We start from the raw sequence: 115,343 nt of genomic DNA on the forward strand, positions 1-115,343 counted from the left end.
TGCGGGAATAGCTCAGTTGGTAGAGCACGACCTTGCCAAGGTCGGGGTCGCGAGTTCGAGTCTCGTTTCCCGCTCCAGTTTTGTCACTTTCTTTGTCGCAGCCTGCCAGGCTGGATGATGATCTTTAGTACTACAGTCAGAGTTATCCACAGCAGGACAGATGACTGTTCATGCTTTTTTGCCGTTCTGTAAAACTCTTTTAAACAGAGTTATCCACAGATATAGGGATTAAGCCAAACGCTAGACGCATTTGCAAAATAACACAAATTTTATTTAACCTATTGATGGTTAAAGAAATAATAATATTTCATTATGTTATTTGATTCTGTCACTTGTGTTATTACGATTGAATGACAAGGTGTTTTTATTTTTATTCACAGGATGTGGAAATCTGTTTCCTGTGCATCGTTGCGCAATCAGGCATCACGCGGCAATCCCTTCTCTATTACCCTGACGAGCCTTTTTTGCTGTGCTGGCTGTACGTCAATCTCTACGTGCTTTCGCTTATCCTGTTGCTGCGCAATGGCCCACTGAATATGTTCGTCCAGTAAATCACTTTCCCCCAGCCGCTGTTCGAGTATGGGGAGGATCTCTGCGCTCCACGGGGCATTCCCCAGCGCCACCGCAATATTGCGTGACCAGCGCTGATAACCAATTCGGCGGATGGGAGAGCCTTCGGTAATACGCAGGAATTTCGCTTCATCCCACTGAAACAGGGCGGTTAACGCTGGCGCATGCAGCGCTGCGCGGGGTGAAAAATCCGCTTCGTCAGTCAGTTGCCCATAGCGGTTCCAGGGACAGATGAGCTGGCAGTCGTCACAGCCATAAATGCGGTTCCCCATCAGGGGCCGCAGCGCTTCGGGGATGGCGCCTTCGAGCTCAATCGTCAGGTAGGAAATGCAGCGGCGGGCATCCACCGTGTAGGGCGCCACAATAGCGCCTGTCGGGCAAATCGTCATGCAGGCCACGCAGCGTCCACACTGCTCTTCCTGTGGGGAATCTATCGGCAGAGGCAGGTCGATCAGCAATTCCCCCAGGAAAAACCATGAGCCCGCTTCGCGGTTCAGGATCAACGAGTGTTTGCCGGTCCAGCCCAATCCGGCTTTCTCTGCCAGAGGGCGTTCAAGCAGTGGGGCAGAATCGACAAACGGACGAAACTGGCTTTCGCCACAGTGGGCCTGAATCATTTCTCCGAGCTTTTTCAGGCGATTGCGCAATACTTTGTGATAATCACGGCCCAGCGCATAGCGGCTGACATAACCTAACTGTGGGTTTTTCAGCGTACTGGCGAAAGCGGCTTTGGCAGGAAGATAATTCATGCGCACGCTGATCACCCGCAGCGTACCGGGTAACAGCTCATGGGGACGCGCACGCATCATTCCATGGCGGGCCATCCATTCCATCTCGCCATGGTACTGTTTGTCCAGCCATGCCTGCAGACGCGGTTCTTCAGCGCTGAGATCGGTGTCGGTAATACCGACCTGCTGAAAGCCGAGATCGCGTCCCCACTTTTTAATGTGTTGAGCGAGTTGATCAAGATCGAGAGGGTATGACATGACTAACCAGAATTCGAAGAGAAACGGCAGCAGTTTACCACACTCTGTCTGGCCTGCGCAGGCACTGGCACAACTTGAGCGTGAGGGTGCCGATGCACTGGGTATCTCGCTCTACGAGCTGATGTTAAGGGCAGGACAGGCCGCCTATGAGCATATAACTGTCCACTGGCCGGATGCAGAGCACTGGCTGGTGCTGTGCGGTCATGGCAATAACGGAGGCGATGGTTATGTGGTTGCCCGTCTGGCGCAGGCTGCAGGCAAAGAGGTGACGCTTCTGGCCTGTGATAGCGATAAGCCGCTGCCCGACGAAGCAGAGGCCGCCAGAAACAGCTGGCTTGAAGCGGGTGGGGTGATCCATGCGCCCGACGTGGCCTGGCCTGAAAAGGTCGATATTATCGTCGATGCGTTACTGGGAACAGGCATCAGCCGGGCGCCCGCCGAACCTGTTTCCACCCTGATAACTCAGGTAAACGCACATGACGCGCCGGTCATGGCGATTGACCTCCCCTCTGGTCTGTCTGCAGCGACAGGCAACACACCGGGAGAGGTTATCAATGCCACGCATACGTTGAGCGTTATTGCGCTGAAGCCCGGACAGCTTACCGGCAAGGCGCGGGACTGTATTGGGTCGCTTTACTTTGCCGACCTGGGACTGCAAAGCTTTCTGTCAGCGCAGTCGCCGCCTATGGCGCGCTACGATGCCCGTTTTTTATCCCACTGGCTGAAAACGCGTAAAGCAACGTCCCACAAAGGCGAACAGGGGCGTTTGTTGGTGATAGGCGGTGACAGCGGCACCGCCGGTGCCGTGCGGATGTCGGCAGAAGCCGCGCTACGAACGGGAAGTGGTTTGGTGCGAGTGCTTACTCACAAAGACAATATTATTCCTATCCTCACCGCGCGCCCGGAAATTATGGTGGATGTGCTCACGGACGCGGGACTGGCTGATGCGCTGGAATGGGCGGACGTCATCGCCATCGGTCCGGGGCTGGGACAGCGGGAATGGGGCAAAAAGGCGCTCGAAAAGGTTAAAAGTACTGAAAAGCCCATGCTTTGGGATGCAGATGCGCTTAACTTGCTGGCAATAAGCGCTGAGAAACGTCAGAATCGCATTATAACGCCGCATCCGGGTGAAGCTGCTCGTTTACTGGGTGTTAAGACCAGCGAAATTGAGAGTGACCGCTTACAAGCCGCACGAGAGCTGGCGAAACGTTATGGTGGCGTTGCCGTATTAAAAGGTGCGGGCACGATTATCGCCAGTGAAAACGGGCAAATGGCGTTTGCCGATGTGGGTAATGCCGGGATGGCATCGGGCGGTATGGGTGATGTGCTCACCGGTATTATTGCCTCGTTAATGGGACAAAAATTGGCGCTGTTTGATGCTGCCTGTGCAGGTTGTGTTGCTCACGGTGCTGCCGCTGATACGTTGGCTGAGCAGCGGGGCACGCGCGGCATGCTGGCATCAGACTTATTTGATCTGCTGTGGCAGTTTGTTAATCCAGAGATGAATCAAGAAGCATGAAGAGCTGTGTTATATCTTTGCCCAATGAGGCGGCAACACTCGAACTGGGTGCTCAACTGGCGCAGGCCTGTGGCAATGCGGCGGTGATCTATCTTTATGGCGACCTCGGCGCAGGAAAGACCACCTTCAGCCGCGGTTTCTTGCAGGCATCCGGTCATCCGGGCAATGTGAAAAGCCCTACCTACACCCTCGTCGAGCCTTATGTTCTTGAAGGGCGTTCCGTTTATCATTTCGATCTCTACCGCCTTGCCGATCCGGAAGAGCTGGAGTTTATGGGCATTCGTGACTACTTCACGAACGACGCGGTTTGTCTGGTTGAGTGGCCCCAGCAGGGCGCCGGTATTTTGCCCCCGCCGGACGTGGCGTTGACGCTCCGTTATGTCGATGAAGCGCGGCAAGCCGAGCTGGTTGCGCACTCCGCTCAGGGGCAGCGCTGGGTTGATCAGATCGAACAAGGCAGGGCCCGGGCATGATGACATGGATGAAAATGCTCGTTGTGGCAGGATTGCTACTGATTACCGGCCCCCTGTTTGCCGCTAACCTGTCTGATATTCAGGTATCGAATGGCGGAAATCAGGCCACGGTTACGCTGAGTTTTTCCGGCCAGCCGGTTTATGCCTACTTTCCGCTACACAATCCCGACCGTGTGGTGCTGGATATTCGTCAAAGCGGCGTCATCAAAGGCTTACCCCTGACGTTTAGCGGCGATAACATCGTTAAACGCATTCGTACCAGTACCCCAAAAGATAAACAAAGCATACGTCTGGTCTTTGAGCTGACGCAGTCTGGAAAAACCCGCGCCGTTACGCAACGCAACGGCAGTCAGTACAGCGTGGTCTTTACCATACAGGGTAAACATCCGGCCGTTACGCGCAGCGCGCCCGTGGTTGCAGCCGAGCCTGCGCCGACACGAGCACGGGAAACCGCAGCCAGTAATCCGTTCAATGCTAACCCGGTGACCACGGTCACCAACACCAACAGCACGGTCCGTCCCGGGGGGGTTGCCAGCCGAAACGACACGGTTATTGTAGCCATTGATGCCGGACACGGAGGCCAGGATCCCGGGGCGATAGGCCAGCACGGACTTAAAGAGAAAAACGTCACCATCGCCATTGCGCGTAAACTGAAAGTGTTGTTAAACGACGATCCCATGTTCAAAGGGGTTCTGACGCGTGACGGCGACTATTTTATCTCTGTAATGGGCCGTTCAGACGTTGCGCGCAAAGCGAATGCTAACGTGCTGGTGTCAATTCACGCCGATGCGGCACCCAGCCATGCGGCAACCGGAGCCTCTGTTTGGGTATTGTCTAACCGCCGCGCGAACAGTGAGATGGCAAACTGGCTGGAGCAGAAAGAGAAACAGTCAGAACTGTTAGGCGGAGCAGGCGATCTGCTGGCGAACAGTCAGGCCGATCCCTATCTGAGTCAGGCCGTGCTCGATTTGCAGTTTGGTCACTCGCAGCGCGTCGGGTATGACATCGCGACGAAGGTGATTCAGCAGCTGCGTGGCGTCACGTCTTTACACAAGCGTTTACCTGAGCATGCCAGTCTTGGCGTGTTACGTTCGCCGGATATTCCTTCCCTGTTGGTGGAAACCGGTTTTATTAGTAATGCCTCGGAGGAGCGACTGCTCGGCAGTAGCGCACACCAGGATAAGATTGCTCAGTCGATATATAAAGGACTGCGCGCTTATTTCCTGGCGCACCCGCTACAATCGGTCCCAAAGGAGGAAAACCGGCCGCTGGCTACGTCGCCAGCGGTCAGCGTAGTCAGTAATCCGGCGACCGGAGAGACGCAGTATACGGGCGCCATTCAGCGGCATACCGTAACGCGCGGCGAAACGCTCTCAGGAATCGCGGCAAAATATGGCGTGAGCATGGCAACACTGCGGCAGATGAACACCCTGAAGCGCGATGTTGTTTGGGTGGGGCAGCGGCTGAAAGTTCCGGCCAGTGCGGTGGCCAGCCGTACCGCACCGGCTTCCTCAGGGGCGCATCGCCCGGTGCGGCATAAAGTGGTGCGGGGAGACTCGCTGAGCAGTATCGCCGCGCATTATGGCGTCAGCCCTAAATCGATTCTCCAGGCGAATAACCTGAAATCCACCAACGTGATGTTGGGTCAGAACCTGAAAATCCCTGCATCCTGATTGTTAGCCCGGCCGCCGTGCCGGGTTGTCAGCCACAAGGATATCCAGCATGCCAATACAAATTTTGCCGCCGCAACTCGCAAACCAAATTGCGGCGGGAGAAGTGGTTGAGCGTCCTGCATCGGTCGTCAAAGAGCTGGTGGAAAACAGCCTTGATGCCGGGGCGACGCGCATTGATGTGGAAATTGAAAAGGGTGGCGCAAAACTGATTCGCATCCGCGATAACGGCTGCGGTATAGCGAAAAATGAGCTGGCAATGGCGCTGGCTCGGCATGCCACGAGTAAAATTGCTTCGCTGGACGATCTTGAGGCCATTATGAGCCTGGGCTTTCGCGGTGAAGCCCTGGCCAGTATCAGCTCAGTGTCTCGTCTGACCCTGACATCGCGCACGGCTGAGCAAAACGAAGCCTGGCAGGCGTATGCTGAAGGGCGCGATATGGACGTTACTGTTAAGCCCGCCGCCCATCCTTGTGGATCGACGCTGGAAGTGCTTGACCTGTTTTACAACACGCCAGCCCGGCGCAAATTCATGCGCACTGAAAAAACTGAATTCGGGCATATTGATGAAGTGATCCGGCGCATCGCGCTGGCGCGCTTTGACGTGGCTATCTCATTAAGCCATAACGGCAAACTGATGCGTCAGTACCGGGCCGTCAATGATGACGGGCAACGTGAGCGTCGGCTGGGTGCCATATGCGGGACGACCTTCATGCAGCATGCGCTACGCATAGACTGGCAACATGATGACCTTGTATTGCGCGGCTGGGTTGCCGATCCGTCCGGCTCCCGTCAGGTGAGTGATATTCAGTATTGCTATGTTAATGGCCGCATGATGCGTGACAAGCTGATCAATCATGCTATACGTCAGGCGTTTCAGAGCCAGCTACAGGATGATCAGCACCCCGCTTACGTCTTGTATTTAGAGATAGATCCGCATCAGGTCGATGTAAATGTGCATCCGGCAAAACACGAAGTGCGTTTTCATCAGTCACGTCTGGTGCATGACTTCATCTATCAGGGCGTCATGAGCGTGCTGCAGGAAAGCGCCTCCCCGGTTCTGCCAACGTTACAGGCTGAAGAACCCACTCCGCGTTGGCAGCAGGAGAACCGCCAGGCGGCAGGCGGCAATCATTTCAGCCAGCCGGCTGTCACAGGTGACGCGGCCAGGCCATCGGTTGCACCCGCCTGGCAAAATAAAGACGCCGGATACAGCCAACGCGAAGGCCGGGTTTACCAGCAGCTTCTTAAAACGCCGGCGAGTTCGCCGGCAACCAAAAGTGCCGAGCCTGCGGCACGAGAGCCGGTCAGTGCCGTGCCACCTCTGGCGGCTCACGCCCACAGTTTTGGCCGCGTGTTAACCGTGCTTGAAGGCCAGTATGCTCTGCTTGAGCAGGGCCAGCGGTTACTGCTAATGGCTCTGCCTGTGGCAACCCGCTGGTTAAAGCAGGCACAGTTAGAACCTACCGAAGGTGGGCTGAAATCACAGCCGCTTTTGATCCCGGTGCGGTTAAAAATCGCCTCGGCGGAGCGCAAGGCGGCCCAGGAAAATCTCAGCCTGCTCAACCTGATGGGCATTGATTTACACCCTGAGGGTGACCACATTATCCTGCGTGCGGTGCCTTTACCGTTACGAACACAAAATTTACAAATCTTGATTCCTGAACTGTTAGGCTATCTCGCCCGGCAGCAAGAGAACTCTGCTACGCAACTGGCCCAGTGGCTGGCGCGACGTGAAGATGCAGAGCCTCAACACTGGAATCACTCCCAGGCGATTACCTTGCTGGCTGAGCTCGAAAGGCTTTGTCCGCAGTTACTGAAATCGCCACCTTCTGGCTTAGTACAAGCCATTGAGATTGAGAGCGCGGTCAACGCGTTGAAGCATGAGTGAACTGAACCAGGCTGGCCGGCCAAAGGCAATATTTTTGATGGGGCCTACAGCGTCAGGCAAAACCGCATTAGCGATCGAATTGCGCAAGCACTTACCTGTAGAGCTTATCAGCGTAGATTCGGCTCTGATTTATCGTCAGATGGATGTCGGTACGGCAAAACCCTCTGCAGAAGAGCGGGCGCTGGCGCCCCATCGTTTGCTGGACATTCGCGATCCTGCCGAAGCCTATTCGGCGGCAGAGTTCCGGCGGGATGCGTTAGCAGAAATGGCGGATATCGTTCAGCATGGACGAATTCCGTTGCTTGTTGGTGGAACTATGCTCTACTTCAAGGCGTTACTTGAAGGATTGTCGCCGCTGCCCTCGGCCGATCCGGAGGTTCGTCAAAAAATAGAGCAAATGGCGAATGAAAGAGGCTGGGAAGCTTTACATCGTCAACTTTGCGAAATTGATCCGGTCGCAGGCAGTCGTATTCATCCGAATGATCCGCAGAGACTTTCGCGAGCACTGGAAGTTTTTTTTATTTCGGGTAAAACTTTAACGGAACTGACAAAAATTTCTGGTGAAGCGTTACCCTACGATGTGCATCAGTTTGCTATCGCCCCCGCGAACCGCGAACTGTTGCATCAACGCATCGCACTGCGTTTTGATCAGATGTTGGCGTCAGGATTTGAAGCGGAGTCTCGGGCCCTGTTTGCACGAGGTGATTTGCATACGGATATGCCTTCCATTCGTTGTGTTGGCTATCGCCAAATGTGGTCGTATTTGGCTGGCGAGATCGATTACGACGAAATGGTTTATCGGGGAGTTTGCGCAACCCGGCAACTCGCTAAACGCCAGATGACCTGGTTACGTGGTTGGGAAAATATTCACTGGCTAGACAGTGATGAACCTCACTCAGCGCGTGATACAGTACTGAAGGTTGTTAGTGCGAAGCATGGGTGATTGTGTACAATTGGCAAGTTACGTGCGCAAATTTTTACGCAGTTTTTTTCAGAACCACTGTGTTCTACAAGCAACAAACAACAAGCATATAAGGAAAAGATAGAATGGCTAAGGGGCAATCATTACAAGACCCGTTTCTGAACGCACTGCGTCGTGAACGTGTTCCGGTTTCGATTTATTTGGTTAACGGTATTAAGCTGCAAGGTCAGATCGAATCCTTTGATCAGTTCGTGATCTTGTTGAAAAACACGGTAAGTCAGATGGTTTATAAGCACGCCATTTCTACCGTCGTGCCTTCACGCCCGGTTTCTCACCATAGCAACAATACCGGCGGTGGCAGCAGCAACAATTACCATCATGGCGGCAGCAGCACTTCTGCGCAGTCGCAGCCACAACAAGACGGTGATAACGCAGAGTAAGGCGGCACCGTTTAACCAGGATCGGAAAGCGTCAGGTTTTCCATCCTGGTCTTTTTATATAAGCGAGGTTATAGCTTGTTTGACCGTTATGATGCCGGTGAGCAGGCCGTACTGGTACACATCTGGTTCTCCCAAGACAAAGAGCTGGAAGATTTACAGGAATTCGAAACCCTGGTGTCTTCTGCTGGCGTTGAAGCACTGCAGGTTGTCACCGGCAGTCGTAAAGCGCCACACCCAAAGTATTTTGTCGGTGAAGGAAAGGCCGTTGAAATTGCCGATGCGGTAAAAACAAGTGGAGCATCGGTCGTTCTTTTCGATCATGCTTTAACGCCCGCTCAGGAACGTAATCTTGAGCGCCTGTGCGAGTGCCGTGTTATCGACCGCACTGGCTTGATTCTTGATATTTTTGCCCAACGCGCACGTACCCACGAAGGTAAATTGCAGGTTGAGCTGGCGCAGTTGCGTCACCTTGCAACACGTCTGGTACGTGGCTGGACGCACCTTGAACGCCAGAAGGGCGGGATTGGCCTGCGTGGTCCGGGTGAAACCCAGTTAGAAACTGACCGCCGTTTACTTCGCGGGCGCATTAGCCAGATTTTGTCGCGTCTTGAACGTGTTGAAAAACAGCGCGAGCAGGGCCGCCAGGCGCGTGCCAAAGCGGACGTCCCGACTGTTTCACTGGTGGGCTACACCAACGCCGGTAAATCTACTCTCTTTAACGCCATTACGTCTGCCAATGTCTATGCCGCGGACCAGCTGTTTGCGACGCTGGACCCCACGCTGCGTCGGCTAAACGTCGCTGATGTGGGCGAAGTGGTGTTGGCCGATACCGTTGGCTTCATTCGCCACCTGCCGCACGATCTGGTTGCCGCCTTCAAAGCTACCCTGCAAGAGACGCGTCAGGCCACGCTGCTGATGCACGTGATCGATGCCGCCGATGTCCGGGTTAATGAAAATATCGGCGCGGTTAATGAGGTGTTGGAGGAAATCGACGCTGATGAAATCCCCACGTTACTGATCATGAATAAGATCGACATGCTGGACGGTTTTGAGCCGCGCATCGACCGTGATGAAGAAAATATGCCGGTCCGCGTGTGGCTCTCTGCACAGTCCGGCGTCGGCATTCCTTTATTGTGGCAGGCGCTTTCCGAGCGGTTGTCCGGTGAAATTGCGCAGTATGATTTACGTCTGCCGCCGGAGGCGGGTCGCTTACGCAGCCGCTTCTATCAGTTGCAGGCGATTGAAAAAGAGTGGAACGAAGAAGACGGCTGTGTAGGGTTGCATGTGCGTATGCCCGTGATTGACTGGCGCCGCTTGTGCAAGCAGGAGCCGTCGCTGACCAGTTATATTGTTTGATATTGCCAAATCGAACTTACTCTGAGGATTTTATGTTGTCGTGCGGCGTTGGGGGTTTGCTCTCTGACAGTGACTTTGCAAAGGGTCAGGGCAATGAGCGTAGCCAGCGTAGCGACAATACGGAATACAACGGGTAAGCCGCTAAAACTATAAATGGAGTAATGACATGGCGTGGAATCAGCCCGGAAATAACGGACAGGACCGCGACCCGTGGGGAAGCAGCAATAATCAAGGCGGCAACTCTGGGGGAAATAAGGGAGGTAAGGAATCTGGGCCTCCTGATCTGGATGATATCTTCCGTAAACTGAGCAAAAAGCTCGGCGGATTCGGTGGTGGCAAAAAAGGTGATAACGGTCAGCGCAGTTCCGGTGGTAGTGGCAAAATCTTTGGTATCGTCGCCGTAGCCGCCGTCGTCATCTGGGCCGCGAGCGGATTTTACACGATAAAAGAAGCCGAGCGGGGCGTAGTCACTCGCTTTGGTAAGTTCAGCCACCTGGTGGAGCCGGGCCTGAACTGGAAACCGACCTTTATCGATCAGGTGCGTGCGGTCAACGTCGAAGCCGTTCGCGAACTGGCGGCATCAGGTGTGATGCTGACCTCTGATGAAAACGTCGTGCGCGTTGAAATGAACGTGCAGTATCGCGTTACCGATCCTGAGCGCTATTTATTCGCGGTGACCAGCGCCGACGACAGCCTGCGTCAGGCAACCGACAGCGCCCTGCGTGGCGTCATTGGTCGCTCTACCATGGATCGTATTCTGACCGAAGGTCGTACGGTCGTGCGTAGCGAAACCCAGCGTGAAATCGACGAAACCATTCGTCCTTACAATATGGGCATTACGGTTCTCGACGTGAACTTCCAGGCGGCACGTCCACCAGAAGAAGTGAAGTCGGCGTTTGACGATGCGATTGCCGCACGTGAAAACCGTGAGCAGTACGTACGTGAAGCCGAAGCCTATGCCAACGAAGTTCAGCCGCGTGCTAACGGTCGTGCACAGCGTGTTCTGGAAGAAGCGCGTGCCTATAAAGAGCGTACGGTTCTGGAAGCACAGGGTGAAGTCGCGCGTTTTGCCAAGCTGTTGCCTGAGTACAAAGCCGCGCCGGAAATCACCAAAGAGCGTCTGTATATCGAGACCATGGAACGCGTGCTGAGCCATACACGTAAAGTGCTGGTGAACGATCGCGGTAACAATCTGATGGTCCTGCCTCTCGATCAACTGATGCGTGGCGGCGAGTCTTCATCCGCGAAGAGTGGACAAAAAAGCAGCTCAACATTGCCCTCGCTTTCCGATCGCAGTGCCAGCCGCAATGACACGTCGTCATACAGTCCAGACAGCATCATGGATCAGCGTCGAGCCAATGCTCTGCGCAACGATACCCAGCGCGAAGGGAGAGAGTAATCAATGCGTAAGCCAGTAATTGTACTAATCATTATCGCGTTGGTGGCCTTTTATGCGTCGCTGTTCGTGGTTCAGGAAGGCGAGCGCGGTATCGTTCTGCGCTTTGGTAAAGTGTTACGCGATAGCGAAAACAAACCGCAGGTGTTTGCGCCGGGTCTTCATTTTAAAATTCCGTTTATCGAAACGGTTAAGATGCTGGATGCACGTATCCAGACCATGGACAACCAGGCCGATCGCTTTGTAACCAAAGAGAAGAAAGACCTGATCGTGGACTCTTACATCAAGTGGCGCATCAGCGATTTCAGTCGTTACTACCTGGCGACCGGTGGCGGGGATGTTTCTCAGGCCGAAGTCCTGCTGAAACGTAAATTCAGTGACCGTTTACGTTCAGAGATGGGACGTCTTGACGTTAAAGACATCGTGACCGATTCACGAGGCCGTTTAACCACCGACGTGCGCGATGCATTGAACACCGGTACGGCGGGCGGTGACGATGAAGTTGCCACGCCTGCTGCGGATGATGCTATCGCCAGTGCAGCCGCGCGGGTTGAGCGTGAAACCAACAGCAGCGAACCTGCGCCTAATCCAAACAGTATGGCGGCGTTAGGGATTCAGGTTGTAGATGTGCGCATCAAACAGATCAACCTGCCGACGGAAGTGTCGGATGCGATCTTCAACCGTATGCGCGCAGAACGTGAAGCCGTTGCACGTAGTCAGCGTTCGCAGGGTCAGGAAGAGGCCGAAAAACTGCGCGCCCAGGCCGATTACCAGGTCACCCGTACGCTGGCAGAAGCACAGCGTGAGGCATTGATTACCCGCGGTGATGGTGATGCAGAAGCGGCGAAACTGTTTGCCAACGCATTCAGCCAGGATCCGGATTTCTATGCCTTTATCCGCAGCCTGCGCGCGTATGAAAACAGCTTCAATGAAAATCAGGACGTCATGGTGCTGAGCCCGGATAGCGACTTCTTCCGCTATATGAAGGCGCCTTCTAACGCCACGCGTTAAGAACTGATATAACTAACAGGCCGACAATGTTGTCGGCCTTTTTTTTGGATGCAGTATGAACGTGAATATCTGGATGGCACTGGCGTTGGTTCTGGTGCTGGAAGGCCTGGGGCCAATGTTTATGCCACGTCTGTGGCGACGTGTGATTTTGAGCATGACACAATTGCCCGATCGCCTGTTACATCGATTTGGCGGGGGATTGGTGGTGGCAGGAATGGTGATTTACTGTATGTTGCGTCTGCATGGCGAACTCTGATGCGTTCAGCCTCGCCGTCTGAATGGTATCTCAGCCTCGATTTTACCCCTGGATGTTGTAGTGATCAAAACTCAGGCAAAAAAGCGCGCAATCGTATGCTAAAAGTGCTGAAAACCGAAAAATCAGATGGTAGAATCCTTTTTTAAGCAATCGGTGATTTTGAGAAATGGGTAAGAACGTCGTCGTACTGGGCACCCAATGGGGTGACGAAGGTAAAGGTAAGATTGTAGACCTTCTGACTGAGCGCGCTAATTACGTTGTGCGTTATCAAGGCGGCCACAATGCGGGCCATACACTTGTCATCAACGGTGAAAAAACCGTCCTCCACTTAATCCCTTCTGGCATTCTGCGTGACAACGTTACCAGCATCATTGGTAATGGCGTGGTGCTTTCTCCTGAAGCTCTGATGAAAGAGATGAAAGGCCTGGAAGAGCGTGGAATTCCGGTACGCGAACGTCTGCTGATTTCTGAAGCCTGCCCGTTGATCCTGCAATACCATGTGGCAATGGATATGGCGCGCGAGAAAGCGCGTGGTGCAAAAGCCATTGGTACCACAGGTCGCGGTATCGGTCCTGCTTATGAAGACAAAGTAGCCCGCCGTGCACTGCGCGTCAGCGACCTGTTTAACAAAGAAACCTTTGCAGCCAAGCTGAAAGAAGTGATCGACCTGTATAACTTCCAGCTGGTGCATTACTACAAAGAAGAAGCCGTTGACTACGACAAAGTGCTGAGCGATGTGATGGCGGTTGCCGACATCCTCACCAGCATGGTTGTTGACGTTTCTGAACTGTTAGACGTTGCGCGTAAGCGTGGCGATCTGATCATGTTCGAAGGTGCCCAGGGCACGCTGCTGGATATTGACCACGGTACTTACCCCTATGTGACCTCCTCAAATACCACGGCCGGTGGCGTGGCGACGGGGTCAGGTATTGGTCCACGCTTTGTGGATTACGTCCTGGGTATCGTTAAAGCTTACTCAACGCGTGTCGGTGCAGGCCCGTTCCCGACCGAGTTATTCGACGAAACCGGTGAGTTCCTGTGCAAGCAGGGCAATGAGTTTGGCGCCACAACAGGCCGTCGCCGCCGTACTGGCTGGCTGGATGCGGTCGCTGTACGTCGTGCCGTGCAGATTAACTCGCTCTCCGGTTTCTGCATGACCAAGCTGGACGTGCTGGATGGTCTGAAAGAAGTGAAAATTTGTGTGGCTTACCGCATGCCTGATGGCAGCGAAGTCACCACCACGCCGCTGGCAGCGGAAAACTGGGAAGGCATTGAGCCGATCTACGAAACCCTGCCGGGCTGGAGCGAGACAACCTTTGGCGTGAAAACGCTGGAAGGCCTGCCCCAGGCCGCGCGTGACTACATTAAACGTGTAGAAGAAGTGACCGGTGTGCCAATTGATATTATTTCAACGGGTCCAGACCGTAGCGAGACGATGATTCTGCGCGATCCCTTCAACGCATAATCATCCTGTGGCCGGACATTGTCCGGCCTTTGTTTTTATGTAATTTGATGCCACTAAACGCCCCTTCGCTTGTCAAACCCTTCACTGGCTGAAAAAAATACACGGTCGTCAACAGTCTGGTTTATCATCGTAGCTCGATACGAAAGAGCCAGTTCAACATTGAAATAAAGAGCAGGACGGGCGAGCATAGACGTGCCACCGGATGATTGACTGAGGTCACTGTGCAGCTAACAAGTTTTACCGATTACGGCCTGCGGGCGCTGATTTACATGGCCACCTTGCCGGAAGGCAGGCTGACCAATATCACTGAAGTCACCGATACCTATGGCGTATCGCGTAATCATATGGTCAAAATTATCAATCAGCTTAGTCGTGCAGGATTCGTCTCCGCCATTCGTGGTAAAAATGGTGGTATCCGCCTGGGCATGAGCGCCAGGGACATCGTGATAGGTGAAGTGGTACGCAAAATGGAGCCACTACAGTTAGTGGATTGCTCGAACTGCTCTATCGCGCCCGCCTGCCGCCTTAAAAAGGCCTTACATGACGCCGTGCAGCTGTTTTTACAGGAGCTGGATGGCTACACGCTGGCAGACTTAGTAGAAGGTAATACACCTTTATATGAAATTATATTGTCCGAACCGCCGGTGGCAATGAATATTAAATGACATCGGAGGAACCGTAATGTCAAAAGATCCTTTTCTGGACAGAGAAGCTGAAAAGTACGAAAACCCTATTCCAAGCCGTGAATTTATTCTGGCGTTATTAGAAAAACGAGAAAAACCGGCCAGCCGTGAAGAGCTGGCACAAGAGATGAACCTGCAGGAAGAAGAACACCTCGAAGCCTTGCGCCGTCGTTTACGTGCGATGGAGCGTGACGGTCAGTTAGTTTTTACCCGCCGCCAGTGTTATGCCTTGCCAGAACGTCTCGATCTGCTCCGTGGAAAAGTCATTGGCCACCGTGATGGCTATGGCTTTCTGCGCGCAGAAGGACAAAAAGACGATCTCTACCTGTCTGCGGAACAGATGAAATTCTGCATGCACGGCGACGTGATTCTGGCCCAGCCACTGGGTGCGGATCGCAAAGGCCGCCGTGAAGCCCGTGTGGTGCGGGTACAGGAACCGCGTAACAATCAAATCGTCGGCCGCTACTTTACGGACGCGGGCGTGGGATTTGTGGTGCCTGATGACAGCCGTCTGAGCTTCGACATCCTGATTGGCCCTGACGAAACCATGAATGCCCGAATGGGCTCCGTGGTGGTGGTTGAACTGTTGCAGCGCCCGACGCGTCGTTCGAAGGCGATCGGCAAAATCGCAGAGATTCTGGGCGATGACATGGGCACCAGCCTGGCGGTCGATATGGCGCTGCGCACGCATGAAATTCCGCACAGCTGGCCGCCAGAGGTTGAGGCTCAGGTGGGCAAACTGAATGAAGAGGTCCCGGAGTCGGCAAAAAAAGGCCGTGTTGACCTTCGCGATCTGCCATTGGTCACTATTGATGGTGAAGATGCGCGCGACTTCGATGATGCGGTTTACTGCGAGAAAAAACGCGGCGGCGGCTGGCGGCTGTGGGTCGCGATTGCGGACGTCAGTTACTATGTTCGTCCCGGCACACCGCTGGACAACGAAGCGCAGCAGCGCGGTACCTCGGTCTATTTCCCTTCGCAGGTGGTGCCGATGCTGCCGGAAGTGCTGTCGAACGGCTTGTGTTCGCTGAATCCACAGGTCGATCGCCTGTGTATGGTGTGCGAAATGACCGTGTCGTCAAAAGGTAAGCTCACCGGCTTTAAGCATTATGAAGCCGTGATGAACTCCCATGCACGTCTGACCTATAACAAAGTCTGGAATATTCTGCAGGGCAATCCGGAACTGCGTGAGCAATATGCGCCGCTGGTGAAAGACCTGCAGGAACTGCACAACATGTATCAGGTGCTGGAAACGGCCCGTGAAGAGCGCGGCGGCATCTCATTTGAAACCGAAGAAGCGAAATTTATCTTCAACGCGGAACGTCGAATTGAACGTGTCGAGCGCACCTCACGTAATGATGCCCACAAGCTGATTGAAGAGTGCATGATTCTGGCAAACATTGCCTCCGCGCGTTTCGTCGAGAAGCATCAGGAACCGGCACTGTTCCGCGATCACGATCGTCCCAGCGATGACAGTATCAAAAGCTTCCGCACGGTATTGAATGAGTTGGGTCTGAGCTTACCGGGCGGTAACAAACCGCAGCCGATCGATTACGCCGCGCTACTGGATCAGGTTGCCGATCGCCCCGACGCGGAAATGCTGCAAACCATGCTGCTGCGTTCCATGAAACAGGCGGTGTACGATCCGGAAAACCGGGGCCACTTTGGCCTGGCGCTGGCCTCTTATGCGCACTTCACTTCGCCAATCCGCCGCTATCCGGATTTGTTACTGCATCGCGCCATCAAGTATCTGCTGGCAAAAGAGCAGGGCGAAGTAAAAGGCCTGACCACGGCTACCGGCGGCTACCATTACGATATGCAACAGATGCTGCAGCTGGGCCAGCACTGCTCCATGACAGAGCGCCGTGCCGATGAGGCCACTCGCGATGTGGCAGACTGGCTGAAGTGTGACTTTATGCAGGATCAGGTAGGCAACGTCTTTAACGGCGTGATCTCCAGCGTGACCGGATTCGGCTTCTTTGTGCGCCTGAGCGATCTCTTTATCGATGGGCTGGTTCATGTCTCTACGCTCGACAACGACTACTATCGTTTCGATCCGGTAGGGCAGCGACTGATTGGCGAATCTGGCGGTCGTACCTATCGCCTGGGCGATACCGTTGAAGTGCGGGTCGAAGCGGTCCATATGGACGAGCGTAAAATCGACTTTGCGCTGGTGTCCAGCAAGCGCCAGATACGTGGCGAAGGCAAAACGGAACGGGATAAGGCGAAGCGGAACGCTAAGGCACCGACGAAGCATCGCCGCCAGGCCGGTCGCAAAACGAATTTCGAGCCGGATTCAGCCTTCCGCAACAGCAGCAGTCAGCCTGCTGCGGCAAAGACTGAGAAAAAAAGTAAAAAAGTTTCCGAGAAAACCCGTAAAATCGCCGCCGCCACCAAGGCTAAGCGTGCCGCGAAGAAGGCGAAGCCGGCCTGATGCGCACATCAGCCCCTGCGTGCATGCAGGGGCTGTTATCCATTCATTTCCAACCACTGAGCAGATTGATGAGCGAAATTATTTTTGGTATCCATGCCGTGCAGGCGCTGCTGGAACGCGATCCTCAGCGTTTCCAGGAAGTCTTTATTCTCAAAGGCCGCGACGATCGTCGCCTGCAACCGCTGGTGACCGCGTTAGAAGCTCAAGGGATCGTGATTCAACTGGCCGATCGTAAATGGCTGGACAGCCAGGTGGAAGGCGGCGTACATCAGGGGATCGTGGCGCGTGTGAAGCCGGGCCGCCAGTATCAGGAAGGCGATCTGCCGGATCTGCTGCAGAGCCTCGAAAAGCCGTTTCTGCTGGTGCTCGACGGCGTTACCGATCCCCACAACCTCGGTGCCTGCTTACGTAGCGCCGATGCCGCAGGCGCCCATGCCGTGATCGTCCCCAAAGATCGCTCCGCACCGCTGAACGCGACGGCGAAAAAGGTTGCCAGTGGTGCGGCAGAAAACGTTCCCCTCATCAGGGTAACCAATCTGGCACGCACCTTGCGCCTGCTGCAGGAATATAACATCTGGGTCGTCGGCACCGCTGGCGAAGCCGACCATACTTTATACCAAAGCAAGATGACCGGGCCGATGGCGCTTGTCATGGGGGCTGAAGGTGAAGGGATGCGTCGCCTGACGCGTGAGCACTGCGATGAGCTAATCAGTATCCCTATGGCAGGCAGCGTTTCGTCCCTCAATGTGTCAGTGGCCACTGGCGTCTGCCTGTTTGAAGCGGTCCGTCAGCGTAACGCGTGATCGCTGCCGCAATTTAATCTCTCTGTCCGGTCATAATGGTGACTCACCTTACATACTAAGTGAGTGATATCCGCGAGGAGCCGTTATGACCTGGACAACTCACACCGTTTTCAATCAACCTTTTCCCCTCAGTCACAGCAATCTGTTTCTGTCTGATGTTCCGCTGTGTGACGCACTGCAGCGTGAAGGCGGCGGCTGGGACAGCGAGTGGCTGGCGTCAGTCGGCAGGCAGTTGGGCAGTGCAGAATCGCTGGAGCTGGGCAGGCTCGCCAATGCCAGTCTGCCTGAACTCCACCGTTATGATGCACGCGGCGTCAGGCTGGATGACGTCCGCTTTCATCCAGCCTGGCATGTACTGATGCAGGGCCTTTGCGCCAGCCGTCTGCATAACCTCAGCTGGCAGCCTGACGTACAGCCAAATGCCAGCGTGGCCCGTGCGGCACGCTTTATCTTGCATGCTCAGGTTGAGGCCGGAACGCTCTGTCCGGTGACCATGACCCACGCGGCAATCCCTTTACTACAGCGTTATTTGCCTGCCCGGTTTGAGTCCTGGCTTGAACCCTTACTCAGCGATCGTTACGACACGCATGCGGTTCCGGGCGATCAGAAGCGCGGTCTGCTGATTGGCATGGGCATGACTGAAAAGCAGGGCGGCAGCGATGTGCTGACCAACACGACGCGCGCAGAGCCCCTGGACAGGCGCGGAAGCGGTGAAGCCTATCGTATCGTCGGGCATAAATGGTTTTTCTCTGTGCCGCAAAGCGATGCGCATGTGATTCTTGCGCAAACGCAGCAGGGGCTCAGCTGCTTCTTTCTGCCACGGCTGCTGCCGGACGGTTCACGAAATGCCATCGTCATTGAGCGGTTAAAAGACAAGCTCGGTAACCGATCCAACGCCAGCAGTGAGGTGGAGTTCAGGGAGGCGACCGGCTGGCTGCTGGGCGAAGAGGGCGAAGGCGTTCGTCTGATCCTGAAAATGGCGGGCATGACGCGTCTTGACTGCGCGCTGGGCAGCCACGGCCAAATGCGCCGGGCGTTTTCCGTTGCGCTGTACCACGCACATCAGCGTCAGGTCATGGGCAAAACTCTGGTGGATCAACCGATCATGCGTCAGGTGCTGGCGCGTCAGGCCTTGCAGTTAGAAGGGCAAACGGCACTGCTGCTACGCCTGGCTCGTGCCTGGTCTTCTCCCGCCAACGTCCATGAAGCCGCCTTCGCCCGGTTATTCACCCCGGCGGCGAAATATGTGATCTGTAAAGCAGGCGCCCCCTTTATCGCTGAGGCCATGGAGATACTGGGCGGCGTGGGCTATTGCGAAGACAGCGAACTGCCTCGCCTCTATCGTGATATTCCGGTTAACAGTATCTGGGAAGGATCGGGCAACGTGATGTGCCTTGACGTATTAAGAGTGGTGGGCCGCCAGAGCGGCACGCTGGACATGCTCAGGCAGGCGTTTGACGCCGTTAAAGGCTGTAACCGCCATTTCGATCGCAGCTGGCGACAGCTGGCTCTGCACCTGAGCAAAATGGATGAGTCGCAGGCCCGTGAACTTACCGACAGGCTGCTGCAACTGGCGACGGCGGCACAGTTGTTGAAGCACGCCGAGCCGTTAGTGGCGGATGCATGGTGCAGTCAGTGGCTCGACCCGCGCGGCACGCGCAAAATCGAGGGGCCACTGACCGACCGCTTACTGGCGCGCGCCAGCGGCAGGTGAGGCGCCATACAGGATGGCAGTTGTGTACCAGATCCCGGGGGTAACCGTTTCGTCGACCATCAAAATCTGATAATAAACGGCACCGGCCTGATTCGCGCGCGCAGCAATGGCACGCTGCGCGTCGTCAGGCGAGCCTCTTACGCTGGCGCTAATGGTGCCCAGCTTCGGTAAACCGCCACTCTGGGCACGGGTAATAGACTGCGCGTGACCTGTTGGCGCGGGCGGGGCCTTTGGCGTCACCTGGAACAGCGAGCAGCCACTTAACAACAAACTTAACGTCAGTAACAGAGCGTAACGCATAGCAGATTTCTCGCCGTCAGGTTAAGTGGATAAGTGTAAGCTACCCGCCCGTTATCTTCACGATTTGATCGAGAAAACACTGACCAGCTGCGTCAAATGATGCCCCTTGTCGCTCAGGCTCTGGGCTGTGTTTTCTGCCTGTGCAACCAGTTCACTGTTTTGATGGGTAGCCTGGCTTATCTGGTTCATCGCCAGATTGACCTGACCAATGCCCGCCGTCTGCTGTTGTGCAGCAACGTTAATCTCACCCATTAATGCCTGAACCTGCTCAATATGCGTCACGATATCGCTCATCGCGTCACGGGTTTGCTCCGACAGTGTATGTCCCTCCGCAACGTGACGTATCGAGGTCGCGATCAGCGTATCGATCTCTTTTGCCGCCTGTGCCGAACGCTGTGCCAGCGCACGCACTTCGGCTGCCACTACGGCAAATCCACGACCGTGCTCACCTGCACGCGCGGCTTCGACAGCGGCATTCAGGGCCAAAATATTGGTCTGGAACGCGATGGACTCGATAACGTGGGTAATTTCGGCAATGCTCTGCGAAGACACGTTAATGGCCGACATCGTGCTGACCGAGCGCGTCACCGTCTGGTTGCCATTATTCACGATACTGCTAGCCTCCGCGACCAGCGACATGGCCTGACGCAGGCTATCGGCGGTGTGCTCGACGGTCGCACCAAACTGCTCCATGCTGGCAGAGGTTTCTTCAACGCTGCTGGCCTGGCGGCCAATCTGCTCACTGATGTTGTGGCTGCTGGCTGCAATGGTATCTGTGCCGTCACTGATCTCCTGCGCGGCACGGCGAACCTGGGCAACAATCTTCTCCAGCCCCTCGCCGATGCCGTTAATGGCGTTAATCAACTGACCCACTTCGTCATGACGCGTGGTGTCCAGATGCTCCAGCAAATTACCGGCGGCATACTGCTCAGCTAAGTGAATAACCTGTTGTAACGGTCGCGTGATGGCGCGGCGGCTGTACCAGACAAAGCAGGGGGCAAACAGCAACACCAGAATCAGGCCGGTGATAAGAAACAGATTTCGGCTATGAATAACCGGAGCCAGCAGGCTGTCACGGTTAACTTCACCGACCACAATCCAGTTCCAGCCGGGCAGCTGTTGCCAGGCCAGCATCTTCGTTTCACCGTCGATTTCGGCTTGCTGAACACCCTCGGGCTGCGCCAGCATCTGCTTCATGACGCTATCCTGCCAGTCTGGACGCTTGCCTTCATTTTGTTTATCAAACAGATATTGTCCCTGCGCCGCGCCTGGCGAGCCGTTGAGCACATAGAAATGCCCGCTGTCGCCCAGGCGGCGAGCCAGCACTTTTTCGCGCATCAGGCCGTACTGCTTATCGATCTGGACGCCGACAAACAGAATCGCGATGACGGCACCGCTGTCGTCTTTAATCGGTTGATACTGCGTGATGTAACGGTGATCGAATAAGGTGGCCAGTCCCCGGAAGGTTTCCCCCTTCATGACGCTTTTCCAGGCGGCGCTGGCAGGATCAAGTTGGGTACCGATCGCCCGGCTGCCATCCTGTTTCTTCAGGGACGTGGAAATACGGATAAAATTATCACCATCACGGACAAAAATCGTCGCGACAGCCGAGGTGCGATCCGTAAAATCATCGACGGCGATCTGATCGAGGTTAAGGGTTTTAAGGCCGGCACGCAGGGTCGGTGTGGAAAATTCTCCGACCTGAACACGTGCGGTTTCATCGCGGCTGAAGCGTTTAGGTAAAAAGCTGACGAAGAGCTGAGTATAGTTGCCGACTTCCTGCGTCAGCGTCGCATTAAACATGGATGCCATCTCGGTGATGCCCTGCACCTGATTAACCATGTCATCGACGGCAAGACTTTCCAACTGGCGTGAAGCATTCTGGCTTTGGATAAGGGTTAACGCCAATAACAAAACGCCTACGCTGAAGGAAGTGATGACGCATAGCTTCACTCCAAGGCTCGTTCTGCTAAGAGAGAAACGTTTCATAGATTACCTTTGTTTTCTTGTCAAATATGCATTAACAACGGCAGCGCAGCGGAAATATTTAGTTTAGAAATTATTACTATTGTAATGTTGTAAACCATTACCCAGGTTATCGTCGTTGGCGAGGCGCTAAAGGCCGCCCCTGCTTCAGGAGAAAATATGATTGAACTCACCACGGAAAGGCTGGCAGGTATTGAATGTTTGCATGCAGCACCCGCAGGCCAGCGCCAGCAGCGGCTGCCAACGGTCGTGTTTTATCATGGCTTTACCTCGTCGAAAGAGGTTTATGCCTACTTTGCGGTGGCCCTGGCCCAGGCGGGGTTTCGTACCCTGATGCCCGATGCCGATATGCATGGCGCACGCTATAACGGCGATGCCGACGCGCGGTTTAGCCATTTTTGGGACATCCTCAAACAAAACATTGATGAATTCCCGTTGATAGAGGCCGCGTTACGCGCTGATGACCTGATTGCCGGCGACCGTCTTGCCGTCGCCGGGGCCTCAATGGGCGGAATGACGGCGTTAGGGGTGATGGCGCGCTATGCGCATATTCACAGCGTCGCCTGCATGATGGGGTCCGGCTATTTTATGCAACTCAGCCACACGCTGTTCCCGCCTGTCACGGTAATGGGCCCGGAACAGCAGGCACAGTTCACAAAACGGATGGCGCCGCTGGCGGATTACGATCCCGCTGCCCGGCTACATAATCTCGCGGACCGCCCCCTCCTGCTATGGCACGGTGAGGCCGATGAGGTCGTCCCTTTCGCAGAAACCCAGCGGCTGGAACGGGCTCTGCATGAGCAGAGGCTGGATACCCATCTTGTTTCGTTGTCCGAAAAGCATATCGGACACAAAATTACGCCGTCGGGCCTGACGGCGCTGGTCAGCTTTTTTAAGCGCCAACTCTAGCCCGTAAACGACAGCGCCTTCCGTTTCAGCCTCTGTTTGCCTCTGCATTCCCGCTTTCCGCACACAAGGGCGGAAAGCGGGCGTCTCCCGACAATTTAAATGAAATCCCCGCTTGAGTTTGTGCGTTGCCGCCAGTATGATTACGCGTCAATTTTTCAGCTGCATTCAGAGGTGTGTGTCATTACGGTGACCCACGACCTATAACGTTCCTTGCTTCCGTGGGCCGCAGCTGACCCTGACAGGAGGCTGAATAATCCGTAAGGAGCAATTTCGATGCGTCATTACGAAATCGTATTTATGGTTCATCCTGACCAGAGCGAACAGGTTCCGGGCATGATCGAGCGTTACACTGGTGCTATCACTGGTGCAGAAGGCACGATCCACCGTCTGGAAGACTGGGGCCGTCGTCAGCTGGCTTACCCGATCAACAAACTGCACAAAGCACACTATGTTCTGCTGAACGTAGAAGCGCCGCAGGAAGTGATCGACGAGCTGGAAACGAACTTCCGCTTCAACGACGCCGTTATCCGTAGCATGGTTATGCGCGTTAAAAACGCGGTAACTGAAGCATCACCGATGGTTAAAGCGAAAGACGAGCGTCGTGAGCGCCGCGAAGATTTTGCTAACGAATCCGCTGATGACTCAGATGCTGGGGATTCTGAAGAGTAATCCATCGTGACGGTTAATCGGCTGCGCTTGTCTGGCACGGTGTGCAAGACGCCAGTCCGTAAAATTAGCCCGTCAGGAATTCCGCACTGTCAGTTCGTGCTTGAGCACAACTCGGTGCAGGAGGAGGCCGGATTTCACCGGCAAGCCTGGTGTCGAATGCCTGTTATTATTAGCGGCAGCGCCCATCAGGTGATTACTCAACATATAACGGTCGGCACGCAACTCATTCTCGAAGGCTTTATCAGCTGCCATCAGGCGCGAAATGGTCAGAGTAAAATGGTGTTACATGCCGAGCAGATTGAATTGATAGATTCTGGAGACTAGCCAAATGGCACGTTATTTCCGTCGTCGCAAGTTCTGCCGTTTCACCGCGGAAGGCGTTCAAGAGATCGATTATAAAGATATCGCAACGCTGAAAAACTACATCACTGAAAGCGGCAAGATTGTACCAAGCCGTATCACTGGTACTCGCGCAAAATACCAGCGTCAGCTGGCTCGTGCTATCAAGCGCGCGCGTTACCTGTCTCTGCTGCCGTACACTGATCGTCATCAGTAACGGCTGTTGTCCATTAACGACTTTAAGAGGATAAGGTAATGCAAGTTATTCTGCTTGATAAAGTAGCAAACCTGGGCAGCCTGGGTGATCAGGTTAACGTTAAAGCGGGCTACGCTCGTAACTTCCTGGTTCCACAGGGTAAAGCTGTTCCTGCTACCAAGAAAAACGTTGAATTCTTCGAAGCACGTCGTGCAGAACTGGAAGCCAAACTGGCTGACGTTCTGGCAGCATCTAATGCTCGCGCAGAGAAAATCAACGCACTGGGCACCGTTACCATCACGTCTAAAGCAGGCGATGAAGGTAAACTGTTCGGTTCCATCGGTACCCGCGACATCGCTGATGCAGTCACTGCAGCTGGCGTTGAAGTCGCTAAGAGCGAAGTTCGTTTACCGAACGGCGTTCTGCGCACCACCGGTGAGCACGAAGTGGACTTCCAGGTTCACAGCGAAGTCTTCGCGAAACTGATCGTGAACGTAGTAGCAGGCTAATTTTTAGTTACCTGCCACACCTGAACGCCGACACTTGTGTCGGCGTTTTTGTTTTAACGACGTAACAGAATTCCCTTCTCTGTCTTGCAGATTCAGGCTCCTCCGGGCATGTTCAATATAAAATGAAACGCGATTTTATTATTGGCCACGCCCATGCATATCCTTCTGCCGAATCCGTGTTCACCCGTCGAAATGGGGGTTTTTGCCTGCGCAACGCGGTGCTGTTTGCTCTGGGGACGTTCTTACCCCGCGATCAAAAGTGGCGACGTGCTGTATCGAATCGCCCAGACGATATTGCCTCGAAAGTAGTTTTTGCCGGTTATCGTTTTTTGTTAGCGGGGCTGATATTGTTTCTTTTTGCCCTGGTGCAGCGCAAACCGGTTTACCGTTTATCCCCCAGCAGTTTAGTCAGCTTGCCCTGTTGGGTAGCATGCAAACCGCCCTTCAATACACGTTTTTCTAAATCGGGCTCGCGTTTACCATAGGGGTAAAAGGTTCGATCATGAACGCCACGGACACATTTTTTAGCATCATGCTGGCGCGTTTTATCTATCAAAATGACAGGCTCAGTGACAACAAATCGCCTGGCTGCCTTCTGAGTTTTAGCGGCGTGATGCTGGTCAACCTCGAAAGTAGACTGAGTGATTTTCAGTTTGTCTGGCAGGGTAACGGCTTCGCGGTGCTGGCCGCGTTTCTCCTCTCTGCCGCCACGCGATAGGGAAAACGCATTTCTCACACTATCGATCCGAGGGTGATGACCGGCTGGCAGTTGGCTCTGGGCGGAGGCGCCATGGTAATGGGCGGCGACCTGGCGAGTGGGACGCTGCAGATCAACAGTATCGGTGCTGGGGCGGTGTTGGGTTATCTGACGCTGATCTCGTCAGTGACCTTTGCCTTGTGGAGCGTGCTGCTAAAATATAACCGCGTCAGCATGATTGCGCCGTTTAACGTCGTGATGCCTGTAGCGGGAACGGTGCTCTCCGCCGTTTTCCAGGGTGAAGATATGTTGGGCATCAAGTATCTGCTTGCCCTGCTGCTGGTCTGTTCGGGGATCGTGCTGGTCAATAAAATCAAAAAAGCGGGATAACGGACAGCCGGTGACGTGAGCCACCGGTTATCGCTTATTCTACCCGTAAAAAGCTGCCGTCCGGCTGGCGGGTAAACAGCACCGGGCCGTTCGCGCCATCCAGCGTTAAACCTGTCACGACGCCTTTTGCATCCCGACGGATTTTCACCTGTTGGCCCTCTTTTAATGTGCTGAGCGGCTGATCGTTACCTTCGACGCGCGCCATCGCAAAGACGTCATTCACCGGAAGATTATTGTCGCGGAACAGCTGCGCCAGCGTCTGCCCGGACGCAATCTGGTAGCTATGCCAGTCACCCTGAGAATCGGCCTTTGCCTCTGGCTGAGACGCGGATTGAGCCGGTTTGTTATTGTAGATGTCCGCCTGCATCGGCACCTCTTTTTCTGCCGAAGGCGTCACAGGCCGTTCTACCGGATACTGTGGCGTGCTGGACGGCCAGAGAAAGGCCAGCAGCAGGATGAGTAAAGCGAGCACGATCCCACGACGGTGGAAAGCCGGCAGCGGGTCCATCCAGCGGATATCGTCTGTGAAATGCCAGATTCGATAAAGCCAGTGAGGCAGGCGAGACGAGACGTTTGAAGGCATATCAGGTTCCTCCGCTCCGGCACCTTGCGGCCGCGTTCGTTGCGGCAGCCAGACCTGTAACCGGGTTAAAATACGCAGTGCGTGCGTCCTGCGGCGACGAGGGGCAATCTGGCCCATATTTTCTCTCTTTCTTATAGTGCCACTGACAAGGAAAAACTTGTCACTTATACAGTATGGGCAATGTGGACGCGAAGTGCCTGCCAGCATTGATAAATTTGACCTGCGTATTGTTTCTCTTTCGCCAGCAAAAGTCATCTGCGGCGCTGTGGATTTTACGCCAGCGGCCTGCGCTGCTATGCTGCCCGTCTTACTATATCCGAGAGTGAAAGGAACGAAGATGACTACCCCTTCTTTCGACAGCGTCGAAGCACAAGCAAGTTACGGTATTGGTTTACAGGTTGGCCAGCAGCTGCTGGAGTCTGGTCTGCAGGGGCTGCAGCCAGAAGCACTGCTCGCGGGCCTGCGCGACGCGCTGGAAGGGAACTCACCCGCGGTGCCTGTTGATGTGGTCCATCGCGCGCTGCGTGAAGTCCATGAGCGTGCGGAAAGCGTGCGTCGTGAGCGCGTGGAAGCGATGGCCGCAGAAGGCCAGGCTTTCCTGCAGGACCATGCCCAGCGCGAAGGCGTCAGCAGCACCGAGTCAGGTTTACAGTTCAGCGTGATGACGCAGGGGGAAGGTCCGATTCCATCGCGCCAGGACCGCGTACGCGTGCATTACACCGGTAAACTGATCGACGGCACCGTCTTTGACAGCTCAGTCGCTCGCGGCGAACCGGCTGAATTCCCGGTTACCGGCGTGATTGCGGGCTGGATCGAAGCGCTGACGCTGATGCCGGTGGGTTCCAAATGGGAACTGGTTATTCCACACAACCTCGCTTACGGCGAGCGCGGTGCGGGTGCGTCCATCCCGCCATTCAGCACCCTGATTTTTGAAGTTGAGCTGCTGGAAATCCTGTAAGGATAAAAGGGCGGCGCGATGCCGCCCTTAGCCCTCTTACTGCTGTAAATTTACCTGCCAGAGAGCAAATCCCGTCTCGTCATTCCCTGTTGCCTTCATTGGATACTGCGCATGCTGTTGAATAAAGTGCGTGGCTTTATCACCGGGCGCGGTTTCAAAGCGAATATCAAGAGGCTGTGCAGCCTTGATCGTCGCCAGCCGCCAGTTATTGTCAGCCTGAGGGCGCACTTCACCCTGCTTTTTGGTTTCTGCGCTGATATAGGCCGCCAGGATTGAGCGGTTTTCATCCGGTGAGGCAAAAGCAATGTACTTGTCGCCCGTGCCCGCGAATTTACCGCTGTAGGCCCGGTAGTTATTGGTCGCCACCAGGAAGGTTGCTTTAGGATCGATGGGTTGCCCCTGCCAGCGAAGATCCTTAACACGTGAGGCATCAGGATGAATCAGTTGGCACTCTTCGTCATAACGGGCCGGCTGTGTCACATCAATCTGGTAACTCACACCGTCGATCACGTCGAAGTTATAGGTGCGGAAATTCCAGTTGATTAACGATTGCGTACGGGTGCTGGTCGGATCGATCTGATTAAACTGGCCTGCGGAGCATTCCAGCCACTCTTTTACCTGCTCGCCGCTCACTTTCATCACCACCAGCGTATTGGGATAGAGATAAAGATCCGCCGCATTTCGGAACGTCAGGTCACCTTTCTCCACTTCCACGTAGCTGGCAGGATCGTTCTTACGTCCACCGGCTTTAAACGGCGCAGCGGCCGACAGCACCGGCAGCGTCGCCAGATCGGGATCACCCTGAATAAAATGCTCCACGTAGGCGCGCTGAGCGTTATTCACAATCTGAACGGTGGGATCGTCCTGAACCAGCGACAGGTAGCTGTACATCACGTCGGCGGATTTTCCGATGGGCTGAGCGACAAACTCGCGGGTGGCATGGTGATCGTCTTTCAGGACGTTAACCAGTGCCGGATCTTCTGCGGCCAGCGATGTCTTGTTTGCGGTGTCATAGACAGGGCGCGCCTGTGCGGTGCCGTGAGTAACGTGCCAGCGGCCACCTGCGTTGCTCAGCGCCAGATCCACCACGCCCAGATGATCGCCCCACATGCCCGGCATCACCGCAGGAATACCGTTAAGGGTTCCTTTCTCAATATCCGCACCTTTAATCCGTGCAAACTCCTTGCCCGGGAAAACGGCGTGCGCATGGCCAAACATAATGGCATCAATGCCTGCGACCTCGCTGAGGTAATAAACAGAATTTTCAGCCATGGCCTGATAAGGTTCGCTACTCAGACCGGAGTGGGCAAGGGCAATAACGACATCCGCGCCTTTAGCGCGCATCTCTGGGACATAGCGACGTGCGGTTTCTGTGATGTCATCCACCCGCACCTTGTCGTGCAGGTTGGCTTTATCCCACACCATAATTTGCGGCGGGACAAAGCCGATATAGCCCACCTGCAGGGTATGTGTTTTACCCTCACGATCGGTCACGCGGGTCGGTTTAATCAGGTAGGGCGTAAACAGAGGCTTACCGCTTTTCAGATCGATAACGTTCGCATTCACATAGGGGAAGCGCGCGCCAGCCAGCGCTTTTTGCAGGTACGGCAGGCCGTAGTTAAACTCATGGTTGCCCAACGTACCGACGCTGTAATCAAGCGTATTCATGGCTTTATAGACAGGATGGATATCGCCCTGTTTGAGCCCTTTTGCGGCCATATAGTCGCCCAGCGGGCTGCCCTGAATAAGATCGCCATTGTCTACCAAAACGCTGTTGGTGGCTTCCTGACGCGCCGCATGGATTAACGAGGCGGTGCGCACCAGACCATATTTTTCCGTGGGCGTATCTTTGTAGTAGTCGAAGTCCATTATATTGCTGTGCAGATCGGTCGTTTCCAGCACGCGTAAATCCACGGTGGCTCCCTGTGCTGCAACTGAAACGCTCAACGCCAGTAACATCATTCCCGCCTTAAACATGCTCGCTCCCAAAGCTAATAGATCAAGGCTACAAAAATAATGTAAAACTCTGATGAAAGGGCAGATTAAATCGTGATGAAGATAACGTTTTGAGCCAGCCGCACGCTGGGGTCGGGCGAAACGCGTTGCAGGATTTGTAAAAGGATATCGTTGCCATTTTTTTCTATTATGTTGATATACCTGAAAAATGATTCAGAATGTTTGCCTGAAATCAGAGATGAACGTGAAGCTGCTAGACTGTATTCCAACGGGTATGACAGTTAACGCGTAGCATTCTCATACATGAGGTGGAAAATGTTAGAGCAAATAAGCCAACTGGCGCGTGAAGCAGGCGACGCGATTATGCAGGTCTACAACGGTTCCGTTCCGACAGACGTTTCTCACAAAGCGGATGATTCTCCTGTCACGGCGGCAGACCTGGCCGCTCATGATGTGATTGTGTCGGGCTTAAAACAGCTGACACCGGATATTCCGGTACTATCAGAGGAAGATCCGCCCGGCTGGGAGGTTCGCCAGCACTGGCAACGTTACTGGCTGGTTGACCCGCTGGATGGCACCAAAGAATTTATCAAACGTAACGGCGAATTTACCGTGAATATTGCGCTGATTGAGCAGGGCAAACCGGTAATGGGCGTGGTTTATGCTCCCGCGCTGGGCGTGATGTATTCCGCCGCAGAGGGCAAAGCCTGGAAAGAAGAGAACGGCGAGCGACAACAGATTCATGTGCTTGATGCGCGTCCACCGTTAGTGGTGGTGAGCCGTTCGCACAACGACGACGACGAGATGAAAGAGTACCTCAAGCAACTGGGGGAACATCAGACGGTGGCAACCGGGTCATCACTGAAGTTTTGCCTGGTGGCAGAAGGGAAAGCACAGCTCTATCCGCGCTTTGGGCCAACCAATATTTGGGATACCGGAGCGGGTCATGCCGTTGCCGCGGCCGCGGGTGCTCACGTTCACGACTGGCAGGGAAGAACACTGGACTATGCACCGCGTGAATCTTTTCTTAATCCCGGCTTTCGCGTCTCGCTGTTTTAACCCAGTGCGGGAGGCGCAGCCCTCCCGCTTTCCGCCTTCAGTCCTGCAACAGCGATTTTAATAAGCTCATCACCTGCTGCACCTCCTGCTGAGAGAGCGCCCCGTCTTTAACGTATTTAACCTGACCCGTTTTATCCAGTACCACAATAGCCGAGCCGCCCTGCTGTAATTGCCAGGCGTGCTGCACATTGCCATTGCTGTCGACGATAAACTGCGACCAGGGATACTGCTGCTTATTACTGTGAATACTGCTGCGCACGAACATGCTGGTGCCAGGTATGGCATCATCGGTATTAACAATGGTGGTGGTCTGATAGCGGTCGTGAGGCAATTTCGCTGCCTTGATAGCTTCAACCAGCGCCGCGTTCATCTCTTTCGCGGATGAGCGCCCGGCAATATGCTGTACTACGCGGACTTTTCCGCTCAGCTGAGCGCTGTTCCAGTTTTTATAACTGAATTTCTCCTGCTGTAAAATCAGCTCGCCTTTGTCGTTGACGCCCACTGCTGGCACACGTTTGCCCAGCTCAATGTTATGCGCCAGCGCGCTAACGGGAATCAACAACGATAAAGCCAGTGCTGCCAGTGTTGCACGCATCATCATTCTCTCCAGTGATCAGACCAGTTAGTCATTCCACTGTCATATTAAGTAGGGATGATGCGGCTGTCTCAAAAAGCTGTCAGCTTTGCTATCGACAACACAATTCTTTAACCAATGAAGGTTTATACTGAATAGTGAAAAGTAAATAACAGAGTATTCTGTAATGTTGTGTCAGAACGGTAAAAAAATTTATTTCTTATCGTGCGAAGCAAACAGAGTGTTCTATAGTTTATCTCGAATTCGCGCTTCATGGATCCGTACCGAATTTGGCAACGGTGAAGCGTGCTTAAAAATTAAGGAGTTAATCACTATGAAAATCTTCCAGCGCTATAATCCACTACAGATAGCAAAATATGTTAAGACGCTGTTTAAAGGAAGGTTGTACATCAAGGATGTTGGCGCATTCGAGTTTGATAAAGGTAAAGTCCTGATCCCACGGGTCAAAGACAAACAGCACCTGAGCGTGATGTCAGAAATTAACCGCCAGGTCGTTCGTCTCAAGCTAGAGTTCAACTAAATAACAGGGCGCCGTTGGCGCCCTTAGTGTTTCTACTCTTCGGTTTTTGCCACATTCAGCATCGGCGGGCGTTCATCAATCCGCGTCACAAGTAGCTGGTCAATTCGGTAGCTGTCGATATCCACCACTTCGAACTTGTAACCGGCAAACTTCACAAAGTCTGTGCGCTTCGGGATTTTGCGCAGCATATACATCATAAAGCCGCCAATGGTTTCGTAGTTACCTGACTGCGGAAAATCATCGATATCCAGCACGCGCATGACATCATCTATCGGCGTACCGCCTTCCACCAGCCAGGAGTTTTCGTCACGTGCGACGATTTGCTCTTCCATGCCTTGGCCCACCAGGTCGCCCATCAGCGTGGTCATGACGTCGTTAAGCGTAATGATGCCCACCACCAGCGCGTACTCGTTCATGATGACCGCAAAATCGTCACCCGCCGTCTTAAAGCTTTCCAGCGCCTCAGATAACGTCAGCGTATCGGGCACAATAAGCGCCGATCGGATCTGAACCCCGCTGTTCAGCGCCATGCTCTGATTTCCCAGCACGCGCAGCAGGAGCTCTTTAGAGTCGACATAGCCCACAATGTGGTCAATATCGCCATTACAGACCAGGAATTTAGAGTGAGGATGTTGAGCGATTTTGGTTTTCAGGCTGACTTCATCTTCGTGCAGATCGAACCAGACAATGTTTTCGCGTGAGGTCATGGAGGAAGGGACGGTACGCGACTCCAGTTCAAACACGTTCTCAATGAGTTCGTGCTCCTGCTTACGCAGCACACCGGCCAGCGCACCGGCTTCGACAACCGCATAAATATCGTCAGAGGTAATATCGTCTTTACGCACCATCGGCAGTTTGAAAATGCGAAAGAAGACGTTGGCCAGACCGTTGAACAGCCACACCAGCGGCCGCATCACCAGCAAGCAGAAGCGCATGGGATTGATAATGCGCAGGGCGATGGTTTCGGGCGCGATCATACCGACGCGTTTCGGGGTCAGGTCGGCAAACAGAATAAACAGGCTGGTCACGATGGTAAACGAGCAGATAAAGCTAAGCTGTTCGGCAAGTTCATGCGACATAAAGCGGTTAAACAGGCTGGAAAACGCGGGCGAAAACGCCGCATCACCGACGATACCACCGAGGATCGCCACGGCATTCAGGCCGATTTGCACCACGGTAAAGAACATGCCGGGGGTTTCCTGCATTTTCAAAACGCGCTGAGCGTTGATGTTGCCTTCGTCGGCCAGAAGTTTCAGCTTAATCTTGCGGGCGGCGGCCAGCGAGATTTCCGAAAGAGAGAAAAAAGCACTGATTACGATCAGTAGCAGAATGACAAGTAAGCTATCAAGCATATGAGATCCAAAGAGTTATTCACTTGTCATTTTTGGCCTGGGCAGCGTGCGGTTTAGGCGGTCATTCCCTGTGCTGGTGACGCAAGGGGAGCTATCCGTGCCAAAAATGTCTGCGCCCATTTAACACAATGCGTGAGCGTCGGGGCAGAAATGAAGACAGGCGGGATGCCTGTGGTGGGTGATTATAGCAGCAGCGACGATGCCGCCGCCAGAGGGCAATCGGTGGCGTCCTGTGAGGCCATCGGGCAGTCTGTCATCAACCGCCCGGTCAGGCGGACAAACGGCAATCGCGCCTGCGACGTAACAACATCGTTGTAACGTAAGTGGGTTTTGCCGACAATAATGCTCAATTTGACTTATAACTCGTTGTACACTGCCAGTTAGCAAAAAGTGCGGCTATGATGAGTGAGTTGCCGTCGCGATCGTATCGGTAACGAGGATTAACACGCGCCCTGTGGAATGGGGCAGGCATGACAGACAGGAGTACAGGTGCCACGATTTTATGTTTATTGCATGGCGGGTTTACTACTCGTCGCGCCCGCCTTCGGGGCAGCGCCGGTTCGACTACAGCTGGAAGGGCTAACCGGAGAACTGCAAAAAAACGTCAGGGCACGCCTGTCGACTATTGGCAGCGATGAAGTCACCAACGATGGCCGCTTTCGCTCCCGCGTATCCGCGGCAATAAAAGAGGGGCTGCGTGCGCTTGGCTATTATGAGCCGGATATCGACTTCGTATCCCGGCCCGCGCCACCTCAGGGCGGCCGTCCGGTGTTAATCGCCCGCGTCACGTCCGGTCAGCCGGTAAAAATTGCGGGCAGTACGATTATCGTCACCGGCCAGGCTAAAAACGATGCGGACTATAAAAACTGGATCGCGCAGGGGCGCCCCAAAGTCGGAACGGTGCTGAATCACGGGCAGTACGACAAATTCAAAAGCGGCTTCACTAACCTTGCCCTCCGTAACGGCTATTTCGACGGTGAGTTTGAGAAAAGCGAGCTGGGCGTTTCCGTTGCGCGCCACGAAGCCTTTTGGGATCTCGATTACAACAGCGGCCCGCGCTATCGTTTTGGCAATGTCAGCTTTGAAGGTTCGCAGATTCGCGAAGCCTATTTGCAAAATTTAGTCCCTTTTAAAGAGGGCGATTACTACAGCTCGCGCGATCTGGCGGAGCTTAACCGCCGTCTTTCTGCGACCGGCTGGTTCCAGTCAGTTGTGGTTGCGCCTGAGTTTAAGCAGGGACGTAAAACCAAAGTCCTGCCCTTGAATGCGGTGGTATCGCCCCGCGCTAAAAACACCATCGAAGCCGGTGTCGGTTATTCAACCGATGTCGGACCGCGCCTGAAAGGAACGTGGAGAAAGCCCTGGGTTAACGATCGCGGTCACAGCATGGTCGCCAGTGCCTATGTTTCTGCCCCCGAGCAGCAGGTCGATCTCAGTTATAAAGTCCCCTTGCTGAAAAGCCCCCTGGAGCAGTACTACACGTTCTCGGGCGGCCTGAAGCGCACCGACCTCAACGATACCAAGGCGGACACCAGTACGCTGGCGGTATCACGTAACTGGGACAGCAGCAGCGGCTGGCAAAGAGCCCTTAATCTGCGCTGGAGCCTGGACCACTTTACACAGGGTAACGTCACTAACACCACGATGCTGCTCTATCCCGGCGTCAGTCTCAACCGCACCCGTTCGCGCGGGGGCTTAATGCCCACCTGGGGCGACTCGCAGCGTTATTCCGCCGATGTGTCCGATACCACCTGGGGATCGGATGTCGATTTCTTGATCCTGCAGGCGCAAAACGTCTGGATCCGCACACTGGGCGAAAAGAACCGCTTTATCGCGCGCGGCACAGTGGGATGGATTGAAACCAACGACTTCGACAGGGTGCCGCCGGACCTGCGTTTCTTCGCCGGCGGGGATCGCAGCATACGCGGTTATAAATACAAAAACGTTTCGCCCCGTGACAGTGACGGCAAACTGACCGGGGCCTCAAAAATGGCCACCGGTTCGCTGGAATATCAATACAACGTCAGCGGCAAATGGTGGGGTGCGGTGTTTATTGACTCCGGTGAGGCCGTTAATGACATCAGTCAAAGCAATATCAAAACCGGTGCCGGTATCGGCGTACGCTGGGCATCACCCGTGGGGCCCATTAAGTTTGATATTGCCCGCCCTATTGGGGACAGCGAGGAGCATGGTGTGCAATTTTACGTAGGATTGGGGCCTGAATTATGACGCGCTGGAAAAAGGTCCTGATTGGCTTTTTGATTTTTTTAGTGCTGCTGTTTGCCGGCCTGGCATTTTTGATTGGTACAACGCCGGGATTACATCTGGTGCTGAAGGGCGCTACGCGCTGGGTGCCGGGGCTATCCATCAACAAAGTGGACGGTGGCTGGCGTAATCTTACCCTCAGTGGATTGCGCTATGAGATGCCTGGCGTCAGCGTGAACGCGGGCAATATCCATCTGGCCGTGGATCTTAACTGCCTGCTGCACTCGTCTGTTTGTGTGAACGATCTTACGCTGAAGGATATCAGCGTGGTGGTCGACAGCAAAAAGATGACGCCCTCCACCGCGCCGCCGGAAGAAGAAAGCGGCAAGACAAACCTCAGCACGCCCTATCCGATCGCCCTGCGCCACGTGGGCCTGCACAATATAAACGTGAAAGTGGATGATACCGCTATTTCGCTGGTGGATTTTACCACCGGCCTGCAGTGGCAGGATCGTGCGCTGACGCTCAATCCCACCCATATTCAAAGCCTGCTGATTGCGCTGCCGAAAGCGGCGCAGGTGGCAAAAGAGCAGGTGGTGCAGCCCAAAATACAGCAGCCGAAGCCCGACGAGAAGCCGCTGGGCGAAACCTTACAGGCGATGTTTGCCAAACCGCTGTTGCCTGAACTGCCCGACTTTCAGCTTCCGCTGGACATTGATGTACAGGACATTGTGGGCGAGCAGTTGCGGATTACTGGGGATACCGATATTACGGTGAGCCGATTGCAGGTGAAGGCAAAAACCCTCGACCGGCATATGCAGTTGCAAACGCTGGCGGTGGATTCAAACCTGGGCAAGCTGAACGGCAGCGGTCAGGCGACGCTGGCCGACAACTGGCCCGTTGATTTGGCGCTAAACGGTGACGTGAACGTTGATCCGGTGAAAGGCGAAAAGCTAAATCTGACAGTAAAAGGCGCGATGCGCGACGAGTTGAAACTGGCGCTAACGCTTTCAGGCCCGGTGCGCGCGCAGCTCGATGCCAGCGCCCAGCCCGCCGTTATTGGGCTTCCGCTGGCGCTCAACCTGACCAGTCCGCAGTTACGCTGGCCCCTGACCGGGCCGGTTCAGTATCAGGCCGACGATCTTCACTACCAGTTCAACGGCAAGGCGACTGACTATGTCATGTCGCTCCGTACGTCGGTCAAAGGGGAGTCGGTGCCGCCTGCGACGGTCGCCCTGGAGGGGAAAGGCAACGTTCAGCAGTTCAGTCTGGATAAGCTGCGTGTGGCGGTGTTACAGGGCAACGTTGATCTGACAGCGCTGGTGGACTGGAGCAAAGCGATCAGCTGGCGCAGTGAGTTGACGCTGGACGGCATCAATACCGCACGCCAGTATCCTGACTGGCCGGCAAAGCTGAACGGCAACATTACCACGCGCGGCAGCCTGTATGGCGGCAGCTGGCAGGTCAGCGTACCGCAACTGATGCTAAAAGGTAACGTTAAGCAGAATGCGGTCAGCGCAGAGGGGACCTTAAGGGGCAACAGCTACAACCAATGGGATATCCCCGGCATCAAAATAGCGCTGGGACGCAATCACCTGGAGATAAAAGGCAGTCTGGCAGATAGCCTGAACCTGGATGCCAACGTTGATGCGCCCCGTCTTGATAATGCACTGCCGGGCCTGGGCGGCGTGGTGAAAGGGGATATCAAAGCACGCGGTACGCTGAAAGCGCCACAGTTGCTGGCCGATCTTACCGCCACGGGTTTACGCTGGCAGCAACTGCTTGTCCGCCGCATCACCCTGAAAAGCGACGTGCGCTCCAGCGATCAGATCGCCGGTAAACTTCAATTGCGGGTTGAACAGCTAAAACAGGATGCACTCAACATCAGCCTGCTGACGCTCAATGCCGAGGGTGATGAAAAGCAGCACCAGCTCAAACTCAACGTACAGGGTGAGCCGGTATCAGGACAGCTTGCGCTCAACGGCAGCTTTGACCGTCAGACAGAGACGTGGAAAGGCAGCCTTAATAACACGCGTTTTGACACGCCGGTGGGTGAATGGCGCCTGACGCGTGCGATGACCATTGACTATTTTAATCAGAAACAGAGCGCGACGATCGGCCCCCACTGCTGGCAAAACCCCAATGCACAGCTTTGTGTGCCAGAGCCCATTGAAGCCGGCCCCAGTGGTCATGCTCACGTGGTGTTAAACCGCTTCGATCTGGCAATGTTGAAACCCTTCCTGACCGATCAAACGCAGCTGAGCGGCGTGTTCAGCGGCGATGCCCGCGTCAACTGGACGGCGGAGGGTAAACTGCCCATCGGCACGCTGGCACTGAAGAGTAACAACGTGAAAGTCGCGCAGGATGTGCAGGGCAATACGCTGCCCATCGCCTTTAACACGATTAACGTTAATGCGGCACTGCGGGACGGACGGGCTCAGCTCGACTGGCTGATTCGCATCGTGAATAACGGTCAGCTGGACGGCAATGTGCAGATTACCGATCCGCAGCAGCGCCGTACGCTGGGCGGCAACGTGAATATCCGCAACATCTCGCTGGCAATGATCAACCCGGCGTTGATGCAGGGCGAAAGCATCAAAGGCAATCTGAACAGTAATCTGCGTCTGGGAGGAACGGCACAGCAGCCGCAGATTTTTGGTCAACTCGGCCTCAAAGATGTGAATGTAAAAGGCAACTTCATGCCGGTGGATCTGACCAGTGCCAGCCTGAACATGGTGTTTAACGGCATGAGTTCGACGCTGAATGGCCTGCTCCAGACCGCACAGGGCAACATTAACCTGAGTGGTGATGCGGACTGGAGTCAGTTGGATAACTGGCGTGCGCGCGTTGCCGCTAAAGGCAGTCGGGTTCGCGTCACCGTGCCGCCCATGGTGCGCATGGACGTTTCCCCGGATGTGGTCTTTGAGGCTACGCCAGCCGCCTTTAACCTTGACGGCCGGGTTGATATTCCATGGGCGCGCATCACGGTACAAGAGGTGCCAGAGAGCGCCGTGGGCGTCTCCTCTGACGAGGTGATGCTGGATAAGAACCTCAAACCGATTGAGCCTAAAACCGCCTCAATACCGATTAACAGTAACCTGACCATTCACGTCGGAAACGACGTACGTCTGTCGGCCTTTGGACTAAAAGCCCGGCTCAATGGCGATCTGAAAATGGTGCAGGATAAATCCGGACTGGGGCTTAACGGACAGATCAACATTCCATCCGGCCGTTTCCATGCCTATGGTCAGGACTTGATCGTACGCAAAGGTGAACTGCAGTTTGCAGGCCCGCCAGACCAGCCTTATCTCAACCTGGAGGCGATTCGTAATCCGGATGCAACAGAGGATGGCGTAACCGCAGGATTGCGCGTCACGGGTCTGGCAGACGAGCCAAAAGTAGAAGTGTTCTCCGATCCGGCGATGTCACAGCAGGAAGCCCTTTCATACCTGTTACGGGGTCAGGGACTGAAAAGCGACGGTGACGGTAACGCACTAACTTCGGCGTTAGTCGGCTTAGGGGTTGCACAAAGTGGGCAGGTTGTGGGTAAAATCGGCGAGACGTTCGGTGTAAGTAACCTTGCTCTCGACACCACCGGCGTTGGCGACAGTCAACAGGTGCAGGTCAGCGGCTATGTACTGCCGGGTCTACAAGTAAAATACGGAGTGGGCATTTTTGATTCACTGGCAACGTTAACCTTGCGTTATCGCCTGATGCCCAAACTCTATTTGGAAGCCGTGTCCGGTGTGGATCAGGCTCTTGATTTGCTTTATCAGTTTGAGTTTTAGCAATGCGAATAATTGTCTATGGCAGTTTACGGCGCAAACAGGGAAACAGTCACTGGATGACACACGCGCAATGGTTGGGTGACCATCAGATTGAGGGCTATGAGCTTTACAGTCTGGGTCACTATCCCGGAGTGATTACTGGCGAAGGAACGGTATATTGCGAAGTATACCGAATTGATGCCTCCATCCTCGCCGAGTTAGATGCGCTTCGCACCAAAGGCGGAGAATACAAACGTTTTCTGATTCAGACGCCGTTTGGGAGCGCGTGGCTTTATGTTTATCAACGTTCAGTTTCAGGACGTCAGCGCATTATGAGCGGCGACTGGCTGAAACGTGAAGAGGAGCAGGAAAGCGAATAAAATATTGCCCAATGGAACCTGTCGCAAGTGCGTCCGTTGGGCGATTTATCAGCGAATTAAAAAACCGGAAATGAAAAACATTTCCGGTTTTTTATGGGCCTTATTTAGCCTTTTTGTCTACATTCGTTAAAAGTAGCCATAAGTTGACCGGCTTATTTTCTTAAGACGACGTTCCTAAAAGATAACGAAAACAGACATACCACTGCCTGGCTGGGCAGCATGAGGACGTAACAGCGCTCTCTACAAGAGCCCCTGACGATCGGCTTCATACCAAACCAGAGGAGAAATCCGCTTGAGGTAACAGGACGTGTAATATTTAGTCAGGTATTCATCGAAATGTTTGACGCGCAATGCCCGGCACCCGGGCGCATCAAGTTTCAACCGACGAATTGTGGTGTCAACCCTTGCAAAGCGTTCTGCCTGCAGTTCAGGATTGGGGTAAATACGCCCACTCACCAGTTCCAGATGAAAATCACCCGCAAGGACATCAAAAGGATCCAGCACGTCATCGTAATGATTTTTCCGGCTGTTCATTCGTCCACAGGAAAGACGGTAGTTTGACCACTCATAGGCAAGATCGGCACGCGCTGATTTTGCGGCAAAGTGATCGACGGAACCATTGGCGGTGACGCGTTCGAAATGCACTGCGACATAGGCGCAAACCCCATGGTAGCTGGTGTAGAGTTCATCCAGACAATCCACCCAGTAATTATTTATTTTGGTTCCGGATGGAAGAGGTTGAGTCACATCTATATTCTCAGCCTTAAGGTGTGCCAGACCTCTTTGACGAACTCTGTCGTCAAAGTTAGCAGGCTCAGGCGCAGGAATGACTGGCACCATATTATGATATCCATCCCTTTTTCTCTGCGACGAAACGCCAGCGCATCCAGAACGGGTCGGTATCGCTCAGTACCCCGCGGAGTTTTTTATCAATTTTTTGTGCCTGAGTTACCGTGATGGTATTACTGGACAACGCCAGCGCTGCCTGATTTAAAACTTTTTCAGCTTCCAGCGAACGAGCCATATTAAGGTCAAAGGCTTCGCTGGTTAGCCAGTTAGAAACGTCGCCCTGACGAATAAAATCACGCTTTGAAAGAATCACCTTACCTTCTACAAAATCCAAATCGAACCAGGCATCTTTTTCCGCCTTAAATACCGGTTCAACGGATGCCATCACGAGAGGGGAATGCGTTGCGGCAATAAGTTGTACATCTGGCTGCTCAGTGAGCGTTTTCATCACGTTGAGCACGGCTGGAACAATGCTTCTTTGCCAGCTTGGATGCAAATGTGATTCGATTTCGTCAATCAGGAAGACGATCTGGTGCGTGGGTTTCTCATCAAGTAACCTCGCGGCAAGCTGATGTTCCTGCCATGCCCAGATAAGGAAATATGCCAGGGCAAGAATTCGTCGGATACCGGATGAGGCATGGATAACAGGAACATCCTGACCATAAGGCATTCGGACTGTGGGCATATCCCGAACGTCATCCAGACTAATGCGGATTAATTCTCCCATCTCCAGCGTTTCTTTTTCAGAGGGGGAAAGCGCTTTTAACACCTTATTAAAAAGGGAAATGGCCTCGCCTTTTTCTTTCTGCCAGGAGGCTAAATCTGCAATAATTCCATTACAAAGTATATTGCCGTCATTGGCTTTTAATCCCTGCCAAACCTCCTGAGGTGAAAAAACGTAGGCGGGGCGGCGCTCCTGAATATCTACGTTATCTTTGGTTTTCCAGTAGTTTCGCGCAGGGTCCCATACAGCGAAACTGCCATCCGTCATCGCATACAGCACCAGCCCCGGATTTGCAGGCCGGCCTTGTCGGCCAGTCCACGACTGCTCATGACGCTGGAAAGTGCTGGTATAGTGTTCTTGTTTCTTTTTGGCACTAAAGCTGAATGTAATCGCGGCATCACCGGTAGCGCGAGGAAGTATTTTTTTGCCAACATTCATCTGTGGATTAATTTCTGAGGGCCAGCGACGCGTTAATGACCACCATGCGATATCCAACAAAAAGCTTTTACCCAGCCCATTATCACCGGTAATCAAATTCAAACGATCACCAAACTCCAATGCCATTTCTGGAGATGGACCAACATTAAGCAGTTGGAGTTTTTTTAGCATATACCACTCCGTATGACAGGGAAAATGCACAGATAAACAGGGCGAGTATATCGACAAACTCTCTGTTTTTCATCTACTACCCGGTAAGGGATGCAGGCTCTGGCAGGGACGTTACCACAGTGCGCCAGCAATGAGTCTAAGGAAGAAGCAAAGGAAGTGAAGTGTCGAAACAGGAGGGCTGTTGATAATGAATATGGCGGAAAGAACGCTGGGGAAGGCATTCCCCAGCATTAGATCATATTATTTCTTCGCCGCACGCTCGAAAGAAGAGATGATCTCAGCTTTCGCTGCTTCAGCGTTATCCCAGCCGTCAACCTTAACCCATTTGCCTTTTTCCAGATCTTTGTAATGCTCAAAGAAATGGGTGATCTGCGCACGCAGCAGCTCTGGCAGGTCGTTCACATCTTTAATGTGATCGTATTCTTTGGTGAGCTTGGTATGCGGAACGGCAACCAGCTTGGCATCTTCACCTGACTCGTCGGTCATTTTTAATACGCCAACCGGGCGGCAACGGATCACTGAGCCTGGCTCCAGTGGGTACTGGGTAGGGACCAGCACGTCTACCGGATCGCCATCCAGTGACAGGGTATGGTTGATGTAACCATAGTTGCACGGATAGAACATCGCAGTGGACATGAAGCGATCTACAAACAGGGCTCCAGAATCTTTATCAACTTCATATTTGATCGGATCGGCATTGGCCGGGATCTCAATAATTACGTAGATATCTTCTGGCAGGTCTTTACCTGCTGGCACCTGGTTCAAACTCATCGGGAATTCCTTCAGTCGTCGTGTGTTGAGTGTTGGCTATTATAGCCAACTGACTGTGAAAGTACGCCCCCTTTTTGGCGTTTCGGAATGCTCCTCAACGCTATTTGGCCGTGATGAACAGGGAAACAATGCCCGCAGCAATCAATGGCCCTACCGGGACGCCGCGGAAAAACGCTACACCAATCACCGTGCCCATCAACAACCCGCCAATGACCGAAGGTTGCACGCTCATATAGCTGACGCCACGGCCGCCCAGCCAGGCGACAAAAATACCCACCAGCACCGCCACAATGGATTGCCAACTGGCAAAGGACTTAACCAGGGAGGAGGCGGGCAACGAACCGCTGGCGAGCGGGGCCATGACCGCCACCGTAAGGATGATAATGCCTATCGTAATGCCCTGTTTTTCCACGTAAGGGAAGAACTGCGCCAACGGGGTCAGTTTGATGACCAGCAGAATCAATATAGAAAGGGTGACGGCGGTGTTGTGGACAAAATAGCTCAGTATGGCAAGGCCGATTAATATCAGCGTAGAGGCATAAGCAGCCATGATTTTTCCCTGCAGGTAAAAGACAACATTGGCAAAAAGCCAACAACGGACTGACATTAATCAACAATCATCGGGGTTAGCGCAACTGCCATTGGCCAAAGATTGCAGTTGTAACGTTTGATTGCGTACCAGGGCTGTACTCTGCGCCGCCAGCGCAACGGGACCAAGGGTGCCCTGCGTATTCAGTTGGCTGCGGCTCGCCGCTAACCATGCCTCACGGTATTTCATCCATGCGCGCTGTGCGGCACGCAGTTTTTCTCTGGGCTGTCCGCTTAATTTTTTCATCAATGCACTGTACTGCGTGTTCATTTCCTTGTCCCACTCCTGGGTCGCCGCATCCTGGCATTGCATCAAGGCCAGCGTGGTGTCAGCTTGATTAAGGCATTGATTTAATGTGACATCAATAGTGGACTGCTCCGCAACTGCTGCGTTGCAGCTTAAGAGTAACAGCAACACCCATCCTCTTTTCATGGATTTCCTCTTTTGTTTTTTTAACACAATACCTTCAGATTCATTAACAGATTAGCGGTAATGAATGGGTTAATCATTCACTGGCGTTAAAGTTTACGAATCGCAGTGCCGATACTTTCTCCGTTTAAGGGTTGTCGAAATTTTTTTCGCCTTTTACTACTCATACGGAAACGATCAAGATGAAACAGTTATCACTACGCACGGGGTTGCTGGCGTTGCTGGCATTCATGACACTGCTGCTGTTGGCGGTGAGTGTGATGGGCATTGTGGCCATTAATAAAGGTAACCGTTCTTTGGATGTGATCAACCGCATTCAGGGAATCGAGTTAAACAGCTTGTATCAAAGTAATGCCGATTTAATGCGCGCACGGGCCAGTGCTGCGCTGGCGGTGCGTAAAATTGAGATTGGTTTACTGGATGAGGGCGCGCAGGTCACCAAAACGGCGCAGGCTGATGTCGCGGCATCGCAGCAGAATCTTAAGCGATTTGTCGATGCCGGTACCGTGACCGCTGAAGGGAAAATTATGGCCGATGCCATCGCATCCAGCTATAAGGACTACCTCGATCAGGGCATCCTGCCAATGATGAAGGCGCTGGATAAACAGTACAACGATGAATACTACCAGCTGCTGGAAGGCAAGCTGGAGCCGCTTTCGGCGAAATACAGCAAAGCGGTAGAAACCTTCGGTAAAAAAGCCGATGAGATTACCCAGGCGCAATTAGTTGAAGCCCAGCGCAATGAAATCATGATGAAAGTGCTGATAGCCGTGGCCGTCGGACTCTCGTTGTTGCTGCTGGTGCTGGCCTGGGTGCTGTTGCGCCGCATGCTGCTGATTCCGCTAAACAACGCGATCATCCATCTTGAGCAGATTGCGGCGGGCGATTTGTCCCAGACGTTGCCGCTGGCGGGCAATAATGAGTTGGGGCGCCTGAACAATGCGCTGGCGGGCATGCAGCATGCGTTGCGCGAATCGGTTAATCAGGTGCGCGAAGCCGGCCTGAAAATTGATATCGGTAGCCGTGAACTGGCCGCCGGCAATGTCCATCTTTCCCAACGTACCGAAGAGTCAGCGGCATCGCTGGAGCAAACGGCGGCCAGCATGGAGCAGCTAACTGCAACGGTCCGTCTTAACGCCAGCAATGCCCAGCAGGCCCATCAGCTGGCTAACGCCGTGTCTGACAGTGCCGATCGCGGCGCAGAGGTGGTGAATTATGTTATGGAAAAAATGCATGAAATCACCGACAGCGCTAACCGTATCGGCGATATCCTGAGCGTCATTGACGGCATTGCTTTCCAGACCAATATCCTGGCACTGAACGCGGCGGTGGAAGCGGCACGTGCCGGAGAGCAGGGGCGCGGATTTGCCGTGGTCGCCAACGAGGTTCGTACGCTGGCACAGCGCAGTGCCAGTGCGGCGAAAGAGATCCGTACGCTGATCGGTGATTCACAAACGCGCGTCAAAGAGGGCAGTGAAATGGCGACGCGTGCGGGTGAAACAATGGATGAGATTGCCGCTGAAGTTATGCGGGTTACGGCCCTGATGAAAGAGATTTCCATGGCGTCAGAAGAGCAGAGCCGGGGAATCGATCAGGTGAATCACGCGGTCACGCAGATGGATGAAGCGGCGCAGCAGAACGCGGCGCTGGTAGAACAGGCAACGGCGGCGACCCATTCACTGGAGTCGCAATCCGAGCAGCTCCAGGCGGCGATGGCGCAGTTCAGGCTGCAGCAGTCGTAACGCAAAAAGGGCGCGTCACGCGCGCCCTTGATGTTTAGCCCTGACGGCACTCGGGGAATTCAGCCAGGAAACGCTCTACATCGTCAACCATGGCGGTGTTACCGCAGTAGAACGGACAGCGTTGGTGCAGCGTGACCGGGGGAATATCCAGGATACGGTTCTGACCGTCGCTGGCTTTACCGCCGGCCTGCTCCGCCAGGAAAGCCATTGGGTTGCACTCATACAGCAGGCGCAGCTTGCCTTTTGGATGGCTGGCGGTGCTGGGATAAAGATAAATACCGCCCTTCAGCAGGTTACGGTGAAAATCCGCGACCAGAGAGCCGATATAGCGTGATGTGTAAGGACGGTGAGTCGCCACATCCTCTTCCTGACAGAATTTCAGGTACTTTTTCACGCCCTGTGGGAAACGAATGTAGTTACCTTCGTTAATGGAATAGGTGTAACCCACTTCCGGATAGGTCATGCGTTCATGGCTGAGGCAGAACACGCCCAGAGAGGGATCATAGGTAAACGCATGGACGCCACAGCCGGTGGTGTACACCATCATGGTGGATGAGCCATAAACGACGTAACCGGCGGCAACCTGTTTGTTGCCTGGCTGCATGAAGTCGGCTTCGACAACTGGCGTACCCGGCTCGCTGACGCGGCGATAGATGGAGAAAATGGTGCCGACGGAGACGTTAACATCGATGTTCGACGAACCGTCGAGCGGGTCCATCAATACGACGTATTTTCCGTTTTCCTCGCCTTCAAAGATAACAAACTCATCTTCTTCTTCAGAAGCGATACCGGCAACAATGCCGCGTGCTTTCAGTGCGGCTTTGAGTTTTTCGTTGGCGAACAGATCCAGTTTCATCTGCTGTTCACCCTGAACATTCTCAACGCCGCTGGCACCAAGAATATCGACTAAGCCGGCTTTGTTGATATCACGGTGAATAATTTTAGCACCCAGCTTAATGGCTGAGATAAGTGCCGTCAGTTCACCTGTGGCGTGCGGAAAGTCGTGTTGCTTCTCGACGATAAATTCGCCCAACGTTTTCATAACACATTCCCTGAATCATCGATGGAGTGGCAGCGGCATACTTAACTGCCCGTGGATGCGTACGCAGTTTAGCCGATTGAACTTTAAAAACCATAGTCCTAATCCGTTTCTTCCGTGTGCAAGCGAGGTTACACTGTGCGCCGAACTTTTGAGTTATGGACCTCGTTATGCGCATTCACATCCTCGGGATATGTGGCACTTTTATGGGCGGACTGGCTATGCTGGCCCGCTCCCTTGGTCATCAGGTGACAGGCTCTGACGCCAATGTCTATCCACCGATGAGCACGTTGCTTGAGCAGCAAGGCATTGAATTAACAGAAGGTTACGATGCGAGCCAGCTTGAGCCCGTACCGGACCTGGTCATTATTGGCAACGCCATGACGCGCGGGAACCCCTGCGTGGAAGCGGTACTGGAACGCAACATTCCTTACCTCTCTGGCCCCCAATGGCTGCACGATTTTGTGCTGCGCGATCGCTGGGTGCTGGCCGTGGCGGGCACGCACGGTAAAACCACCACAGCAGGCATGGCAGCGTGGATTCTGGAAGCCTGCGGCCTGGAACCTGGCTTTATTATTGGTGGCGTACCCGGTAACTTCGATGTTTCTGCAAAATTAGGAAAAAGCCCATTCTTCGTCATTGAGGCTGATGAATACGACTGCGCGTTTTTCGACAAGCGCTCGAAATTCGTCCATTACTGCCCACGTACGCTGATTCTGAATAATCTTGAATTCGATCATGCCGATATTTTTGACGATCTGCGGGCCATCCAGAAACAGTTTCATCATCTGGTACGCATTGTGCCGGGTCAGGGCAAGATCCTGCTGCCAGAGCACGATCATAACCTGAAGCAGGTGATGGCAATGGGCTGCTGGAGCGAACAGGAGCATGTGGGCGACGGCGGTCACTGGCAGGCGAAGAAGCTGACGCCGGATGCCTCCCGCTGGGAAGTGCTGCTGGCGGGTGAAAAAGTGGGCGAGGTGAACTGGGGACTGGTCGGCGAGCACAACATGCACAATGGCCTGATGGCGATTGCGGCAGCGCGCCATGTCGGCGTAAAACCTGAGGACGCAAGCCAGGCGCTGGACAGCTTTATTAATGCCCGTCGCCGTCTTGAGCTGCGCGGTGAGGTCAACGGCATCAAGATCTATGATGATTTTGCCCACCACCCGACGGCGATTCTGGCCACGCTGAGCGCACTGCGCAGTAAAGTGGGCGGCACCGCGCGCATTCTGGCGGTGCTGGAGCCGCGTTCAAACACCATGAAAATGGGCGTGAATAAAAATGAGCTGGCACCGTCGCTGGCGCGCGCAGACGAAGTGTTCCTGTTCCAGCCGAGCCATATTCCGTGGCAGGTCGCGGACGTCGCAGAAGCCTGCATGCAGCCCGCTCACTGCAGCGCGGATATCGATACGCTGGTAGAGACGATCGCGAAAACGGCCCAGCCGGGCGATTCCATCCTGGTCATGAGTAACGGGGGCTTTGGTGGGATTCATCAGAAGCTGCTGGATCGTCTGGCGCGCTGATCACTAGCGGACCCGTTCCTCTCCCTCAGACGGGAGAAGAAAACCCTGCGGCTGGGCGCTGCTCAGCCGCAAATCAGCGGAAAGGTCAGACGGTTTCGGCTAACTCACGCAGATACTGAAAAATCTGACGGGCAGATTTTGGCGGTTTGTTACCGGCTTTTTCCTTCTGCGCATTACGGATCATGCTACGCAGCTGCTGGCGATCGGCCTGCGGATAAAGGGCGATCACGTCCGCCATCGCCTCATCACCCTCATCAATCAGACGATCGCGCAGCATTTCCAGTTTATGGAACAGGGCGACCTGCTGGTTGTGACGGTTCTTGAGTTTGTCGAGTGCGATGCGGATCGGCTCAACATCCATACTGCGCAACAGTTTACCGATAAGCTGTAACTGACGGCGGCGACCTTCTTTCTTGATGCGCTGTGCCAGTTCAATCTCGTTACGTAAACGCTCGTCCAGCGGAATTTTATCCAGAGAGTTTTTACCCAGATCGACCAGCTCGGCACCCAGGCGTTTCAGCTCTTCAGCATCACGTTTTATTTCGCTCTTACTAACCCAAATAATCTCTTCATCTTCTTCTTCGTGATTATCGGGTACATCATCGAGCCACTCATCAGGCTGCTTAGTCATATCTGGCTCCAAAAAAAAGAGGCTAATCCTACCAGTTTATCGGGTGACTGCGAAATTGTTCTCTGACTCTGATAGACTCAAATTATTCAACCATAAGATTAGACGGCAGGTCGATGAACGTATCAACTCAAGTTGCAGAACAGCGAACAGCACTGGAACAGGCAATTGCACAGGCGCTTGAACTGGCAAAAGCAAGTACGGATGGCGCGGAAGTCGCGGTGAGCAAGACGACCGGTATTGGTGTGAGTACCCGCTACGGCGAGGTAGAAAACGTTGAGTTCAACAGCGACGGCGCACTGGGTATTACCGTTTATCATCAAAACCGTAAAGGCAGTGCTTCATCGACCGATCTCAGCCCAGACGCGATCAAACGGACTGTGCAGGCGGCGATCGATATTGCACGCTATACGTCACCCGATCCTTTTGCCGGACCGGCGGATGCAGAATTACTGGCTTATGAGGCTCCGGATCTCGATCTTTACCATCCGTGGGAGATCGATGCCGATCACGCCATCAAACTGGCGGCCCAGGCAGAACAGGCGGCGCTGCAGGCGGACAAACGCATCACCAACACCGAAGGCGGCAGCTTTAACAGCCACATCGGGATTAAAGTCTTCGGCAACAGCCACGGCATGTTACAGAGCTACTGCTCCAGCCGCCATTCGCTTTCCAGCTGCGTGATTGCTGAGCAGGACGGCAATATGGAGCGTGACTATGCTTACACCATCGGCCGGGCAATCGACGATTTAAAAAGCCCGGACTGGGTCGGCGCAGAATGCGCGCGCCGAACGCTGTCGCGTCTTGCGCCACGCAAGCTCGACACCATGAAAGCGCCGGTGATCTTTGCCCCCGAAGTGGCAACGGGTCTGTTCGGTCACCTGGTGGGCGCCATCAGCGGTAGCAGCGTGTATCGGAAATCCACCTTCTTGCTGGATGCCATGGGCAAACAGATTCTGCCTGAGTGGCTGACCATTCAGGAGCAGCCGCACCTGTTGAAAGGTTTAGCGTCAACGCCGTTTGACAGCGAAGGCGTTCGCACCCAGGCTCGCGACATTATCAAAGATGGCGTGCTGCAAACCTGGCTGATGACCAGCTATTCGGCGCGCAAGCTGGGCCTGACCAGCACCGGCCACGCGGGCGGTATCCACAACTGGCGCATCGCCGGTCAGGGGCACAGCTTCGACGCTATGCTGAAGCAGATGGGCACCGGCCTGGTGGTGACAGAACTGATGGGGCAGGGCGTCAGTGCGATCACGGGCGACTACTCACGTGGCGCAGCCGGTTTCTGGGTAGAAAACGGGGAAATCCAGTATCCGGTAAGCGAAATTACTATCGCCGGTAACTTAGGCGACATGTGGCGGAACATTGTCACCGTGGGCGATGACATTGAAACCCGTAGTAATATTCAGTGCGGTTCGGTCTTACTCCCCGAAATGTATATTGCCGGACAGTAAAATCTCTTTTAAGTTGTTTATGCGATAGCAAGCGGAGGGCATCGACCCTCCGTTTTTTTTTATAAAAAGCATTCCCACAATAAAAAGGAAGCTGAGCATGCGTAAAGAGCTTATGTCGTTGTTAGCTGTAGCCGTGTTATCCGTGAGCGTGACCGCCGGTGCTGCCTCTCTTGAGCACGATATGAAAGATATGTCGGGTATCTATAAGTCACTGGACGGGGCGAAAAGCGCCGACCAGTTGCACAAGATGTTAGGTGATTTGCGTGCTAAAGCTGAGGATGCCAAAAAAGGCACGCCGGACAAGCTGGAAGGCAAAGCCTCGGACAGCCCGGAAATGAAAGACTTTCACAAAGGTATGGATGACCTGATCGCCCAGATTGATAAAGCGGATGCGCTGGCTAAGCAGGGTAAACTGGATGAAGCCAAAGCAGAAGCGCAGAAGCTGGCGGCTATCCGTAACGAAAACCACAAGAAGTTCCGCTAATTTTACCGATAACCCCGGCTTGCCGGGGTTAATTGCTCAGGGCTCTTCATCGCCGCCTGGCGTCGCCTGAATGATTTCCACCTGATGTGCTTTAAGTACGTTCTGCAACGCCGTTGCCGGCAACCGATCTGTAAACAGGGCGGTCGCCTGGGTAACGCTGCCCATTTCTACCGCTGCCGATGCCTGAAACTTGGTGTGGTCTGCCGCTAACAAAATATGACGCGCATGCGCCATCATGGTTTGCGCCACGGCGGCCTCGTTAACATCAAATTCCAGTAGCGCCCCATCGCTCTCAATGGCGCCCATGCTGGTAACCAGATAATCTGCCCGAAAACCGGCCACAAACGCGGACGTGACCGGGCCAATAATGCCACCGTTGTGGGGACGCAGCGTGCCGCCGGGCACCATCACTTCAAACTGTGGGCATTTGTACAGAATATGGGCGACACGAAGGCTGTTGGTGATAACGCGCAGATGTTTATGATTTGCCAGCGCCCGGGCGACGTGTTCAACCGTAGTGCCAATAGTGATAAATACCGTTGATCCATCGGGAATATAGTCCGCAATGGCTTCCGCAATCGCACGTTTTTCTTCAGTCTGTGAGACTTCGCGCTGTTCAAAAGCGGTATTCACTACGCTGGATGCACGGCCCGCACCACCATGATGACGCGTGATTAATCCCTGATCGCTGAGTTTACGAATATCGCGCCTGACCGTTTGTGTGGAAACGTCGAGCAGCAAGGCGAGTTCATCAATATTCATGTAGCCACGTTCAGCGATCAGCCTGAGCAAACGATCGTGGCGAGGATTACCGGTTACGTCCGAGAGGATCATGGATTGTTCTCTGAATACCACCATGGCACACAGTTTATACATTTACCGACATAAAAGAACAGGTTTGATCATAATCAGGGATCCCGTCTCGCCCGCCCGGTCGCGTACATTTTAGCGCCGCGACCGCACTGGCAAAGCGCACGGCCTCTGTGACAGAGCCCTTCTGCGCCAGTTTCACGGCCAGCCCCCCGTGGAAGACGTCGCCCGCGCCGGTGGTATCGACGACCTGTACCTCAAAGGCGGGCTGATGCTGGAGCGTGCCGGCGTCCAGCCAGACGCAGCCCTGAGCGCCCTGGGTAACATAGACATGACCATTTGTGAGCATTTGTGCTTTTTTTAACGCCGCCGTTTCCCCCTCCAGCCCGGTTAAGCGCTGTAAACCCGGCGCTGAAAATGCCGCATGATCGCTTAACGCCACCAGCTCCCCAATGTCCTGCGGGGTCACATCCCCATCCAGAATGGTGGGAACGCCCTGTTGGCGGGCCAGGGTAAACGCGCACTTGGCACCCTGGTGCCAGCGAACATCTGCCAGCACCGCATCCCATTGTGAGAAGTCGATCTCTGTTAGCCAGTCTGCGCATTCTGCTAAGTCCGGGCTAGGGTAGTTGGCAATCATCCGTTCCCCCTCGGCATCCACCAGAATCGCGGATTGTGAAGAGCGGGCGGCCTCAAAAACCTTAGTATATCGGGTCTTTACGCCGTACTCATTTAACTCAGACAGCAGTCTCTTCCCTGTGTCATCGTCACCAACCCGACCAATAAAATCCACCTCTGCACCCAGTTTAGCTGCGGCAACGGCCGCTGTAGCAGCCGGACCACCGCCGACTTCCCGATAGTTGTTTGCCACATATTTTCCGCTCTGAGACGGCAAGGTATCCAGATACCAAATGCGATCTAATACGGTGATCCCTACACAAGCAATACGCGTCATAACGCTTCCTCACATTTTGTTGGTGTTGTCATTTTAATTTCATCAAATGTTTTAAAAGTGACACCTGTCAATTTTTTGACCATAAATTACAAATATGATCTAAAAAAGACAGTAAAAGTCGTCTTTAATGACAAAATATGACAATAACGGGGTTGGGAGAGCGGTATGTCGGTAATTGCGTTTATTGGATTGGGACAAATGGGCGCGCCGATGGCGAGCAATCTGCTGAAGCAGGGCCATCAGCTCAACGTCTTTGATGTGGATCCTCAGGCCGTCGCGCGTCTGGTTGATAAGGGCGCCCGGGCGAGCGTTTCTGCTGCGGAGGCGGCAACCGGGGCCGAGTTTGTTATCACCATGCTGCCCAACGGCGAGTTAGTGCGTTCCGTACTGCTTGGCGACAAAGGTGTGTGTAGCACGCTGGCATCCACTGCGCTGGTGATTGATATGTCCACGATCCATCCGCTGCAAACCGATCGGCTGATCGGTGAGATGGCCGCTCGCGGTTTCAGCATGATGGACGTGCCCGTCGGCCGCACGTCAGACCATGCGATAGCCGGTTCACTGCTGCTACTGGCAGGCGGCACGCCGCAACAGGTTGCACGAGCAAAACCCGTGCTTATGGCGATGGGCAATGAGCTGGTCGTGGCAGGCGGCCCCGGTATGGGGATTCGCGTCAAGCTGATCAACAACTACATGAGCATCGCCCTGAATGCCCTCTCGGCGGAAGCGGCGGTGCTGTGTGAAGGTCTGGGGCTGTCGTTTGACGTGGCGTTGCAGGTGATGAACGGCACGCCTGCGGGCAAAGGGCATTTCACCACGACCTGGCCTGACAAGGTACTGAAAGGGGATCGCTCACCGGCCTTCATGATCGATCTGGCGCATAAGGACCTGGGGATTGCGCTGGATGTTGCCAACCAGCTGCATGTACCGATGCCGCTCGGGGCTGCCTCACGTGAAGTTTACAACCAGGCCCGCGCTGCCGGACGCGGACGCGAGGACTGGACCGCCATCCTTGAACATGTTCGCGCCAGCGCGGGCCTCATTTCTCCCCACACAGTGTGACGCTTAATTCAGAGGAAAGAAGCATGACTCATTACACCCTTAAAGACATCACCCGACCTTCAGGTGGTTTCGCCATGCTCGCAGTCGATCAGCGTGAGGCCATGCGTTTGATGTTCGCGGCCGCTGGCGCGTCACTACCCGTCAGCGATCGCGTGCTGACCGAGTTTAAAGTCAATGCCGCCAGCGTGTTATCGCCCTATGCCTCGGCGATCCTGATTGATCAACAGTTTTGTTTCCCGCACATCGTCGAACGGCAAGCGGTTGCCCCCGGCTGCGGCCTTATCGTCGCGGCGGATGAATTCATTCCGGGCAATGGCATTCCGGTGGACAGCGTGGCGATCGATAACAACGTCGATCCGGTGGCGATGAAGCGTGACGGCGCGAAGGCGCTGAAGCTGCTGGTGCTGTGGCGCAGCGATGAAGATCCGCAGCAACGTCTCGACATAGTTAAGGCCTTCAACACCCGCTGCCACCGCCATGGCCTGCTCAGCATTATCGAACCGGTAGTCAGGCCACCGCGCCGTGGCGATCGCTTTGATCGCGAGCAGGCGATCCTGGACGCGGCCACAGAATTGGGCAACAGCGGCGCGGATCTCTACAAGGTGGAAATGCCCCTGTACGGCAAAGGTACACAGTCGGATCTGCTGGCGGCCGCGCAAAAGCTCAACGATCGGATCGCGATGCCGTGGGTCATTCTCTCGTCCGGCATTGATGAAAAATTATTCCCGCGCGCCGTGCGGGTGGCGATGCAGGCGGGCGCATCGGGCTTCCTGGCCGGGCGAGCCGTCTGGTCTTCCGTCATTGGCTTACCGGATACCGACCTGATGTTGCGGGATGTCTCCGTCCCCAGGCTGCAACGGCTGGGTGAGATCGTAGATGAAATGATGGCTAAACGCTAAGAGGGCAACGCAAATGAAATGGTTTAACACGCTGAGTCATAACCGCTGGCTCGAACAGGAAACGGACAGGATTCTCGACTTTGGTAAAAACGCAGCGGTCGCCACCGGATTTGGCTGGCTGGGGAATACCGGGCAGGTAAAACCCGAGATGGGCACGCACCTGTGGATTACCGCACGCATGCTGCATGTCTATGCCGTTGCGGCCTCGATGGGACGGCCGGGAGCTTATCAACTGGTCGATCACGGCATTAACGCCCTGAATGGTGCGCTGCGCGATAAACAGTACGGCGGCTGGTATGCCTGCGTAAACGATGAAGGCGTCGTTGATGCGTCCAAACAGGGTTATCAGCACTTTTTCGTGTTGCTGGGCGCTGCCAGTGCGGTCACTACGGGGCATCCTGCCGCCCGCCAACTGCTGGATGACGCGATCGACGTGATCGATCGCTACTTCTGGAGTGAAGACGAACAGATGTGCCTGGAGTCCTGGGATGAAGCCTTTAGCAAGACAGAAGACTACCGCGGCGGCAATGCCAATATGCACGCCGTTGAAGCCTTCCTGATTGTCTATGACGTCACGCACGACAAGAAATGGCTGGATCGCGCGCTGCGTGTCACCTCGGTGATTATTCACGACGTCGCGCGCAGCGGTGAGTACCGCGTCAATGAACACTTCGACACTGACTGGAACCCATTACGCGATTACAACAAAGAGAATCCCGCTCACCGCTTCCGGGCTTATGGCGGCACGCCCGGACACTGGATTGAATGGGGACGTCTGATGCTGCATCTGCATGCTGCGCTGGAAGCGCGCTTCGAAACGCCGCCGGCCTGGCTTATTGAAGATGCGAAAGGCTTATTCGACGCCACTATCCGCGATGCCTGGGCGCCCGATGGCGCAGACGGGTTTGTTTACACCGTGGACTGGGATGGCAAGCCCGTAGTGAGTGAAAGAGTGCGCTGGCCCGTGGTTGAGGCAATGGGCACGGCTTACGCCCTGTATGCGGTCACTGGCGAGGCGCAATACGAAGCCTGGTACCAGAAATGGTGGGATTACTGCATCACTTACATGATGGATTTCGAGAATGGCTCATGGTGGCAAGAGCTGGATTGCGAAAACAAGGTGACCACCAAAGTGTGGGACGGCAAACAGGATATCTATCACCTGCTGCATTGCCTGGTGATCCCGCGCCTTCCTCTGGCACCGGGGCTGGCACCCGCCGTAGCGGCAGGATTACTGGACTGTAATGCGAAATAACCCCTGAAAAACAGACTAACGGGAGTACCAGCTATGCACAGCAGCGGACAAACCCTTGTTCTTCACGCTGGAGAATATCAGGCAAAAATCGTCACCGTAGGCGCTGGCCTGGCTGAGCTGACGCACGCGGGCCGCCATCTGGTGCTCCCACATCCTCCGGAGGCAATGCCGCTGGCGCATATGGGCAAAGTCCTGATTCCCTGGCCGAATCGCGTCTCGAAAGGAACCTGGAAACATAACGGCAAGCTGCTTCAGCTACCCATCAATGACCACGAAGGCGTTACCGCCATTCACGGCTTATTGGCCTGGCGTGACTGGCAGATCGCCAAACACACCGACAGCGAGGCGACCTTAACGGTTTTCCTGCCGCCCAGTTACGGCTATCCGTTTGCGTTGCTATCGGCAGTGACTTACCGGCTTGATGCCGCACAGGGCCTGCAGGTCAGTATCAGCAGCCAGAACGTAGGCGATCAACCCGCGCCCTACGGTGTCGGTTCGCATCCTTATCTGACCTGCAACATGACCCTGGTGGATCACTGCCTGCTTACGCTACCGGCCGCGATTGCAGAAGGGGATTTTCTTACCCCGCGTCGGTTGGCGTCGACGCAGATCGACTGCAGTGTTAACACCCGCGCAGCCGGACGCGAATGGGAGGTGAGATTAACTTGTCCACAGCAGGCACTTTCGGTTTTTTTACGCAGCGATCAACCCTGGTTGCAAATTTACAGCGGCGAAAAACTTGGCCGCACGGGATTGGCAGCCGAGCCAATGAGTTGTCCACCTGACGCGTTCAATTCTGGCATTGATGTGATTTTTCTTGCGCCACAGGCGCGCCATCTCATGACGTTCACGATTGGCTGTGACCAGCACGAATCACGCTAAACCTTATTTTTTTATCCTACAACGCAGAGGTCAGAATGCATTTACAACATCCTGAGACGGCAGGCGTAAAGCTGACTGCCGCCGGTAACGGCTTTTCACTGACTTATCAAAACAGACAAATTCTTAGCCACAGCGAGGAAAAACCCTGTCTGTGGATAGGCAATGGCAACGCCGATATCGACATGTTTCGCGGCAATTTCAGTATTAAAGACCGGTTGAATGAAAAACTGGCGTTAACCTCGGCCGTTGTGACTGCGCAGGACACCGGCTGGACGGTGCGCTTCTCACGCGGAGAGGTATTTAGCGCCACGCTGATCATCGGCACAGATGAAAACGGCCGCCTGTTGCTTACGCTGACAAACGACAGCGACAGGCTTAACCGTATCTGGCTGAGGCTGTCAGCCTTGGACGACGATCATATCTACGGCTGTGGCGAGCAGTTTTCCTGTTTTGATTTGCGCGGGAAACCTTTTCCACTCTGGACCAGCGAACAGGGCGTCGGGCGCAATAAGAAAAGCGTGGTCACCTGGCAGGCTGACTGTGCAGAGAATGCCGGCGGAGATTACTACTGGACCTTTTTCCCACAGCCGACCTTTGTCAGCAGCCAGAAGTATTACTGCCATGTGGATAACAGCGGCTACATGAATTTTGACTTCAGCGCAGCGGATTATCATGAACTGGCTTTCTGGGAAAATAACGCCACGTTACGTTTTGAATGTGCCGATACCTACATCGCCCTGCTGGAAAAAATGAGTGCCCTGTTGGGGCGTCAGCCGGTATTACCGGACTGGGTTTACGATGGCGTCACGCTGGGGATCCAGGGCGGCACCGACATCTGCCAGCAGAAGCTGGACAAAATGCGTCAGGCGGGCGTGAAAGTGAATGGCATCTGGGCGCAGGACTGGTCCGGCATCCGGATGACCTCCTTCGGCAAACGCGTGATGTGGAACTGGCAGTGGGACAGCGAGCTTTATCCCCAACTGGACGCGCGCATTCAGCAGTGGAAAGCGGAAGGCGTACAGTTCCTGTCTTATATCAACCCTTACGTTGCCAGCGACCGTAACCTGTGCGAAGAGGCCGCCCGGAAAGGATATCTGACCAAAAATGCGGCTGGGGACGATTACCACGTCGAATTTGGTGAGTTTTATGCGGGCGTCGTCGATCTCACGAATCCGGAGGCTTACCACTGGTTCAAAGGCGTCATCAAAGACAATCTGATTGCCCTGGGCTGTCGCGGCTGGATGGCGGATTTTGGGGAGTACCTGCCAACGGACACGTATCTGCACAACGGCGTCAGCGCCGAAATCATGCACAATGCCTGGCCCGCGCTGTGGGCGAAGTGTAACTACGAGGCGCTGGAAGAAACCGGCAAACTCGGTGACGTGCTGTTCTTTATGCGTGCGGGTTACACCGGCAGTCAGAAATACTCCGTGATGATGTGGGCCGGGGATCAAAATGTTGACTGGAGCCTGGACGATGGCCTGGCCTCGGTGGTGCCCGCCGCGCTGTCACTGGCGATGAGCGGCCACGGTTTGCATCACAGCGACATCGGTGGCTACACCACGCTGTACGGCATGAAACGCAGTAAAGAACTGCTGCTTCGCTGGTGTGACTTCAATGCTTTTACCCCGATGATGCGCACCCATGAAGGGAACCGTCCTGGCGATAACTGGCAGTTTGACAGCGATGAAGAAACCATTGCCCACTTTGCCCGCATGTCCACGATCTTCACCACCTTAAAACCTTATATCAAGCAGGCTGTCGCGCAGAATGCCCACTCGGGCTTACCCGTTATGCGCCCTTTGTTTTTGCACTATGAAGCGGATGCCCGCACCTACACGCTCAAATACCAATATCTGCTGGGGCGTGACCTGCTGGTGGCACCGGTTTATGAAGAGGGCCGCCGCGACTGGTCGCTCTATCTGCCTGAAGACCGCTGGGTCAACATGTGGACCGGAGAAACGTTAAACGGCGGGGATATCACTGTCGCCGCGCCGATGGGGCAGCCGCCGGTATTTTATCGGGCAGACAGCGAATGGCAGTCATTGTTTGCTTCATTACGGCTTGCTGGCAGTCAGATATTGCCACAGTAGCGGGAGAAAGGATTATGGATTTCTTTACGCTACTTACACCTGAAGGTCTGGAAATCACCACTGAGGTCGTCTGCATCATTATTGCCATTATGTTTCTGTACACCTTTATTGGCATCTGTGCTGGATTTGGTGGCGCGCTGGTTACGATGCCGCTGGTGACGTTGCTGCTGCCGGTCAAAATGGCTGCACCGATGTCGGTGATTGTGGGGACGGCAACGGCGCTGTATGCCACCTGGCTGTCTCGCAAGGAAACCAACTGGAAGTCAGCCCTGGTGCTGATCCTGTTCTCCTTTGCCGGTATCCCTTTGGGCATTTACGCGCTGTCCAATTTTCCGGACGACGTGATGAAAACCGGGCTGGGCGTTTTCCTGATCCTTTATTCGTTCTACAGCCTGTTTATTCCTCGTCTGCCTGTCTATGACAAAAACTGGATAGTGATGCCCACCGGTATTATCGCCGGGGCGCTCGGCTCGGCGTTTGCCACCAACGGTCCGCCCGTCGTGATCTACGGCATGTTAAGGAATCTGGCACCCGCTGCTTTTCGCGGCACGCTCAATGCATTTTTTACCGCGAATAACATCGCCATTATTGGCGGCCTGACCACCAGCGGCATTTTAACGGTCTCAACGGTCAAGCTGGTGATGTTCTGCATTCCTACCATGATCCTTGGATCGTTAGTGGGCCAGTATGTGCACAAGCGTATCTCCGTGCGGGCTTTCCGACTGATGGTGTTTCTCCTGCTGATTGCTTCGGGCTCCATGCTGATCAAAGGCGCTCTGGATATCCCGGCCTGGCAGGTACTGGTGCCCTCATTTGGCCTGCTGGCCGTCATGCAGCTGCTGTTTGGTAAAAAAGTGGCCGCTATTCGCGCTGAAATCGAGCAACAAAACGCTTCAAAACCATCCTGAAAAAGCGGCCCTGCTGACAGGTTCAGTGGGGCAGCGGAGAGAAATCATGAGCCAACACCATCTTGCTTCCGGCAGTGAACCGGCGACGTTACGGTTGCCCTTCAAAGAGAAAGTCGCCTATGGCATCGGCGATCTGGGTTCAAATATTTTATTAGATATCGGTACGCTCTACCTCCTGAAGTTCTATACCGACGTGCTGGAGCTGCCGGGAACCTACGGCGGCATCATTTTCCTGGTGGCCAAGTTTTTTACCGCCTTTACCGATATGGGCACCGGCATCATGCTGGATTCGCGGCGTCGGATTGGCCCGAAAGGCAAGTTCCGTCCCTTCGTGCTGTTCGCGGCCTTTCCGGTAACCCTGTTAGCTATCGCCAATTTTGTGGGTACGCCGTTTGACGTCACCGGAAAAACGATCGTCGCCACAGTGCTGTTTATGATGTATGGCCTGTTCTTCAGCATGATGAACTGTTCCTACGGTGCGATGGTGCCCGCGATGACGAAAAACCCCGACGAGCGTGCCGCACTGGCCGCGTGGCGGCAGGGCGGCGCAACGCTGGGCTTGCTGATCTGTACCGTGGGTTTTGTACCGGTCATGAACCTGATTGAAGGCAATCCGCAGCTGAGTTATGTCGTTGCGGCCACGCTGTTCTCGGCGTTTGGCTTATTTTTTATGTGGTGGTGTTATGCCGGTGTAAAAGAGCGTTATGTCGAGCAACCCGCCAGCAGCCCCACGCAGAAACCGGGACTGTTAGCGTCGTTCCGTGCCATCGCGGGCAACCGTCCACTGTTTATCCTGTGCATTGCCAACTTATGCACACTGGGCGCCTTTAACGTCAAACTGGCGATCCAGGTTTATTACACCCAGTACGTGCTGAACGATCCCATTCTGCTGTCATGGATGGGATTCTTCAGCATGGGGTGCATCTTTATTGGCGTATTTATGATGCCCGGCGCGGTCAGGCGCTTTGGTAAGAAAAAAGTGTATATCGGCGGTTTGCTGATTTGGGTCGCGGGCGATCTGCTCAACTATTTCTTCGGCGGCGGTTCGGTCAGTTTTGTCGCGTATTCCTGTCTGGCTTTTTTTGGCTCAGCCTTTGTCAACAGCCTTAACTGGGCGCTGGTTTCCGATACGGTGGAGTACGGGGAATGGCGGACGGGCGTTCGTTCTGAAGGTACGGTTTATACCGGTTTTACCTTTTTCCGTAAGGTCTCACAGGCGCTGGCCGGCTTTTTCCCCGGCTGGATGCTGACACAAATCGGCTACGTGCCCAACGTGATTCAGTCGTCCGGAACGGTAGAAGGGTTGAAGCAGCTGATGTTCATCTATCCCGGTGCGCTGGCCGTGATCACCATCGTGGCCATGGGGTGCTTCTACAATCTCAATGAGAAGATGTATGTCCGTATCATTGAGGAGATCGATGCACGTAAGCGTCAGCGCTAATTTGGCTTTGTGACTGCGCCGGTCGCGGCGCTAAAAGGATCACTTATGAAGACAGGCTCCGATCCATTAACGCTGAAACTCCCGCTGCGTGAGAAGGTGGCTTACGGCGTCGGTGATTTTGGCTCCAACCTGATGCTGACTATCGGGACGCTTTATTTACTCAAGTTCTACACCGATGAGCTGGGCATGCCAGCCTGGTACGGCGGGGTGATTTTCCTGGTGGCGAAATTCTTTACCGCCCTAACCGATATGTTCACCGGCATTGTGCTGGATTCACGCCGCCATATTGGCACGAGAGGAAAATTCAGACCTTTTATTCTCTATTTCTCGCTGCCGGTAGCGCTGGTGGCTGCGGCACAGTTTGTTGCTAACGACTTTAGCCTGACGATAAAGACAACGATCGCGACCGCCCTGTTTATGACGTTTGGTCTGTTTTACAGCCTGATGAACTGTTCCTATGGCGCAATGGTGCCAGCCATAACCAAAAATCCCCACGAACGCGCCCACCTCGCCGCCTGGCGGCAGGGCGGGGCAACGGTGGGATTACTGGTTTGCACCGTGTGCTTTATGCCCATTCAGTCGCTGTTTGTTGGCAAAAGTGCGCTGGGCTATCAGGTTGCCGCCGCCGTCTTTGTGGTCGCCGGGCTGCTGTGCATGTGGTTCTGTTACAGCGGGGTTAAAGAGCGCTATGTTGAGCTCACCCCGACGCATCATAAACCCGGTGTGGCAACGGCCTTCCGCGCCATCTTTCACAATCCGCCGTTGCTGGTTCTGTGCCTCGCGAACCTCTGTACCCTGGCGGCGTTTAATATCAAGCTGGCCATTCAGGTCTACTACACGCAGTACGTGCTGAACGATGTTCATTTGCTCTCCTGGATGGGCTTCTTCAGCATGGGCTGTATTCTGGTGGGCGTACTGCTGGTGCCCACAGCGGTAAAACAGTTTGGTAAGAAACAGGTTTATCTGGGGGGACTCATCCTCTGGGCCTTGGGCGATCTGGGTAACTTTCTCTGGGGAAGCAGCTCTCTGCTGTTCGTCATGTTCTCCTGCGTGGCGTTTTTCGGTACGGCATTCGTTAATAGCCTTAACTGGGCGCTGGTGCCGGATACCGTAGAGTACGGGGAGTGGAAAACCGGCATTCGGGCAGAAGGTGCCTGTTACACGGGCTACACCTTCTTTCGCAAGATATCCGCCGCGCTGGCAGGATTTTTGCCCGGTCTGATGCTGACGCAAATAGGCTACGTGCCCAATGCCGTACAAAGCGATGGCACGCTGGCAGGTTTAAGGCAGCTGATCTTTATCTGGCCCTGTTCGCTGGCGATTGCGGCGGCGTTGATCATGGGCTTCTGCTACAAGCTGAATGAAGCGCGTTTTGCCCTGATCGTGGCCGCCATTAGCCGACGTAAAACGCATCGCCTCCAGCCCGTTGACGACAAAAACCGCGTTACGCCATTACGTCAGCCCACTGACGCTGAGTCATAAGTTTCTCTGTTACCTTGCCCTCAGGGTTGCTGTTTGCCAGTTTTGTGACGGCTGACCAGCAACCCGGTTTTCTGTTTATTCCTCATCTGCCGCCTTTCCTGTGTGATATCCCTTTTTTAACTCACTGTTTAATCTGTTAAAAATAATTCGTCCCCTAAGCGAACGCGCAAGTTTGCGTTCCGGATCACTCACAAGGGCCGGATTTCCACTTCGAAACGGAAAAAGTCGTTCTCCACAGCGCTGCCGCCTCTGGTTAGTTTGAGATCACGCTAAGCGCGAAATGGGAAGCAGACGATGAGTACGGGTAAGGGAGCGGTAGCGATGAATGCGTCACAAGACGAACAGCAAAGGATTCAGGCCCTGACGGATCGCGTGATGGCGCAGATTGAGGTGCTTTTTGCCGAGCGGGCCATCCAGCCGAATGCCGTGCAGATACAAATGCTGGCTTCGCACGTGCGGGCAATGGCATTGCGATCCGTCACCGGCGAGAGTCTGCCAGAGGTTGAGGCTGAGCTGTTTGACGAAATTTCCAAAGAGTCGATGGCGCTGGCACAGCAGGTGGTGGACCTGTTTGGCAATTTGCCACCAGAAGAAGCCTGGCTGCTTTCTGTCCACTTTGAAGTGGCGAAGAACGACTAATTTTCCAACCCTGAGAGGAACAGACATATGGTAACCGTAGTGATCGGCGATCGTTTAGGTAAAGGACAAAAAGTGGCGGCTGGCGTAGAAAAAGCGGGTGGCCGTGCCGTTGTGGTGCCGGGCGTCGCGGCAGACATGAAGCTGGGCGACGTCATGAAAGCAGAGAATGCCGATTTCGGTATCTCCTTTTGCGGCAGCGGAGGGGCAGGCGCGATTACGGCGCAAAACAAATACGGCTATAAGGCCAAACATGGTATGCGCTCTGTGGATGAAGGCGTGACCGCCATTAATGAAGGCGCCAACGTGCTGGGCTTCGGCTTTATGGACAAAGAAGAGCTGGGTGAACGTCTGGTTCAGGCCTGGAACAAAAAACACGGTGGATAAGGAATGAAAGAGACCTTTACAACCTCGGTAGCCGTAAGCGGTAAGGGCGACACCAAGGCGAAAGCCTTCGCAGATGCGCTGAGTCGTGTACAGCACGAAGTCCTGCGCAACGCCAATAAGATTCTGCTGCGCATTGAACCGCAGGACGTAAAGGTGGTGCGCGCGCGGGAACGCGTCTCAACCGAAAAATTCCTTTTCTTTTTCCTGGCACGCGAGCGCAGGCTCTTCAGCGTCGACCTGGAGGTCACCATTAACGTGACCTGCCTGGACGGCGATAAGGTCGAGTTCACCCGCGTGTAAGTCAGCCTCAAACAACACATATAAGGAAAGAGGATGTTTCTCATCATTTTGCTCAAGTCGTTAATTATCGGCGGCCTCGTGGGCGTCGGTGTGGGCGCCGGTGCCGCCCGCATGTTCCATGCCCCGACGACACAAGGTATGGGCGCCTTTCGCACACTGGGTGAACTTAACTCCTGTGAAGGCGATCCTGCCTCTCACTTCTCTTTTGGGTTGGGATTCTTCTTTAACGCCTGGGCCTCCTCCGTGGCGGCGGGTGCGTTCACGCAGGACGTGGATCATCGCATCATCCCCAACTGGGGCGCGGCGGCGATCATGATCAAAAACCGCAATGTGGCAGAGACGCTACACGACCCGAAAAAGATGGCTATCGCCTGCGGCATCATCGGCATGGTGGTGGTGGCTTTTCTCAACTCGACCGCCTCTGCTGTTCCGGCGGCTCTGCAGGTCACGGCGGTAAAGGTGCTGGTACCGGCCGCTAATTTGCTGGTGAACACGGTCATGCCGGTGATCTTCTGGCTGGCGGCAATTGACGCCGGTAAGAAATCGGGCTTTTGGGCCACCATCTTCGGCGGTCTGGCACAGCTGATTATGGGCAATGCCGTACCGGGCCTGGTGCTGGGCATTTTGATTGGTAAAGGGGTTGAAGAGAGCGGCTGGAACAAAGTGACCAAAATCATGATGACCGCCATCGTCGCCCTGTTTGTTCTCAGCGCCTTCTTCCGCGGTTTCGATATGAAGATGCTGCAATCCTTCCAGCTCGGCATTCCTGGCTGGCTCGACAGTATTCATAACAGCCTGAGCGGCAAATAACGGAGCGTCTGCAATGGAAGAATCAAACAAAGGTTTCTGGTATGCCGACTGGTCATTCCCGATTTTTGTCGGTCTGCTCTCCTCCGGCGTGTTTGCCGGGACCCATATGTACTGCCTGTACGGTATCGGCGCTTTTAACGAAGTGGCCTTCGTCTCGATGTTACGGGCGGGCATCGATACCGGCGTTTACGGCGCGGTGGCCGCTTTCGGTGCCAGCTTTCTGTTCGCCCGCATCATTGAAGGATCGCTGGTCGGGATTCTGGATATCGGTGGTGCCATCCAGACCGGCGTCGGGTTGGGCGTGCCCGCGCTGCTGCTGGGCGCCGGTTTTGTCTTCCCGGTGGCGAATTTTGCGGCTTCGCTGGTCACCGGTCTGGTTATCGGTGTGGCGATAGGCTACGTCATCATTCTGGCGCGTAAGTTCACCATTAATCAAAGCAACAGCACCTATGGTGCGGACGTGATGATGGGCGCGGGCAATGCATCAGGACGCTTCCTGGGGCCATTGATTATCCTGGCCGCCATGGGCGCCTCCATTCCTATCGGTCTCGGTTCGCTGTTGGGTGCGCTGGTGTTCTATCTGTGGAACAAACCGATCACCGGCGGGGCGATCCTCGGTGCCATGATCCTCGGCGCGATTTTTCCGGTCGCGATCTGATCGCGTTAATGCCCGATTGGTGAAGGCCGATCGGGGCAGTCAAAGGAGATTCCTATGTACGATCTGATTCTGCGTCGGGCGCGACTGCCGGATGAACGTCTGATCGATATCGCCATACTCGACGGAAAAATAGCCGCCGTGGGTGAGGTAACCGGCAGGGCAAAAGTGGAACAAACCCTGGCGGTGGATTGCTATCTCAGTGCGGGCTGGATCGACTCCCACGTACACTGCTATGAAAAATCGCCCATCTATCACGATCATCCCGACCGGATTGGCGTGGAAAGCGGCGTCACCTGTGTTGTCGATGCAGGCAGTACAGGTGCAGACGACATTGATGATTTCAGACAGCGCACGCAAGCGGTCACCACCCAGGTTTTTGCGCTGCTGAATATCGCCCGCACCGGCATCGTTACCCAAAATGAACTGGCGGACATGACCCAGATTGATCGCCCGGCGATTGCCGATGCGGTAAGACGTCATCCCGATTTTATCGTCGGGCTTAAAGCCCGGATGAGCAGCAGCGTGGTGGGCGAAAACGGCATTCGGCCGCTGGTGCTGGCGAAGGCGATTCAGCAGGAAAATGGCAACCTGCCCCTGATGGTGCACATTGGTAACAATCCCCCCAACCTCGATGAAATCGCCGCGTTGCTGACCTCCGGCGACATCATCACCCACTGCTACAACGGCAAGCCAAACCGCATCCTGACGCCCGAAGGGCAACTGCGTGCAGCGGTAAAACAGGCACTGGCAAGGGGCTTGCGGCTTGATGTTGGCCACGGCAGTGCCAGCTTCAGCTTTGAGGTGGCGCGCGCGGCGATTGCCCAAGGCATTCTGCCTGACACCATCAGTTCAGACATCTACTGCCGCAATCGTCTGAACGGACCGGTTTATACCCTGGCGCACGTGATGTCGAAATTTTTCAATGTAGGCATGACGCTGCCACAGATTATTGCCTGCGTAACGCATCAGGCGGCCAGCGGGCTGAGATTACGCAGCAAAGGTGCTATTGAGCCCGGACTTGATGCCGACTTTACCCTGTTTACCGTGGCGCACGAATCCGTGTCGTTTGTGGATGCGGAAGGGCTGGCGGAGCAGGGCGATCGCCAATTGATTCCTCTGGCGGCTATCGTCGCCGGTGAGTGCTGGATGACTGAAGAAGGGAAAAAACACAATGTCTTCACTGTATGAGAAATATGGCCTGAAGCAGGTCATTAATGCCTCTGGCCGCATGACCATTCTTGGCGTGTCTACACCGGCCAGCGACGTGGTTGATACGGTTAAATACGGCCTGGAGCACTATTTTGAAGTGAAGGACCTGGTTGATAAGACCGGGGCTTACATCGCTAATTTGCTGCAGGTGGAAAATGCGCTGGTGGTGTCCTGTGCTTCTGCGGGCATCGCCCAAAGCGTGGCTGCCGTCATTGTGAAAGATGACGACTGGCTGCTGGATAATTTACATAGCGCACCGCTGACCGTGCCGCACGACATCGTGGTGCCAAAAGGGCATAACGTGAATTACGGCGCGCCCGTTGGCAGCATGATTGCGCTGGGCGGCGGTCGGACGGTTGAGGCGGGTTACAGTAACGAGTGCTCGCCACAGCAGCTTTCCGCTGCAGTCACCGCCCAGACGGCGGCCATTCTCTATGTGAAGTCCCATCACTGTGTACAAAAGAGCCACCTGAGCGTGGCGCAGGCCGCCGAGGTGGCACGTAAGCATGGCGTGCCGCTTATCGTGGATGCCGCCGCTGAGGAAGATCTGCAGTGCTATTACCAGGCGGGTGCCGATCTGGTTATTTACAGCGGGGCCAAAGCCATTGAAGGCCCCACCAGCGGCCTGGTTATCGGGAAACATCAGCTTGTCGAGTGGGTGAAGCGCCAGAGCAACGGCATTGGCCGCACCATGAAAGTGGGCAAAGAGGGGATTCTGGGACTGACCCAGGCCATTGAATCCTACCTGACCCTGCCGAAAACCACCGGCGCCCAGATGGTGGAAAAAATGACGCCTTTCATCAACAACCTTAACGGTCTGGATGGCGTCAGTGCGCGCGTTGTATGGGATGCCGCCGGGCGCGACATTGCCCGGGCAGAGATCAAATTCGATGAGACCACAATCGGGCATCAGACCGGCGATCTGGTGCAGGCGCTAAAAAACGGTGATATCGCCATTTACTTCCGTGGCTACAAAGCCAATGAGGGCGTTATTGAAGCCGACGTGCGCAGCGTCAGCGCTGAGCAGCTGCAGATTATTTTCACCCGCATTCAGGCGCTGTTAACAGGAGAAAAATAGCATGACGCTAACCCCCAATTTTTATCAGGATCGCCTGTGTCTTAACGTGCTGGCGGGTTCAAAAGAGAACGCGCGAGCCATCTGGCAGGCCGCAGAAGGCCACGTACTGGTCGGCGTGTTATCAAAAAACTACCCCAGCAACGAGGCCGCTATTGCGGATATGCGCGAGTACGCCGCGCTGATTGATAACGCGCTGTCCATCGGCCTGGGCGCGGGCGATCCCCGGCAGTCGCGAATGGTCAGCGAACTGGCCGCCGTGCTACAGCCGCAACATGTTAATCAGGTGTTTACCGGCGTCGGCACCAGCCGTGCGCTGCTCGGTCAGTCACAAACGGTAGTCAACGGGCTGATTTCACCAACCGGCACGCCGGGCAAGGTGAAAATTTCCACCGGTCCCCTCAGTTCACAGAGCAGCGACGGAATTGTGCCCATTGATACCGCGATTGCGTTACTGAAGGACATGGGCGGCAGTTCCGTGAAGTATTTTCCAATGGGCGGTCTGGATACGGTGGACGAGTACCGCGCGGTGGCCGAAGCCTGTGCGAAACAGGATTTCTGGCTGGAGCCGACCGGCGGGATCGATCTGCAAAACGTTGGGCCGATCCTGCGTATTGCGCTGGACGCTGGCGTGAGCAAGATCATTCCCCACATTTACAGTTCGATCATCGACAAAGCCAGTGGCGAAACCCGCGTGGAAGACGTGCGCCAACTGCTGGCCATCTGTAAAAGTCTGCTGGACTGAGCCCAGGCCTGTGCGCCACTTCAAGGACATATTACGGGCGCGCAGGGCATAATAGACCTGCCGCCTGTTTTCCGGCAGTCTGACGTTTACTTTGTTCTTGTTAACCGCTGAAGCAGGTAACCCGACGTGAGATTCCCGAATCAGCGCCTTGCGCAACTGTTCGACGCATTGAAAAACGAAACGCTCCCCCAGGACGAACTGGCACGGCGGTTTGCGGTGTCCACGCGCACCGTACGCACGGATATTACCGCGCTCAACGCCATGCTGCAGCAGCACGGCGCGCAGTTTGTCATGAATCGCGGTGCGGGCTACCAGCTTAAAATTATTGATGCGCTGCGCTTTAACGTGCTGCAGCAGCAGACGCGTGCGCCTCTGCGGGTGCCGCGCACCTCACACGACCGAATCCGCTACCTGCTGGTGCGCTTTCTCACCGCCGCCTATTCCCTGAAGCTGGAAACCCTGGCTGAGGAGTGGTTTGTCAGCCGTGCCACGCTGCAGAATGACATGGCCGACGTGCGCGAATGGCTCGGCCGTTATCAGTTGAGTATCGAAAGCAAACCCCATCACGGCATGAAGCTGTTTGGCAGTGAAGTGGCGATCCGCACCTGCTTAACCGATCTGCTGTTTGAGATCGATCAGGAGCAGCCTGACAGCCCGCTGATCGTGCCCGAATCGCTGGAAAGCGGCCTGCTGGAAACCCTTCAGCCGCTGCTGCAAAACGGCCTTGCCCAGCACAATATCCGCCTCAGTGATGAAGGCGAGCGCTATTTGCGTTTTTACTGCGCGGTGGCGCTACGTCGCATCAATGAAGGCTATCCGCTGAGCGATCCACAGGTGGAAGAGATCGGGGATGACGTGCGCGAGTCTGCGCAGACGCTGATCCATGCGCTGCGGCCGCTCACCGTTAAACCGGTTTCTCCGGCGGAAGAGAGCTGGCTGCGGGTGAATATCGCCGCCCGACGCATTCAGGACGTTGCCCCCAGCGCCATTAATGCTGACGATGCGGAGGCGCTGGTTAACTACCTGCTCAGCTTTATTAACACTCACTACTATTACGATCTGCAGAACGATCCTCAACTCCGTGCCGATCTGCTTACCCATATTAAAACGATGATCACGCGCGTGCGTTATCAGATCCATATTCCTAACCCGTTATTAAGCAATATCAAGCAGCACTATCCAATGGCCTACGATGTGACGCTGGCGGCGGTGTCCAGTTGGGGAAAATATTCGCCCTATACGATTAGCGAAAATGAAATTGGTTTTCTGGTGCTTCATATCGGCGTCGGGCTGGAGCGCCATTATAACGTGGGTTACCAGCGTCGCCCTCAGGTACTGCTGGTGTGCGACAGCGGTACGTCGACGCTCCGCATGATCGAAGCCATGTTAATGCGCAACTATCCCCAGTTGCAGGTGACGCAGTGCCTGTCGCAGCGTGAATATGAGGCCCGCCAGCGCATCGAAGAAGATTTTGTGATTTCCACTACGCGGCTGAGTGAAAAAGAGAAACCGGTTGTCGTGGTCGCGCCTTTCCCGACGGAATTTCAACGGGAGCAGATAGGCAAGCTGGTGCTGGTGGACCGCACCCGGCCCTATATGTTGGAGAAATTTTTTGATGCCCGCCATTTCTGCATCATCGATCGGCCGATGAGTCAGTCTGCGCTGTTTCGGCTGTTATGCGATCGGCTGGAGGCAGAAGGCGTGGTGGACAACGCGTTTTATGCTTCCGTTGAGGAGCGTGAAGCCATTGTCAGCACCATGCTGGGCGAAGGGATTGCGCTTCCGCATTCGCTGGGGCTGATGGCGAAAAAAACGGTGGTGTACACCGTGCTGGCCCCGCAGGGGATCCCCTGGGGCGAGGACACGGCTTACGTGATTTTCCTGCTGGCAATCAGCAAAAACGAGTATGAGGAAGCGATGGCTATCTATGACCTGTTCGTGACCTTTATGCGCGAGCGGGCGATGACGCGATTGCGCGACAGCAGTGACTTTGCCTGCTTTAAAAGCGTCGCGCTGGACTGTCTGAGCCGGCTGTAATCTTCAGGGATGGGCGCCCGGCGTCGGTGAGTTTTTCCGGGCCAGCAGGCGAGGAATTTCGCGCAGGCACCAGGCTTTTGCCTCACCCATGCTGTCACGCCGCCAGGCCATGATGATATCGACCTCACGCGAATACTCCGGGCTGACCACCCGCAAGCGGCCCTCTGCAATGTCCTGCTCCACCATGTTATAAGGCATGGTGGCGACCCCTAAACCGGCCAGGAGCGCGCGACGTTTGTCATCCATCGTACTGACGGTCAGGCGCTGTTGCTTGTCCAGCAGTTGCACGGTCAGAACCGGACGTTCGCGGGCTGTATCTGCCACGGCAATGCCGCGATATTTTACCCGGGTGACTTCTGAAAGCGGCTCGGGTTCGTTGTGTATTGGATGGTCAGGGCTGGCAACGTAAACGCTGATGATGCTGTAAAGTTTGCGGGTGTTTATTTCGGTCGAGGCGCGAAAATGCATATCCGGTGCAATGACAATATCAGCCCGCCCCTGTTCCAGTCTCTCCCAGGCGCCAGCCAGTACTTCTGTGATGATGGCGATCTGGGTATTGGCTTTGTCAGCCAGCTTCGTGACCAACGGAAACAGCGCATCGGTGGGCACTAACGCTTCCGTCACGATAGTCAGCTGGGTTTCCCAGCCGCGTGCCAGCGCCTCGGCATCGGTCGTGAGCTTGTCGGCGGCCTCCAGCAACACCCGACCGCGCTCCAGTAACATTCTTCCGACATTGGTGAACTTCGTCCGATGGCCCGAACGGTCAAACAGCACCACATCCAGCTCTTCTTCCAGTTTCTGCATGGTGTAGCTAAGCGCTGAGGGCACGCGGCCCAGTTCATCGGCGGCGGCGGCAAAGCTGCCGCGGCGATCGATAGCATCCATCACACGTAAAGCTTCAAGGGTTAACGCACGATCTTTGGCCATCCCGGTTCTCTGTCAGGAAATTTGAATATGCACGGCAGATTAACTGGCTAACAATCCGGCGTCCAGACTTTTACCATAAAGGCATATTTCCCGTCGTCGATTCTTGCCGACGGATGCTGGAGGTACATAATGATTACGACACGCAGTGCATCCGCTTGTGGTCAGGCCGATTACGGTTGGTTACAGGCGCGCTACAGCTTCTCTTTTGGCCACTATTTCGATCCCAAATTAATGGGTTATGCCTCCTTACGCGTTTTGAATCAGGAAGTCCTGGCACCCGGCGCGGCATTTCAGCCGCGCACCTATCCTCAGGTGGATGTGCTGAATATCGTTTTACAGGGTGAGGCGGAATACCGGGACAGCGAAGGCAATCACATCAGCGTGCGTGAAGGTGAGGCGTTGCTGCTCTCCGCTCAGCCTGGCGTGAGCTACAGCGAACTTAATCCGAGTAAAGATCGCCCGTTAACCCGTATGCAGCTCTGGCTGGCGGCCTGCCCGGAACGTGAAAATCCCCGTATGCAGAAAATGACGTTGTCGGGCGGCATGCGTTCGCAACTGCTGGCCTCACCAGATGGCGGCGACAGCAGCCTGCAGTTGCGTCAGCAGGTCTGGATTCATCAGGTTGAGCTGGCGGCAGGCGAGCAGCATCTGGTGCCGCTTCAGGGCGCGCGCGCCTATCTGCAATCTATCCATGGCGCGTTTGAGGCCTCGGCCGGGGGCGCTCATCAGGAACAGCTGGGCTGTGGCGATGGCGCATTTTTGCAGGAAGAGCAACAGCTGTGGCTGTCAGCGAAAACCCCGACCCGCGCACTGGTGATCGATATTCCGGTCTGAGGCCTTCTCTCGTTACGCCGCCGCCAGCGGAGACAACCTCGGGCGGCGCGATAATGCTGGGCGGCAAGCCGGAAAACGTTTGTTGGCTCTGGCCCGGTCACGGCTAAACCCGCAATAAAAAAAGCCGCAACCCAACAGGGTGCGGCTTTTCTGTCTGCGCCAGTAACAACCCGGACAGCTGTCCTGGGGTTAACTCAGCATTACTTCACCATGGTAAACGCGGTGGTGACGTGTTTCACGCCGCTGACCCGGCTGGCAATGTCCGCGGCGGCTTTTGCTTCTTCTGGCGTCACCAGGCCCAGCAGGAACACTTCACCGTTTTCCGTGGTGACTTTGACGCTTGATGATTTCACCTGATCGCTGCCCAACAGCTGCGAGCGAATCTTGGTGGTGATCCAGGTATCAGACGACGAGGTGCCAAGGCTGACTTTCGGCCCAATCCGAATCTCGTTATAGACTTCGGTTGCGCCATCAACGCCCATGGTGATCTGTTTCGCGCGGTTGGCAATCTCCTGACTTGGGGCCTGACCGGTTAGCAGGACTTTACCCTGATAGGCGGTAGCAATGACGCGAGCATCGGTTTTGATTTGCTGATCTTTTGCCAGCGCGTTGCTGACGCGTAATTCCAGCGTGCCGTCATCGACCTGCGTTCCGACAGAGCGGGGATCGGTGGCGGTTTTGGTCGCCACAGCGGCGCTACCGGCAACCACCGCGACGCAGCCCTGCAGCAGCATGGCGGTTAAAACAATGGCTATAGCGTTCAATGCTTTCATTGGTGCTCCTTCCGTCATTCCTGGTGGGGAAACAAGGTGTTATCAATCAGATCGCACAAACAGTTGAGTGTTAACATATGCATCTCCTGAATGCGAGCACTACGATGTGAAGGAATACGAATTTCCACATCCTGCGGTCCCAGCAATCCGGCTAATTCGCCCCCATCATAACCGGTAAGCGCAACGATAGTCATATCGCGCGTGACGGCGGCTTCGACGGCCTTCACGATGTCCCGTGTATTCCCGCGTGTAGAGATTGCCAGCAGAACGTCACCGGTTTGTCCCAGTGCACGCACCTGCTTAGCGTAAATCTCGTCATGCAGACGATCGTTACTGATCGCCGTCAGCATGACGTTGTCCGCACTTAAGGCCAGCGCGGGCAGGCTGGGGCGTTCGGTTTCAAAGCGGTTGATCATGCTGGCGGCAAAGTGCTGAGCATTGGCGGATGACGCACCATTACCACAGCTCAGTATTTTGTTACCGTTGAGAAGCGACTGCACCATTGTCATTGCTGCACGCGAAATGGCATCGGGTAACGCCTCTGCAGCAGCGATTTGAGTTTGAATACTTTCGGTAAAACACGCTTTAATTCTTTCCTGCACACGACCACCTGGTTCTAAACGTCTGCATTAAAGGCATTCGGCAACCATTCAAGCGCCGTGCCGGTAATGGCAATGATGTCGAAACGGCAATTCACTGTTTCAAAACTGCCGCCGCGTTGCGCCAGCCACAGAGAGGCGGCACGCAGCAGCTTGTGTTGTTTCTGTCGGGTAATACTGGCCAGACTGCCGCCGAAGCGTGCGTTACGCCGGTAACGCACTTCGACGAACACCCAACACTGGTTGTCTCGCATTATCAGGTCTAGTTCCCCTGCGCGATAATAAACATTGCTGGCGACCCATGTTAACCCCGCCCGCTCAAGATAGCGGCGGGCGAGTTGTTCGTGCTCGGCACCCGTACGACGGCGGTTTAGCTGGCCGGTACGATGTTGCCCTGGCGATACTGGTTCCATGTCAACTTCCTGTTGATCACACAATCAGCGGTGGCGCTCAGCTTGCCGGTATTGCCGTCGAGCGAGAAGCCCGGCACCTGACGCATCTGGTTAAAGTGGTTAGCCAGCGTCCACGCATCAATCCCCATCGCGTACAGACGCACCAGCGAGTAATCGTTATTGAACGACTTCGCGGCCTGCTGCATCAACGCCGGATTTGCGCCGGAAAGCAGGGGGATATCGCTGAACTGCAGCCCTTCCATTTCCAGACGGAAATCCGGCCCTGCGCCCGCCTGCGCGCTGCGCGAACTGGCGTAGAGCGCAACGTTGCTGCGGCTACCGGTGCGCATGCTGATCATCGGTTTGATCAGTTGCAGTTCATCCTGAGTCGAGACGATATAAGCGGCATCAATGGCTCCGCCACTGCTGGCGGCCGGGGCGCTGGTTTGCGGTGCCGGAATGTTCAGGCCCGCAACGGAAACGCTTTGCGGCTGAGAAGACGAGGGCATAACCACGGGCGTACCGCTCATGCTGATGCCTGCACCGCTATTGATGCCCTGCTTGAGTTCTGAAACAGAACCAAAGCGCTGCTGGAGCACGGTGCCGCCGCCCAGTGACTGCCACTCTTTCGTAAAGGCCGCCGTTACGCGATCGCCCAGGCCGTTGCGAGGTACTAACAGCAGCGGCTGGCGTTTGCCCTGGTCCCAGATATGATGCGCCGCATCGCGCGCTTCATCTTCAGGCGACAGCGCAAAATAGCACATATTCGGATGGTTCTGGATTTGCTCTGGCTCGTTCAGCGCCAGGACATTCAGCGGTGTCTGGCTGTTCGCGACCGTTTCAACGTTGTTTTTCAACAGCGGTCCAACAACGAGCGTGGCACCATCCTGTTGGGCCTGCTGCATCACCTGCGCGATGGGCTGACTGCTGGTGTCGTAAACCTTCACCTGCGCATTGCTGGCGGGTTCGGCGGCCGGCTGTTGCTGAGGCTGCTGTTGCGTCGTTGCCGGTTGCTGCGCCGTGCCGCTCTGCTGTGCAGCCGCCGGGTTAGCTGACGGGCTGACGACCGCATTCGCGTCCGCAGGCTGCTGCTGATTTATCGCGATAGGATCCTGGGCGCTGCCCGGCGTCGCCTGAGGCGCGGTAACGAGGGTGCCGTTCTTCGCGTCGTTAAAGCCTTTCTGGATAGCGCTGGCGAACATCTGAGCCTGACCGTTCAGCGGCAGCAGCAGCGCGATAGTGCTGGTGGACGCTTTGGTAAAGTTCTGCACCTGACTCAGCTGGGTCGGTAAGGTTTTTGCAGCAGGGTTGTCGGGATAGCGCGTCTGCCAGTCTTTAATAGCTGACTTCAGCATGTTGGCATCCTGGGCGTTGGCATGCCACGCCGTGAGCAGATCCAGCCAGCCCTGCAGAATGTTTTCGTCGGCATTGATCACCAGCGAATTCATATCCTGCTGCGACAGCTGGGTCAGCGCCTGCCAGGTGGCATCGATATTCTGCTGGCGTTCATTGCCTTTCAGCAACGGCTCCTGAGCAATATAGGCGCGGAGCAGGGCCAGCGAGGTTTTACCCTGTGCGCTGGCAATCTGTAAACCGTAGTAGCGCGCCAGCTGATCCTGAGACAGCTCGCTGGTTTTCACCTGACTCAATATCGGTTGGGCATCGGCAATCTTTTGCTGAGCAACCAGAGACTGGGCTTTCAGCAGCAGTAATTCTTGCTGCTGTTTATCAGAAAGCTGATTAGGCAGTTCGCCGATCGCCTGAGCAGCCTGCGGATATTTTCCTTCTTTCAACAGGGCGCGGATTGCGAGTAATTGCCAGTCGGTCTTGCTATCATCGCTGCTTTGCTGCACCTGCTGCAGATAGTAGGCGGAATTATTAGTAACGGGTGCCTGGATGTCTACGGACTGGCTTTTCGGGCCCTGGCCACTACACGCGGCTAAAATCAGACCAGCAAGAAGGACAGGCACAAAGCGTCCTGCTTTATGACGAACGATTTTTGAAGGAAGCATACTGTATCCAGTGATGTTTTTTTCAAGATGCTCAATATTAAATCGGCAATTCGGATGAAACAATGAAACAACTCGATCGGGCAGACATTTCCGCCAGCACGCTCTACATCGTGCCAACCCCAATAGGTAATTTGGCTGACATTACCCAGCGGGCGCTAGCGGTACTTTCCAGCGTCGATCTGGTCGCAGCGGAAGATACACGTCATACCGGACTGTTGCTACAACATTTCGCCATCAATGCGCGACTCTTCGCACTTCATGACCACAACGAACAGCAGAAAGCAGAAATCCTGCTAACCAGGCTGCAACAGGGAGAAAGCATAGCTCTGGTTTCTGATGCTGGCACGCCATTGATCAACGATCCGGGTTATCACCTGGTTCGCCGCTGCCGTGAGGCCGGTATTCGCATCGTTCCTTTACCGGGTGCCTGCGCAGCGATAACAGCATTAAGCGCAGCGGGATTGCCGTCTGATCGTTTCTGTTACGAAGGATTTCTACCCGCCAAAACAAAGGCGCGGTGTGATGCGCTTCGGGCGCTGGCCGAGGAGCCGCGTACCTTAATCTTTTACGAATCCACGCACCGTTTGCTGGACAGCCTGCAGGATATGGTCACGGAGCTGGGGGCTGGCCGTTACGTCGTGCTGGCGCGCGAATTAACCAAAACCTGGGAAAACCTGAATGGCGCACCGGTGGGGGAACTCCTGGCCTGGGTGAAAGAGGATGAAAATCGCCGTAAAGGTGAGATGGTGCTCATCGTTGAAGGCCATCATCCTGACGAAGAGGCATTACCCGCAGATGCACTGCGCACGCTGGCGTTGTTGCAGCAGGAACTGCCGTTGAAAAAGGCGGCGGCGCTCACGGCTGAGATACACGGTGTGAAAAAGAATGCGCTCTATAAACATGCGCTTGAGCAGCAGGCCTGAGCCTGTTGAGTTGCCTGCGCGCCGGGCGTGACAGCGCGGGCTAAACCCTCTATAATGCGCGCCGAAGCTGACCAGACAGTCGCCGCTTCGTCGTCGTCCTTCTCTGAAGGAGACGGGCGGAGGGGAGGAAAGTCCGGGCTCCATAGGGCAGGGTGCCAGGTAACGCCTGGGGGGGAAACCCACGACCAGTGCAACAGAGAGCAAACCGCCGATGGCCCAGTAATGGGATCAGGTAAGGGTGAAAGGGTGCGGTAAGAGCGCACCGCGCGGCTGGTAACAGTCCGTGGCACGGTAAACTCCACCCGGAGCAAGGCCAAATAGGGGTTCACATGGTACGGCCCGTACTGAACCCGGGTAGGCTGCTTGAGCCAGTGAGCGATTGCTGGCCTAGATGAATGACTGTCCACGACAGAACCCGGCTTATCGGTCAGTTTCGACTTCTTAATGCAAACCCCGCGCAAGCGGGGTTTTTGCTTTATGGCGCGGCAAAGCAGGCGTCGCTGCCGCCACCAGATGCGGGGATATCGGCAGCAGGCCACGGCTCCTTGCTGACGCGGGCTGGCCAGCGCGATGAAGGGCGTTGCCCGATACCGTCGTAAAACAATGTGGCGTTAGCCGGTCAGGGCGCTTCCGCGCTGGCGACCCTGAGAGGAAACGCGATTCACTCTCCTGATCTGGCAAGAAAAATGGGCCGCGTTGCCAGAGGCTTTGTTTCTCAGGCAAATCCCATCCATTTTCTTTCCAATGCACTATAGGCTCATCCGATGTGTCAGATGATGGCTTGCCATCTGTTTGGGAGGCAACGGTTTCTCTCGTCTATAGTTGAAGGCAGCTTGCCACACGTCATTATTTTACGTTTTGCCCCATTGGGCGCGAATTCATTGAATGAAGATTAAAAAAACAGGTGGATCATGGTTACAAGAAGGACTTTACTGACTTATTCCGGGGCGTTTGCTGCCTTATCTGCATTAGGCATTTCTCCCGGCGCTATCGCAGCAGGCGTTCTCAAGTTAGGTAACAGCGAAGCATTTAACTTTGAAACCTTGATTTCCCAGGCCAAAGCCCTGGCAGCCAAACCCTATGAAAAACCCACCTCATTCGACCCGTCATTGTTATCCAACATAACCTATGACGCCTACATGAAAACCGTCTACAAGCCGGACTATGCGCTGTTTAAAAATGCCGGACGGTTTCCTGTTACCTTTTTCATGGTAAACGGTTTACACCGTATGCCGGTGAAAATGCACGTCGTGGAAAATAACGCCGCGCGTGAAATTATTCAAAATATTGACTACTTCACCACGACGGATAAAAACGTTACGTTGCCGGCGCTGAAAGGTAACGTATTCTCAGGTTTCAGAGTGCTGGCCAGCCAGGACACGCTAAAAACCAATCCACAAAATGACTGGATATCCTTTATGGGCGCGTCTTATTTCCGCGCCATCGGCGAGCTGGGTCAGTTTGGTTTATCCGCGCGCGGTATTGCGCTGAATACCGTTCAGCCGGGTGTCGATGAAGAGTTCCCTGACTTTACGGATTTCTGGTTTGAAGCGCCGAAAGACGATAGCAAACATCTCACGGTCTATGCGCTACTCAACGGGCCGAGTATCACGGGCGCCTACAAATTTATCCTGCAGCGCGGTAAAGGGGTTATACAGGATGTCGAATGTACGCTTTTCCTGCGCAAGGACATTCAGCGTTTCGGTATCGCGCCTCTGACCTCCATGTACTGGTTCTCAAAAACGGTTAAAGGGGCGGCGACAGACTGGCGCCCGGAAGTGCATGACTCCGATGGTCTGGCGATGTGGACCGGCAGCGGCGAACATATTTGGCGGCCGTTGAACAACCCATTACGCGTGGTCACGTCCAGTTTTCATGATGAGAACCCGCGCGGCTTTGGTTTACTGCAGAAAGATCGGGATTTCGACAGCTATCTGGACGCTGCGCACTACGAGAAACGTCCCGATCTGTGGGTGGAACCGCGAGGGGAATGGGGCAAAGGCTCAGTTCAACTGATGGAAATCCCGACTGACGATGAAATCTACGACAATATCGTCGCCATGTGGGTACCGGATGCGCCAGCGAAAGCGGGCGATCAGCATCATTTCCATTATCGTCTGCACTGGCTGGCCGATGAGCCCTATCCCTCTCCTCTGGCGCGTTGCGGGGCAACACGACTGGGGCGGGGCGGTGTGCCGGGTTCCGATCGTCCGCATGACAGCCGTAAGTTTGCCGTCGAGTTCCGTGGCGATGTGCTTAATCATCTGCCGTCAGGCGTTTCCCCCGAAGCCGTGCTTTCTGCATCGCGTGGTACTTTTGAGAACGTGCTCGTGTCTAAATTGCCGGACGATTCAGGCAACTGGCTGGCGCAGTTTGATTTGGTCGCCGGCGAAGGCGATCCGGTAGAGCTTAAGCTCTATTTGAAAGCACAAGACAAGGTGGTGTCGGAAACCTGGTGCTACCAGTACCATCCGTTCAACTCCCCTGCGAAGCCCTGGCCCGTCGCGTGCGAAACGAAATAATTTTTAAATAACGCCCATTGAACAGATGGGCGTTAATCTTTTAACGCGACTCATCGGCAAACGTCGCGCATTGAAATTTTATTGGATGCGTTATCTTCAGCGTTTCAGGGATAATAATGACCTTCCCCCTTTCCCGGCTAAGCCCGTCTTAAATAGCATGATTGTCTTCCCTTATCCTTGTTCTGTTAACGGCTGTTTCATCGCTCTGCTTTTTTCGGCGAAATATTCTTAAGTGAAAAAAAGATATTTTATTGATCTGCACAAAGTCAGTATAAATAAAAGCATTGGTTCTCATAAGAAAAGAGTGAAGTGTGAGAAACAGCACAATCCCATTTTTTTATGATGATTAAGATTCGTAGCGGATAAAGGCGACGTAAAGGAATGACATCATGCACAGGTATACGCAACGACGAACGCCCCGGCTAACACTGTATCAGCGCACTGTTCGCCCCCTATTAACGAATCGCTTTAACCCCCTCTCTTCTGCAAGAATACGTTTTATCCCTTCCGTCAGTAATACAGTTTCTTCCACACAATACGCTGTTTTATCGCCATCCTTTTCCTATCCTCTCGCTGCCCGTTTCTTTTTAAATCAACTGCGTAAGCTCATGCTGTTACAGCATGCTGCGAAGCGAAAACGGTAAGTTCATTACTTTTTTTCAGCTTTTATACGATCGCATTTCTCTTCGGGGAATTTTGCTGAATAAACCCTGCCTGAAAAAGGAGTCGATATGAATATCCATAAAAACCTTCCCGTTAGCCTTGATGAAATTTATGCTGCCAGAGAGAGACTCACAGGGAAAGTTTATAAAACCGGCATGCCACGTTCAAACTATCTCAGCGAGCGCTGCGACGGAGAAATATTCCTTAAATTTGAAAATATGCAGCGAACGGGTTCTTTTAAGATTCGTGGTGCATTCAATAAAATGAGCTCATTGACGGAGAAAGAAAAACGTCAGGGCGTTGTCGCCTGCTCAGCGGGTAACCATGCGCAGGGCGTTTCACTGTCGTGCGCCATGCTGCATATTAACGGCAAAGTGGTCATGCCTGCGGGTGCGCCAAAATCCAAAGAAGCGGCGACGCGCGATTACTCCGCGGAGGTGGTCATTTATGGTGAAAACTTTAATGACACGCTAACCAAAGTGGAAGACATTGTGGCCAGCGAAGGCCGCATATTTATCCCGCCTTATGATGATGTGAAAATCATTGCCGGACAGGGCACCATCGGTCTGGAAATTCTTGAGGATCTCTTTGATGTCGATAACGTCATCGTTCCCGTAGGCGGCGGCGGGCTCATTGCCGGGATTGCCACGGCGATCAAGTCCATTAATCCCACGATTACCGTCATCGGCGTGCAGTCTGAAAACGTTCACGGTATGGCAGCCTCCTTTTTTGCTGATACCATTACGCGCCATCGTCTTACCGGCACCCTTGCGGACGGCTGCGATGTCGCCCGTCCGGGCGATCTCACCTTCGCGATTGTGAGAGAATTGGTCGATGAGATGGTGTTAGTGAGTGAAGACGACATTCGTAAAAGTATGATTGCATTGATTCAGCGAAACAAAGTGGTCACAGAAGGTGCCGGCGCGCTGGCATGCGCCGCGTTACTGAGCGGCAAAGTCGACCACTACATTCAGGGGCGGAAAACGGTGTGCATTATCTCAGGCGGCAATATTGATTTGTCCCGGGTTTCCCAGATTACGGGTTTTGCTGACGCATAAAGGATAAGTTATGAGTAATTCTGAAAATATTCTCAACCAGGAAAAAACCTCAACCTGGCGTAAGTCCGATACCACATGGACACTCGGACTGTTTGGCACAGCCATTGGCGCCGGCGTGCTTTTCTTTCCTATTCGGGCCGGTTACGGTGGGCTGATCCCTATCTTGATCATGCTGGTGCTGGCCTGGCCCATCGCGTTTTACTGTCATCGGGCACTGGCTCGCCTTTGCCTGTCCGGCAGTAACGTATCGGGCAATATTACCGAAACGGTAGAAGAGCATTTCGGAAAAACGGGCGGGGTGGTCATTACTTTTCTCTACTTTTTCGCGATTTGCCCGCTGCTATGGATTTATGGCGTCACCATCACCAATACCTTCATGGCGTTCTGGCAATATCAGCTACTGCTGCCGGCCCTCAATCGCGGCGTGGTGGCGCTGTTGCTGCTGCTGTTGATGGCTTTTGTGATCTGGTTTGGTAAAGACCTGATGGTAAAGGTGATGAGCTGGCTGGTGTTTCCGTTTATCGCCAGCCTGGTGCTGATTTCACTGTCGTTAATCCCCTACTGGAATTCCGCTGTAATCGACCAGGTCAACCTGAGGGATATTGCCCTGACCGGGCACGATGGCATTCTGGTTACCGTGTGGTTAGGCATTTCTATTATGGTGTTCTCATTCAATTTTTCGCCGATTGTTTCTTCTTTTGTGGTGTCAAAGCGGGAAGAATACGAGCCGGAAATGGGCCGGACCTATACCGAAAACAAGTGCAGCCAGATCATCTCCCGCGCCAGCATACTGATGGTGGCGGTAGTGATGTTCTTTGCCTTTAGCTGTCTGTTTACCTTATCACCGCAGGATATGGCGGACGCGAAGGCTCAAAATATCCCTGTGCTCTCCTACCTGGCGAATCACTTTTCCGCCCTGTCGGGTGAGAAGTCCACCTTCTCTACGGTACTGGAATACAGCGCCTCGGTGATTGCTCTGGTCGCTATTTTCAAATCCTTCTTTGGGCACTATCTGGGCACGCTGGAAGGGTTAAACGGATTGATTATCAAATTTCGCTATAAGGGCGATAAAGACGCTGTGTCCAGCCGTAAGCTGAATACGCTGAGCATGGTCTTTATTATGGGCTCGACCTGGCTGGTGGCTTACCTTAACCCCAATATTCTCGACCTGATTGAGGCGATGGGCGCGCCGATTATCGCCTCGCTGCTCTGCCTGTTACCCATGTATGCCATCAGCAAAGTCCCTGCGCTGGCAAAATACAAAGGCCGGGCTGACAACGTTTTTGTCAGCGCGATTGGCTTACTCACCATTTTAAATATCGCTTATAAGTTTTTCTGACCGTCATTCAGTCCTGTTTGACCTGACGTATGCTGTTAGCCAGCGCACGTCAGGTCTTTTCACATCCAATTCAATGCGGTGTTCTGTTGTTAACCGCGGCCGTGCGGCGCATCCCAGTCAAAGGCCGGGCCGACAGAGATCACCCCGTGCGGGTTGATGGTTTTATGGCTGCAGTAGTAGTGATGACGAATGTGAGGCAGGTTTACTGTGTCGGCGATACCCGGCATCTGATAAATGTCGCGCAGGAAACCGCTCAGGTTCAGATAGTCGCTGATACGGTGGCGATCGCATTTAAAATGGGTGACGTAAACCGGATCAAAACGCACCAGCGTGGTCCATAAGCGTAAATCGGCCTCGGTTAACCTGTCGCCAGCCAGATAGCGATGCTGACCCAAGATCTGCTCTACCCGCGACAGTGAGTGGAACAGGGCGGTTACGGCTTCATCGTAAGCGGACTGAGAGGTGGCAAAACCGGCTTTGTACACGCCGTTGTTAATGGTGTCGTAAATCCAGCCATTGAGCGCATCAATCTTCTCTCGCAGGTCAGCCGGATAGTAATCCCCCGCCCGCGCCCCGACTGCATCGAACGCGCTGTTAAACATGCGAATAATATCGGCAGACTCATTGCTGACGATGGTGTTCTGCTGTTTGTCCCATAACACGGGCACGGTGACACGCCCGCTGTAGTCGGCATCCGCATGGAGATAGAGCTGATAAAGAAATTCATTTTGGTGCAGTTTATCGCCAGTTGCATCCGGAAAACTGTCATCAAACGTCCAGCCGTTTTCCAGCATCAGCGGATGCACCACCGAGACATCAATCATGCTGTCCAGACCTTTAAGCTGACGCATCAGCAGGGTGCGGTGCGCCCACGGGCAGGCAAGCGACACGTAGAGGTGATAGCGATCGCGTTCCGCCGTAAATCCGGCTTTGCCGCTCAGTCCTGCGCTACCGTCGGGCGTAACCCAGTTACGCCATGCGGATTCCGAACGCTTAAAGCGCCCACCGGTTGATTTCGTGTCATACCAGGTGTCATGCCAGACACCATCAATTAGCTGACCCATCTTGTCTCCCGTACAAACGATAAAAAGAATATTTCCGACTTTAACCATAGGCGGTTATGGATAACTTCGACAGCGCACCACGTGCGTTGCCAAACATTTCGCCCACCCGCATAAATGCGCGCTATACGGCGAACGGGCCAGAGGCGTAATCGGGCTAAGAATGCCTTATCATGGGGCTGTCTACGGCCTGTAACGAACAAGCCGTCCATCACGCCCGTCCCGCAGGATCAGGCGAAAAAAAGATGAAGGAAAGCGGAATGAAAGCGGTACTCTTTGGTTATCACGAAATGGCCTGTACCGGCCTGAAGGCGTTAATGGATGCCGGATTCACGGTTAGTGCCCTGTTTACCCATGCAGATCCCGCGTCCGGCGCGCAGTTTTACGGCTCCGTCGCCCGCCTGGCTGAGCGCCACAACATCCCGGTTTTTATCACCGAGGATGTCAATACCGCCGAATGGCAAGCCCGCATAGCCAGCCTTGAGGCAGATTATCTGTTCTGCTTCTCTTACCGTCAGGTTCTCAGCGAAGCCATCCTCTCCTCTGTTAAAAAAGGGGCCTATAACGTGCATGCCGCCTTGCTGCCGGCTTATCGGGGCCGTGCCCATCTCAATTGGGTAATTATTAAAGGCGAGACGCAAACCGGTGTGACCCTGCACCGCATGATTAAACGTCCTGATGCCGGCCCGATTCTGGCGCAGAAGGCCGTTGAAATTCATCCACAGGACAATGCCCTGGCACTGCATACCCGACTGGTTGCGACCACGGCGCAAATGCTACCGACCTGGCTTGATGCGCTGGTGGCGGGCGAGCTTACCGAAACCCCTCAGGACGAGCGTGCAGCAAGCTGTTTTGGCAGCCGTAAGCCGGAAGATGGCCAAATTCACTGGCAGGCGCCCGCCCGCGATATCCATAACCTTGTTCGGGCGCTGGCGTTTCCCTGGCCCGGCGCTTTTACATTGGCAGACTCACAGCGATTTACCGTCTGGCAAACCCGCGTTATTGATGCGCGTAAAGCCAGCCAGCCGGGTGAAGTTGTTTCAGTTACACCGCTGGTTATTGGCTGTGGGCAGGGACAACTTGAAATTCTGCAGGGGCAGTCTGCGGGCGGCGAATCTGTCACGGGCACGACGCTGGCAGGCCAGCTCGGGCTGATTGTCGGGCAGCATCTGGCGCGCTGAGGGCGGCAGATGCATCCTTACCCAGTAAGCGCGTCAGCCAAGCGCCATACCTGAAAGATAGCCGACTGATGCAGACAGCGTCATCGCCAGCAGGCTCCAGAAGCAAATGCGCGTGACGCTTTTCCTGACCGGCGCATCACCGGCTTTGGCCGCCGTCGCGCCCAGAAGCGTCAATGCCAGGAGCGCCGAGACCGCAATGGCGGGCAAGGCGAAGGGGCCGGTGATCAGCATGGCAACGGCGAAGGGTAAAATACTGCCTGAGGCAAAACTGACCGCAGAAAACAGAGCGGCCTGAAGGGGTTTGGCACTGCTGAAATCGGTGATGCCCAGCTCATCTCTGGCATGAGCGGCTAAGGCATCATGGGCCATCAACTGTTCTGCGACCTGACGAGCCAGCTCGGGCGACAGGCCACGCGCCCTGTATATGGCTGACAGCTCCACCGTTTCAGCCGCAAAATCGGCCTCGAGTTCAGCTTTCTCCTGCCGCAGAGAAGCTTTTTCAGTATCTGACTGCGAGGACACCGAGACGTATTCTCCCGTCGCCATCGACATTGCGCCTCCAACAATACCTGCCAGCCCGGCGAGCAAAACATTGTGATGACTGCTGCTGGCAGAAACGACGCCGGCCAGCAGGCTGGCGGTCGAAACGATGCCATCATTCGCGCCCAATACGGCAGCCCGTAGCCATCCGGCGTGTTCAATTTTATGCGATTCACTATGTAGCATCGGGTCTTCCAGTGATAAGCGATTCGTTTAATCAGGAGGGCAACAGCCTGCATGCGTGCCCTTTGCTATTTTTCATAGCGGGATAGCAGGATATGAAGCACGCCCATCGCGCCATGGCTGTAAAAATAAATCTCTACAAAGGTGGTCAGGAATTTATGCCAGTGCAATACCCAACGCGTCAAATCAGGCGTGGCGAGCGACGTACTGTTAAATAAAAACCATAGCCCACCAGAACAGGCGACGGCGATCAACGCGATAACCCCCAGGCCCTGCACCGTCGCGGCTATGCCACCGCCATGTGCCTGTGGGAGTTTCAGGCCGGTCAGCTGTACGACATCGTTTCGAATACCCCGAAAATCCAGCGTGAGCCAGGCGAAGTACCAGCGAAAACCTCGCTGAACCAGCATCCAGATGAGCATGATAACGCCTGCAGCGATCAGCAACAGTCCTGAGAGTATATGTAGCCAGGTTATCAGCGTCTCCAGGCTGTGCTCGCCGAGCGCTTCACGTGCGGTGAAATTGGAATTGATGATCTGCGAAAGGATCAGCACGGCGACCAAAAGATGAAGCCGTCGAAAAAAGGGTGCATCGTGATGGGGAAGCCACTGACCATAAGATACTTTCATAGCGTTGCCAAAAAGAAGAGGGACGGAACGCTATATTTCCATGACTAGATTAGGCTTACCTTAAGCACCGGGTGGGCCTGGGGCTCTGCGGGATGGTAGGACATGATCGCTTCAAACCGCCCGGCAAAGGATTTTGCTCATAAAAGCAAAACGCACCGGCAGAAAGCAACCGGTGCGTCAGAAAAGCGGTGTAGTCAGGCGTCAGTTAGCGCGCCAGAGCACCCTGAGGTTTTTTGCTGATCAGGCGATCGATACTGTACGCACCCGGACCTACCAGACCTAACACCAGGAAACCACCAGCGATAGACAGGTTCTTCATGAACATCAGCTGGTTCACGCCCTCGGCGAAGTTACTGTGAAACAGAAACGCGGTCAGAATCGTAAAGCCAGCGGTAAACAGCGCGGTAAAACGGGTCAGGAAGCCAAACATGATGGCCAGGCCGCCGCCAAACTCCAGCAGAATAACCAGCGGCAGCATGAAGCCGGGCACGCCCATGGCTTCCATATAGTGCTGAGTGCCAGCGTAACCGGTGATTTTGCCCCAGCCTGCAGTAATAAACAGGATAGTCATCAGGATACGGGCGGCTAACAAACCACTGTCTTCGAATTTTTTCATCATCTACTCCAACGCTAAAAGTTTGCAAGGCAGCGATGCCCGCGGTGAATATTCCCGTTAACTGCATGGTTGCAATTGGCCGGGCTGATAGTTGGAGATGATAGTCGCGCGAAGTGACAGTTGTAAGCGATATAAACTGTCGATGTTATTCAGTAAAACTGAAAAAAGAAAAAGCCAGTCGCACTGGACTGGCTTTGGGGATTCAACGCGGGGGAAGGGCTGATTTAACCATGCGCCAGGTACTCCACAGGCCAAAGCCCCGTTTCGCCCAGCGTAGCAGGCGATTAGGACTGCGAATGGAATAGATAGCTAATGCACTACTGCCAATGGCCAGATAGCGTTTCAGACTCAAAAACGTAAACCAGCCACGATCGTAGGGCGCGGTGATCTCCAGCCAGCTACGCCGCGCGGCACTCAGGTCCAGACGCTGCTGCTGAACCTGTTTCAGCAATTCATCGATACGCGCTTCACGCTCGCGGCGGCTCATTACCGGTTATCCTCAAGCAGATCACGATCGTTAGCCAGTTCCTTGCGCGTGTGGCGCAGCAGGGTTGACTGACGTGATTTACGCAGTGTCCATAGCCCAAAGATCAACGCCAGCAAGAACAGCACGCCAGTGGTGATGGCAATAGCCATTAAACGATACTGCGCATCAACTGCCCAGATAATCAGCACCATCAGGCTCATCAGGCCAAAAGCCGTGAACAGCATGGTCAGGCCAAGCATCAACAGCATCTGGATGATATTGGCCTTCTCTTCTTCCAGCTCTACCACTGCAAGACGAACGCGTGTTTCGACCATACCAACCAGCGTGGTGACGATACGCTGACCAATATTGATGACCCCTTTGGCCGGTCCGTGGTTCTGCTGTGAATCCGTCATGATTAACGACGCGAGATCAGCATACCGATGGCAACGCCGATGGCGGCACCGATACCCACGCCATGCCATGGATTATCACGCACATAACCATCTGCTTTCTGCGCCGCTTCGCGCGTGGTCGCCGCCAGGCGCTCACCCGATTCACCTAAACGCTCACGAGAGCTGTCCAGCGCAACGCGCGCTTTGTGACGGAGCTTGTCCAGTTCACCTTTGGACTTTTCAGTCCCGCTGCTCAGGACTTCTTCCAGCGTATCCGCCAGGTTTTTCAATTCAGCACGCAAATATTCCGATGATGTGTCTTTAGACATAAAATACTCCTTTAACATCAGTAGATTGAATCCGATTAATAGGGCTCCGCCTGTAACTTCTTAAGCTCCTGGCGTGCTTCTTCCAGCTTGCGTTCGCGTTTTGCAATCTTGTCCTTGTCATGACCTTCGTCGCGCTCTTCCTTGAGTTCGCGCTCACGCTCAGCCACTTTCTCTTTCTGAGCGTTGATTTTTTCCAGATGCGAGGCTTTAAGCTTTTTATCAGTACATCCCGCGCGCACCTCGGTAAGGGCGCGCTCCAGACCGTTCACACGGCGCTGATTGTTGTGCTTCTGAGCCATCTCGATTTCACGCTGAATGTCCTGCTCTTTTTGCTGACACAGCGACTGTGCCGCCATCAGGGAGCCTGAAAGAGAAAACAGCGTGATTCCCAGTAGTAACGTATGTTTCATTCGGCTTTGTACCTTCCATTGTTGCCTGACTTAATTCAGCGCACTGCAAGAACCCTGCGCAGTGCGCTGATAACCCGCCTTAGTTTAAGCATAGACATCAGGTGGAAAAAGTCCAAAGATCACCGATATACAGAGAAACGCTTAGCACAGCCTGAAAGTGCGCTAAGCGTTTAAGAAGGGCGACGAATTAAGCAAGTGAAAGGTGAGCCGCCTGGTCGTGTTGCGCGACGATAAACCCGTCCGGCAGCAATCGACGCAGAACTTTCTGCGCGGCGAGGCTTTGCTCTTCGTTGTCAAAATGAATAATCAACGCATCCCCTGAGGGCGTGATGCTTTTGATTCGAATACCCTGGGCGCTCAGCTGCTGATAGAGATAGAAGCCATCGGGCATCGGGGCACCCGCGTGCGAAACGCGAATCTGTACCACGTTTTCATGGCGCATCAGGCTGGGCATCATGCTGACCGCTACCAGCGCAAATGCCCCGCCAATTAACCAGGGAAGCCAGCGTTTAGGAAAAGCGTGTAAAGGTTTCATGAGCCCTCACCACGCTGGTTTGCGCGGCGTTTACGCCACAGCACAATCAGCGAGCCCATCAGCCCAATCACCAGCAACACCAGCGGCAGCATCATCAGGAAAAACATCAGTTCATCTTCGTAGCGGCGGAAGATCGGCGTTTTGCCTAAGGCAAAGCCCAGAACCGTGAGAATGACGACCCACAGAAAGCCACTCATCCAGTTAAAAAACTGGAAACGGGCGTTGCTTAAACCGGAAAGGCCCGCAATTGTGGGCAGCAGCGTACGCACGAAAGCAATGAAACGGCCAATGAGCAGTGCCGATAAGCCGTGACGGTGAAACAGATTATGTGCACGCTGATGATAGCGGGCAGGAAGGTGTGATAGCCAGTTTTGCACCGTCGGCGTGTTCCCCAGCCAGCGGCCCTGAATATAGCTCACCCAGCAACCCAGGCTGGCGCCGGTGGTGAGGACCAGAATGGTCAGCGGAAAACTCATGGTTCCTTTGGCAATCAGCACGCCCACCAGAATCAGCAGGCTGTCACCGGGCAGGAAAGCGGCAGGCAATAAGCCGTTTTCCAGAAAAAGGATCATAAATAAGACGCCGTAAATTGCCCACACCAGTGTTGGATCGGAAAGCGTTTCATAATCCTGTTGCCACAAGGCATGCAGCAGCGCTTGCAAAATTTCCATCAATCATTCCCGAACATCATCGTTGAACATGTCCCACAGGGACCTCAGCGCAGACTGACATTTTTTATCGATTCTGAGAGCGTAGTCTGAGCAAGCGTTTCTGGATCCTTCCAGAACTGATTGTTAAATCAGCGATTTGATAAGCCCTTATCGCAAAAGGTAAGAAAAGGATGATAACTGTAACAAAAATCAAGCTTCGGAGACAGAACTACTCCTAAACGAACAGGAGTTTTACCCTCTGTATCTCGATGTAAAAAGGAGTTTTACATGTCCTGACACTATTGCAGATTAACTGACTGTTTTTCAGTCAAATTAACGCTGAATCGTATCTGCATCCGGAAGGACAACCGGATTTTCACTGAACATGTAGCGGTCAACATTGAACTCAAAATCGTCGGCGGTGGCGTTAAATAACATCTGCTTAGTATTTTCGAGATGTTGCCACATTGCCAGCTTACTGGCGGCGGGATCTTTGCGGATTAATGCTTTAAGAATCTGATCGTGATCGTCGCACCAGCTTACGATACTGCGCTGATCGATATGCTCATGCAGCTTAAGCCAGTAAGGGTTGTGTAAACGGTGCAGCCACATCTTCTCGACAATCGCGGCCAGGGCGCTGTTTTGCGTCGACTGAGCAATACGAACGTGAAACCTCATATCCCATTCAGAGTCCCTGAAATGGTCCTCCTGTCGCGCTTTCTCCTGAATCGCCATTAAATCGACAATATCCTGACGTGTCACCTGGGTTGCTGCGAACTCGGCAACGTTACTTTCAATAAGCTGGCGCGCCTGCAACAGTTCAAACGGGCCAAAGGCGGCAAACTCTAGCTGGCTGCTGCTTTCGGCGACCCGGTTTTGCTGCTGGCTGGAAATCACGTGAATGCCCGAGCCTTTGCGCACCTCAACGTAGCCTTCAACCTCCAGCATGATGATGGCTTCGCGCACCACCGTGCGGCTGACTTCCATTTCTTCAGCGATCAGGCGCTCTGCGGGCAGTTTCTCTCCCACCTGGTAAACCCCGTTTTCAATGCGGCGTTTTAACTCGCTGGCCAGCTGTTGATAAAGTCGACGAGATTCAGTGAGGTCCATGAGGCAATCCAAAGTAACGAGCAGATAAGTTGTTATACCACTTTGCGGCAAGAGAAGAAAAGGGCTGGCACGGGCCAGCCCTCAGGATCAGCTACGTATCGGCGCAGCCTGAGAAGGGGAAGGGGCGGTCTGCAGTTCAGAAATGGGTTTATTTTTTAACACTGTCCAGATCACCACGGCACCGAGCAAGTCGAACACGGCCAGGGCGGCAAACAGTGGGCTAAAGCCTAATGTATCGGCCAACGCACCGACGACCAGCGCAAACAGGGTGCTGGCTGTCCAGGCCGCCATCCCGGTCAGGCCGTTCGCCGTGGCAACTTCGTTACGACCAAATACATCGGAAGACAGGGTAATCAACGCACCAGACAGCGCCTGGTGGGCAAAGCCGCCTACGCACAGCAGCGCGATAGCAATATAAGGGCTGGTAAATAAACCAATGGTGCCCGGGCCGATCATTAAGATTGCGCCCATGGTGACCACCATCTTACGTGACACAATCAGGTTGACCCCAAACCAGCGCTGAAACAGCGGGGGCAAGTAACCGCCCAGGATACAACCAAAGTCGGCAAACAGCATGGGCATCCAGGCGAACAGCGCGATCTCTTTCAGGTTAAAGCCGTAAACTTTAAACATAAACAGCGGAATCCAGGCGTTGAACGTTCCCCATGCCGGTTCAGCCAGAAAGCGTGGCAGGGCGATGCCCCAGAACTGGCGATTGCGCAGGATCTGCAGGGCCGACATTTTGGTGGTGTTGCCGGTTTGATGCTGCAGCTCCTGACCCGAAATAATGTAGTGGCGCTCTTCGTCACTCAGCTTTTTCTGCTGCTTGGGATGCTTATAAAACACCAGCCAGCATAGCGCCCAAATCATGCTCAGTACGCCCGCGATAATAAAGGCCATCTGCCAGCTGTGCGCAACAATCGCCCAGACCACCAGGGGAGGTGCCAGCATCGCGCCGATGGAGGAGCCGACGTTAAAATAGCCCACCGCTACCGAGCGTTCTTTCGCCGGAAACCATTCGCTACTGGCTTTTAGCCCGGCAGGGATCATCGCGGCTTCTGCGGCACCCACTGCGCCGCGCGCCAGGGCCAGACCGCCCCAGCTTCCCGCCAGCGCCGTCGCGGCGCAAAAGATCGCCCACAGCACAGCAAACACCGCGTAGCCCACTTTGGTGCCCAGTAAGTCAAGAACGTAACCTGCGACAGGCTGCATGACGGTGTAGCAGGCAGAGTATGCCGCCACAATATAGGAGTATTGCTGGGTGGTGATATGCAGTTCGGTTTGTAGCGTCGGGGCTGCCACGGCAATCGTGTTACGCGTCAGATAGCCGAGTACCGTACCCAGGGTAACCAGGCCAATCATATACCAGCGTAATCCTTTGATCTTACGCATTCTGTACCTCTTCCAGTTGTTTGCGCGGTCTTACCGCTGTTGTTATCTGGAGCGGGACATCTCGTGATACAGCTCTGCTCACGCCCGCCGGCCCTGCACCAGCGACCGTTATCTGCCTTGCCTTGTGTAAGAAAGTTGTTACCTTGCGGTAAAGCGAGAGCCTAACTTGTTATACAACTTTAAAAGTTGAAAGCCATCACAAAAACCCGCAATAGCTTGTGGGATACTGCAAACAGACGAGAACACAGCCAGTTAGCGCGCTGCGGGCGACAATAAGGTCCATATGGGATGTGATCATCTTGCTTAAATGTGACCTGAGTCGTAAAAAAACCTGCAGTCAGCCAAAATTGGTATGATAACTTTGAGCCATTCAGGGGTCATCCCATAAGGAAGCTTTTTATGTCGCGTTTCATGACCGAGGATTTTTTGCTGGACACTGAGTTCGCCCGTCGTCTCTATCACGACTACGCCAAAGACCAGCCTGTCTATGATTATCACTGCCATTTACCGCCGCAGCAGATTGCTGAAAACTATCGTTTTGCCAACCTTTACGATATCTGGCTGAAAGGCGATCACTATAAGTGGCGGGCGATGCGGGCTAACGGTGTGGCTGAGGCGCTGTGCACCGGCGACGCCAGCGATCGGGATAAATTCAATGCCTGGGCGCGCACCGTGCCGCAAACCATTGGCAATCCGCTTTACCACTGGACGCATCTGGAGCTGCGGCGTCCCTTCGGCATTACCGGCGTGCTGCTGTCCGAAAAAACGGCTGATGAGATCTGGCAGCGTTGCAACGATTTACTGGCGCAGGACGATTTCACCGCGCGCGGCATCATGCAGCAGATGAACGTTAAGATGGTCGGGACCACCGACGATCCGCTGGACGATCTGACACATCACCGCGTATTGGCAGAAGACAGCAGCTTCAAGGTGAAGGTGTTGCCAAGCTGGCGTCCGGATAAAGCCTTTAATATCGAAGCCGACACCTTCCTGCCGTGGATTGAAAAACTGGAAAGCCTGACCGATATCAGCGTGCAGCGCTTTGATGATTTACGTCAGGCGCTGAGCAAACGTCTGGATCACTTTGCGGCACACGGCTGCAAGATTTCTGACCATGCGCTGGACGTCGTATGTTATGCCGATGCCGATGAAACCACGCTGGACAGCATTCTGGCGCATCGTCGCGGAGGCGCAAAGCCGGATGCCCAGGCGATTGCCCAGTTTAAAACCGCAGTGCTGGTATGGCTCGGGGGGGAATATGCTCGTCGCGGATGGGTGCAGCAGTACCATATTGGCGCGCTGCGCAATACCAACCAACGCCAGTTCCAACTGCTGGGCGCAGATGTGGGGTTTGACTCCATCAACGATCAGCCCGTCGCCGAGCCGCTGGCACGCTTACTGGGTGCGCAAAACCTCAATAACGCCTTGCCTAAAACCGTCCTCTACTGTCTGAATCCGCGGGATAATGAAGTGCTGGCGACCATGGCCGGAAATTTCCAGGGCGAAGGCCAGGCCGGGAAAATGCAGTTTGGTTCCGCCTGGTGGTTTAACGATCAGCTGGATGGCATGCAGCGCCAGATGACGCAGCTGGCGCAAATTGGCCTGCTGAGCCGCTTCGTCGGGATGTTAACCGACAGCCGCAGCTTCCTTTCTTATACCCGTCATGAATATTTCCGTCGTCTGCTGTGCCAGATGATTGGCCGCTGGGTCGAACAGGGCGAAGCGCCTGCAGATGAAGCGCTGTTGGGCCAGATGGTACAAAACATTTGCTTCAACAATGCCCGTGACTATTTTGGCATTGAGCTGGGAGCCTGACCATGAAGCGGCTGAATCGCCACGACTTTCCCGGCGCGGTCTACCACGATCGCGTGATTCAGTTCGGTGAAGGTAACTTTCTGCGTGCCTTTATCGACTGGCAACTTGACTGGCTCAATGAACATCAGGGAACAGACGCCGGTGTGGTGGTGGTCAGGCCGCGTAATCGCGACGTCAGCGACAATCTGAATCAGCAGGACGGTCTGTATACCACGCTGATCCGCGGGCTGAACGCGCAAGGCGAACAGGTGAGCGAAAGCCGCCTGATCCGCAGCCTGAACCGTGAGATTCAGCCTTACCAGCAGTTTGACGATTTTATGGCGCTGGCACGTCAGCCTGCTATGCGGTTCGTTTTCTCCAATACCACCGAAGCCGGCATCGCGTTTACCGAAACGGATCGCTTGGACGATCGGCCTGCATCCAGCTTTCCGGGCAAGCTGACGCAACTGCTGTGGGCGCGTTACCAGCATTTCGACGGTGATAAAGAGAAAGGCTGGCTCATCGTGCCCTGTGAGCTGGTCGATCACAATGGCGATATGCTGCGTGAACATGTGCTGCGCTATGCCGATCTCTGGCAACTGCCCAGGGAATTTCAACGCTGGGTTGATACGCGCTGCGCATTCTATAACACGCTGGTGGATCGCATTGTAACCGGCCTCCCGTCAGAGAGCGCCACGCTTGAAACCCAACTGGGCTATCAGGACCGTTTTCTGGTGGCCGGTGAAGTTTATTATCAATTTGTTCTTCAGGGGCCAGCTGCGCTGTTTGACGAACTGAAGCTTGCCGCACTGGCGCCGCATGTCCGTCACGTTGACGATATCGCCCCGTACAAAGCGCAAAAAGTCGCGATTCTGAACGGCGCTCACACGGCCATGGTGCCGGTTGCGTATCTGGCGGGGCTGGAGAGCGTAGGAGAGGCGATGGACGATGAGCAAATCTCGGCGTACGTGGATGCGCTGCTGCGCAAAGAGATTATTCCCACGCTGGATTTGCCCGCTGATGAGCTTAATGCTTTTGCCGATGCGGTACTGCGTCGCTTCCGCAATCCGTTTATTCGCCATGCACTGCTTTCCATCGCCCTGAACGGCATGACCAAGTTCCGTACGCGCTTGCTACAACCTTTGCTGATGTCGCATGCGAAAACAGGGCAGTGGCCACAGCACCTGACGTTTGCGCTGGCAGCCCTGATTGCGTTTTATCGCGGAGAATCGGCGGATAAAAGCTGGCCTCTGCAGGATGAGCCGCACTGGCTGGAACGCTACTCAGAGGGCTGGGCCGCCGTGGCAGCAGAGCAGATCTCTCCTTTAGCGTTGGTCAGTCGCGTATTAAGTGATGCCGAGCACTGGGGACAAGATTTAACACAGCAACCCGGCCTGGCCGAAACGGTCAGCCAGCACCTGCAACGCATCCTCGCGCACGGTATGCGTGACGCGCTGAGCCAACGGAGATAACCATGCAAGACGCCATAAAAATTCATCCGCAGGACAATGTTGCCGTGGCGTTGCATGATATGGAAGCCAACACCACGATTGAACTCGCCGCCCAGCCCGTCACGCTGCTTCAGGACGTGGGACGGGGGCACAAGTTTGCCTTGCGCGCCATCGGCAAGGACGAGTTGATCATAAAATATGGGTTGCCGATTGCGCATGCGACTCAGGTCGTTGGCGCAGGAGAGCTGATTCATTCCCACAATGCCCGCACCAATCTTAGCGACCTGGATCACTATGAATATCAGCCCGACCAGATTGCGTCAGCCACCCAGCCGGGCGACCGTGAGGTACAACTTTACCGTCGTGCCAATGGTGAGGTCGGCATTCGCAACGAGCTGTGGATCTTACCCACCGTCGGCTGCGTGAATGGCATTGCGCGACAGATTTTACAGCGCTTTCTGAAGGAGACGCAGGATGCCGCCGGTACAGACGGCGCTTTTCTGTTTAGTCACACCTTTGGCTGTTCACAGCTAGGCCAGGATCATGACAACACCCGCACCATGCTACAAAACATGGTGCGCCATCCCAATGCCGGCGCGGTGTTGGTCATCGGCCTGGGCTGCGAGAATAACCAGGTGGATGTGTTTCGTGAAACCCTGGGCGCGTTTGAAAGCGATCGCGTTGAGTTTATGGTGTGCCAGCAGCACGACGATGAAGTGGAAGCCGGACTCGAACGGCTGCACGCACTCTATGAAAAAATGCGTCACGATCGCCGCTCGCCCGGCAAACTCAGCGAGCTCAAGTTCGGTCTGGAATGTGGCGGTTCCGATGGCTTCTCAGGCATTACGGCGAATCCGCTGCTGGGGCGCTTCTCCGATCAGATGATCGCCAACGGCGGTACCACGGTACTGACGGAAGTGCCGGAGATGTTTGGGGCCGAACGGATTCTGATGGGCCGTTGCCGGGATCGGGCTACCTTCGACAAAACCGTGTCGATGATTAACGACTTCAAACAGTACTTTATCGATCATCATCAGCCCATCTATGAAAACCCGTCACCGGGTAATAAAGCAGGCGGTATTACCACGCTGGAAGAGAAGTCACTCGGCTGTACACAAAAGGCGGGGCAAAGTCAGGTGGTGGACGTGCTCAAGTATGGTGAACGTCTGACAACGCCGGGCCTTAACTTGCTCAGCGCGCCGGGGAACGATGCGGTGGCGACCAGTGCGCTGGCCGGTGCGGGCTGCCATATGGTGCTGTTCAGCACCGGGCGCGGCACGCCGTACGGCGGATTTGTCCCTACGGTCAAGCTGGCCACCAACACGCCGCTGGCCGAAAAGAAACCGCACTGGATTGATTTCAACGCCGGAAGGCTGGTCGAAGGCATGAGCATGGACGCGCTGTTAGCCGACTTTGTTGATACCATCGTGGCGATTGCCAATGGGCAGTTAACCAACAATGAAAAGAATGATTTCCGTGAGCTGGCTATTTTTAAAAGCGGCGTGACGCTGTAAACGCAAGGGCGGCATGTCTGCCGCCCTTTTTCACTGTGTTTCCTTACCCTGCCGTTAAGGCTTAGTCAGCTTCTTCTTGTCGTTCTTGTGATTCACCCAGGCGTTGATCATCAGGGTTGAGGCAAGAATCGCGCCCACGACGCCCAGCGATATCGCCACCGGGATATGGTAAATATCGACAATCAGCATCTTGATACCGATAAACACCAACACGACAGCCAGGCCGTATTTCAGCATTGAGAAGCGTTCCGCGACGTTAGACAGCAGGAAGTACATGGCGCGCAGGCCCAGAATCGCAAACAGGTTTGAGGTCAGAACGATAAAGGGATCGGTGGTGACGGCAAAGATGGCCGGGATACTGTCGACGGCAAAGATCACATCACTTAATTCGACCATGATCAGTACCAGCAGCAGCGGTGTCGCAAACAGTACGCCGTTCTTGCGGGTAAAGAATTTCTCCCCTTCCAGCGTGTCGGTCATGCGCAGGTGTTTACGCAACCAGCGCACCACCGGTTTGTCGCCCACCGCCGCATCATCCTCTTTCGCCATCGCCATTTTGATACCGGTAAACAGCAGGAAGGCACCGAAGATATACAGGATCCAGCTAAACTGCGTGACCAGCCAGCTACCCGCGAAGATCATGATGGTACGCAGCACGATAGCGCCCAGTACACCGTAGATCAGCACACGACGTTGCAGGTTGGCAGGAACAGAGAAGTAGCTGAACAGCATCAGCCAGACGAAAACGTTATCGACCGCGAGGGATTTTTCCAGCACGTAGCCGGTCAGGAAAGCCAGCGTCTGACTGGTGGCGACTTCGCGTCCGGCGGTGCCGTCCAGATACCACCAAAATGCAGCACTGAACAGGAGCGAGACGGAAACCCAAATCAGCGACCAGACCGCAGCCTGTTTAAAGGACATGGTTTGCGAACCGCGACGACCCTGTAAGAACAGGTCAATCGCCAGCATGATAACTACTACAACCGCAAAACTGCCCCAGAGGAGTGGCGTACCTACAGTTTGCATAATCGTATCCTGTCTGAAAAATAAAAAAACGGCTGAAGTCAGAAGACGTCAGCCGCTTATTCAGTGTAAGCAAACCTCGCCTTCCGGCAAGGTCTCACTTACAACTCAGGAATTGATTCTGGGTTGCCTGATGACCGGATGCGTGCGCAACGTAGTGACGATCAATCAGCTTACAAGTTACTCCCCTTTGCAAGCGGGTAAGTTACGTGGCTGGCGCTCAGGAATCAATCATTGCCAGTCATATTTTGAAATATTTACATTCAGGATGCATCGGCCGGAAAAACGACGCCCGTCTGACGTCGGATCTCGGTGAGTAATCCGGCCACGCAACGAGAAACCGCCAGCGCCGGATGGCTGACATGGCGCTGTTCAACCAGCCGCACAAAGGTCTCTGCTTCATACAACATGCTGTTGATATGCTGCGGCTGGGTTAACGCCTGTTTATCCCCTTCACGCGGGATAAAGGTCACTGACTGGCACTCAGCGATGCGGTTTATCACCAGCGATCCCGCCTCACCCTGAATTTCACTGGCCAGCACGGAGTCACTGACCTTGGAGTGCACAATCGTGACATCAAACTCACCATAATTGAGGATCACCGTGCCGTGCGCATCGACGCCGCTTTCCAGCAGGGTGGCGGAGGCGTTAACCTGCTGCGGCTCGCCCCATAGCGTGACGGCCAGCGCCAGGCAATAGTAACCGATATCCATGATGGAGCCGTTGGACCAGCGGGGATCGAAAGTATTAGGCCGCTCGCCATTCAGGTAACGCGGATAACGAGAGGAATACTGGCAATAGTTCAGCAGCGCCTTGCGCAGTGTGCCAGTCTTTGCCAGCCCCTGTTGCAGTTGAATAAAGTTCGGTAAGCTGGCGGTTTTAAAGGCTTCAAACAGCACGACCTGATGCCGGAAGGCGCAGGCGATCATCGCCTCAGCTTCCTGCAGATTCGAGGCCAGCGGCTTTTCGCAAATCACGTGTTTACCCTGCGACATAAACAGCATGGCCTGCTGACAGTGCAGGGCGTTGGGGCTGGCGATATACACGGCATCGATTTCAGGATGGGCGGCCATGGCCTCCAGCGACGTAAAAAGCTGGTCGCAGGGATAATCATGACGGAATGCCTCTGCCTGCTGCAGAGTGCGCGAATAGACGGCACAGAGCGTCATCTTGCCGGTTTCATGTGCCGCTTCAATAAACTGACGCGTAATCCAGTTGGTTCCCACAATGGCAAAGCGAATCACAGTTAGCCTCCTGCACAGATAAAAACGCAGAGTAGCATCTGAAACCGGGCAGGCAACGCCAGACGTTGATCCTGAGATCTCCATTCCAATAATATGTCTCGATAACGCACGTTAAGCACAAGACGGGGAGCGCAGGTGAAAGGAAGTAAACATGCACTAAACTGGACCACATTGCTTATCGCCATCCCGGTTGGCTGTGCGGCGTCGTTAGTTACCTTGTTATTTCGTGAAACGATCGAGTTTATCAATCAGTTGCTGTTTGGCCGCAGCAACGACATTACCGAATCTCTGCATCTCTGGCCCTGGATATTCTGGCCGGTTCTGGTCGGTGTCGGCGGACTGCTGGCGGGATTCTTCCTGCGCTATGCGGTGGCAATCGAGCAGCAGCAAACCGTAAAAACAGATTATCTGGAAGTCATCAACGCGCGCCTTGATGTCGTGCCCACCAAAACCTCGCTCTTCCGGGCACTGTCGTCGATAGCCAGTATTGGCAGCGGCGCGTCAATCGGTAAAGAAGGCCCAATGGTTCAGCTTGCCGCCCTGTGCGGCAGCATCATTGGGCGCGTGTTGCCCGGCGCGTTGCAGTTAAAAAACAGTGACGTCGTCGCCATGGCCGCCGCCGCCGGTCTTTCGTCGGTTTATCATGCGCCGCTGGCGTCGGCTATCTTCGTGGCGGAAATTGCTTTTGGCATGTCGGCTTTACAACGGCTGATTCCGCTGGTGGTGTCGTCCGCTGTGGCGGTTATGACCATGTGGACGTTAGGCTTTCGTAATGCGCTGTATCCGCTGGCCGATGTCAGCTTCACGATGGATAGTTACAGCCTGCTGATTACCATCCTGATCGGTTTACTGTCTGGTCTGGCCGGCTTACTCCTTATTCGGCTGATTGCGCGCGCTAAAACGCTGTTCAGTCGGGTCAAGTCCTTGCCGTTGCGCCTTGGGGCAGGGGGATTTGCCGTGGGCCTGCTGGCGCTGATCTCAACCGATATCCTCGGGAATGGCTACGAGGTGATTGTGAAGGTGATGGCGGGTCATTATCTGCTGTCCGGGTTACTGCTGCTACTGGTGTTAAAAACCCTGGCGACTACTCTTTCCGTGGGATCCAATGCGGTGGGCGGGCTGTTTACGCCGTCCCTGCTCATTGGCGCGCTGCTGGGCATGGTCATTGCACTCGGCGGCGTGGCGCTGCATCTTCCGCTAGATAACGTTTTGCTGTTCGCCGCCGTAGGCATGGCGGCGGTGCTGGCTGCCGTGAGTCAGGCTCCCCTGATGGCGATGCTGATGGTGCTGGAAATGACGCTCAACAGTAGCTTGCTGTTCCCGGTCATGATCGCTTCCGTGCTGGCGACAATGGTGGTTTATCGCCTGCAAATGGCAAGTACCTATCCGGTCGTGACTCACCACTTCAACCGCTCTGAAGCCAAATATGACTTCGATAATATGCGCATCAGCGAGCTGATTATTCCGGGCGCGGCGCTCCAGCCTGAAGCGTCGGTGGGCGAAGCGCTGGCGGTGAGTTCGCTTAAGCGCGAACGCTATGTTTATGTGATCAACGCGGAAGGTGCATTCCTGGGCGTGGTCTCGATTCATGAGATATCGCGCAGGGTGCTGGCACAGGAGATTAATCTGGACTCGCCGGTGCAGTGCGTGATGGATCAGGATTTCCCGGTCGCCTATCAGAATCAAAGCCTACGGGAAGGGTGGGAAGCCTTTGCGGCCGTGACGCTGGAACGCTTGCCGGTGCTGAATAACCCGCAGGAGCGCCGTTTCCTGGGGGCGCTCACCAAAACCAGCCTGATTCAGCAAGCGCAGCAGTTTCTCTAAGCTGCGTTGCCCCGCATCGCCTGTTCCGTCATCCACAGGCGCGCATCGAATTCGAGCTGGTGGTAGTCCGGCTCCATATGGCAGCACAGCTGATAGAACGCCTTGTCGTGGTTTTTCTCTTTCAGGTGTGCCAGCTCATGCACCACGATCATGCGTAAAAAGGGTTCGGGCGCCTGGCGGAAAAACGTCGAAATACGGATCTCGGCTTTGGCCTTCAGGTTGCCGCCCTGCACGCGGGAGATGGCGGTGTGCAAACCCAGCGCATGCTTCATCACCTTAATCTTGTTGTCCCATACCACCTTATTGATCGGCGGAGCATTTCGCATGTAGCGGTTTTTCAGCGCCAGTGTGAAGTCGTACAGCGCCTTATCACTCACTCTGTCATGCATATCAGGATAGCGCTGTTGCAGCACCGGGCCTAAACGCTGGCGATCGATAAGGGTCTGCACCTGCTCAAGGATGGACTCAGGATAACCCTGAAGATAGATAAGTGAGGACATTAGAGATTCCCGGCGAAAGACAGTATACTGCGCCCCCTTTTTGGGGCGAAAATCAACCAAAGTGTACCACGCCGGAGAATTCATGAGCCAACTTGAACTGAACGATCGCGCACTAACCCTGCATCGTTTCCCGCAGATGCGTGACGAGAGTCCGTTACAAGCCTGGGATGCCGCTGATGAATATCTGTTGCAGCAAAGCCTGCCATCGGGTCCGGCGTTGATTTTTAACGACAGTTTCGGGGCGTTAACCTGCGCGCTGCATTCGCGTCCGGTGTGGCATATTAGTGATTCCTGGCTGAGCCAGCAGGCAACGCGCCAGAACCTGCGCCTGAATGCGCTGGATGACAGCGACGTCCATTTCCTCGACAGCCTCTCTGACTTACCGGCGGCGCCCGCACTGGTGTTGATTAAAGTTCCTAAAACGCTGGCCCTGCTGGAGCAGCAACTGCGTGCGGTGCGTCAGGTGATTACCCCGGAAACCGTAGTGCTGGCGGCGGGGCGTGCGAAAGAGATTCATACCTCCACGCTGCAACTGTTTGAACAGATTATTGGTGAAACCAAAACCTCGCTGGCCGTAAAAAAAGCGCGGGTGATATACAGTCAGTTCACCCAACCCGCGCTGCGTGAAAAAGCGCCAACGCAGGTCTGGCCGCTGGACGGAACGCCTTACCAGATTCACAACCATGCCAACGTGTTTTCCCGATCTTCTCTGGATATCGGTGCGCGCTTGTTCATGCAGCATCTGCCGGAAAATATTGAGGGCGAAATCGTCGATCTGGGCTGTGGCAATGGCGTTATCGGGCTGATGGCGCTGGCGCAGAATCCTGAGGCAGAGGTGCATTTCCTTGATGAGTCTTATATGGCAGTGGCCTCCAGCCGGTTAAACGTTGAGGTCAACCGCCCAGACGATCTGTCGCGCTGCCAGTTCCGGGTCAACAACGTGCTTAGTGGCTATCCATCCGATACCTTGCATGCCGTGCTCTGTAATCCACCCTTCCACCAGCAGCACGCGGTCACCGACCACCTGGCCTGGCAGATGTTCCGCGATGCGAAACGCTGCCTGCAATATGGTGGAGAACTGCGCATCGTTGGCAACCGCCACCTTGATTATCACCACAAGCTGAAAAAGCTGTTCGGTAACTGTACGCTGGTGGCCTCCAACAAAAAATTTGTGGTGCTGCGCGCCGTAAAAATGCGTTAACTAAAGCGTTAACGCCAGTGCGGTGGCCTGGGCGATTGCCCGACGGGCATCCAGCTCTTGCGCCACATCGGCCCCGCCAATTACCTGCACCGGTTTGCCGTTTGCCCGCAATGCCGCTTCCAGTTCGCGTTGCGGCTCCTGACCGGCGCAGATAATCACATTATCAACCGGCAGGACAAGCGGTTCGCCGTCGCGTTTGATATGTAGTCCTTCATCATCAATCGCCAGATACGTAATCCCGCCCCACATTTCAACGCCGCGTGACTGCAGGCTGCTGCGGTGGATCCAGCCGGTGGTTTTCGCCAGCGTTGCGCCGGGCTTGCCCGCCTTACGCTGAAGCAGCCAGATTTGGCGAGGGGATCGCAGCGGCGCGGGGGCGATCAGACCTCCGCGCTGCGTCAGGCTGTGATCGATGCCCCATTCACGATAAAAGTCGTCCACCGTTTCGGTCTGATGCGGTTGAGAAAGGTATTCTGCCGTATCAAACCCGATCCCGCCTGCGCCAATGATCGCCACGCGCGGCCCAACCGGACGTTTATCCGCCAGCACATCCAGATAGCTCAGCACGCTGGGATGATCGATACCGGGAATCTCTGGCGTGCGGGGTTTAATGCCGGTTGCCAGGATAACCTCATCGACGTCAGCCAGCATAGCGGCGCTGACCCGGCAACCTGTTTTAATGACCACACCTGCCGCAGGTAAACGATGACGAAAATAGCGCAGGGTTTCGCTGAACTCTTCTTTGCCAGGGATCTGACGGGCGATATTGAACTGCCCGCCGATGTCTGGCGCGGCATCATAAAGTGTTACCTGATGCCCCCGTTCTGCCGCCTGCAACGCAAACGCCATGCCCGCCGGTCCGGCACCGACCACGGCCAGCCGTTTAGCTGCGCGCGTCGGCGTAACGGGCATCAGGGATTCATGGCAGGCGCGGGGGTTAACCAGGCAGGAGGTCACATGACCGGCAAAAATCTGGTCCAGACAGGCCTGATTACAGGCGATACAGGTGTTGATGCTGTTGTCATCCCCCCGCTGCGCCTTGCTGACAAAGGCAGCATCGGCCAGAAAAGGTCGCGCCATCGACACCATGTCTGCACAGCCATCCTGTAATAGCTGTTCGGCCACCTGCGGGTGGTTGATTCGGTTAGTCGCCACCACCGGCACCGCGACGTGCTGACGCAAACGGCGCGTGACCCAGGCAAAGGCGGCGCGGGGTACGCAGGTGGCAATGGTTGGAATTCGCGCCTCATGCCAGCCGATGCCGGTATTAAACAGCGTCACACCACAGCGTTCCAGCTCGCTGGCCAGCTGCAGCGTCTCTTCTAACGTGCTGCCGTGGTGAATTAAATCCAGCATCGACAGCCGGAAGATAATAATAAAGCGCTCGCCAGTGGCCGCGCGTACCGCACGAGTAATTGCCAGGGCAAATTGCATGCGCCCGGTAAAATCACCGCCCCAACGATCCTGGCGCTGGTTGGTATGCTGCACCAGAAACTGGTTAATCAGATAACCTTCGGAACCCATGATTTCCACACCATCGTAGCCCGCCTTCTGGGCGAGCCGGGCACAGTGGGCGAAATCGGCAATGGTCTGTTCAATCTCGGCATCGCTCAGTTCACGCGGAGTAAAGCGATTGATGGGGGCCTGTATCGCAGAGGGGGCAACCAGATCGCGCTGAAAGCTGTAGCGACCGGTGTGCAATATCTGCAGGGCGATTTTCCCCTCATGCTGATGCACCGCGGCGGTAATTTGTCGGTGCCAGTCGCACTGTGCGTCGTCATTCAGTACGGCACCGTGTTCGGCGGTCACGCCCTGGGGATTCGGTGACACACCGCCTGTGACGATCAGCGCCACGCCTTCCCGTGCCCGCTCGCCATAGAATGCCGCCAGCCTGGCCGCGCCCTCTTCACGCTCTTCAAGGCCGGTATGCATTGACCCCATCAGAAAACGGTTTCTGAGCTGAGTAAAGCCCAGATCGAGCGGGGTGAATAAAGCAGGATAGTGGGAGGACAGCGCTGTCATAATCACTCACAGATAAAGTGGTCGGATGAGTTAGCTTCAACCATTTCTATGTTAAAAAAAAGTGAAATGGCATCAGGGTGTGAGAAACATCATAAAAGCGTCACTACCCGGCGCGGCTGTCCGCCCCTTAAACACGCCGCAAAAGAGCAGACTCAGTGGAATTCAGCGGCGGCGAATCCAGGAATAGCGCGAACGATAGCCGCTGCCGTGATGGGTATTGAAACGGTAGCTGGAGCCAGATTCGGTGGCGCAGTAAGTACACAGAGGAATCAGGTCGATTTGTGCTGCCGGTATGCCTGTATTGACCAGCATCTGCTTAGCCAGCTGCGGTAAATCGAACCAGATGCCTGCCTGGGTGGCAACGGCCTGGGGGCGCAGTGCGTACGGATTACGAGGCTGCTGCTCGTGATAGCGCAGCGGCAGGGGGATACCTGGCAACCGCTCAATATCTGCCAGGCGTTGCCGATCAAGCTCAAAACAGCAGGGCGCCAGCGCCGGGCCAATCGCCACGGTCAGGCTCTGGGGCGTTGCGCCGCGTTCACAGAGTTGCTCCACGGCGCGGTACAGCACCCCGGCCAGCGTGCCCTGCAGGCCGGCATGCACGGCGGCCACCTGTCTCTCTTGCCGGTCGGCAAACAATACGGGTAAACAGTCGGCCGTGTACACGGCGACGGGGCGGTGTCCGGTGGCAATCACGCCATCTGCATCACAGCTTTTAGGGGGGAAATTATGGATATCGGTGACGACCACGGCGCTGTGGCGCTGATGACCATAGGCCGCATCCTCGGGCGGCGGCTCACCTGCGGGCTGAAAAGCGTAATCGACCCAGTCGAGTGCATCAAGTAATGGCGAACGCGGCATGGCGGACATCCTCTTCTCCTGTCAGGTCAGCGTGCAATCTGCTGCCCTCAGCTTACGTTAACTGCTACATTTTTGAAGCGTTACCCACTCAAATCTTTCACACCTTAGGATGAAACGATGAAAAATTCAGTGAATGTCGCGCTGTCAGCCATGGTTGTGCTGGCGCTGGCGGGCTGTGCGCAACCTGCCCGGCAGCAGGCACAGCAGCAACTGGGGCAGCAATCGGTGCTGGCGTTAGACTGGTTCCAGCAGTCCGGCGAATATCAGGCGCTCAGCTGGCAGGCATTTAACAGCGCCCGTCTGGCCTTTGATCAATCGGCTTCGCTGACCGGCAAGCCTAAAGCGGTCATCGTCGATTTAGATGAAACCATGCTCGATAACAGCGCCTACAGTGCCTGGCAGGCAAAAAATGGACAGCCTTTCAGCGATAAAACCTGGTCAGCCTGGACCCAGGCGCGTCAGGCCAGAGCCGTTCCCGGCGCGGTGGAGTTTGCCCGTTATGTCAACAGCCATGGCGGCACCGTATTCTATGTCTCCAACCGCGATCAGAAAGATTACGCTGCGACGGTGGCTAACCTTGAACAGCTTGGTTTTAGCGGCGTGAGCGAAAAAACGGTGAGCCTGAAAACGGACTCATCAAACAAACAGGCACGTTTCGATGCAATCAAAAATGCGGGCTACAACGTGGTGTTGTATATCGGTGACAACCTGAACGATTTTGGTGGGGCAACCTGGCATCAGGGGAATGCACAGCGCCAGGCGTTTGTTGAGCGTAACCATGCACAGTTTGGTACACAGTTCATTGTGTTGCCGAACCCGCTCTACGGCGACTGGGAGAGCGGGATGGCCGAGAATTACAATAAACTGACGCCTGAACAGCAGCTCTCCGTCCGTGAAGCGCGTCTGAGGGCCTGGAACGGTAAATAATGTGTCAATACAGAGAGCCTGCAATGAGTAGGCTCTTTTTACATCGCTGTGGGCATTTACTTACTGTCGTCACTATTCTCATGCAAATTAAATTAACCATCTCTTGCTTTAATATTCCCTTTAACAAAGTTCATTTAACTGCCTAATTCGAATAAAGGCGGTGGATTGTGCTATTCATAAATTCTGCATTTAAGAGTAATCCTGGTCTGATGCGCGACCTCTGTTTTTTTTCATTCTCGCCCGGAAAGCGTTTTGTATTTATTTGTCAGTTTTGCTTTTCCTGATAAATATTTAACTAAATGATTTTAATGATAAATAATTAAAGTAACTAGATGTCTCAGTGGTATGACCTCTTAATTTTATTTACGTAACCATGACGTTTGTTGAATAAGTGCTTACATAAAACGCCCTGTTTTTCTGGGCTGAAATATTCCGTGTGCATTGATAATGATAAGCAGCTATAACCTTTTAATGTGATGAGCTTCAGGTTTCGTAACCCATTCGCGGATATTAAGTGAGCGGGTTCACTCCGTGGTCAGCCAGAACGTCCTGTTCCCGGTCGTAGAGAGAAGATGATTGTGACGACACTTAAACCCTTATTAGCGAAAAATCGCAGTTGGGCACTTCAGCGCCGCCAGCGTAACCCCGCCTATTTTGAAAAATCCTTATATCAGCAAAAACCGCATTCATTATGGATAGGCTGTTCAGACAGTCGGGTACCGGCGGAGGTATTAACGGGATCGCATCCCGGTGAACTGTTTGTTCACCGTAATATCGCCAATATGGTCGTGGCAGAGGACGATAACCTGCTAAGCGTGCTGCAATATGCCGTTTTTTACCTTGGGGTAAAGCGAATCGTGCTGAGCGGTCACTACGGCTGCGGAGGCGTTCAGGCGGCCTTATCGCTGCCCGACAGCCCGCTGGCCACTGAGGATTCGGCACTGGCACGGCGTATTACTTTTCTGCGGCGTGGGTTAGCGAGTCATCTTCACAGCGAAGCCAGGCAGGAGACGGAAAGCGAGAAACTGAATCGTCTGGTTGAGGCCAATGTTTTGGTGCAGTTTGCCAATCTGGTGGCGGCCGAACCGGTACGGCAGGCCTGGCAGTCTGGTCAGGAACTGGACGTGTTTGGCTGTGTTTACGACCTGCAATCGGGTCATCTTAAAGAGTTGATTCAGCAATCTGCAGAGGAGTCTTCACCATGAATTTGGATACATTACGCCGCGATGTGCCGGCAGGGCTGGTTGTGTTTCTGGTCGCACTGCCGCTCTGCCTGGGCATCGCACAGGCCAGCGGACTACCGCCGTTTGCCGGTTTATTGACGGGGGTGATTGGCGGGATACTCGTGACCTCCCTGAGCCCTTCACGTTTTGCGGTCAGCGGACCGGCCGCGGGCCTGGTGACCATCGTCGTGGCCTCTATGGCGACGCTGGGCAGCTTCTCCGCGTTTCTGACCGCCCTGATTATCGCCGGGGTGCTGCAATGTCTGTTTGGCCTGTTACGCGCCGGGCGTTTCATCGCCCTGGTGCCCGGCAGCGTCATCAAGGGCATGCTGGCGGCGATTGGGTTGCTGCTGATTATGCAGCAGATACCGGTCGCGCTGGGCGCGGGCGGCAGCGTGAAGTTAGTGTCGCTGGTCAACGGGGAAATGACATTCTCGCTGTCCGCCCTGCTGGTTTCTTTAGTGGGCTTGTTCATTCTGTTTGTATGGACAACCGGACCCATTAAACGAATCAAGGCACTGGCATGGATACCTGGCCCCTTGTTCGCCGTGCTGTTTGGCTGTGTGGTGACCGTTGCAGGCGCGCGACTGTTCCCTGAACTCACCGGTGCCTTACCGCGCATTTCACTGCCCGCTTTTGACAGCGTTTCCGCGATGATGGCGGAGCTGGAAACCCCGGACTGGATGGCATGGAAAAATCCACAGGTCTGGGTCGTGGCCCTGACCCTGGCGCTGGTGGCGAGTCTGGAAACGTTGTTAAGCCAGGAAGCCCTGAAAAAGCTGCGGCCGCAAACCCCAGCGCCGTCACCCAACAGAGAAATGTTTGCCCAGGGCATAGGTAACCTGACGGCCGGCTTCCTTGGTGCTATGCCCATTACGGCGGTGATCGTACGGAGTTCGGCTAACGTCAACGCTGGCGCACAAACTAAACTGTCCATTTTGCTGCATGGCGTCATGCTGCTGATTTGCGGAATGTGGTTCAGTGAAATGCTGAATGCTATCCCGCTCGCCAGCCTCGCGGCGGTGCTGCTGTACACCGGCTACAAGCTGGCCGCACCCCGTCTGTTTATTGAGCAGTTCCGCATGGGCGCGCAACAGTACGTACCGTTCCTGGCCACGATTATCGGGATTATTACGCTGGGGATGCTGGTCGGTATCGGTATCGGTATTGCCACCCAGATCCTTTACAGCATCTGCAAGAGCCACCGTAACGCATTGCAGCTTACACGTTATGACGACCACTACGTTTTACGTTTCCAGCAAAATCTGACGTTTATGCACAATCCTAAACTGCAGGGGCTGCTTGATAAAATACCCGAAAATAGCGTGGTAATCGTCGATAACGATAATGCAGAATACATCGATCCGGACGTCAAAGCCGTCCTGAAGGATTTTGGTGAGAATGCGGATAAGCGGGGAATCCGTCTGAGTCAATGGCCGGTGGCGGTGAAATAACCGTTCAGACCAAAACAGTCAGACAAAACGTGAAAAATCGGATATCTCGGATATCCGATTTTTTTATTTGTAAGACATAATGAATGGGGATCTCTGCGTGCATGCTTATACCCAGTAACGGGCTTCAAATCGCTAACGTTCGTTCATTTAAGGGTGCTTTTCTTTGAATGGCGCAGACAAGATTCAGGGTTAAATAATCATAACGCCATATACCCCGTAAGCGGCGTGATGGTAAGCCTCTTTGTGACAAGGTCCAGACGTATGCGCGTTAAGCTGTTTGAAGAGCACAATGCTAAAAAAAGTGCCCTCTGGCTGTTTATGATTACTCTGATGTTCTGTTTTGTCGGCGGACATCTGCGTATTCCCCATGACTTATCCCTGTTCTGGCCGGTTAACGCCTTTATTGCCGGTATGATGCTGCGCTATCCCTTTCTTCATCGCACCCGTTTTTATCTTGTTTGTTTCAGCGCCATGGTATTTAACGACGCGGTGTTTTCAGGCTGGACCTTACCGGCGTTCACACTGAACGTTGCCAATATTCTGTTTATCCTGATTTGCGTCGTGGTGATGGGGCGGCAGTATCAGCACGACTCCAGCAGCGAGCGTATCGCTAACGCCATGCGCATTTTTCCGGCTTGCCTGCTGGCGGCGTTCGGTTGCGCCACCTGGGGCGGCCTGGCGCAGGTCGGCAGCATAAATGCCGAATTTGCCGATGCGTGGATGAACTGGTTCAGCGAGCAGTTTTCGACCGGACTCATGCTGCTGCCGTTTCTGTTAACCTCAAGCTGGCGCGTGAGGATTTCAGCCCGGCGGCTGCAGATGGGCAAAATTGTCCCGTTAATTGCCGTCGTGCTGTCACTGGTCGCCGGGGCGTTAATGGGCGGGGCGGGCAGCCTTACCTTACCGGTGCCAGCCCTGATCTGGTGTGCCATCGTGTTGCCTGTGCCGCTGACCAGCCTGATCACCCTGATAACCGGGATTAGCCAAATTATTTTGGTTTCTCACGGTGTGATGAATATTCAGGGCGATAACAGTCTGCTGCCCATCAGCCATCTGACCTCAGCGCGCCTCGGCGTAGCCACGATCGCCCTGAGTCCGTTAATTGTGGCAGTAAGCATGGATGCGATTCGCCAGCTCAATGAACGTCTGGCGCTACGTGCGGACTACGATTTTCTGACCCAGCTCCTGTCGCGTTCGGGGCTGTATGAACATCTCCGCAATGAAGCCTGTTCTGAGCAACGTCAGGTTGGGGTGATCCTGCTGGATGTGGACTACTTTAAATCGGTCAATGACAATTTTGGCCATGATGCGGGCGACAGGGTACTGGAAGAGATCGCGCGGCGCATTTCGCCGCTGGTGGGCAACCACGGCCATATCTGCCGCTTTGGCGGAGAGGAGTTTGTGATTGTGCAGTTCGACCTCTCGCCGGAAATGATTTATTCACTGGCTGAAGGCATTCGTCAGAGCATCGTTAAAGAGAAATTCTTACTGCATGGCAACGCGGTCACCGTCACCGTCAGCCTGGGGCTGGCATACGGCCAGGCGCAACCCGGTGTGGAGTGGGCCGAAACGGTTAATCGTTTGATCTCTGCCGCGGATAAAAACCTTTATATCTCTAAGCGAAACGGCCGCAATCAGACCTCACCCGGCAATGCGCGCAGTGAGATGACCAGCGACGTTGCCTGAGCAGGCCGCTGGTGGCGATTAATTAACGCTGGTTTTGAGCGACGCGTTCTGTTGATGACGTTCAAGTGCCAGCTCAATCAGGCGGGTAATCAGATCCTGATAGCTCAGACCTGCCGCCTGCCACAGCTTAGGATACATGCTGATGTTGGTGAAGCCGGGTAAGGTATTCACCTCATTCACGATAATCTCACCGTCTTCGGTATAGAACACGTCAACACGGGCCAGACCAAAACAGGACAGCGCGGTGAAGGCGGTGAGCGCCACCTCACGAATCGCCTCATCGACAGCCGCAGGAATGTCCGCCGGAATCACCGTGTGTGCGCCGGTTTCGCTAATGTACTTGGTGTCATAGGAATAAAAGGCATCGCTCACCACGACTTCGCCGCAGGGGCTGGCCTCTGGGTAATCGTTGCCCAGCACGGCGCACTCGATCTCGCGACCTTTAATCCCTTTTTCAATCAGAACCTTATTGTCAAACCTAAACGCCAGCTCCAGCGCCGCACGAAACGCTGCAGCGGTGGTGACCTTACTGACGCCAACGGACGATCCCTGATTCGCTGGCTTGATAAAAAGCGGGAGTCCAAAGCGTGCGATAACGGCTTCGATGTCCAGATTGTTCATCTGCGCCTGCGTCACGCTCAGCCAGGGGGCAACCTTTAAACCGGCATCCCGCAGCAGGCGTTTTGTGACGTCTTTATCCATGCTGACGGCAGAGCCCAGCACGTCCGAGCCAACGAAGGGGAGCGAAGCCATGCGCAGCAAACCCTGCAGGGAACCGTCTTCGCCTTGCGTGCCGTGAACCACGGGAAAAATCACGTCGAGCTGCGACAGCGGATGGGCGTCCTTTCGGTCAATGATCTGGTTTTGGGGTTCGCCGGGGATGAGTGCGACCTGTTTTGCCGTGCGGTTCAAGGCAATCAGCGACGGATTTTCCGCATTCAGCAGAAAGTTTGAGGCATCATTAAGATGCCACTGGCCTTGCTTATCAATCCCCAGCAGCACAACCTCAAACCGGGTTTTATCAATCGCATCAACAATATTCTTAGCCGACTGCAATGACACTTCATGCTCAGAGGATTTGCCACCGAACACGATGCCAACTCGCTGTTTTTTCATCGAACCTTATCCACGTACAGGCAAATAAATACCCTACCACAGGCGTGACGATAAAAGACAGACAGACGCGCTTAACGCATCGCCCTCAGAGGCGATGGCTAGCAGTCGGTAATTTTTTCATTACCGGAGACGGAGGGAAGCGATTTTTGAGGAACGCTTTTCAGAAACTCTTTTGACTCCTCATCCACCAGCCGGGTCAGCGTTAACTGCTCCTGAAATTTGGTCAGCAGAAGCTCCGCATCGGATTTAATCAGGCCGTCAGAGGACTCCAGAACCGTATTGATGGCCTGACTGATCGCTGAAATCAGCTCTTCGACACCGCCGCTTTTGCCCACGGTCAGCGTCAACGCGCTGAGCAACAGCGACTGCGCTTCTGTCTGAGCAACCAGTTCTTTCGTTTCAGCATCCATTTTTGAAATTTTGGCCAGCATGCTAAGAACAGCGCTTTTCATCATGGTCTTCCTCAGAGTCTGTGTAGGTGTTGAACATTATTAGCGCAGAGAAAAGCACAGGCAACCGTGCCGTGATCGGATGATTCCGCTTATCACGAAAGGCTTTGCGCCGCCGCCAGAGGCGTTATCCGGCTGGAATGCCTGGCAAGGGTAAACCCAAAAACGCCCGGGTAACCGCTGGCCCAGATTACACCTTCACGGCGCCTAAATGCTGCACAACGCAAAAAAAAGAGTATCAGGCTGCTTTTACAGCAATGCGTAACGTCATTCAGTATGAAAGACAAGTAAACAGGCGTTTATTCTCGCGTTTGTCTGGCGCTGCGGCGGTTAAAATTTGACTAACTCATCCTCAGCGCAACCCAATATGTATCGCAGAAAAATACATCTACGAACGCTCCTTACCGCGTTATCCATTGGAAGCGTCATACTGACTTCAGGTCTGCTGTTGGGCGCGCTGTTTATTTTTCAAAAGAGCAATATTGAAGAGTCGTTGTTAGACAGTAACATCGCCTACGCGCGCAAGCTGGCGGATACGACCGATCATTACCTGACCATTGCTCAGCGCGAACTGGCCTGGAGTGCTAATCAGATCACCGATCTCAACGATCTGAACAGGCTGCATCGCGAAACCACGCGTTTACTGCAGCAGTCCGGCTTTTTTAATTCGGTCGCTGTTGTTGACCGTCATGCCGTTATCGCTTCCGTTTCGCCTGAAAGCCTCAGCCTCGTGGGCGTGAAAGTAGACACTCCGCAGACAGAGCAGGCTATTACGTTCCGTAAGCCCTTTATTTCCTCGCCTTTCAACTCCCCTTCAGGCAATTACGTCGTGCTGCTGTCACAGCCCCTGTTTGCAGCGGATGGACGTTATCTTGGTTTTATCTGTGGAACCATCTACCTGAAGAAACAGAGCATGTTGAGTGACGTGCTGAGCCAGCATTATTACGGGGATGGCACCTCGGTGAGTATTGTCAGCGATGACGGCTCCGTTATTTTCAGTCACGATCCAGCCCAGGTTGGCAAACGCATGGCGCTAAGCCCACAGTTGCAAAAGCGGCTGGCCTCAACCACGAGTGGTCAGTTAATGATTCAGGAGGAGGGCAAAAAATACCTCATCGGCTATGCCAGCCTGCAAAAAACCGACTGGAATATTTTTATGTCAGGCACCTCAGAAACCGTGGGTAGCCTGATGGCGCACACGGCCAGGAGCGCGTTCTGGTTTATCCTCGGTGTTATCGTGCTCACCGCAACCTGTATGGCCTTTCTGGCGACGCGCATCTCTTATCCGCTGGAAAAACTGGCCGGAATGGTGCGCGATGGTGGTAGCGATGCCAGCCCGGAGCTGCTCTCATCGGTTAACACCTGGTATAACGAAGCGGACAGGTTGAGAGAGGCGGTTCAGCAGCATCGTCGGGCGGTCGCCGGGCACGTTGCCGACCTGAATGATAAAGCCATGACCGATCCGCTGACCGGACTGAATAACCGGCGCGGCTTTTATATTCAGGCGGCGCAGCACAGCGAAGAGCCTGTGCAAAGCGCCATCGCTATTGATATCGATCACTTCAAAAAGATCAACGATCGCTACGGGCATGATGCGGGAGACGAGGTTCTGGTAAGCCTGGCAGGGTTGTTGCGTAAGCGATGCCGCACGCTGGATGTGATAAGCCGTTTTGGGGGGGAGGAGTTTATTTTGCTGCTTCCCGGTACGGCACTGAACGACGCGGCCGCGATGGCGGAACGCATCCGTGAAGCCGTCAGCAAAACGTCATTTCCGTTTATCAGTGCGATGACTGTCTCTCTCGGCGTCGCGACGCTAAGTGAAACGGAGGACAAAGACGCCCTGTTAAGACGGGCAGACGAAGCGTTGTATGCGGCCAAAGGGGATGGCCGTAATCGGGTGATGATAAGCCACGAGGGCGCGATCTCTCGCTATCCGGCCGGATAAGCCTGCGCGCCGTGTATCAGCACATCTCACGCAGTTTCCAGTGCAGCCAGTGATCCAGTTCACTGTCTGCCAGCGGCCGGGAGTAGAAAAAGCCCTGCGCCTGGTCACAACCATATTCTGTTAATGCCTCGACGGTATCGACGCATTCTACGCCTTCAGCCAGCACGACATAATCCAGCTCTTTCAGCATGGCGATGATGTTGCGGGCGATGATGCGTGACGCCGTATCTGACGACAGCTCACTGATCAACGACCTGTCCAGTTTAATCACGTCCAGCGGCATACGGCGAAGATAGCTGATATTGCTGTAGCCGGTGCCAAAATCATCAAGAGAAATACCGAAGCCGCGCAGTTTAAGCATTTCAAGTCCGCGCATGGCGGAAGGGCTTTCCACAATGCGCTCTGTTTCCAGGCACTCAATTCCCAACAGCGACGTGGGAAGTTTCGCCTTTAACATTCTCTCTTCCAGCACGTCCGCAAAGCCATCAATCGAGAAATCACGCTCACTAACGTTAATCGTGATCGGCAACTGGATACAGCTATTGCGCAGACGTTTCAGGCGTGTAATCACGTTGTCTATGACCCAGGTGGTCAGGCTCGTGAGTATCTCTGTCTGCTCGGCCAGCGGAATAAATGAGGCAGGGGAGAGTTCACCGTGTACGGGATGGCGCCAGCGAATCAGCGCCTCCAGCCCAATAGGCTTGCCGCTTTGTAAGCAAATTTTGGGTTGGTAAACCAAATACAGGCCGCTATTTTCCCGCAACGCCCTTGCCAGATCGTTTACCAGGGTGAAGTCCTGGGTACGTTTGTTGTCGGTGGCCTCGCTAAAGCGTAAAGAGGGCAATCCCCGATCGATGGCTTCATGCAAGGCACTGACTGCCTGACGCAGCGTTTCGTGAGGGGGGAAAATGCCGGAGACAAAATCGACTTCACCGGTGTGTGTACTCAGCCCCACCGAGAGGCCTTCACCCAAATCCGCACTGATGCCCGCCATCTGGCAGGCCACCCAGTTAGCACTGATGCGGCTGTCCGCCCGGGTCAGCACGGCAAAACGTCCAGTCGCCACGGTGTAAAGAATATCGCTGGGTGCAGGACGCAGGCGTAAAGGCAGCAGTGTCGCAACATCTTTAAGCAGGCTTTCGACCGGGGCCATGCCCATTGAACGGGCCAGTTCATAGGCACGGGGCATATCTATACAGTCAATCAGGACCAGGCGACGCAGCGTGGTGTCACCGGCAGCCGCCAGATAATGCATGTCGCGGATCAGGCGCTGACGATTTGGCAGATTCGTCACCGGATCGATAAATCCTGCAGAATGCCACGCTTCCAGAAATGACATCACCAGTGATGACAGCAGTGTCAGCGTCGTGATTTGTGCCGGGGTGAAAGGATGCGGCTGAATATCGGTCACACACAGCGTGCCCAGATTAATGCCATCGCGGTTTTTAAGCGGTACGCCCGCATAAAAACGAATAAAGGGGGCACCAATGATCAGCGGATGTGCCGCGAACCGGTTGTCCAGAAACGTGTCTGGCACCACCACCGCAGCATCGCTGTCTACCGCGTAGCGGCAAAGGGAGTCCTCGCGGGAGGAGCGCTCCAGCTTGAAGTTGTGTGAGGCACGAATGTACTGGAATTCGTCATCAATGACCGAAATAAAGCTTCCGGGAATATTCAGCGCCTGACTGGCAAGCCTGACGAATTTTCTCAGCACATCATCCCGACTTTCATCGGGGTAGCGAAGGGCCTCAAGGGCACGCGTGCGGCGTTCATGATCGCCGTCGAGATTCATAAGCATGTGTGTCCTCCGCTCCGGATTGCTCACGGCGCGAAATTAAAAAGAAAAAATGTCGAATAAAAACACCGGAATGAGGCCGGACTCGGCGAAAGGAAAATAAAAAATAGTTTTTTTCTCGGTAAATAATAGGCGCGTTCTGGTTTTATGTCTCTTTTTATTTTCTTTAATGAATTTATTAGTTATCGACGATGCATACATTTAATCAATTTTTGATTTTTATTTTTTCAATAACGCTGCCACAATACTCAGATAAGAGTAGCGCGCTATTGTTTTGCTCGCAACTATTAGCCGTGAATATTTTATTTTAGCTTTTTTTACGTCGCCACACCGGGGAAATACCATGAATATTCTAAAAAATTTTACAATCAGACGCGTTGTCCTC

The 115,343-nt window shown here is 54.5% G+C and carries 106 protein-coding genes, 1 tRNA gene, 1 other RNA gene and 1 pseudogene (1 of these 109 running past the window's edge); 67 read left to right on the top strand and 42 right to left on the bottom strand.

Annotation, left to right across the window (positions count from 1 at the left end):
• The first annotated feature begins 1 nt into the window (after nt 1).
• Nucleotides 2-77, top strand: a tRNA-Gly gene (locus QLG08_RS05065).
• Nucleotides 78-416: 339 nt separating this feature from the next.
• On the opposite strand, the gene queG is transcribed toward QLG08_RS05065, so the two are convergent.
• A complete protein-coding gene (gene queG, locus QLG08_RS05070; protein WP_282472825.1) occupies nt 417-1,556 on the bottom strand; it encodes a tRNA epoxyqueuosine(34) reductase QueG in 1,140 nt (379 codons plus the stop codon).
• On the opposite strand from queG, the gene nnr reads away from it, so the two are divergent.
• From nnr to QLG08_RS05145, 15 genes are all read left to right on the top strand, one after another.
• On the top strand, nt 1,555-3,075 hold the full coding sequence (gene nnr, locus QLG08_RS05075; protein WP_241533717.1) for a bifunctional ADP-dependent NAD(P)H-hydrate dehydratase/NAD(P)H-hydrate epimerase: 1,521 nt from the start codon (nt 1,555-1,557) through the stop codon (nt 3,073-3,075). The genes queG and nnr overlap by 2 nt on opposite strands.
• Nucleotides 3,072-3,548 carry a tRNA (adenosine(37)-N6)-threonylcarbamoyltransferase complex ATPase subunit type 1 TsaE gene (gene tsaE / locus QLG08_RS05080; RefSeq protein ID WP_013027408.1) on the top strand — a complete coding sequence of 159 codons (477 nt, stop codon included), beginning with the start codon at nt 3,072-3,074 and terminating at the stop codon, nt 3,546-3,548. The genes nnr and tsaE overlap by 4 nt, the downstream gene beginning before the upstream one ends.
• On the top strand, nt 3,545-5,221 hold the full coding sequence (gene amiB, locus QLG08_RS05085) for an N-acetylmuramoyl-L-alanine amidase AmiB (protein WP_013027407.1): 1,677 nt from the start codon (nt 3,545-3,547) through the stop codon (nt 5,219-5,221). The genes tsaE and amiB overlap by 4 nt, the downstream gene beginning before the upstream one ends.
• 49 nt (nt 5,222-5,270) lie before the next feature.
• Nucleotides 5,271-7,109 carry a DNA mismatch repair endonuclease MutL gene (mutL, locus tag QLG08_RS05090; RefSeq protein ID WP_014594725.1) on the top strand — a complete coding sequence of 613 codons (1,839 nt, stop codon included), beginning with the start codon at nt 5,271-5,273 and terminating at the stop codon, nt 7,107-7,109.
• The gene (miaA, locus tag QLG08_RS05095) at nt 7,102-8,052 is read left to right on the top strand and encodes a tRNA (adenosine(37)-N6)-dimethylallyltransferase MiaA (protein ID WP_015699418.1); all 951 of its coding nucleotides are present in this window, start codon (nt 7,102-7,104) and stop codon (nt 8,050-8,052) included. The genes mutL and miaA overlap by 8 nt, the downstream gene beginning before the upstream one ends.
• Before the next feature lie 104 nt (nt 8,053-8,156).
• Nucleotides 8,157-8,471 (top strand): RNA chaperone Hfq, encoded by a 315-nt coding sequence (gene hfq / locus QLG08_RS05100; RefSeq protein ID WP_013027404.1) that lies wholly within the window; start codon nt 8,157-8,159, stop codon nt 8,469-8,471.
• 75 nt (nt 8,472-8,546) lie between these two features.
• On the top strand, nt 8,547-9,827 hold the full coding sequence (gene hflX / locus QLG08_RS05105) for a ribosome rescue GTPase HflX (protein WP_013027403.1): 1,281 nt from the start codon (nt 8,547-8,549) through the stop codon (nt 9,825-9,827).
• 166 nt (nt 9,828-9,993) lie between these two features.
• On the top strand, nt 9,994-11,226 hold the full coding sequence (hflK, locus tag QLG08_RS05110; protein ID WP_013027402.1) for an FtsH protease activity modulator HflK: 1,233 nt from the start codon (nt 9,994-9,996) through the stop codon (nt 11,224-11,226).
• A gap of 3 nt (nt 11,227-11,229) precedes the next feature.
• Nucleotides 11,230-12,234: a protease modulator HflC gene (gene hflC / locus QLG08_RS05115; protein ID WP_013027401.1), complete on the top strand. Its 1,005-nt coding sequence runs from the start codon at nt 11,230-11,232 to the stop codon at nt 12,232-12,234.
• Between the two features lie 55 nt (nt 12,235-12,289).
• On the top strand, nt 12,290-12,490 hold the full coding sequence (locus tag QLG08_RS05120; RefSeq protein WP_013027400.1) for a DUF2065 domain-containing protein: 201 nt from the start codon (nt 12,290-12,292) through the stop codon (nt 12,488-12,490).
• A 166-nt stretch (nt 12,491-12,656) separates the two neighbouring features.
• The gene (locus tag QLG08_RS05125) at nt 12,657-13,955 is read left to right on the top strand and encodes an adenylosuccinate synthase (RefSeq protein ID WP_013027399.1); all 1,299 of its coding nucleotides are present in this window, start codon (nt 12,657-12,659) and stop codon (nt 13,953-13,955) included.
• A 221-nt stretch (nt 13,956-14,176) separates the two neighbouring features.
• Nucleotides 14,177-14,620: a nitric oxide-sensing transcriptional repressor NsrR gene (gene nsrR / locus QLG08_RS05130; protein WP_014604899.1), complete on the top strand. Its 444-nt coding sequence runs from the start codon at nt 14,177-14,179 to the stop codon at nt 14,618-14,620.
• A 16-nt stretch (nt 14,621-14,636) separates the two neighbouring features.
• Entirely contained in the window at nt 14,637-17,072 is a 2,436-nt protein-coding gene (rnr, locus tag QLG08_RS05135) for a ribonuclease R (protein ID WP_282472826.1), read from the top strand.
• 68 nt (nt 17,073-17,140) lie between these two features.
• A complete protein-coding gene (gene rlmB / locus QLG08_RS05140; RefSeq protein WP_238492848.1) occupies nt 17,141-17,875 on the top strand; it encodes a 23S rRNA (guanosine(2251)-2'-O)-methyltransferase RlmB in 735 nt (244 codons plus the stop codon).
• Nucleotides 17,876-17,960: 85 nt separating this feature from the next.
• Nucleotides 17,961-19,589, top strand: coding sequence for an isovaleryl-CoA dehydrogenase (locus QLG08_RS05145; protein WP_064372798.1), 1,629 nt, complete (start codon nt 17,961-17,963; stop codon nt 19,587-19,589).
• On the opposite strand, the gene bsmA is transcribed toward QLG08_RS05145, so the two are convergent.
• Complete coding sequence (gene bsmA, locus QLG08_RS05150) at nt 19,563-19,889, bottom strand: biofilm peroxide resistance protein BsmA (RefSeq protein WP_014594721.1); 327 nt, start codon at nt 19,887-19,889, stop codon at nt 19,563-19,565. The genes QLG08_RS05145 and bsmA overlap by 27 nt on opposite strands.
• Nucleotides 19,890-19,946: 57 nt before the next feature.
• The gene (locus QLG08_RS05155) at nt 19,947-21,878 is read right to left on the bottom strand and encodes a methyl-accepting chemotaxis protein (protein ID WP_064372797.1); all 1,932 of its coding nucleotides are present in this window, start codon (nt 21,876-21,878) and stop codon (nt 19,947-19,949) included.
• Between the two features lie 156 nt (nt 21,879-22,034).
• On the opposite strand from QLG08_RS05155, the gene yjfP reads away from it, so the two are divergent.
• The 6 genes and pseudogenes from yjfP to QLG08_RS05185 all read left to right on the top strand — a co-directional run bounded on the left by yjfP (nt 22,035) and on the right by QLG08_RS05185 (nt 25,584).
• The gene (gene yjfP, locus QLG08_RS05160) at nt 22,035-22,784 is read left to right on the top strand and encodes an esterase (RefSeq protein ID WP_064372795.1); all 750 of its coding nucleotides are present in this window, start codon (nt 22,035-22,037) and stop codon (nt 22,782-22,784) included.
• A gap of 273 nt (nt 22,785-23,057) precedes the next feature.
• On the top strand, nt 23,058-23,453 hold the full coding sequence (gene rpsF / locus QLG08_RS05165) for a 30S ribosomal protein S6 (RefSeq protein WP_013027391.1): 396 nt from the start codon (nt 23,058-23,060) through the stop codon (nt 23,451-23,453).
• Nucleotides 23,454-23,459: 6 nt separating this feature from the next.
• Complete coding sequence (priB, locus tag QLG08_RS05170) at nt 23,460-23,777, top strand: primosomal replication protein N (protein ID WP_013027390.1); 318 nt, start codon at nt 23,460-23,462, stop codon at nt 23,775-23,777.
• Nucleotides 23,778-23,781: 4 nt separating this feature from the next.
• Entirely contained in the window at nt 23,782-24,009 is a 228-nt protein-coding gene (rpsR, locus tag QLG08_RS05175) for a 30S ribosomal protein S18 (RefSeq protein ID WP_000135199.1), read from the top strand.
• A 38-nt stretch (nt 24,010-24,047) separates the two neighbouring features.
• Nucleotides 24,048-24,497, top strand: coding sequence for a 50S ribosomal protein L9 (gene rplI, locus QLG08_RS05180; protein WP_013027389.1), 450 nt, complete (start codon nt 24,048-24,050; stop codon nt 24,495-24,497).
• 153 nt (nt 24,498-24,650) lie between these two features.
• Nucleotides 24,651-25,584 (top strand): annotated as a pseudogene (locus tag QLG08_RS05185) (DMT family transporter).
• 34 nt (nt 25,585-25,618) lie between these two features.
• Here the strand turns inward: QLG08_RS05185 and QLG08_RS05190 are convergent.
• Nucleotides 25,619-26,284 carry a LysM-like peptidoglycan-binding domain-containing protein gene (locus QLG08_RS05190; protein ID WP_014604904.1) on the bottom strand — a complete coding sequence of 222 codons (666 nt, stop codon included), beginning with the start codon at nt 26,282-26,284 and terminating at the stop codon, nt 25,619-25,621.
• 220 nt (nt 26,285-26,504) lie between these two features.
• On the opposite strand from QLG08_RS05190, the gene fklB reads away from it, so the two are divergent.
• Nucleotides 26,505-27,125: an FKBP-type peptidyl-prolyl cis-trans isomerase gene (fklB, locus tag QLG08_RS05195; protein WP_014604905.1), complete on the top strand. Its 621-nt coding sequence runs from the start codon at nt 26,505-26,507 to the stop codon at nt 27,123-27,125.
• A 36-nt stretch (nt 27,126-27,161) separates the two neighbouring features.
• Here the strand turns inward: fklB and QLG08_RS05200 are convergent, their stop codons facing one another.
• Nucleotides 27,162-29,102 (bottom strand): bifunctional 2',3'-cyclic-nucleotide 2'-phosphodiesterase/3'-nucleotidase, encoded by a 1,941-nt coding sequence (locus QLG08_RS05200; RefSeq protein WP_014604906.1) that lies wholly within the window; start codon nt 29,100-29,102, stop codon nt 27,162-27,164.
• 294 nt (nt 29,103-29,396) lie between these two features.
• Here QLG08_RS05200 and cysQ point away from each other — a divergent pair, with 294 nt between their 5' ends.
• The gene (gene cysQ, locus QLG08_RS05205) at nt 29,397-30,140 is read left to right on the top strand and encodes a 3'(2'),5'-bisphosphate nucleotidase CysQ (RefSeq protein ID WP_014604907.1); all 744 of its coding nucleotides are present in this window, start codon (nt 29,397-29,399) and stop codon (nt 30,138-30,140) included.
• A 37-nt stretch (nt 30,141-30,177) separates the two neighbouring features.
• On the opposite strand, the gene QLG08_RS05210 is transcribed toward cysQ, so the two are convergent.
• A complete protein-coding gene (locus tag QLG08_RS05210) occupies nt 30,178-30,738 on the bottom strand; it encodes a YtfJ family protein (protein WP_013027383.1) in 561 nt (186 codons plus the stop codon).
• Nucleotides 30,739-31,048: 310 nt separating this feature from the next.
• On the opposite strand from QLG08_RS05210, the gene QLG08_RS05215 reads away from it, so the two are divergent.
• Complete coding sequence (locus QLG08_RS05215; RefSeq protein ID WP_003855513.1) at nt 31,049-31,255, top strand: DUF1107 domain-containing protein; 207 nt, start codon at nt 31,049-31,051, stop codon at nt 31,253-31,255.
• A gap of 32 nt (nt 31,256-31,287) precedes the next feature.
• Here the strand turns inward: QLG08_RS05215 and QLG08_RS05220 are convergent, their stop codons facing one another.
• On the bottom strand, nt 31,288-32,607 hold the full coding sequence (locus QLG08_RS05220) for a hemolysin family protein (protein ID WP_013027381.1): 1,320 nt from the start codon (nt 32,605-32,607) through the stop codon (nt 31,288-31,290).
• Nucleotides 32,608-32,789: 182 nt separating this feature from the next.
• A complete protein-coding gene (locus QLG08_RS05225; protein WP_015699432.1) occupies nt 32,790-32,957 on the bottom strand; it encodes a hypothetical protein in 168 nt (55 codons plus the stop codon).
• Nucleotides 32,958-33,120: 163 nt separating this feature from the next.
• On the opposite strand from QLG08_RS05225, the gene QLG08_RS05230 reads away from it, so the two are divergent.
• The 3 genes from QLG08_RS05230 to QLG08_RS05240 are packed head-to-tail and all read left to right on the top strand — an operon-like array spanning nt 33,121 to nt 38,959.
• Nucleotides 33,121-34,836, top strand: coding sequence for an autotransporter assembly complex family protein (locus tag QLG08_RS05230; RefSeq protein ID WP_282472839.1), 1,716 nt, complete (start codon nt 33,121-33,123; stop codon nt 34,834-34,836).
• The gene (locus QLG08_RS05235) at nt 34,833-38,600 is read left to right on the top strand and encodes a translocation/assembly module TamB domain-containing protein (protein ID WP_015699433.1); all 3,768 of its coding nucleotides are present in this window, start codon (nt 34,833-34,835) and stop codon (nt 38,598-38,600) included. The genes QLG08_RS05230 and QLG08_RS05235 overlap by 4 nt, the downstream gene beginning before the upstream one ends.
• A 2-nt stretch (nt 38,601-38,602) precedes the next feature.
• The gene (locus QLG08_RS05240) at nt 38,603-38,959 is read left to right on the top strand and encodes a gamma-glutamylcyclotransferase (RefSeq protein WP_028721927.1); all 357 of its coding nucleotides are present in this window, start codon (nt 38,603-38,605) and stop codon (nt 38,957-38,959) included.
• Between the two features lie 240 nt (nt 38,960-39,199).
• Here the strand turns inward: QLG08_RS05240 and QLG08_RS05245 are convergent, their stop codons facing one another.
• From QLG08_RS05245 to QLG08_RS05265, 5 genes are all read right to left on the bottom strand, one after another.
• Nucleotides 39,200-39,706: a hypothetical protein gene (locus tag QLG08_RS05245; RefSeq protein ID WP_210450147.1), complete on the bottom strand. Its 507-nt coding sequence runs from the start codon at nt 39,704-39,706 to the stop codon at nt 39,200-39,202.
• A 94-nt stretch (nt 39,707-39,800) separates the two neighbouring features.
• On the bottom strand, nt 39,801-41,081 hold the full coding sequence (locus QLG08_RS05250; protein WP_078829085.1) for an ATP-binding protein: 1,281 nt from the start codon (nt 41,079-41,081) through the stop codon (nt 39,801-39,803).
• Between the two features lie 240 nt (nt 41,082-41,321).
• Nucleotides 41,322-41,852 carry an inorganic diphosphatase gene (gene ppa, locus QLG08_RS05255; RefSeq protein WP_013027376.1) on the bottom strand — a complete coding sequence of 177 codons (531 nt, stop codon included), beginning with the start codon at nt 41,850-41,852 and terminating at the stop codon, nt 41,322-41,324.
• A 100-nt stretch (nt 41,853-41,952) separates the two neighbouring features.
• Nucleotides 41,953-42,402 (bottom strand): DUF441 domain-containing protein, encoded by a 450-nt coding sequence (locus QLG08_RS05260; RefSeq protein ID WP_028715847.1) that lies wholly within the window; start codon nt 42,400-42,402, stop codon nt 41,953-41,955.
• 60 nt (nt 42,403-42,462) lie between these two features.
• Complete coding sequence (locus QLG08_RS05265; protein ID WP_022622415.1) at nt 42,463-42,873, bottom strand: lysozyme inhibitor LprI family protein; 411 nt, start codon at nt 42,871-42,873, stop codon at nt 42,463-42,465.
• Between the two features lie 179 nt (nt 42,874-43,052).
• Between QLG08_RS05265 and QLG08_RS05270 the strand changes: the two genes are divergently transcribed.
• Nucleotides 43,053-44,612 (top strand): methyl-accepting chemotaxis protein, encoded by a 1,560-nt coding sequence (locus QLG08_RS05270; RefSeq protein ID WP_014594710.1) that lies wholly within the window; start codon nt 43,053-43,055, stop codon nt 44,610-44,612.
• Between the two features lie 34 nt (nt 44,613-44,646).
• On the opposite strand, the gene fbp is transcribed toward QLG08_RS05270, so the two are convergent.
• On the bottom strand, nt 44,647-45,654 hold the full coding sequence (fbp, locus tag QLG08_RS05275; RefSeq protein WP_006118345.1) for a class 1 fructose-bisphosphatase: 1,008 nt from the start codon (nt 45,652-45,654) through the stop codon (nt 44,647-44,649).
• 167 nt (nt 45,655-45,821) lie between these two features.
• Between fbp and mpl the strand changes: the two genes are divergently transcribed.
• Nucleotides 45,822-47,177 (top strand): UDP-N-acetylmuramate:L-alanyl-gamma-D-glutamyl-meso-diaminopimelate ligase, encoded by a 1,356-nt coding sequence (gene mpl, locus QLG08_RS05280; RefSeq protein WP_014604911.1) that lies wholly within the window; start codon nt 45,822-45,824, stop codon nt 47,175-47,177.
• An 85-nt stretch (nt 47,178-47,262) separates the two neighbouring features.
• Here mpl and yjgA read toward each other — a convergent pair whose 3' ends face one another.
• The gene (gene yjgA, locus QLG08_RS05285) at nt 47,263-47,808 is read right to left on the bottom strand and encodes a ribosome biogenesis factor YjgA (protein ID WP_014594709.1); all 546 of its coding nucleotides are present in this window, start codon (nt 47,806-47,808) and stop codon (nt 47,263-47,265) included.
• Between the two features lie 113 nt (nt 47,809-47,921).
• Here yjgA and pmbA point away from each other — a divergent pair, with 113 nt between their 5' ends.
• Together pmbA and cybC are read left to right on the top strand one after the other, a co-directional pair.
• Nucleotides 47,922-49,262 (top strand): metalloprotease PmbA, encoded by a 1,341-nt coding sequence (pmbA, locus tag QLG08_RS05290; RefSeq protein WP_013027370.1) that lies wholly within the window; start codon nt 47,922-47,924, stop codon nt 49,260-49,262.
• Between the two features lie 97 nt (nt 49,263-49,359).
• Complete coding sequence (cybC, locus tag QLG08_RS05295; protein WP_014604912.1) at nt 49,360-49,746, top strand: cytochrome b562; 387 nt, start codon at nt 49,360-49,362, stop codon at nt 49,744-49,746.
• A 36-nt stretch (nt 49,747-49,782) separates the two neighbouring features.
• Here the strand turns inward: cybC and QLG08_RS05300 are convergent, their stop codons facing one another.
• Nucleotides 49,783-50,580, bottom strand: coding sequence for a DeoR/GlpR family DNA-binding transcription regulator (locus QLG08_RS05300; RefSeq protein ID WP_141118340.1), 798 nt, complete (start codon nt 50,578-50,580; stop codon nt 49,783-49,785).
• A 34-nt stretch (nt 50,581-50,614) separates the two neighbouring features.
• Nucleotides 50,615-51,511, bottom strand: coding sequence for a sugar kinase (locus QLG08_RS05305; RefSeq protein ID WP_013027367.1), 897 nt, complete (start codon nt 51,509-51,511; stop codon nt 50,615-50,617).
• Nucleotides 51,512-51,676: 165 nt separating this feature from the next.
• On the opposite strand from QLG08_RS05305, the gene yihU reads away from it, so the two are divergent.
• From yihU to QLG08_RS05390, 17 genes are all read left to right on the top strand, one after another.
• On the top strand, nt 51,677-52,573 hold the full coding sequence (gene yihU, locus QLG08_RS05310; protein WP_013027366.1) for a sulfolactaldehyde 3-reductase: 897 nt from the start codon (nt 51,677-51,679) through the stop codon (nt 52,571-52,573).
• Nucleotides 52,574-52,596: 23 nt separating this feature from the next.
• Entirely contained in the window at nt 52,597-53,472 is an 876-nt protein-coding gene (gene yihT, locus QLG08_RS05315) for a sulfofructosephosphate aldolase (protein WP_014604915.1), read from the top strand.
• Between the two features lie 13 nt (nt 53,473-53,485).
• Nucleotides 53,486-54,727: a sulfoquinovose isomerase gene (gene yihS / locus QLG08_RS05320; RefSeq protein ID WP_014604916.1), complete on the top strand. Its 1,242-nt coding sequence runs from the start codon at nt 53,486-53,488 to the stop codon at nt 54,725-54,727.
• Between the two features lie 33 nt (nt 54,728-54,760).
• Nucleotides 54,761-55,609 carry an aldose-1-epimerase gene (locus tag QLG08_RS05325; RefSeq protein WP_015699439.1) on the top strand — a complete coding sequence of 283 codons (849 nt, stop codon included), beginning with the start codon at nt 54,761-54,763 and terminating at the stop codon, nt 55,607-55,609.
• 35 nt (nt 55,610-55,644) lie between these two features.
• Nucleotides 55,645-57,702 (top strand): alpha-glucosidase, encoded by a 2,058-nt coding sequence (locus QLG08_RS05330; RefSeq protein ID WP_014604918.1) that lies wholly within the window; start codon nt 55,645-55,647, stop codon nt 57,700-57,702.
• A 14-nt stretch (nt 57,703-57,716) separates the two neighbouring features.
• Nucleotides 57,717-58,610, top strand: a complete 894-nt coding sequence (locus QLG08_RS05335) for a sulfite exporter TauE/SafE family protein (protein ID WP_014604919.1) — start codon at nt 57,717-57,719, stop codon at nt 58,608-58,610.
• 46 nt (nt 58,611-58,656) lie between these two features.
• Nucleotides 58,657-60,051, top strand: coding sequence for an MFS transporter (locus QLG08_RS05340; protein WP_028715844.1), 1,395 nt, complete (start codon nt 58,657-58,659; stop codon nt 60,049-60,051).
• Nucleotides 60,052-60,096: 45 nt separating this feature from the next.
• The gene (locus tag QLG08_RS05345; RefSeq protein WP_014604920.1) at nt 60,097-61,533 is read left to right on the top strand and encodes an MFS transporter; all 1,437 of its coding nucleotides are present in this window, start codon (nt 60,097-60,099) and stop codon (nt 61,531-61,533) included.
• Nucleotides 61,534-61,827: 294 nt separating this feature from the next.
• Nucleotides 61,828-62,172, top strand: coding sequence for a glycine dehydrogenase (locus QLG08_RS05350; protein ID WP_013027358.1), 345 nt, complete (start codon nt 61,828-61,830; stop codon nt 62,170-62,172).
• A gap of 27 nt (nt 62,173-62,199) precedes the next feature.
• A complete protein-coding gene (locus QLG08_RS05355; RefSeq protein ID WP_013027356.1) occupies nt 62,200-62,556 on the top strand; it encodes an SFCGS family glycine-rich protein in 357 nt (118 codons plus the stop codon).
• A gap of 3 nt (nt 62,557-62,559) precedes the next feature.
• Nucleotides 62,560-62,856 carry a DUF4312 family protein gene (locus QLG08_RS05360; protein ID WP_014604921.1) on the top strand — a complete coding sequence of 99 codons (297 nt, stop codon included), beginning with the start codon at nt 62,560-62,562 and terminating at the stop codon, nt 62,854-62,856.
• Nucleotides 62,857-62,889: 33 nt separating this feature from the next.
• On the top strand, nt 62,890-63,666 hold the full coding sequence (locus QLG08_RS05365; RefSeq protein WP_014604922.1) for a DUF4311 domain-containing protein: 777 nt from the start codon (nt 62,890-62,892) through the stop codon (nt 63,664-63,666).
• Between the two features lie 13 nt (nt 63,667-63,679).
• Entirely contained in the window at nt 63,680-64,324 is a 645-nt protein-coding gene (locus QLG08_RS05370) for a DUF4310 family protein (protein ID WP_282472827.1), read from the top strand.
• Between the two features lie 54 nt (nt 64,325-64,378).
• A complete protein-coding gene (locus tag QLG08_RS05375) occupies nt 64,379-65,512 on the top strand; it encodes an amidohydrolase/deacetylase family metallohydrolase (protein WP_013027352.1) in 1,134 nt (377 codons plus the stop codon).
• Nucleotides 65,496-66,611, top strand: coding sequence for a DgaE family pyridoxal phosphate-dependent ammonia lyase (locus QLG08_RS05380; RefSeq protein WP_019104892.1), 1,116 nt, complete (start codon nt 65,496-65,498; stop codon nt 66,609-66,611). The genes QLG08_RS05375 and QLG08_RS05380 overlap by 17 nt, the downstream gene beginning before the upstream one ends.
• 1 nt (nt 66,612) lies before the next feature.
• Nucleotides 66,613-67,353, top strand: a complete 741-nt coding sequence (locus QLG08_RS05385) for a KDGP aldolase family protein (protein ID WP_013027350.1) — start codon at nt 66,613-66,615, stop codon at nt 67,351-67,353.
• 126 nt (nt 67,354-67,479) lie between these two features.
• A complete protein-coding gene (locus tag QLG08_RS05390; RefSeq protein ID WP_282472828.1) occupies nt 67,480-69,390 on the top strand; it encodes a PRD domain-containing protein in 1,911 nt (636 codons plus the stop codon).
• Nucleotides 69,391-69,393: 3 nt separating this feature from the next.
• Here QLG08_RS05390 and QLG08_RS05395 read toward each other — a convergent pair whose 3' ends face one another.
• A complete protein-coding gene (locus tag QLG08_RS05395) occupies nt 69,394-70,317 on the bottom strand; it encodes a LysR family transcriptional regulator (protein WP_013027348.1) in 924 nt (307 codons plus the stop codon).
• 129 nt (nt 70,318-70,446) lie between these two features.
• Between QLG08_RS05395 and QLG08_RS05400 the strand changes: the two genes are divergently transcribed.
• The gene (locus QLG08_RS05400; RefSeq protein ID WP_013027347.1) at nt 70,447-71,151 is read left to right on the top strand and encodes a pirin family protein; all 705 of its coding nucleotides are present in this window, start codon (nt 70,447-70,449) and stop codon (nt 71,149-71,151) included.
• Between the two features lie 200 nt (nt 71,152-71,351).
• Here QLG08_RS05400 and dolP read toward each other — a convergent pair whose 3' ends face one another.
• The 4 genes from dolP to QLG08_RS05420 are packed head-to-tail and all read right to left on the bottom strand — an operon-like array spanning nt 71,352 to nt 74,927.
• Nucleotides 71,352-71,924, bottom strand: coding sequence for a division/outer membrane stress-associated lipid-binding lipoprotein (dolP, locus tag QLG08_RS05405; protein WP_014604927.1), 573 nt, complete (start codon nt 71,922-71,924; stop codon nt 71,352-71,354).
• A 14-nt stretch (nt 71,925-71,938) separates the two neighbouring features.
• On the bottom strand, nt 71,939-72,526 hold the full coding sequence (diaA, locus tag QLG08_RS05410; protein WP_013027345.1) for a DnaA initiator-associating protein DiaA: 588 nt from the start codon (nt 72,524-72,526) through the stop codon (nt 71,939-71,941).
• Nucleotides 72,527-72,540: 14 nt separating this feature from the next.
• Nucleotides 72,541-72,936, bottom strand: a complete 396-nt coding sequence (locus QLG08_RS05415; protein ID WP_014604928.1) for a YraN family protein — start codon at nt 72,934-72,936, stop codon at nt 72,541-72,543.
• The gene (locus QLG08_RS05420; protein ID WP_282472829.1) at nt 72,894-74,927 is read right to left on the bottom strand and encodes a penicillin-binding protein activator; all 2,034 of its coding nucleotides are present in this window, start codon (nt 74,925-74,927) and stop codon (nt 72,894-72,896) included. The genes QLG08_RS05415 and QLG08_RS05420 overlap by 43 nt, the downstream gene beginning before the upstream one ends.
• Before the next feature lie 62 nt (nt 74,928-74,989).
• Here QLG08_RS05420 and rsmI point away from each other — a divergent pair, with 62 nt between their 5' ends.
• The 5 genes from rsmI to tdcC all read left to right on the top strand — a co-directional run bounded on the left by rsmI (nt 74,990) and on the right by tdcC (nt 81,432).
• Entirely contained in the window at nt 74,990-75,850 is an 861-nt protein-coding gene (rsmI, locus tag QLG08_RS05425) for a 16S rRNA (cytidine(1402)-2'-O)-methyltransferase (protein WP_014594693.1), read from the top strand.
• Between the two features lie 63 nt (nt 75,851-75,913).
• An RNA gene (gene rnpB, locus QLG08_RS05430) (RNase P RNA component class A) lies at nt 75,914-76,289 on the top strand.
• Nucleotides 76,290-76,761: 472 nt separating this feature from the next.
• Complete coding sequence (locus tag QLG08_RS05435) at nt 76,762-78,372, top strand: glucan biosynthesis protein D (protein ID WP_015699446.1); 1,611 nt, start codon at nt 76,762-76,764, stop codon at nt 78,370-78,372.
• Nucleotides 78,373-79,103: 731 nt separating this feature from the next.
• A complete protein-coding gene (tdcB, locus tag QLG08_RS05440; RefSeq protein WP_072139070.1) occupies nt 79,104-80,093 on the top strand; it encodes a bifunctional threonine ammonia-lyase/L-serine ammonia-lyase TdcB in 990 nt (329 codons plus the stop codon).
• Nucleotides 80,094-80,103: 10 nt separating this feature from the next.
• Nucleotides 80,104-81,432, top strand: coding sequence for a threonine/serine transporter TdcC (tdcC, locus tag QLG08_RS05445; protein ID WP_282472830.1), 1,329 nt, complete (start codon nt 80,104-80,106; stop codon nt 81,430-81,432).
• Nucleotides 81,433-81,521: 89 nt separating this feature from the next.
• Here tdcC and QLG08_RS05450 read toward each other — a convergent pair whose 3' ends face one another.
• Nucleotides 81,522-82,496: a glutathione S-transferase family protein gene (locus QLG08_RS05450; protein WP_014604930.1), complete on the bottom strand. Its 975-nt coding sequence runs from the start codon at nt 82,494-82,496 to the stop codon at nt 81,522-81,524.
• Between the two features lie 257 nt (nt 82,497-82,753).
• Between QLG08_RS05450 and QLG08_RS05455 the strand changes: the two genes are divergently transcribed.
• Nucleotides 82,754-83,674, top strand: coding sequence for a formyltransferase family protein (locus QLG08_RS05455; RefSeq protein ID WP_015699449.1), 921 nt, complete (start codon nt 82,754-82,756; stop codon nt 83,672-83,674).
• Between the two features lie 33 nt (nt 83,675-83,707).
• Here QLG08_RS05455 and QLG08_RS05460 read toward each other — a convergent pair whose 3' ends face one another.
• The 11 genes from QLG08_RS05460 to QLG08_RS05510 form a co-directional block, all read right to left on the bottom strand.
• The gene (locus QLG08_RS05460) at nt 83,708-84,400 is read right to left on the bottom strand and encodes a VIT family protein (RefSeq protein ID WP_013027336.1); all 693 of its coding nucleotides are present in this window, start codon (nt 84,398-84,400) and stop codon (nt 83,708-83,710) included.
• A 65-nt stretch (nt 84,401-84,465) separates the two neighbouring features.
• Nucleotides 84,466-85,026: a cytochrome b/b6 domain-containing protein gene (locus QLG08_RS05465; RefSeq protein ID WP_024471123.1), complete on the bottom strand. Its 561-nt coding sequence runs from the start codon at nt 85,024-85,026 to the stop codon at nt 84,466-84,468.
• A 205-nt stretch (nt 85,027-85,231) separates the two neighbouring features.
• Nucleotides 85,232-85,642, bottom strand: coding sequence for a DoxX family protein (locus QLG08_RS05470; RefSeq protein WP_024471122.1), 411 nt, complete (start codon nt 85,640-85,642; stop codon nt 85,232-85,234).
• A gap of 202 nt (nt 85,643-85,844) precedes the next feature.
• Nucleotides 85,845-86,129: a YqjK-like family protein gene (locus tag QLG08_RS05475; protein ID WP_013027333.1), complete on the bottom strand. Its 285-nt coding sequence runs from the start codon at nt 86,127-86,129 to the stop codon at nt 85,845-85,847.
• On the bottom strand, nt 86,129-86,524 hold the full coding sequence (locus tag QLG08_RS05480) for a phage holin family protein (RefSeq protein WP_013027332.1): 396 nt from the start codon (nt 86,522-86,524) through the stop codon (nt 86,129-86,131). The genes QLG08_RS05475 and QLG08_RS05480 overlap by 1 nt, the downstream gene beginning before the upstream one ends.
• Nucleotides 86,525-86,526: 2 nt before the next feature.
• Nucleotides 86,527-86,832, bottom strand: a complete 306-nt coding sequence (locus tag QLG08_RS05485) for a YqjD family protein (RefSeq protein WP_014604934.1) — start codon at nt 86,830-86,832, stop codon at nt 86,527-86,529.
• Between the two features lie 35 nt (nt 86,833-86,867).
• Entirely contained in the window at nt 86,868-87,242 is a 375-nt protein-coding gene (locus tag QLG08_RS05490) for a DUF1090 domain-containing protein (RefSeq protein WP_013027330.1), read from the bottom strand.
• 187 nt (nt 87,243-87,429) lie between these two features.
• A complete protein-coding gene (gene mzrA, locus QLG08_RS05495; protein ID WP_013027329.1) occupies nt 87,430-87,777 on the bottom strand; it encodes an EnvZ/OmpR regulon moderator MzrA in 348 nt (115 codons plus the stop codon).
• A complete protein-coding gene (locus QLG08_RS05500) occupies nt 87,774-88,448 on the bottom strand; it encodes a DedA family protein (protein WP_015699452.1) in 675 nt (224 codons plus the stop codon). Before QLG08_RS05500 ends, mzrA begins: the two co-directional genes overlap by 4 nt.
• Before the next feature lie 312 nt (nt 88,449-88,760).
• Complete coding sequence (gene exuR, locus QLG08_RS05505; RefSeq protein ID WP_019104887.1) at nt 88,761-89,537, bottom strand: transcriptional regulator ExuR; 777 nt, start codon at nt 89,535-89,537, stop codon at nt 88,761-88,763.
• 87 nt (nt 89,538-89,624) lie between these two features.
• Nucleotides 89,625-90,929: an MFS transporter gene (locus QLG08_RS05510; RefSeq protein ID WP_013027326.1), complete on the bottom strand. Its 1,305-nt coding sequence runs from the start codon at nt 90,927-90,929 to the stop codon at nt 89,625-89,627.
• A gap of 399 nt (nt 90,930-91,328) precedes the next feature.
• Between QLG08_RS05510 and uxaC the strand changes: the two genes are divergently transcribed.
• From uxaC to QLG08_RS05525, 3 genes are read left to right on the top strand one after another with little or no spacing between them, the layout of a single operon-like run.
• Complete coding sequence (uxaC, locus tag QLG08_RS05515; RefSeq protein ID WP_019104886.1) at nt 91,329-92,744, top strand: glucuronate isomerase; 1,416 nt, start codon at nt 91,329-91,331, stop codon at nt 92,742-92,744.
• Between the two features lie 2 nt (nt 92,745-92,746).
• The gene (locus QLG08_RS05520) at nt 92,747-94,195 is read left to right on the top strand and encodes a tagaturonate reductase (protein ID WP_105082467.1); all 1,449 of its coding nucleotides are present in this window, start codon (nt 92,747-92,749) and stop codon (nt 94,193-94,195) included.
• A 2-nt stretch (nt 94,196-94,197) separates the two neighbouring features.
• Nucleotides 94,198-95,688, top strand: coding sequence for an altronate dehydratase family protein (locus QLG08_RS05525; RefSeq protein WP_105082466.1), 1,491 nt, complete (start codon nt 94,198-94,200; stop codon nt 95,686-95,688).
• A gap of 54 nt (nt 95,689-95,742) precedes the next feature.
• Here QLG08_RS05525 and QLG08_RS05530 read toward each other — a convergent pair whose 3' ends face one another.
• Both QLG08_RS05530 and QLG08_RS05535 read right to left on the bottom strand, forming a co-directional pair.
• Nucleotides 95,743-96,714: a TerC family protein gene (locus tag QLG08_RS05530; RefSeq protein WP_013027322.1), complete on the bottom strand. Its 972-nt coding sequence runs from the start codon at nt 96,712-96,714 to the stop codon at nt 95,743-95,745.
• Nucleotides 96,715-96,974: 260 nt separating this feature from the next.
• Nucleotides 96,975-97,955 carry a Gfo/Idh/MocA family oxidoreductase gene (locus QLG08_RS05535; protein ID WP_015699456.1) on the bottom strand — a complete coding sequence of 327 codons (981 nt, stop codon included), beginning with the start codon at nt 97,953-97,955 and terminating at the stop codon, nt 96,975-96,977.
• A 135-nt stretch (nt 97,956-98,090) separates the two neighbouring features.
• Here QLG08_RS05535 and QLG08_RS05540 point away from each other — a divergent pair, with 135 nt between their 5' ends.
• Nucleotides 98,091-99,779, top strand: coding sequence for a chloride channel protein (locus QLG08_RS05540; protein ID WP_013027320.1), 1,689 nt, complete (start codon nt 98,091-98,093; stop codon nt 99,777-99,779).
• Here the strand turns inward: QLG08_RS05540 and QLG08_RS05545 are convergent.
• The gene (locus QLG08_RS05545; RefSeq protein WP_014604939.1) at nt 99,776-100,279 is read right to left on the bottom strand and encodes a M48 family metallopeptidase; all 504 of its coding nucleotides are present in this window, start codon (nt 100,277-100,279) and stop codon (nt 99,776-99,778) included. The genes QLG08_RS05540 and QLG08_RS05545 overlap by 4 nt on opposite strands.
• Nucleotides 100,280-100,361: 82 nt before the next feature.
• Between QLG08_RS05545 and rlmG the strand changes: the two genes are divergently transcribed.
• Entirely contained in the window at nt 100,362-101,480 is a 1,119-nt protein-coding gene (gene rlmG, locus QLG08_RS05550; RefSeq protein ID WP_014594681.1) for a 23S rRNA (guanine(1835)-N(2))-methyltransferase RlmG, read from the top strand.
• Here rlmG and QLG08_RS05555 read toward each other — a convergent pair whose 3' ends face one another.
• Nucleotides 101,481-103,502 (bottom strand): NADPH-dependent 2,4-dienoyl-CoA reductase, encoded by a 2,022-nt coding sequence (locus QLG08_RS05555; protein WP_207806499.1) that lies wholly within the window; start codon nt 103,500-103,502, stop codon nt 101,481-101,483. It lies immediately after the preceding gene.
• A gap of 162 nt (nt 103,503-103,664) precedes the next feature.
• A complete protein-coding gene (locus QLG08_RS05560) occupies nt 103,665-104,372 on the bottom strand; it encodes a polyphenol oxidase family protein (protein ID WP_014604941.1) in 708 nt (235 codons plus the stop codon).
• Between the two features lie 108 nt (nt 104,373-104,480).
• Here QLG08_RS05560 and QLG08_RS05565 point away from each other — a divergent pair, with 108 nt between their 5' ends.
• The 4 genes from QLG08_RS05565 (at nt 104,481) to QLG08_RS05580 (ending at nt 109,653) form a co-directional block, all read left to right on the top strand.
• Complete coding sequence (locus QLG08_RS05565) at nt 104,481-105,290, top strand: 5'-nucleotidase, lipoprotein e(P4) family (RefSeq protein ID WP_013027315.1); 810 nt, start codon at nt 104,481-104,483, stop codon at nt 105,288-105,290.
• Nucleotides 105,291-105,862: 572 nt separating this feature from the next.
• A complete protein-coding gene (locus QLG08_RS05570) occupies nt 105,863-106,495 on the top strand; it encodes a carbonic anhydrase (protein WP_014604942.1) in 633 nt (210 codons plus the stop codon).
• Nucleotides 106,492-107,967 (top strand): SulP family inorganic anion transporter, encoded by a 1,476-nt coding sequence (locus tag QLG08_RS05575; protein WP_282472831.1) that lies wholly within the window; start codon nt 106,492-106,494, stop codon nt 107,965-107,967. Before QLG08_RS05570 ends, QLG08_RS05575 begins: the two co-directional genes overlap by 4 nt.
• A 261-nt stretch (nt 107,968-108,228) precedes the next feature.
• Complete coding sequence (locus QLG08_RS05580) at nt 108,229-109,653, top strand: GGDEF domain-containing protein (RefSeq protein ID WP_014604943.1); 1,425 nt, start codon at nt 108,229-108,231, stop codon at nt 109,651-109,653.
• Nucleotides 109,654-109,671: 18 nt separating this feature from the next.
• On the opposite strand, the gene ddlA is transcribed toward QLG08_RS05580, so the two are convergent.
• Both ddlA and iraP read right to left on the bottom strand, forming a co-directional pair.
• Entirely contained in the window at nt 109,672-110,769 is a 1,098-nt protein-coding gene (gene ddlA, locus QLG08_RS05585) for a D-alanine--D-alanine ligase (protein WP_019104881.1), read from the bottom strand.
• 98 nt (nt 110,770-110,867) lie between these two features.
• Nucleotides 110,868-111,221, bottom strand: coding sequence for an anti-adapter protein IraP (gene iraP / locus QLG08_RS05590; protein WP_022622436.1), 354 nt, complete (start codon nt 111,219-111,221; stop codon nt 110,868-110,870).
• Between the two features lie 364 nt (nt 111,222-111,585).
• Here iraP and QLG08_RS05595 point away from each other — a divergent pair, with 364 nt between their 5' ends.
• On the top strand, nt 111,586-113,163 hold the full coding sequence (locus QLG08_RS05595; RefSeq protein WP_014604944.1) for a sensor domain-containing diguanylate cyclase: 1,578 nt from the start codon (nt 111,586-111,588) through the stop codon (nt 113,161-113,163).
• A gap of 16 nt (nt 113,164-113,179) precedes the next feature.
• Here the strand turns inward: QLG08_RS05595 and QLG08_RS05600 are convergent, their stop codons facing one another.
• Nucleotides 113,180-114,961, bottom strand: coding sequence for a GGDEF and EAL domain-containing protein (locus tag QLG08_RS05600; RefSeq protein WP_014604945.1), 1,782 nt, complete (start codon nt 114,959-114,961; stop codon nt 113,180-113,182).
• Nucleotides 114,962-115,301: 340 nt separating this feature from the next.
• On the opposite strand from QLG08_RS05600, the gene QLG08_RS05605 reads away from it, so the two are divergent.
• Nucleotides 115,302-115,343 carry the 5' portion of a methyl-accepting chemotaxis protein gene (locus QLG08_RS05605; protein ID WP_110015320.1) on the top strand. It continues 1,422 nt past the right edge of the window, so only the first 42 of its 1,464 coding nucleotides appear in the window; its start codon is at nt 115,302-115,304; its stop codon lies off the right edge, out of view.

It is taken from the genome of Pantoea sp. V106_11, assembly GCF_029967885.1.
In the GTDB taxonomy this organism is placed as follows: domain Bacteria; phylum Pseudomonadota; class Gammaproteobacteria; order Enterobacterales; family Enterobacteriaceae; genus Pantoea; species Pantoea ananatis.

Excerpts from the sequence above, each read along its gene's own strand:
- hfq (WP_013027404.1), top strand. The coding sequence starts at position 8,157 with ATGGCTAAGGGGCAATCATTACAAGACCCGTTTCTGAACGCACTGCGT.
- QLG08_RS05355 (WP_013027356.1), top strand. The coding sequence starts at position 62,200 with ATGGTAACCGTAGTGATCGGCGATCGTTTAGGTAAAGGACAAAAAGTG.
- QLG08_RS05560 (WP_014604941.1), bottom strand. The coding sequence starts at position 104,372 with ATGTCCGCCATGCCGCGTTCGCCATTACTTGATGCACTCGACTGGGTC.
- yihS (WP_014604916.1), top strand. The coding sequence starts at position 53,486 with ATGAAATGGTTTAACACGCTGAGTCATAACCGCTGGCTCGAACAGGAA.
- exuR (WP_019104887.1), bottom strand. The coding sequence starts at position 89,537 with ATGGACCTCACTGAATCTCGTCGACTTTATCAACAGCTGGCCAGCGAG.
- rnr (WP_282472826.1), top strand. The coding sequence starts at position 14,637 with ATGTCAAAAGATCCTTTTCTGGACAGAGAAGCTGAAAAGTACGAAAAC.
- rpsF (WP_013027391.1), top strand. The coding sequence starts at position 23,058 with ATGCGTCATTACGAAATCGTATTTATGGTTCATCCTGACCAGAGCGAA.
- QLG08_RS05370 (WP_282472827.1), top strand. The coding sequence starts at position 63,680 with ATGGAAGAATCAAACAAAGGTTTCTGGTATGCCGACTGGTCATTCCCG.
- QLG08_RS05510 (WP_013027326.1), bottom strand. The coding sequence starts at position 90,929 with ATGCGTAAGATCAAAGGATTACGCTGGTATATGATTGGCCTGGTTACC.
- bsmA (WP_014594721.1), bottom strand. The coding sequence starts at position 19,889 with ATGCGTTACGCTCTGTTACTGACGTTAAGTTTGTTGTTAAGTGGCTGC.
- QLG08_RS05470 (WP_024471122.1), bottom strand. The coding sequence starts at position 85,642 with ATGAAAAAATTCGAAGACAGTGGTTTGTTAGCCGCCCGTATCCTGATG.
- QLG08_RS05380 (WP_019104892.1), top strand. The coding sequence starts at position 65,496 with ATGTCTTCACTGTATGAGAAATATGGCCTGAAGCAGGTCATTAATGCC.
- tsaE (WP_013027408.1), top strand. The coding sequence starts at position 3,072 with ATGAAGAGCTGTGTTATATCTTTGCCCAATGAGGCGGCAACACTCGAA.
- QLG08_RS05400 (WP_013027347.1), top strand. The coding sequence starts at position 70,447 with ATGATTACGACACGCAGTGCATCCGCTTGTGGTCAGGCCGATTACGGT.
- QLG08_RS05260 (WP_028715847.1), bottom strand. The coding sequence starts at position 42,402 with ATGGCTGCTTATGCCTCTACGCTGATATTAATCGGCCTTGCCATACTG.
- hflK (WP_013027402.1), top strand. The coding sequence starts at position 9,994 with ATGGCGTGGAATCAGCCCGGAAATAACGGACAGGACCGCGACCCGTGG.
- pmbA (WP_013027370.1), top strand. The coding sequence starts at position 47,922 with ATGAACGTATCAACTCAAGTTGCAGAACAGCGAACAGCACTGGAACAG.
- dolP (WP_014604927.1), bottom strand. The coding sequence starts at position 71,924 with ATGAAAGCATTGAACGCTATAGCCATTGTTTTAACCGCCATGCTGCTG.
- QLG08_RS05305 (WP_013027367.1), bottom strand. The coding sequence starts at position 51,511 with ATGACGCGTATTGCTTGTGTAGGGATCACCGTATTAGATCGCATTTGG.
- iraP (WP_022622436.1), bottom strand. The coding sequence starts at position 111,221 with ATGAAAAGCGCTGTTCTTAGCATGCTGGCCAAAATTTCAAAAATGGAT.
- QLG08_RS05485 (WP_014604934.1), bottom strand. The coding sequence starts at position 86,832 with ATGTCTAAAGACACATCATCGGAATATTTGCGTGCTGAATTGAAAAAC.
- QLG08_RS05435 (WP_015699446.1), top strand. The coding sequence starts at position 76,762 with ATGGTTACAAGAAGGACTTTACTGACTTATTCCGGGGCGTTTGCTGCC.
- QLG08_RS05595 (WP_014604944.1), top strand. The coding sequence starts at position 111,586 with ATGTATCGCAGAAAAATACATCTACGAACGCTCCTTACCGCGTTATCC.
- QLG08_RS05120 (WP_013027400.1), top strand. The coding sequence starts at position 12,290 with ATGAACGTGAATATCTGGATGGCACTGGCGTTGGTTCTGGTGCTGGAA.
- QLG08_RS05555 (WP_207806499.1), bottom strand. The coding sequence starts at position 103,502 with ATGACAGCGCTGTCCTCCCACTATCCTGCTTTATTCACCCCGCTCGAT.
- QLG08_RS05480 (WP_013027332.1), bottom strand. The coding sequence starts at position 86,524 with ATGACGGATTCACAGCAGAACCACGGACCGGCCAAAGGGGTCATCAAT.
- QLG08_RS05600 (WP_014604945.1), bottom strand. The coding sequence starts at position 114,961 with ATGCTTATGAATCTCGACGGCGATCATGAACGCCGCACGCGTGCCCTT.
- queG (WP_282472825.1), bottom strand. The coding sequence starts at position 1,556 with ATGTCATACCCTCTCGATCTTGATCAACTCGCTCAACACATTAAAAAG.
- QLG08_RS05365 (WP_014604922.1), top strand. The coding sequence starts at position 62,890 with ATGTTTCTCATCATTTTGCTCAAGTCGTTAATTATCGGCGGCCTCGTG.
- QLG08_RS05455 (WP_015699449.1), top strand. The coding sequence starts at position 82,754 with ATGAAAGCGGTACTCTTTGGTTATCACGAAATGGCCTGTACCGGCCTG.
- cybC (WP_014604912.1), top strand. The coding sequence starts at position 49,360 with ATGCGTAAAGAGCTTATGTCGTTGTTAGCTGTAGCCGTGTTATCCGTG.
- amiB (WP_013027407.1), top strand. The coding sequence starts at position 3,545 with ATGATGACATGGATGAAAATGCTCGTTGTGGCAGGATTGCTACTGATT.
- QLG08_RS05330 (WP_014604918.1), top strand. The coding sequence starts at position 55,645 with ATGCATTTACAACATCCTGAGACGGCAGGCGTAAAGCTGACTGCCGCC.
- tdcB (WP_072139070.1), top strand. The coding sequence starts at position 79,104 with ATGAATATCCATAAAAACCTTCCCGTTAGCCTTGATGAAATTTATGCT.
- QLG08_RS05545 (WP_014604939.1), bottom strand. The coding sequence starts at position 100,279 with ATGTCCTCACTTATCTATCTTCAGGGTTATCCTGAGTCCATCCTTGAG.
- ppa (WP_013027376.1), bottom strand. The coding sequence starts at position 41,852 with ATGAGTTTGAACCAGGTGCCAGCAGGTAAAGACCTGCCAGAAGATATC.
- QLG08_RS05155 (WP_064372797.1), bottom strand. The coding sequence starts at position 21,878 with ATGAAACGTTTCTCTCTTAGCAGAACGAGCCTTGGAGTGAAGCTATGC.
- QLG08_RS05325 (WP_015699439.1), top strand. The coding sequence starts at position 54,761 with ATGCACAGCAGCGGACAAACCCTTGTTCTTCACGCTGGAGAATATCAG.
- QLG08_RS05500 (WP_015699452.1), bottom strand. The coding sequence starts at position 88,448 with ATGGAAATTTTGCAAGCGCTGCTGCATGCCTTGTGGCAACAGGATTAT.
- yihU (WP_013027366.1), top strand. The coding sequence starts at position 51,677 with ATGTCGGTAATTGCGTTTATTGGATTGGGACAAATGGGCGCGCCGATG.
- QLG08_RS05145 (WP_064372798.1), top strand. The coding sequence starts at position 17,961 with ATGACCTGGACAACTCACACCGTTTTCAATCAACCTTTTCCCCTCAGT.
- yihT (WP_014604915.1), top strand. The coding sequence starts at position 52,597 with ATGACTCATTACACCCTTAAAGACATCACCCGACCTTCAGGTGGTTTC.
- QLG08_RS05490 (WP_013027330.1), bottom strand. The coding sequence starts at position 87,242 with ATGAAACATACGTTACTACTGGGAATCACGCTGTTTTCTCTTTCAGGC.
- QLG08_RS05530 (WP_013027322.1), bottom strand. The coding sequence starts at position 96,714 with ATGCAAACTGTAGGTACGCCACTCCTCTGGGGCAGTTTTGCGGTTGTA.
- QLG08_RS05460 (WP_013027336.1), bottom strand. The coding sequence starts at position 84,400 with ATGCTACATAGTGAATCGCATAAAATTGAACACGCCGGATGGCTACGG.
- QLG08_RS05420 (WP_282472829.1), bottom strand. The coding sequence starts at position 74,927 with ATGCTTCCTTCAAAAATCGTTCGTCATAAAGCAGGACGCTTTGTGCCT.
- hflC (WP_013027401.1), top strand. The coding sequence starts at position 11,230 with ATGCGTAAGCCAGTAATTGTACTAATCATTATCGCGTTGGTGGCCTTT.
- QLG08_RS05340 (WP_028715844.1), top strand. The coding sequence starts at position 58,657 with ATGAGCCAACACCATCTTGCTTCCGGCAGTGAACCGGCGACGTTACGG.
- fbp (WP_006118345.1), bottom strand. The coding sequence starts at position 45,654 with ATGAAAACGTTGGGCGAATTTATCGTCGAGAAGCAACACGACTTTCCG.
- QLG08_RS05385 (WP_013027350.1), top strand. The coding sequence starts at position 66,613 with ATGACGCTAACCCCCAATTTTTATCAGGATCGCCTGTGTCTTAACGTG.
- QLG08_RS05580 (WP_014604943.1), top strand. The coding sequence starts at position 108,229 with ATGCGCGTTAAGCTGTTTGAAGAGCACAATGCTAAAAAAAGTGCCCTC.
- rlmG (WP_014594681.1), top strand. The coding sequence starts at position 100,362 with ATGAGCCAACTTGAACTGAACGATCGCGCACTAACCCTGCATCGTTTC.
- QLG08_RS05520 (WP_105082467.1), top strand. The coding sequence starts at position 92,747 with ATGAAGCGGCTGAATCGCCACGACTTTCCCGGCGCGGTCTACCACGAT.
- QLG08_RS05570 (WP_014604942.1), top strand. The coding sequence starts at position 105,863 with ATGATTGTGACGACACTTAAACCCTTATTAGCGAAAAATCGCAGTTGG.
- uxaC (WP_019104886.1), top strand. The coding sequence starts at position 91,329 with ATGTCGCGTTTCATGACCGAGGATTTTTTGCTGGACACTGAGTTCGCC.
- QLG08_RS05240 (WP_028721927.1), top strand. The coding sequence starts at position 38,603 with ATGCGAATAATTGTCTATGGCAGTTTACGGCGCAAACAGGGAAACAGT.
- QLG08_RS05235 (WP_015699433.1), top strand. The coding sequence starts at position 34,833 with ATGACGCGCTGGAAAAAGGTCCTGATTGGCTTTTTGATTTTTTTAGTG.
- QLG08_RS05360 (WP_014604921.1), top strand. The coding sequence starts at position 62,560 with ATGAAAGAGACCTTTACAACCTCGGTAGCCGTAAGCGGTAAGGGCGAC.
- QLG08_RS05565 (WP_013027315.1), top strand. The coding sequence starts at position 104,481 with ATGAAAAATTCAGTGAATGTCGCGCTGTCAGCCATGGTTGTGCTGGCG.
- QLG08_RS05210 (WP_013027383.1), bottom strand. The coding sequence starts at position 30,738 with ATGATGCGTGCAACACTGGCAGCACTGGCTTTATCGTTGTTGATTCCC.
- rpsR (WP_000135199.1), top strand. The coding sequence starts at position 23,782 with ATGGCACGTTATTTCCGTCGTCGCAAGTTCTGCCGTTTCACCGCGGAA.
- QLG08_RS05270 (WP_014594710.1), top strand. The coding sequence starts at position 43,053 with ATGAAACAGTTATCACTACGCACGGGGTTGCTGGCGTTGCTGGCATTC.
- QLG08_RS05250 (WP_078829085.1), bottom strand. The coding sequence starts at position 41,081 with ATGCTAAAAAAACTCCAACTGCTTAATGTTGGTCCATCTCCAGAAATG.
- QLG08_RS05190 (WP_014604904.1), bottom strand. The coding sequence starts at position 26,284 with ATGGGCCAGATTGCCCCTCGTCGCCGCAGGACGCACGCACTGCGTATT.
- QLG08_RS05525 (WP_105082466.1), top strand. The coding sequence starts at position 94,198 with ATGCAAGACGCCATAAAAATTCATCCGCAGGACAATGTTGCCGTGGCG.
- QLG08_RS05125 (WP_013027399.1), top strand. The coding sequence starts at position 12,657 with ATGGGTAAGAACGTCGTCGTACTGGGCACCCAATGGGGTGACGAAGGT.
- rplI (WP_013027389.1), top strand. The coding sequence starts at position 24,048 with ATGCAAGTTATTCTGCTTGATAAAGTAGCAAACCTGGGCAGCCTGGGT.
- QLG08_RS05215 (WP_003855513.1), top strand. The coding sequence starts at position 31,049 with ATGAAAATCTTCCAGCGCTATAATCCACTACAGATAGCAAAATATGTT.
- mutL (WP_014594725.1), top strand. The coding sequence starts at position 5,271 with ATGCCAATACAAATTTTGCCGCCGCAACTCGCAAACCAAATTGCGGCG.
- QLG08_RS05415 (WP_014604928.1), bottom strand. The coding sequence starts at position 72,936 with ATGGAACCAGTATCGCCAGGGCAACATCGTACCGGCCAGCTAAACCGC.
- QLG08_RS05575 (WP_282472831.1), top strand. The coding sequence starts at position 106,492 with ATGAATTTGGATACATTACGCCGCGATGTGCCGGCAGGGCTGGTTGTG.
- rsmI (WP_014594693.1), top strand. The coding sequence starts at position 74,990 with ATGAAACAACTCGATCGGGCAGACATTTCCGCCAGCACGCTCTACATC.
- fklB (WP_014604905.1), top strand. The coding sequence starts at position 26,505 with ATGACTACCCCTTCTTTCGACAGCGTCGAAGCACAAGCAAGTTACGGT.
- mzrA (WP_013027329.1), bottom strand. The coding sequence starts at position 87,777 with ATGAAACCTTTACACGCTTTTCCTAAACGCTGGCTTCCCTGGTTAATT.
- QLG08_RS05465 (WP_024471123.1), bottom strand. The coding sequence starts at position 85,026 with ATGAAAGTATCTTATGGTCAGTGGCTTCCCCATCACGATGCACCCTTT.
- nnr (WP_241533717.1), top strand. The coding sequence starts at position 1,555 with ATGACTAACCAGAATTCGAAGAGAAACGGCAGCAGTTTACCACACTCT.
- miaA (WP_015699418.1), top strand. The coding sequence starts at position 7,102 with ATGAGTGAACTGAACCAGGCTGGCCGGCCAAAGGCAATATTTTTGATG.
- tdcC (WP_282472830.1), top strand. The coding sequence starts at position 80,104 with ATGAGTAATTCTGAAAATATTCTCAACCAGGAAAAAACCTCAACCTGG.
- QLG08_RS05345 (WP_014604920.1), top strand. The coding sequence starts at position 60,097 with ATGAAGACAGGCTCCGATCCATTAACGCTGAAACTCCCGCTGCGTGAG.
- cysQ (WP_014604907.1), top strand. The coding sequence starts at position 29,397 with ATGTTAGAGCAAATAAGCCAACTGGCGCGTGAAGCAGGCGACGCGATT.
- yjfP (WP_064372795.1), top strand. The coding sequence starts at position 22,035 with ATGATTGAACTCACCACGGAAAGGCTGGCAGGTATTGAATGTTTGCAT.
- mpl (WP_014604911.1), top strand. The coding sequence starts at position 45,822 with ATGCGCATTCACATCCTCGGGATATGTGGCACTTTTATGGGCGGACTG.
- QLG08_RS05300 (WP_141118340.1), bottom strand. The coding sequence starts at position 50,580 with ATGATCCTCTCGGACGTAACCGGTAATCCTCGCCACGATCGTTTGCTC.
- QLG08_RS05265 (WP_022622415.1), bottom strand. The coding sequence starts at position 42,873 with ATGAAAAGAGGATGGGTGTTGCTGTTACTCTTAAGCTGCAACGCAGCA.
- QLG08_RS05350 (WP_013027358.1), top strand. The coding sequence starts at position 61,828 with ATGAGTACGGGTAAGGGAGCGGTAGCGATGAATGCGTCACAAGACGAA.
- QLG08_RS05230 (WP_282472839.1), top strand. The coding sequence starts at position 33,121 with ATGGCGGGTTTACTACTCGTCGCGCCCGCCTTCGGGGCAGCGCCGGTT.
- QLG08_RS05375 (WP_013027352.1), top strand. The coding sequence starts at position 64,379 with ATGTACGATCTGATTCTGCGTCGGGCGCGACTGCCGGATGAACGTCTG.
- yjgA (WP_014594709.1), bottom strand. The coding sequence starts at position 47,808 with ATGACTAAGCAGCCTGATGAGTGGCTCGATGATGTACCCGATAATCAC.
- QLG08_RS05335 (WP_014604919.1), top strand. The coding sequence starts at position 57,717 with ATGGATTTCTTTACGCTACTTACACCTGAAGGTCTGGAAATCACCACT.
- QLG08_RS05475 (WP_013027333.1), bottom strand. The coding sequence starts at position 86,129 with ATGAGCCGCCGCGAGCGTGAAGCGCGTATCGATGAATTGCTGAAACAG.
- QLG08_RS05200 (WP_014604906.1), bottom strand. The coding sequence starts at position 29,102 with ATGTTTAAGGCGGGAATGATGTTACTGGCGTTGAGCGTTTCAGTTGCA.
- QLG08_RS05450 (WP_014604930.1), bottom strand. The coding sequence starts at position 82,496 with ATGGGTCAGCTAATTGATGGTGTCTGGCATGACACCTGGTATGACACG.
- rlmB (WP_238492848.1), top strand. The coding sequence starts at position 17,141 with ATGAGCGAAATTATTTTTGGTATCCATGCCGTGCAGGCGCTGCTGGAA.
- QLG08_RS05220 (WP_013027381.1), bottom strand. The coding sequence starts at position 32,607 with ATGCTTGATAGCTTACTTGTCATTCTGCTACTGATCGTAATCAGTGCT.
- ddlA (WP_019104881.1), bottom strand. The coding sequence starts at position 110,769 with ATGAAAAAACAGCGAGTTGGCATCGTGTTCGGTGGCAAATCCTCTGAG.
- QLG08_RS05395 (WP_013027348.1), bottom strand. The coding sequence starts at position 70,317 with ATGGCCAAAGATCGTGCGTTAACCCTTGAAGCTTTACGTGTGATGGAT.